Raw genomic sequence first — 115,343 nt, forward strand, 5'->3', positions numbered from 1 at the left:
ATCGTCGAGAACGCCGACGAGCTGCGCGCGACCCTGGAGCGTCAGGGCCACGTGTTCCGGTCCGACGTCGACTCCGAGGTCATCGCGCACCTCGTCGAACGAGCCCTCGCGGTGGACCCGGACCTCATGCTCGCGGTGCAGATCGCGACCGCACAGCTCGAGGGGTCGTGGGCCGTCGTCGTGCTCGACGCCCGCGACGGTCGGATGGTCGTCGCCGCGGACCGCTCCCCGCTCGTGGTCGCACGGTCGGCCCGTGGCGACTTCGTGGCGAGCGACGTCGGCGCCATCGCGGAGTGGTGCGAGACGTTCGTGGCGCTGCGGGACGGCGACGTCGTCGAGCTCGGCGAGGCGTGGACGTGGTCGTCCGGTGGCGTCACGGTGCCGGTGCCGTTCCCGACGCCGTCCCCGTTCGCCGCGACGGCGCTCGACCTCGGCGACCACCCGGACCACATGGCGAAGGAGATCGAGGAGCAGCCCGCCGTCGTGTCGTCGATCCTCGAGCGGGTCGCGCGGCGTGCCGTCGACGGCAGCATGTGGGTGGGTCTCGGGCTGCCCGGGTTCCACCGGCTCGCGATCGTGGCGTGCGGGACGTCCCTCAACGCCGGGCACGTGATCGCCACGGCGCTGCGCGGCATCGGCGGGGTCCCGACGGACATCGTCGTGGCGAGCGAGGCCGACCAGGCGGTGCTCGGCGCCGGGACGCTCGTGGTGGCGATCAGCCAGTCCGGGGAGACCGCCGACGTCCTCCGGGCGCTCGACCGGTTCGACGACCGGCACCCGGTGCTCGCGCTCACGAACAACCTGCACTCGTCGCTCGCCCGTCGGGCGGACGCGGTGCTCGACTGCCACGCCGGCCCGGAGATCGGTGTGGCGGCGACGAAGACGTTCACGGCGCAGGTCGTTGTCGGTGTGGCGGCGATGATCTCGGCGATGGTCGCGTCCGGGCGGATCGGCACCGCCCGTGCGGCCGCGCTCGTCGGCGAGCTGTCCGAGCTGCCCGGGCGGGTGGAGCACGCCGCGGCGATCGCCGCCGACCGCATCCCCCTCCTCGTCGCGAGCGTCCGGGAGGCGTCCGGCTTCCTGTTCCTCGGGCGTGGTCAAGGCCTCGCGTACGCGGCGGAGGGTGCCCTGAAGCTCAAGGAGCTCAGCTACCGGTGGGCCGAGGCGTACCCGGCGGGCGAGCTGAAGCACGGCCCGCTGGCGCTCGTCGACGAGGGCACCCCGGTCGTCGTCGTCGACCACGGCGAGCACCGGCTGCAGGCGAACATCGCCGAGGTCCGTGCCCGCGGCGGCTTCGTGATCACGATCGGCGGTGAGGGCTCGGACATCCCGGCGCTCGCGGGTCGGGCGTCGAGCGGGTTGACCTGGGGCGCGAGCACCGCGCCGTGGGGTCCGCTCGAGGCCGTCGTGCCGCTGCAGATGCTCGCGCGCGAACTCGCCCTCCAGCTCGGGTGCGACGTGGACAAGCCCCGGAACCTCGCGAAGTCGGTGACGGTCGAATAGCCAGGCACCGGCCCGTGAACCGTCTGACGGTGTTCCTCGCCGTCCTCGCCGGGCTGACGATCATCGCCACCGTGGTGGTCGTCGCCTGGGTGCTCTCGCCCTGATCACCGTCGCTCGGCTGATCCTCGGCCTCCTCGGCGGCGGGGCTGTCATGCTGGTCGCTTGACCACCGCAGCCCCGCCCCTCGTCTTCGTCGCCGTGCTCGTCGGCGCCGTCCTGCCGTTCGTGCCCGTCGTGGGGCGGGTGGCACGCATCGCGGCGACCATCGTGCACGAGGTCGGACACGTCGTCGTGGTGGTGCCGTTCGGCGGGCAGATCCGGCGCATCGACCTGCACCCGGACGGCTCCGGTGAGGCCTGGGTGCAGCTCGGACGGGTGCCGGGCGCGATCCGCTGGCTCGTGCGGGTGCTCAACCTGTACGCGGGCTACAGCGCGCCGCTCTGGGCGGGTGTGCTGCTCGTCACGGGGGTGCTGCACGGGTCGCGGTGGCTGCCGGTCGCCGTGCTCGGGGTCGTGGGGATCGTCGCGCTGCTGTTCGTGCGGAACTGGTTCGGGCTGCTCGTGGTGGTCGGCTTCGACGCGATCGCGCTGTGGGTGGCCGTCCGTCCGTCGGACCTCACCGTGCTCGTCGTGGCCGCGGTCGGCGCCCTCTTCGTGGTCGACGGACTGCGGTCGGTGGCGCAGGTCGCTCGGTGGTTGCTCACCGGTGCCCGGGTACAGACGGACTTCCACATCGCCGCGGCGGAGATGCGGGTGCCGGCGTCGCTCTGGTTCGTCCTGTTCGTGGTCGTGAACGGCGTGGCCGTGTGGCTCGCCCGTGTCCCCCTCGCCGAGTCCTGGGCCACGGTCGCCGCGGGGGTCCGCGCCTTGTTCTGACGCGGCGCGCGGGGTCGGGGCCGGGGCCGGGCGGGCCGGCGGGGCGGGTCGGCGCCGCTGTCGAACGACACCACCGCTGTCGTACGACGTCGACGATGTCGTTCCCGCGCGCGTGCAACAGTTGCACGCGCGGGCGAGCGACACCACCGCAGTCGTACGACGACGACGGTGTCGTCCCGCCCGCAGCGCAGCGACACTGCCCGGACCACGCCCGACGAGGCACGTGTGACGCCGCGCCCGACGAGACACGGCCCACTCCGCCCGACGGCACCCGCCCGCGCGACCTGGGACGATGGGCCGATGCGCCTCGCCGACGTCACCACCGCCCTCGCCCGCACCGACGACGACGTGCCCGGGGTCGTCGCGGCACGGCGGTTCGTGGCGGAGCACGCTGACGCGGCACTCCGGCGCGAGGGCGGTCCGGAGCACCTCACGGCGTCGTGCTTCGTGTTCTCCCCCGACCTCGGCCAGACCCTGCTCTGCCTGCACCGGAAGGGCGGCTTCTGGGTGCAGGTCGGCGGGCACGCCGAACCGGACGACGGGGACCTCGCGGACACCGCCCGACGCGAGGCCCGCGAAGAGTCCGGCATCATCGACCTCGAGCTGCTCGACGGCCGCGTCGTCGACGTCGACCGGCACGACCTCCACAGCGGCTTCGGGGCGTGCACGGCGCACTGGGACGTCGGGTTCGTGGCACTCGTCGACCCGTCGAGCGGGACCGCGGTCAGCGACGAGAGCGACGACGTCCGGTGGTTCCCCGTCGATGACCTGCCGGACGCCATGCCGTCGACGTTCCCCCACCGACTCCTCGCCGCACGCGAAGCCGCACGCGAAGCCGCGCGCCATGCCGCGCGCAACGCCGCCAGTGAAGCCACACGCGACGCGGCGCGCAACGCCGCCAGCGCCGGCTGATCACCCCGCCCGACGCGCCTCACTCCCAGGGGTGCTGCTCCAGCGCCACGGGGTCGAACACCTGCCCGCCGGCCACGACGAGCGACCGCGGCACCCGCCGCACCAGCGCGTCCATCGGGTTCTCCGCATCGACGAGCACCACGTCCGCCCGCGCCCCGGCCACGAGGTCGTGCACCTCGTCGGTGACGAACGCTCCGCCGTCCCGCGACGCGAGTTCCACGACCCGCCGCAGGTCCTCGTCGCGGACGACGCCCCCGGCGCGCGCGTACTGCCACGCGATCCCGAGCAGGTCCCCGTCACCGTAGGGGCTCCACAGGTCGCGGATCCCGTCGGTGCCGAGGCCGAACCGGACCCCGGCGGCGTCGAACTCGTGCAACGGCAGCTGGCGCATCCGCACCGGCGCCACGGTGGTCATCGTCACGCCGAGCCCTGCCATCCGGGCGAGCAGGTCCCGCCGCCGCACGGGTTCCACGTCGACGATCGCGAAGCCGTGGGCGATGTTCACCTTCCCGGGCGCGATCCCGTCGCGTTCGACCCGGTCGAGCACGAGGTCGAACGCGAACGCTCCGAGCTCGGCCGGCTCGTGGAGGTGCAGGTCGATGCCGCAGCCGGTGTCGGCGGCGATGGCGAACAGGCCGTCGAGCTGGCCGACCGGGTCGCGGTCGATGAGCGACGGGTCGAGCCCACCGATGTGCTCCGCACCGGCGAGCGCCGCCTGACGGAGGAGGTCGAGGACACCGGGCCGACGGAGCACCCCGTCCTGCGGGAAGGCGACGATCGCGACCTCGACGGCGTCGTCGAGCGCCTCCGCGGCCGCACGGACGGCGTGGATGCCGCGGAGCCCGACCCCGAGGTCGACATCGACGTGTGTGCGGACCCGCGTGGTGCCGGTCCGGAGCCCTTCGCGCAGCACTCGCGTGGCGACGTCGACGCCCGGGATGCCGAGGGCGTCCCGCCGGGCCCGCTCGTGGGCGATGCGGCCCTGGGTGCCGGCCTCTCCGCCGTATGACTCCCACGGCCGACCCCACCAGCTCTTATCGACGTGCGCGTGGGTGTTGACGAGCCCCGGGAGCGCGAGGTGGCCGTACCCGTCCACGACGGCTGCTCCCTCGGGCGCCGACGAGCCGGTCGGGACCACCGCGGCGATGCGGTCGCCGGCCACGAGGACGTCGGACGGGTCACCACCCCAGGGTCGGACGTTGCGGAGGACCAGGTCGACGTCGTCGTGGAGCATGCCCCCAGCGTGGCAGAGGTCCCGCGGCACCGCCCCGACGGCTCGGACCGATTGGACCTCCGGTCGTAACCAACCGCAGCAATCGCCTGTCCTCCGAGCGCGGCGTGCGAGGGTACCGACACCCGACGACCGGTGGAGGAACGATGAGCAACGAGGAGCACGGCCACCCGACCGAGCACGGCTTCGCGACCGAGCAGGTGCACGGCGGCTTCGTGCCCGATGCCGCGCACGGCGCACGGGTGCCCGCGATCCACATGTCCTCCGGGTTCCTCTTCGACGACTTCGACCAGGCCCGCGACCGCTTCGCCGGCACCGACGACGGCTACACCTACACCCGCCTCGGCAACCCCACGAACGCGGACGTCGAGCGCCGCGTCGCCCTGCTCGAGCGCAGCGCCGAGGCGATCCTGGTCGGCAGCGGTCAGGCGGCAGCGACGGTCGCGTTCCTCGGGCTGCTGCAGGCCGGCGACCACGTCGTCAGCGCGCGGAGCATCTACGAGGGCACCCGCGGCCTGCTCCTGCAGAACCTCGGCCGACTCGGCATCGAGGTGGACTTCGTCGCCGACGCCCGCGACCTCGACGCCTGGGCCGCCGCGGTCCGGCCGAACACGAAGGCGTTCTTCGCCGAGACGATCCCGAACCCGAAGAACGACGTCCTCGACATCACGGGCGTGGCCGACGTCGCGCACCGGGCGGGTGTGCCGCTCGTGGTCGACAACACCCTCGCCACCCCGTACCTCGTGCGGCCGGTCGAGCACGGCGCGGACATCGTCGTGCACTCCGCGTCGAAGTTCCTCTCGGGACACGGCGCCGGGCTCGGCGGCGTCGTGGTCGACGGCGGCACGTTCGACTGGTCGGCCGCACCCGAGCGGTGGACGCACCTGACGAGTCCGGAGCGGTCGCTCGGCGGGCAGAGCTACGTCGAGCGCTTCGGCAACCGGGCGTTCGTCGTGTACGCACGGGACGTCATCGCCTCCCGCATCGGACCGACCCCGTCGCCGTTCAACGCGTTCCTGCTCCGCCAGGGCATCGAAACGCTGAGCCTCCGTGTCGAGCGCCACAGCGCGAACGCGCTGGCCGTCGCGGAGTACCTGGACCAGCAGCCGGAGGTGAGGAGCGTCGACCACGCAGGCCTGGCCTCCAGTCCGTTCCACGACCTCGCCCAGCGCTACCTGCCGCGCGGTGCCGGCTCCGTCTTCGCGTTCACGCTCGCCGGCGGCGAAGCCGCCGCACGCACCTTCATCGACGCCTTGCAGCTGTTCAGCCGGATGACCCACCTCGGCGACGTGCGGTCGCTCATCCTGCACCCCGCCACGACCACCCACGCCGGCCGCACGCCCGAGGAACGCGCCGAGCAGGGCATCTGGGACGGCCTGATCCGACTGTCGGTCGGCATCGAGGACGTCGTGGACCTGGTGCGCGACCTCGACCGCGGCTTCGCAGCGATCCGCGAGGGTCGCGCCGACGCGCGCCCGGTGACCGGCCTGGAGGCACGGGTCGAACCCGCCTCGGAGGCCGCCTCGCTCGCGCACACCGTCCCGCAGGGGCACGTCATCGCCGAGGAGGTCTGAGCATGGCGGACCTGCAGCACTTCGGGTACTTCTTCTCGCGCGGGTTCGGTCCGCAGGCATGGGGTCGGGACGACTGGCACTGGGGCCACGACTGGACGAAGCCGGACCTCTACCAGCAGTCCGTCCGTGCCCTCGAGCAGGCCGGCATGGACCTCGTGATCGCCGAGGACGCGATCTCGCTCGGGAACCCGTCGACGCTCGACCTCCGCATCCGACAGGCGTACGGCGGACCGAAGCACGACCCGCTGCTGCTCGCGCCGTACCTGTTCGCCGCGACCTCGCACATCGGCATCGCGCCGACGATCAACGCCGGGTTCACGCCGCCGTACCTCGCCGCACGGCAGGCCGCCACGCTCGCGCACCTCTCCGGCGACCGGTTCGGCCTCAACGTGGTGACCGACACCGGCAGCGCCCGGCACGCCGGCCTCGCGCCGCTGCCGCACGACGCCGCGTACGACCGCGCCGAGGAGTGGCTGCAGCTCGTCCGTCGGCTCTGGCACTCGTGGGGGTCGCACGGCTCCGACGGGGGTGCCGGCTACGTCGGGGACCCGTCCGACTGGCACTTCGCGAACGGCGACGCGCTGGACGCGTTCCACCACGAGGGCGCGTACTTCACCGCCGACGGGCCGCTCAACGCGCTCCCCCTCGACAGCGACCCGGTGATCGTCTCCCCCGGCGGCTCCGGCCGTGGGCTCGGGTTCGCCGGAACGCACTCCGACGTGCAGCTCGCCCTCGCGCCCCTGTCCGCGGCGGCGGTCCGCGACTACCGCTCCCGCGTGCTCACGGCTGCCTCGGACGCCGGCCGCTCCGCCGACGACATCCGCGTGCTCTTCGTGCTGAAGCCCGTCGTGGTGTCCTCGCCCGAGGAGGCCGACCGGATCGTCGCCGCCTCCGCGCACCCGACCGACGAGGCCCTGCGCGCCGCCGCGGTCGCGTGGTCGAGCGACTCCGAGACCGACCTGCTCTCGCTCGACCTCGACCGGCCGATCCCCGCCGGGACCTTCGGCGACCACGTCTCGGCCGGCACGATCCGCGGCCTCGTCGGGGACACCCCGGACGCGCCGCTCCGGGAGCTGCTGACCCGCAAGGCCCGACTCGGCCGGATCAGCACCCGGGACGGCTTCGTCGGCACGGCGGACGAGTTCGGCGACTTCGTGGAGGAGCTCGGCGCGGACGCCGAGAACGACGGCTTCATCTTCTCTGGCGACCTGCACCCGGCGCAGGTGTACCGGATGCTCGGCAACCTCGTCCCGGTGCTCCGGCAGCGCGGGCTGCTCCGTCGGGAGTACGGGGACGGCGGGATCCGGGGGAACCTGTTCGACTTCTGACCGGCGCCGCCTGCTCGACCCGGGCAGGCCTGCTCGACCCGGGCAGGCCTGCTCGACCCGGGCAGGCCTGCTCGACCCGGGCAGGCCTGCTCGACGAAACGCGCGCGTTCCGACGAGGCTCGTGTCGATCGACACGTGCGACGTCGGAACGCGCGCGTTTCCCGTCCCGGGGTCAGTGGCGCACCGGCTCCACCACGTTCGACTCCTCGACCTCACGGACGTCCTCGGCGGTGCGGAGGATCTCCTCACGGGAACTCGCCGAGTTGACCGCCCAGTAGTAGATCACCAGCGAGAAGACGGCCACCACCACGATGTCGACCCACAGCGGGAAGATCGGGTTCTTGAGCGGCCCGAAGTCGCTGAGGAACACGATCAACCCCATGCCGATCAGGTAGGGCAGCAGCCACTGCGCCGCCTTCCAGTCCCAGCGCGGCCGGACGCTCGACGCACCGCGGAACACGTTGTTCAGGACGATGACCACGGCACCGATGAGGATCGCGACGCCGAGCTTCCAGTCGGTGTCCCACCCGGTCCAGAGGATGATGAGGTTCGCGACGATGAACGCGATCGGTGAGAACACCGCCGCGGCCGGCATGCGGTAGGGGCGCTCGATCTCGGGGATGCGCTTCCGGAACGCCCCGAGTGCCAGCGGTGCGCCGGCGTACATGAGCACGGACGCGCTCGTGATGAGGCTGACGAGGCCCTGCCACGACGGGAACGGCGCGAAGCAGGCGCAACCGACCACGAACGCGGTGACCAGTCCGACCCACGGCACGCCGGCCTTCGTCGTCCACTCGAACGCCTTCGGGAAGTACCCGTTCCGGCTCAGCCCGTAGGAGATGCGGGTCGTCGCCGTGACGTAGATCAGCCCGGTGCCACCGGGAGAGATGATCGCGTCGATGAAGATGATCACCGCGAGCCAGGTGATCCCGGCCGCCATGGCGATGTCGGCGAACGGGCCGGTGTACTTGGTGAAGTCCGCGGTCGCCCACGAGCCCTGGATCGCGCCGGACTGCAGCGCGCCGAGGAACACGACCTGCAGCAGCAGGTAGATCACCAGGCCGATGATGACCGACCCGATGACGGCACGCGGGATGTCACGCTTCGGGTTCTTCGCCTCGCCGGCGAGCTGGTCGGCCTGCTCGAAGCCGAGGAACGCGAAGATGATGCCCGACGTCGACACGGCCGCGAGGATGCCCTTCGCACCACCGGGGAGGAACCCGTCCGCTGCCGTGAAGTTGCTGCCGTGGAAGCCGCTGAACGCCAGCACGATGATGACGAGCAGGGGGATGGCGACCTTCCACCAGGTCGCGGCCGAGTTCGTGTTCGCGAGGATGCGGACGCTCAGGAGGTTGACCACCGTGACGACCGCCATGAGGACGATCGCGACCGCGATGCCCGACCCCGTGAGGAGTTGCTGCGTCTCGCCGTTCACGACGACCGTGTGGAGCCAGGGGTGCGCGAACTGCCAGTGCTGCGCGTACTTGATCATCGCCTCGACCTCGATCGGGGCGACGGTCACGGACTGCAACCACGAGAACCAGCCGAAGGACGCTCCCGCGATGCCGCCGAAGGCGATGTGCGGGAAGCGCGCGGTGCCGCCGGCGATCGGGAACATGCCGCCGAGCTCGGCGTGCACGAGCGCGAGGACGAGGACGGCCACGCCGCCGATGAGCCACGAGATGATCGCGGCGGGGCCCGCCGTCTTCAGGGCTTCCTGCGAACCGAAGAGCCACCCGGATCCGATGATGGACCCGGTCGATGCCCAGATCAGGCCGATGAAGCCGACGTTGCGCTTCAGGCCGGAGTCCGGCAGCGCCTGTGTCGTCGTTGTTGCCACTGTTGCTCCTGTCGAGTGACGCGAGCCCCGCGATCGTGGGGAGCGCGTGCATCGACAATGGCACCGGACAGGAGTCTCGCCGGATTATTTAACGAGGTGGAAACATTTCCCCTGTACAATCCCTCAGGCTACTTCCCGCCGGACTTCTTCTTGCCGTCCTTCTTGTCGGACTTCTTCTTGCTGTCCTTCTTCTTGTCGGACTTCTTCTTGCCGTCCTTCTTGTCGGACTTCTTCTTGTCGGACCTCTTCTTGCCGTCCTTCTTCTTGTCCGACTTCTTCTTGCGGTCCTGGTCCTCGGCCTGGGTCTCGGCCGGCTGCTCCGGTGCCGCGGACTCCGATCGGGGCCCGGGTTCGTCGTCCACGACGCCGTCGACCGGCTCGACCACGACCGCGGCCCCCGTGTCCGCCGCGACGTCGACCACCTGCTCCTCGACCACGGGCGCGAGCGCGTCGTCCACCCGCTCGACGAGCAGCTCGGCGCCGTCCTCCGCCAGTCGGAGCAGCCCCTGCGCAGCACGCACCCGGGTCGTCGTGCGACGCGCGAGCACGTCGGCGCGGGCCCCCTCGAGGAGCGTGCGCAGTGACCGTTCCGCGACCGAGCGGCCCCGCGGCGCGGATCGGTCGAGGCGGTCGAGTTCCCCGGCGACACCGGCGACGTCGTCGACGACCCGTTCGTGCCGAACGGACTCGATGAGCGCGGCGACGACGGCCGCGGCGCGCTCGACGGCCGCCGATCGCTGGTCGAGGACGACGAGCATCTCGAACACCGCCCCGTAGGTGACGGTCTCGACACGGACGGGCTCCGCACCGCGCCCGCGGAGGACGAGCTTCGCCTCGGGGTCCGGCAACCACGGGATGAGCGCGGCGACGGTGGCCACGGAGCCGACGATGCGCTCGTACTCCCCCAGGCCCAGACGCTCCTGCTCACGCAGACGGACTCGGATCGCGATCTCCTGCACCACACTCGCACCTCTCGTCAGGGCGCAGGCGTGTCTCCGCGCCGATGGGTCCGAGCGTATTCCGTGTGCCCGGAAGGACGACGAGTGCGGGCCGACACGACGAACGCCCCACTCGTGCGAGCGGGGCGTTCGGATGGAACTCGGCGCGACAGTGGCCCGACGACCGGCAGGTGGTGGAGATGGGGGGAATCGAACCCCCGTCCATCGCTGCAATTCGACGTCTTCTACGGGCGTATCCGGATCAGGCGTTCTGCTCGGCCCCGTCCATTGCTACCGGCTTCTTGGACGACGGGCCCAGTCTCAGTGCAAGTCCCGCACGGCCCTGAGGCGCAACCGTGCAGCAAGTCCTCTGGATGACGCCGGGATCAGGTTAGGGGACGGTCACCTGGCCGACGGACTTCATGTGCTGGGCTGCTTACGCAGCGAGAGCGAAGTCAGTGCGCTTGGAATTGGCACTTGTTGTTTTCCACGGATCGTTCACGAGATGACCGTGGGTCCTCGGCCCGCTTCCCGTCGGCACACAGGCAATGTCGAAACCGATCATCCCCATGCAGGCCGGACCTGCGAGCCACTGTCACGCTGTTGAGTTACCAGTCCGCCGTCCAGGCGGTCCCTCAGTCTAGTCGACCGAGGTGCGTGGCGCTACTCGCCGACGCGGTTCCGGGTGCGCATGGCCCGCTCGGCCTCGCGCTTGTCGGTCTTCTCGCGCAGCGCCTGACGCTTGTCGAACTCGCGCTTGCCCTTCGCGACCGCGATCTCCACCTTGGCGCGGCCGTCGTGGAAGTAGATCTGCAGCGGCACGAGCGTGTAGCCGCCCTGCGCCGTCTTGTGCGAGATCTTGACGATCTGCTGCTTGTGCAGGAGGAGCTTGCGCTTGCGCCGCGGCGAGTGGTTGTTCCAGGTCCCCTCGGTGTACTCGGGGATGTGCACGGCGTCGAGCCAGGCTTCGCCACCGTCGATGAACGCGTACCCGTCGACGAGCGAAGCACGCCCCTGCCGGAGCGACTTCACCTCGGTGCCGGAGAGCACCATGCCTGCTTCGTACGTGTCCTCGATGAGGTAGTCGTGGCGGGCGCGACGGTTCGTGGCGACGATCTTCTCACCGCGTTCCTTGGCCATGACGACTCCTCTCGTGGGTGTGCGGTCCGGACCCGGTGTCCGGCGCAGCCCTCCAGCGTACTGAACACCGCGGTGGTGCCGCACCTTCCCGGCGCGTCGGACGGGCTCGAGGCGCACGCTCCGGGGCCGAGACTCGGCTCCGCGGACAGTTTCACGGAACGGAGACCGCGGAACTGTCCGCCAGGCCGAGACCCGCGTGCGCCGGTACTCGCGTGCGCCGGTACTCGCGTGCACGGAGCGCCGCGGTCAGACCTTCAGGTAGCGCCGGATCGCGACGAACGCCGACAGTCCGGCGAGCAGGACGCCGATGACGACCACCGCCGGGACGACCACGGCCGCATCCCCCATGCCGATGAACGCCGTCCCGGAGAACCGCACCGCGAGGTAGTTCCGGACGAAGAACCACACCACGGCCGTGATCGCCCCGCCGGCGAGGACCGCCCCGATGGCCGCGGCGATCACCCCCTCGAGCACGAACGGCGTCTGGATGAACCGGTTCGACGCGCCGACCAACCGCATGATGCCGAGCTCCCGCCGTCGACTGAAGGCCGAGAGCCGGATCGTGGTGGCGATGAGGAGCACGGCCGCGACGAGCATCAGCGCCGCGATGCCGATCGCCGTGTACGACGACGCGTTCAGCAGGTTGAAGATCGGCTGCAGGTAGCCGCGCTGGTCGACGACGCTCTGCACGCCGGCGACCTTCGACAGGCTCTCCACGAGGACGTCGGACTGCGACGGGTTCTTGAGGTTCACCCAGTACGTCTCGTTGAGGTACTCGGGCTTCACGAACTCCGTCGCGGGCGAGTCCTTGAACTGCTGCTTGAACCGGGTGTAGGCGTCCTGCTGGTTCTCGAAGTAGAACTTCTCGATGTAGGGCTTCAGCGTCGACGACTCGAGCTGCGACTCCACCTGCTGGCGCTGGTCGTCGGTGGCCTTGGCTCCCGTGCAGTTGCCGGTCGTGTCGGTGTCGGTGCACAGGTAGACGGCGACCTGCGCCCGGTCGTACCAGTACCCCTTCATCTGGTTGATCTGCATCTGGAGCAGGATCGCGGTCCCGACGAAGGTCAGCGAGATGAACGTCACGAGGACGACCGACACGACCATCGACGCGTTGCGCCGCAGGCCAGAGCCGACCTCGGACATGACGAGCCCGAGCCTCATCGGATGATCCCCGGGATGGTCTGGATGCCGGTGGTGTTCGACACGGTGTTGCCTCGCTGGATCGGGACGGCCTGGGTCTGGTAGCCGCCGGACTGCTCGTCGCGCAGGATCGTGCCGTTCGACAGCTCGATCACGCGGCGCTGCATCTGGTTCACGATGCTGGCGTCGTGCGTCGCCATGAGCACGGTCGTGCCACCCTGGTTGATGCGCTCGAGGAGGGCCATGATGCCGGCCGAGGTGGTCGGGTCGAGGTTGCCCGTCGGTTCGTCGGCGAGCAGGATCGCCGGCTTGTTCACGACGGCGCGGGCGATCGCCACGCGCTGCTGCTCACCGCCGGAGAGTTCGTGCGGCATGCGGGTCGCCTTGCCGGCGAGGCCGACGAGCTTGAGCACGTCGGTGACGGCCTCGCTGATGAACCCCTTGCTCTTCCCGATGACCTGCAGCGAGAACGCGACGTTGTCGAAGACGTTCTTGTTCGGCAGGAGGCGGAAGTCCTGGAACACCACGCCGAGGTTGCGACGGAAGTACGGGACCTTGCGCGACGACAGGGAGCCGAGGCGCTGCCCGAGGACGTGGATCTGGCCGCGGGAGGGCTTCTCCTCCTTGAGCACGAGGCGCAGGAAGCTGGACTTGCCGGAGCCGGACGCGCCCACGAGGAAGACGAACTCGCCCTTGAGGATCTCGAGGGAGATGTCGTCGAGCGCAGGACTCGGGTTGCCCGAGTACACCTTGGTGACCTGGTCGAATTTGATCATGACCGGTTCAGGGTAGGTCGCCCGGAGCGGAATCGGGTCGAGGCGCGCGGCTCAGGTCCCCGCGGATCCACTCAGTCGTCGTCGGACTGCTTGCGCCAGCGGATGCCCGCGTTGATGAAGCCGTCGAGGTCGCCGTCGAAGACCGCGGACGGGTTGTTGACCTCGTGCTCGCTCCGCAGGTCCTTCACCATCTGGTACGGCGCGAGGACGTACGAGCGGATCTGGTCGCCCCAGCTCGCGGTGATGTTGCCCGCGAGCTCCTTCTTCTTCGCGTTCTCCTCTTCCTTCTTGAGGAGGAGCAGGCGCGACTGCAGGACACGCATGGCGGCGGCGCGGTTCTGGATCTGCGACTTCTCGTTCTGCATCGACACCACGGTGCCGGTCGGCAGGTGGGTGATGCGGACGGCGGAGTCGGTCGTGTTGACGGACTGCCCACCGGGGCCGGACGAGCGGAACACGTCGACCCGGATGTCGTTCTCGGGGATGTCGATGGCCTCGGTCTCGGGCATGAGCGGGATGACCTCGACCGCTGCGAACGAGGTCTGTCGCTTGCCGGCCGCACCGAACGGCGACATCCGGACGAGCCGGTGGGTGCCGGCCTCGACCGAGAGGGTGCCGAACGCGTGCGGCGCGTCGACCTCGAACGTGGCGGACTTGATGCCGGCTTCTTCCGCGTAGGAGGTGTCCATCACGGTCGTCTTGTAGCCGTGCTGCTCGGCGTAGCGCAGGTACATGCGCAGGAGCATCTCGGCGAAGTCGGCGGCGTCGACGCCGCCGGCGCCGGCGCGGATCGTGATGACGGCCGGCCGATCGTCGTACTCACCGTCGAGGAGCGTCTGCACCTCGAGGTCGCCCATGGTGTTCTGGATCGCCTTGAGCTCGGCCTCGGCCTCGTCCGCCGAGTCCTGGTCGTCGGCCTCGTTCGCCATCTCGACGAGGACCTCGAGGTCGTCGATGCGCTGTTCGGTGTCGGTGATCTTCCGCAGCTCGGCCTGGCGGTGCGAGAGCGCACTCGTCACCTGCTGCGCGTGCTCGACGTCGTCCCACAGGTCGGGTGCGCCGGCCTGCTCGCTGAGCTCGGCGATCTCGCGCTGCAGGCGGTCGACGTCGACCACGGAGCGGATGTTGCCGAACGTCTCACGGAGGGCGGAGAGTTGCTCGGAGAAGTCCAGTTCGACCATGATCGTCGATCCTACCGGCGCGGCCGGGCCGGGAGGCACGCCCCACCCCGGTCGGTGCGCGACCGTGGCCGCGTGGTCGGCTGTGCAGGAACGGCGGTCAGCGCCCGAGCGCCGGTTCGCGCGACGCCATCCCGGCCGCGCCGGCCCGCGCCACCGCGTCGGGCAGCGCGGACAGGAACGCGTCGACGTCGGCGTCGGTCGAGGTGTGCCCGAGCGTGATCCGGAGGGCACCGCGGGCGTCCTGCTCGTCGAGCCCCATCGCGAGGAGCACGTGTGAGGCCTCGGGCACGCCGGCCTGGCAGGCGGAGCCGGTCGACACCGCTACCCCCGCGGCGTCGAGGAGGAAGAGGAGCGAGTCGCCCTCGCACCCCGGGAACGTGAAGTGCGCGTTCCCCGGCAGCCGGTCGACCGGGTCGCCCATGAGCACCGCGGACGGCACCGCCGCCCGCACGCCCGACACGAGCCGGTCGCGCAGTGCCCGGACGGTGTCGTCCCCGGCCGCGGCCACCGCCGCCGCTGCCGTCGCGGCCACGCCGAACGCCGCCGCGGCCGGAGCGTCCTGCGTCCCGCTCCGCACCTGACGCTGCTGCCCTCCGCCGTGGATGAGCGGCTCGACCGTGGCGCGCCGCCCGAGGACGAGCGCACCGATGCCGACCGGGCCGCCGACCTTGTGCGCCGAGACGCTCAGCGCGTCGAGTCCGGAGTCCCGGAACGACACCGGGACCTGCCCGTAGGCGGCGACCGCGTCGCTGTGCACCGGCACGCCGGCGGCGTGCGCGGCCTCGACGATCCGCCGCACCGGCTGGATGGTGCCGACCTCGTTGTTGGCCCAGAGGAACGTGACCAGGGCCACGTCGTCCGCGGAAGCGAGCCGTGCCTCCAGGGCGGCAGTGTCGACGCGACCCTCCGCGTCCAACGGGACCACGTCGACGACCGCGCCCTCGTGGCGCTCGAGCCACTCGACCGTGTCGACCGTCGCGTGGTGCTCGCCCGCCGGCACGACGATGCGGGGGCGCGGGCGGTCCTGCTGCCGTGCCCAGAACAGCCCCTTCACCGCCAGGTTGATGCTCTCGGTCCCGCCGGAGGTGAAGACGACCTCGACCGGGTCCGCGTCGAGCGACCGCGCGACGGCGGCACGTCCGTCCTCGAGCAGCATCTTGGCCCGCTGCCCGGCACTGTGGATCGAGGAGGGGTTGCCGACGGTCTGCAGCGCGGCGGTGAAGGCGGCGAGCGCACCGGGCGTGATCGGCGTCGTCGCGGCGTGGTCCAGGTAGACGCTCACCCTGCTCTCCCATCGACGGATCGTGCCCCCTGATCGGGCGTTTCCAGGATACCTGTGGGCCCTCGTACCCTTGTCGTCATGCACGAGACCGCGACCGAGGCCCTCCCGGGGTTCGTCCTCGGCGACGGCGGCGGCCGCTTCACGGTGCGTTCGGCGTCCGCCACCGCACTCACGCTCGTCGTCGAGGGCCGCGGCACGCACGCGCTGACCCGCGACCCGGACGGTGACCGCTGGTCGGTGGAGGTCTCCGGTGTCGTCCCCGGAGACCGGTACCACCTGCTCGCCGACGGACCGACCGGCCCACGGCACGCGTTCGACCCGGCGCTCCCCCTGCTCGACCCCGCAGCGCGCGGCATCGTGGCGGTCGGCGCCGGGTCCGGCCCCGGCGCCCGGTGGAGCGCCGAGGTCGTCGACGAGGCGTTCGACTGGGGCGACTCGGTGGCGCCGCGCACCCCGCGTGACCGGGTGGTCGTGTACGAGGCGAACGTCCGCACCCTCACCGCCGCGAACCCCCACCTGCCCGAGGACCTCCGCGGCACGTACGCCGGCATCGCGCACGAGAGCACGATCGCGCACCTGCACCGGCTCGGCGTCACCACGCTCGAGCTCCTGCCGGTGCACGCGTTCGACACCGAGCGGTGGCTCCGGGACGCCGGACGTGAGAACGCCTGGGGCTACAACACGCTCGGCTTCTTCGCGCCGCACGCCGCGCATGCCTCCCCCGCCGCCCGGGCTGCCGGCGCCTCCGCCGTGCTCCGCGAGTTCAAGGGCATGGTGCGGCTCCTGCACGAGGCCGGCATCCAGGTCGTCCTCGACGTCGTCTACAACCACACCGCGGAAGAAGGGCTCGGCGGGCCGACGTCGTCGCTCCGCGGCCTGGACGGCGCGAACCACTACCGGTGGGCGGCGGACGCGGACGCCTACTACGACACCACCGGCTGCGGGAACACGCTCGACACCTCCGTCGCGGCGAACGCCGACCTCGTCGTCGACAGCCTCCGCTACTGGGCGAAGGAGGTCCGGGTCGACGGCTTCCGGTTCGACCTCATGGCCTCGCTCGCCCGTGACGCCCGGCACGTGTTCGATCCGGCGCACCCGCTGCTCGAGCGGATCCGGGAGCACCCCGACCTGCAGGACGTGCTCGTGGTCGCCGAGCCGTGGGACGTCGGGCCGGACGGGTGGCGCACCGGGTCGTTCGGCGGCGCTGGCTCGGGCACGAGCGAGTGGAACGACGGCTTCCGGAACACGGTCCGGCAGTTCTGGCTCACCGACATCGCCGAGGAGCGCCGCAACGGCGCACCGCGCACCGGCATCGGGGCGCTCGCCGGAGCGCTGACCGGCTCACGCCACGTGTTCGGCGCGGAGCGCGGGCCGCTCGCCGGCGTCAACTTCGTCACCGCCCACGACGGCTTCACGCTGCTCGACCTCGTGTCGTACGACCGCAAGCACAACACGGCGAACGGCGAGGAGAACCGCGACGGCTCGGACGACAACCGCTCGTTCAACCACGGCATCGAGGGCGACACGGCCGACCGGGGCGTCCGCGCGGCGCGTGGTCGGAGCATGCGCAACCTCCTCGGGACGCTCCTGCTCTCCGCCGGCGTGCCGATGCTCACCGCGGGCGACGAGCGGAGCCGCACCCAGCACGGCAACAACAACGCCTACGTCGTGTCGGAGGACCTCACCCCGGTCGACTGGTCCGACGACGAGGACGCCGAGTCGACCACGACCACCGTCGCCGAACTGACCCGGCTCCGCGCGGCGCACCCGGCGCTCCGGCCGACGCGCTTCGGCGTCGAGGGTGAGGAGACCCCCGGTGCCTCGCGGATGACCTGGTACGGCCCCGACGGCGGCCCGATGACCCTCGAGGGTTGGGACCAGCCGATCCACCGGGCGCTGCAGTACTTCGTGGAGTCGACCCCGGACCACGAGCCGTACGACCGCGTGCTCGTGGTCGTGCACGGGAGCGGCCGGACGCGGGACATCACGCTGCCGGTGCGCGACGACGTCCTCGGCTACCGGTTGGCGTGGTCGAGCGAGAAGCACCGCGACCACGAGCGTCTCCGGCCTGCGGGTCAGGTGTTCACGGCGTACGGGCCGGGCATCCACGTCTTCGAGATCGCCTAGGGCAGCGCCGCTTCGTCGGCGCGCACGCCGGTGCGGACGGGCCGCCGTGCGCGCGCCGGCGGGGACGGGCCGCCCTGCGCGCGCCGGTGCGGCCGGTCGGTCGTGCGCCTGTCGGCGCGCGACCGGACGCCGGACGGGAGGCGCGGTGCGGGGCCGCCACGGGCCTCCCGTCCGTTGCGGCGCACCTCCAGGGCCGCTCCTCCACAGGCGCGAAGCACGCGCTCGTCGTCCACACGACACGCCTTCCGGAGAACGCCGTCGCGGCTTCCGGGTAGCGTCGGCTCCGTGGCCACCGCAGACCGACCCCGGCGACCGAAGCCCGGGCGCATCCCCATCACCGAACTCGCACCCGCGACGCCGAACGGTTACCCCAGCAAGGCGTTCGACGGCGAGGTGATCACGTTCGGCGCGACCGTCTTCCGCGAAGGGCACGGCATCATCGGCGCCGACCTCGTGCTCGAGCGTCCCGACGGCGGCACCAGGACCGTCCCGCTCACCCTCGTCGCCGCCGGGACCGACCGGTACGAGGCGACCGTGCAGGTCGACCACGTCGGCGTCTGGTCGTGGCACGTCGAGTCGTACTCCGACGACTGGGCCACGTGGGTGCACGCCGCGCGCCTGAAGATCGCGGCCGGCGTCGACACCGAGGCCACGCTCCTCGACGGCGGCGTGCTGCTCGACCGACTCGCGACGGAGACGGACTCCCCCGCCGCCACGCGCGCCGCGGCCCGCATCCGCGACACCTCGCTGGACGCTGCCGAACGCCTCGCCGCGATCGACGACGCTCGGATCACGAGCGAGGTCGAGGACGCGCCGCTCACCTCACTGCGGACCCACTCGCCGACGCAGCTGCTCGACGTCGAGCGCACCCGCGCCGGTGTCGGTGCCTGGTACGAGTTCTTCCCACGGAGCGAGGGTGCGAAGAAGAACGCCGACGGCTCCTGGAAGAGCGGTGACTTCCGCACCGCAGCCCGTCGCCTGCCCGCGGTCGCCCGGATGGGCTTCGACGTGGTCTACCTCCCGCCGATCCACCCCATCGGCACGACCGCGCGCAAGGGCCCGAACAACACGCTGACACCCGGCCCGCACGACCCCGGCAGCCCCTGGGCCATCGGATCGGCCGAGGGCGGCCACGACGCGATCCACCCCGACCTCGGCACCGAGGCCGACTTCCGCGAGTTCGTCGAGACCGCCAAGAACACCGGGATGGAGGTCGCGCTCGACTTCGCTCTCCAGTGCTCCCCCGACCACCCGTGGGTCACCGAGCACCCGGACTGGTTCACCCAGCGCGCGGACGGCTCCATCGCCACGGCCGAGAACCCGCCGAAGCGCTACCAGGACATCTACCCGATCCAGTTCGACGCGGACCCCGAGGGCCTCGTCACCGAGGTGCTGCGCGTCCTGCGGCACTGGATGTCGTTCGGCGTGCGGATCTTCCGCGTCGACAACCCGCACACGAAGCCGCTCTGGTTCTGGGAGCGGGTCATCCGCGAGATCCGTGACGAACACCCGGACACGGTGTTCCTCGCCGAGGCGTTCACCCGCCCGGCGATGATGCGGGCGCTCGCCGAGGTCGGGTTCCAGCAGTCGTACACGTACTTCACCTGGCGGAACACGCGCGAGGAGATCGAGTCCTACTTCGAGGAACTCAGCCACGAGACGAGCGCGTACCTGCGCCCGAACCTCTTCGTGAACACACCGGACATCCTCACCGAGTACCTGCAGTTCGGCGGCCGAGCGGGCTACAAGGTCCGTGCCGCCCTCGCCGCGACGGGTGCGCCGACGTGGGGCATGTACTCCGGGTACGAGCTCTTCGAGGACGTCGCCCGACCGGGGTCCGAGGAGAACATCGACAACGAGAAGTACGAGTACAAGCCGCGCGACTTCGCCCTCGCCGAGGCCGAGGGAGCGAGCCTGGCGCCGTACGTCACGATGCTCAACCGCTTCCGTGCAGCGCACCCGGCGCTCCGGCAGCTCCGGAACCTGCACGTGCACCACGCCGAGGACCCGGCGATCGTCGTGTACTCCAAGCACCTGCCGGGGCGGTTCGTCCGTTCCGGCCGCGACGACACCGTGATCGTCGTCGCCAACGTCGACCCCCACTCGGCCCGTGAGACCACGGTGCACCTCGACCTGGCCGCCCTCGGGCTCGCCACCGAGGAGCCGTTCGACGTCCGCGACGTCGTCACCGGGCAGCGCTGGGTGTGGGGCTCGTCGAACTACGTACGCCTGGACGCCTTCCAGGAGCCCGTGCACCTGCTCGTCGTGGAGGGACCGCACCGATGACCGACGCCGACAAGACGCCGAAGGACAGCGGGACGGAGGCACAGCCCACCCCGCCGCAGCCCGGTCGTGGTCAGGGGCCGAGCGTGCCCCCCGTGCCGCCCCCGCCGCCGCCCGTGCTCCCGCGTCGGATGCCCGAGGACACCCCTCGGCCGACCCACCCGGCGCAGCACGTCGCTGCTCCCGCGACGGACGGCCCGACGGTGCCCGCCGCCGCGTCAGGCGCGTCGCGTCCTCCCGAGCCGCGCTACGAGCCCCGGGTCTCCGGACCCGGCGAAGACCTGCCCGGTGCCCCCGCACCGGCGAAGGAAGCGCCGGACCGCGGTGTCCCCGAGTCCGCGACGCTCGCCGGGCACGCTCCTGACGCGGCGCACCCCCGTCACCTGACGACCGCGGTCGACGACGGTGCCGACGCCCCGACCTCCGAGGGCGGTGCACCGCTGGCCGACGCCCAGCCGGGCGCCTCGACGTCAGCACCGGCCTCCGTGGCGAGCGGTACCACCTCGGCGCCGTCGCCCGACGGCCCGCGTCCGGCCCCGGTCGAGGACTGGCTCCGCCAGCAGGTCGCCGAGGCCCGCTGGTCGCAGCCGCACGACGTCCTGGGCCCGCACCCCGTCGACGGCGGCACGAGCGTCCGCGTCGTCCGGCACCTCGCGAGCGCAGTCCGGATCGTCCGACCCGACGGCGACGACATCGAACTGGTGCACGAGGGAGACGGCCTCTGGGCCGGCGCGACCGAGGGCACCCTCGGCCGCTACCGGGTCGAGGCCGACTACGACCCGGACCCCTCCGGTGACACGGACGACATCACCTGGACGACCGACGACGCCTACCGCTTCGCCCCCACCATCGGCGAGCTCGACCTGCACCTCTTCGGCGAAGGCCGCGACGAGCAGCTCTGGCACCACCTCGGCGCGCACGTGCAGACGGTCGACGGCGTCGACGGCGTCGCGTTCACCGTGTGGGCGCCCCGCGCCACCGCCGTCCGGGTCATCGGCGACTTCGAGGGCTGGGAGGGCCGGACGACCGCGATGCGCCGGCTGAACGACCTCGGCGTGTGGGAGCTCTTCTGGCCGGGCGCCCTCGAGGGCCAGCGGTACAAGTTCCAGATCCTCACCGACTCCGGGTGGGTGGAGCGCGCGGACCCGTTCGCGCGCCGCACCGAGGTCCCGCCAGCGACGGCGTCCGTCATCACGGCGACCTCGTACACGTGGTCCGACGGCGACACCGCCTGGATGGAGCACCGCGCGCGGACCACGACGCACGACCGTCCGATGAGCGTCTACGAGGTGCACCTCGGGTCGTGGCGACCTGGGTTGTCCTACCGCGAGGTCGCCGACCAGCTCATCGGCCACGTGCAGTTCCTCGGGTTCACCCACGTCGAGTTCCTGCCGCTCGCCGAGCACCCGTTCGGTGGGTCGTGGGGCTACCAGGTCACCGGGTACTACGCCCCGACCGCACGGTTCGGCTCCCCCGACGACCTCCGGTACCTCGTCGACCGACTGCACTCGGCCGGCATCGGCGTGATCATGGACTGGGTGCCCGGGCACTTCCCGAAGGACGAGTGGGCCCTCGCGAAGTTCGACGGACACGCCCTCTTCGAGCACCCGGATCCCCGGCGCGGCGAACAGCTCGACTGGGGCACCTACGTGTTCGACTTCGGTCAGCCACAGGTCCGCAACTTCCTGGTCGCGAACGCGCTGTACTGGCTCGAGGAGTTCCACATCGACGGCCTCCGCGTCGACGCCGTGGCCTCGATGCTGTACCTCGACTACTCCCGCACCGACTGGCTGCCGAACATCCACGGCGGACGCGAGTACCTCGAGGCGATCTCCTTCCTGCAGGAGACCAACGCCACCGCGTACAAGCGCTACCCGGGCATCGTCATGATCGCCGAGGAGAGCACCTCGTGGCCGGGTGTCACCCAGCCGACGAGCGCGGGCGGCCTCGGGTTCGGGCAGAAGTGGAACATGGGGTGGATGCACGACTCGCTCGAGTACATCGGCCGCGAGCCCGTGCACCGCAGCTACCACCACGACGAGATCACGTTCTCGCTCGTGTACGCGTTCAGCGAGCAGTTCACCCTGCCGATCAGCCACGACGAAGTCGTGCACGGCAAGGGGTCGCTGTTCGGGAAGATGCCCGGGGACGAGTGGCAGAAGCTCGCGAACGTGCGGGCCTACCTGGCGTTCATGTGGGCGCACCCGGGCAAGCAGCTGCTGTTCATGGGCCAGGAGTTCGCCCAGGCGCAGGAGTGGTCCGAGGCACGAGGGCTCGACTGGTGGCACCTCGACGACCCCGGCCACCGTGGCGTGCAGGACCTCGTCGCCGCGCTCAACCGCGTCTACCGCGACACACCGGCGCTGTGGACCCACGACTCGACCCCGGACGGCTTCGAGTGGATCGAGGGCGGCGACGCTCCGCACTCGACGCTCGGGTTCCTCCGCAAGGACGGCGACGACCGCCTCGCGGTGTTCGTCAACTTCTCCGGGGTGCCGGTCGAGCGACGGTTCGGTCTCCCCGCGGCCGGCCAGTGGCACGAGGTGCTGAACACCGACGCCGCCGAGTACGGCGGGTCGGGCGTGGGCAACCTCGGCGTCGTCACCGCCGAGGACACGCCGTGGGCGGGCCGTCCGGCATCGGCGCACCTCGTGGTACCGCCGCTCGGCGCGGTCTGGCTGAAGCTCGCCCGCTGACGCCGACCGCGACCGAGACGCGACCGCGAGACGGACGGGAGGCCCGGTGCCAGCTGGCACCGGGCCTCCCGTCCGTCCGTGGTCGCGTGTCGCGGGTGGTCACGCGAATCCGCCGGTCCACAGGTCGCGAACCACAGAAGCGACATCGAACCAGCGCGAGAGCCTGGTTCGATGTCGCTTCCACGGTGTGACAGCGCGTCCGCGCGCGGACGCGCCCGGCGTGCTCGACCGCGCGTCAGTACAGCGCGCTGGCGAGGCGCCTGCGGGCGGCGACGACCCGCGGGTCGTCGGTCCCGATGAGCTCGAAGTACTCCACGAGTCGGACGCGCACGGCCTCGCGGTCGGCGCCGAACACGGTCGGCACGAGGTCGAGGAGCCGTCCGAACGCGTCGTCGACGTGCCCGCCGCTGATGTCGAGGTCGGCGACGGCGAGCTGCGCCTCGACGTCGGTCGGTGCCGCGGCCGCTGCGCTCCGGACCTCGTCGGCGGTCCGGCCGTTCAGCCGGTCGAGGAGCGAGACCTGCGCCAGCCCGGCGACCGCCATCTGGTCGTTCGGGTCCTGCGCGATCGCGGTCTTGTACTCCTGGATCGCCGTCGCGTAGTCGCCCTGCTCGATCGCGTCGTACGCGGCCTGGTGGTGCGGCGGCAGCGGCTCCGGCTCGCCCTGCTCGGCGGCGTCCGCCGGCACGGCGCCGTCGACGGTGACCCGACCGGAGACGCCGTTCTGCTCGGCGGCGGCGAGGACTTGCTCGTAGACGTCGCGCACCTGGGCCTCCGGGAGCGCGCCGACGAAGAGCCCGAGGGGGCGGCCGCCGATGAGGGCCGCGACGGTCGGGATCGACTGCGCCTGGAACGCCTGCACGAGCTGCGGGTTCGTGTCCGCGTCCACCTTAGCGAGCAGCACCCGGCCGTCGTACTCGGCGGTGAGCTGCTCGAGGATCGGCGAGAGCTGCTTGCACGGCCCGCACCACTCGGCCCAGATGTCGACGATGACCGGGACGACGGTCGAGAGCTGCAGGACGTCCTGGAACGTCTGGTCGGTGACGTCGAGGACGAGGGACGGGACGGTCAGGTCTGCGCCGCCCTCGGCACCGCCGCCGGCAGCAGCGACACTGCCCGTCGCATCGCTGCCGGGCGCACCGGGCCCGGCCGGGGCGGGCGCTCCCGGGGCCGTCGCCGGACGCTGCGCCCGGTCGACGAGGGACGACAGATCGACCGCGCCGCGGAGTCCGGACGGGGTCGGGGGGACGTTGCTCATTGCACCTCACTCGCGGCGGTCAGGCCCTGCGTGAAGCCGAGCAGGACCGCCTTCTCATCGGAGCCGACGGGCGGCACGTAGAACAGGACCTGCACGCCGTAGGTGGCGCTGATCCCCTTCTTGCTGGAGTCGACACCGGAGAGCGCCTTCACGGCCCCCTCGGTGTTCACCTCTGCGCCGGACGCCGTCGGCGTGACCTTCTCGACCTCGTCGAGGTCAGCGGAGACCAGTGCGCCGGCCTTGTCGGTGGCGAACGCGACCGCGCTGTCGTCGGGGATCTCCGACGAGTAGTCGATCTTCGCGGTGTCCGGCAGCGCCTTGGCCTTCTTGTCCTTGTACGCCTTGCCGATCGTGGACCGGAGGGCGTCACCGTCGACGTCGAACAGGTCGGCGTACTCGCTCTTCGTGTCCTTCGCGAGGATGTCGGCGTATGCGGTCGCGACCTGGTCCGGCTCGATCGTCAGGAGCTTCGTGGTCGGTGCGAGCAGCGCGGCACCCACCGAGGTCGGCGCGAGGGTGGGGATCTGCGCGTCGGCCTCGAGCGAGACGTCGTACGCGACCTTGTACGGGTCACGCGCGGTCTCCTGGGTCAGGGTGAGGGCCTGGGGCGCCGCCGTCTTCGCCGAGCAGTCCGCTGCGGTGATCGCGAAGATCGTGCGCGGCCAGGTGTCGGTCTGCTGCGGGAGCGCCACGCACACCTCGTCCGCGGAGATCTTCGGCGGGGCGTCGACGTCGGAGTCCTTCGCGCGGATCGTGTAGTTGGCCTCGCGGAGCTCCAGCGCGGCGCCGGTGAAGCGCTCGGCCGCGAGCTTCGCGTCGCGAGCGGTGTCGGCCTTCCGCGCGGTCGTCGCCACGCGCTCGACGATCCGCTTGATCTGCTGCTTCGTCGCCGCGACCGGCTCGGACTGGTCGGCCGTGCCGGAGGCGGTGGGCGTCGGGGTGGGCGTCGTGTCGCCGCCCTGGGGCCAGTACTCGGCGGAGCAGCCGGCGAGGGTCAGCGCGCCGACGAGCACGACCGGGACGGCGACGAACGCCCGACGACCACGACGGCCGCGGCTCGGCACCTGCGCGCCGGCGGCGGCGGCACGGCGCGAGGCACGCACGCGCGGCGGACGCGTCCCCCCGCTGCGACGACGCGGACCACGGCCGCGGCGCTGGTGCACGATCGCCCAGACCAGGAGGGCGATCCCGCCCAGCAGGAACACCCCGCCGGCGACGAGCAGCGGCCCGACCGACGGCGTCGCGGTGTCCCGGGGCCAGGTGACGGAGACGTCGCTCGGAGCGGCGTCCTTGCCGTCGCCGACGATGACGACCGAGACGTCCTCGGGGAGCCGCACGGTGAACTGCCCCGCACCGTCGTACTCCTGGTACCAGAGGTCGCTGCCCGCGGGGTCCGGCACGCTCGTGCCGGAGCCGGTCGTGCGGCCCTGCAGGGTGCCGTCCTCGGCGTCGAAGCGCAGCGTCGTGTGCGCGGCGTCACCGACCCACGCGAGCACGTCGGAGGTCTTGCCGTAGGCGGCGAACACGTCACCGGAGCCCTTGATGTTGATCTCCTGGTAGCCCGGGTTCGCGTTGAGGGTCGTGCCGGGGATGACGGTCACCGGGGCGGAGGTCTTCGCCGTGGAGGCGGCGACGAGCGAGGACGGGGGCGCGAAGACGGTGCGCTGACCGACCGCGAGGCCGACCAGCAGCAGGCCGACCACGAAACTGACGATCGCCAGGACGAACCGCACGGAACTCTCTCCCTACCGCGCCGGGGTGGGGAATCGGCGCCGGATCAGCGCTCCACGATACCGAGCATCCCTGTGGAGTGCATCCTGCGCGGTCCTCCCCGCCCCAGACTCCCAGGTCAGTGGTCTCCCAGGTCAGGCGCTCCCGGGCCAGGGAACTCCAGGTCACGGCCACGCTACGATCGACCCGCGGGCCGCACGGGTCCGCCGGCGAGCACCAGGAGCGACACGTGGCGAACGACGAGGCAGAGTTCGGTTCGGAACTGCGGGGGTACCGCCGCGACGAGGTGGACCGCGCGCTCGGCGACCTCCGGCGTGAGCTCATCAAGTCGAACAAGGACCGCGCGGACGCCGCCAAGGAGATCCGTCTCCTCCAGTCCCGCGTCTCCGACCTCCAGGGCGAGCTCGACGAGGCGGGCACACCCACGTACAGCGGACTCGGTACCCGCCTCGAGTCCACCCTCCGCGTCGCCGAGGAGCAGTCGACCCGCCTCATCAGCCAGGCCGACATCGACGCCCAGCGACTGCGTGCCTCGAGCCGGGCCGAGGCCGACCGCCTGGTGCGCGAGGCCCAGGACGAAGCCCGCGACACCCTCGAGGACGCCCGCACCCGCGCCACCGACGAACTCGCCCGTGCCCGCGCCGAAGCGGCCGACACCGTCGAGCGCGCCCGCGCCGAGGCCGGGCTGCTCCTGCAGGACGCCCGGAACGAGGGCGCCGCCGTCCGCGGAGCCGCGGTCACCGAGGCCGCCGAGGTCCGCTCGGTCGCCATCCGCGAGACGAACGCCCTGCGCGCCCGGGTCGAGCACGAGGTCGCCGAGCTCCGTGAGACCGCGCACCGTGAGTCCGCCGACGCCCGCGCCGCCGCCGCCGACCTCGACCGCGAGACCGAGCACCGCCGCGCCGAGTTCGAGGCGGACCACGCCCGCCGCGTCGAGGACCTCGACCGGACCGAGACCGAGCGTCGTGCCGCACTCGACCGCGAGGTCACCGAGGGCCGGGCCGCTTGGCACCACGAGCGGGACGAGCAGCAGCGGGCCCACGCGCTCGAGCTCGAGACCGGACGCGCCGACCTCACCGCCGAGGTCGACCGACGTCGCGCCGAACTGGACGCCGAGCTCGCCGACCGCCGCCGTGAGACCGCCGAGGAGCTCGCCGCCGCACGCGCCGAGTGGGACCGGGAACTCGCCTCCGCCCGCACCGCCCTCGCCCAGGAGGTCGAAGCGGCCCGCGCGCAGCTCCGTGTCGACGAGGAGCAGACCCGCACCGAGAACGAGCGCCTCGTGCAGGAGACCGCGGACCGCGCCGCCCGTGAGCTCGAGGAGCACCGGACGCGCATCGAGCGCGAGCGCGCCGAGGCCGACGCCACACTCGAGCGCGCGGTCCGTGACCACGAGGCCGAGCTCGCCGCCCGCCGCGACCGCGAGCACGGCGAGCTCGACACGGAGATCGCCGACCGCCGTGCCGCGGACATCGGAGCGCTGGAGGCCGAGCGCACCGCACTCCGACAGGAGATCGACACTGCCCGTGCCGCGCTCGCCCGTGAGCGTGACGAGGCCGCGGCAGACATCGCCCGGATGCGCGACGACGCCCGGACCGCACTCGAGTCCGAGCTCGCGGCCCGCCGGGACGACGCCGAGCAGGAGTACCTCCAGAAGCACCACGAGACGGTCACCGAGACGCAGAAGTACCTCGACGAGGCGAACCTGCAGCTCGCCGAGGCCACCCGTCGCGCGAGCGAGGCCCGGGAGCGTGCCGAGCGGCTCCAGCAGGAGGCCGACGACCTCGAGCGGACGAGCACGGCCGAGGCGCAGGAGCATGCGCGCACGATCGTCGCGGACGCGCAGGAGCGGGTCCACCGCATGGTCGAGGACGCCGAGAGCCGCACCGCCGGCATCGTCGCGGACGCCGAGGACCGACTCGCCGCGATCCGCACCGAGCGCGACGCCGTCGCCGGCTACCTCGAGAACCTGCGCGGCGTGCTGACGCACGCGACGGGCCTCCTGGGCACCCAGGACGGGGTTTCGGACCAGGGCACGGCAGATGCCGACGCGACCGAGGACGCGGCCGCGCGCTGACACCACCGGACGGACGGGAGGCCCGTGGCGACGCCGCCACGGGCCTCCCGTCCGTCACGACGTCCCGTCCCTGACCCGGGGGCGCCAGGCGAGGACCGCCGACGGTCGTCAGACCGGCCAGCGGGTCGGGAGCGGCGCGCTGCCGGGGACGACGAGGTCGGCGATGCGGTCGAGCACGATGCGGACGTAGCGCTCCCCCACCCAGAGGTGCTTCGCGCCCTCGACCGGCTCGACCCGGATGTCCGACGCGACGGCGAACCGCGCGCGGGCAGCGTCGGGCTGGAGGAAGTCGTCGTGCTCCGGGACGAGGGCGACGACCGGGACGCCGGCGTCGGTCCACGCGGCGAGCTCCTCGTCGGTCGTCCGGTGGAGCGGCGGCGACAGCAGCACCACGCCCGCGACCCGACCCGCGCGCACGTGCTCGAGGGCGTGCTTGAGGATCACCTCGGTGCCGAACGACCACCCGACGAGCCAGGGCGTCGGCAGACCACGTTCCACGACGTCGGAGACGGCGGCGCGGAGGTCGAAGCCCTCGGACACGCCGTCCCCGAAGACACCCTCGGAGGTGCCGCGCGGCGAGGACACCGAGCGGAAGTTGAAGCGCTGCACCGCGATGTCGGCGAGCGCGGGCAACCGAGCGGCGGCCTTCTTCAGGACGTGCGAGTCCATGAACCCCTGCGCGGTGGGCAGCGGGTGCAGGGTCACGATCGTGCCGCGGGCGGGACGCTCCAGGGGTTCGGCGAGCTCGCCGACGAGGGTCAGGTGGTCGTCCGTGACGAGCTCGATGTCGGTCCGCCGTGCGGGCAGCTCAGTGCCCGACCGGATCTCGACGGGCTCGGGCTGCTCGGGCACGGTCCGCTCGGGCCGGGTCTGCTCGGGCTGGGTCTGCTCGGTCATGCGATGCTCCAGCAGTGGTTGTGCCAGTGACGGCGGGACGCGAGGTCGGCTTCGTCGCCGAGCACCCCGTCGGCACGCCAGACGACGACGTGTGCGGTGCCGGGCAGCACCGTGCCGCCGCAGCCCGGGCAGACGTACTCCTTCTGCGCAGACGCTGCCGAGACGGGCTGGACCGTGTACTCACGGCCGCGACGGGACTCGGTCCGCTTCCACCCGCTCATGAGGCGGTCGAGGCCGGCCTCTTCCTCGGCTTCGGGCCCGCGACCGCGAGGTCGCCGCGGCCGGTTGCTCCGCGGCACCCCGGCAGCCGATCAGTACCAGTTGTTGGCGACGCTGTGCCCCCAGGCGCCGCAGGGGGTGCCGTAGACGCCGGCGATGTAGTTCAGGCCCCACGTGATCTGGGTCGCCGGGTTCGTCTGCCAGTCGGCGCCCGCGGTCGCCATCTTGCTGCCGGGGAGCGCCTGCGGGATGCCGTAGGCACCGCTCGGGTTGTAGGCGTTGACCCGCCAGCCGGACTCCTTGTTCCACAGCGACACGAGGCAGCTGTACTGGTCCGAGCCCCATCCACGGGCCGCCACCATCTGCTGGGCGATGGCCTGCGCGCTGCCCGGGTCGGGCGTCGCGGCAGGTGCGGCGAGCGTGTTCGTGGCGGAGACCTGCGTCGTCGAGCTGTCGTCCGTGCTGTCCGCGTCGGCGGTGGCGTCGTCCGTGGGTGCCTTGGTGACCTTCGGCTTCGGGACGCTCACGTCGTACCCGTCGCGATCGGCGTCGAACGCGGCGTACGTGCCGTGCGGCGAGTACTGCTGCGGCGCCGCGGCCGGAGCCTTCGCGAGCACGGCGGTCTGCACGGCCGCCTGTGCGACGTCGGGCTGCATCGGGTTGAAGAGCGAACCGCCCACGAACCCGAAGACGGCGAAGAACGAGAGCGCGGGGATCGTCGCACGCTTGCGCATGAACGAGTTGACGCCGCGCATCGGCTGCTCGTGCACCGGCTTCGACCGGAGCGCCGCGGTCGTCACGCGGGCGCGACGCTGCTTGACGATGCGGGGGTCGGCCGGGGTGCTCGGCACCGCGTGCGCGACCGCCGCGTCGGACACCCGGTTGGCCGCGACCGACTTCGGAGCGACGAGCACCGGACCCGTGACCTCGGGGACCGTCTGGGGAGCGGTCGCCCGGGTGGACGGGTCCGCGGAGAGGACCGAGGTGCCCGCGGTTCGGGTTCGGTTCAGTGCCGCGCGGCGTTCACCCGAGACCGTGCGGTCGAGGTGCTCGCGAGGATCGCGGTCGGAGCTGGAGTCTGCCGTGTGCCTGCCCATGAGTCCGACCAGGATAACGGAAGCATCACGGAAAGCGAAGCACTTCCTGCGCGCGCGTCGTCAGCGGACGGCGAGCATGACCTCGACGACGGCGTCGAGGACCGCGTCGACCTGGGCTTCCCGGTAGCCGCCGTGCTTCGGTCGGAACACGACCGACCGCACCTCGGTGAGGCTGAGGGGCTTGCCGTCACGGAAGTACCCGGCGAGCCGTGCGGCGAAGGCGTCGACGTCCTTCGGGTGGTACCCGGTGCCGAGGAAGCTGACGCGCGAGAACCGCTGCCCGTCCGGACGCTCCAGCCGGGCGACGACGTCGGAGGCCTTCGTGCGCGCCTCGGCGTACCAGGCCTTCTTGCCACCGTCGGCGATCTCGCGCTCGCGCTCGCGTGCGGCGAAGGCGTCCTCGAGCCGCTCGAGCGCGGCGTCGACGTGCGCGGTCGAGTAGCCGCCCTTGCGCATCGAGAAGGCGGTCGCGCGGATCTTCGCCGCCTCGAGCCCCGGCTCGGTGTCGTTCGCCGTGTAGGCACGACGGGCGTCCTCGAGGAAGCGCTCGACCTCGTCGACGTCGTACCCGAGGGTCTTGCGTGCTGCGTTCGGGAAGGTGGTGGCCACGGCGACATTCTGCCAGCACCGTTCCCTGGTGCGACCTGGACGCGCGGGCACACCCCTCAGGGAACGGGCACGACGGACCTCAGTGGTTGACGATGAGGAACAGCACGTACGCCACGGCGGCCGACGGCAGGATGCTGTCGATCCGGTCGAGCAGTCCCCCGTGCCCGGGCAGGAACGAGGAGATGTCCTTGATCCCGAGGTCGCGCTTGATCATCGACTCGGTGAGGTCGCCGAGGGTCGCCGACCCGGAGATGAGCACCCCGAGGACGACGCCCGTCCACCAGGGCAGCCCGAGCAGCAGGATGCTCACGACGATGCCGACGATGATGCTCGCCGCCACCGAGCCCGCGAAGCCCTCCCACGTCTTCTTCGGGCTGATCCGCGGCGCCATCGGGTGCTTGCCGAGGTTGAGCCCCGTGGCGTAGGCCCCGGTGTCCACCGCGACGACGACGAGGATGAACGCGATCACCCACAACTGCCCCCGGTCCTCGCGGGAGAGCAGGACGACGCACGCTCCGAGCAGGGAGATGTACGCCTGCACGAACAACCCGTTCGTGAGGTCGCGCGCGACGTTGCCCGCCGGGGGCTTCGTGCGCGCGAACGCCACCTCCACCAGCCGCCACGCGCTGATGAGCACGATGCCGCCGAGCAGCGTGAACAGCGCCGGGACCTGGCCGCCGATGAAGGCTGCCGGGACGATCGCGATCGCGACGGCGACGCTCGGGATCCGCGGGACGTCGCGGCCCGCGAAGCGCATGGCGCTCGCGAGTTCGTACACGCCGACGCCGAGGAGGAACGCCGCGACCACCATGAAGGCGGGCTTCCAGATCAGGAGCGCCGCGAGCATGACGACCGCGAACGCGAGCGCGATGCCGATCGCTGCCGGCAGGTTGCGCCCGGTCCGGGCCGTCAGTGCTTCGTTGCGGGCGTCGAAGTCCGCTCGACGCCGCTGGATGGAGGCCTCGAAGTCGGACCGCGCTGCGCGGGCCCGAGCGTCGAAGTCTTGGCGGAGACCCCGTTTGGCGGGTTCCTGGGTCGTGGGGCGGTCACCGCCCTGGTCGTGACGACGCATCAGACCTCGAGGAGTTCGGCTTCCTTCTTCTTCAGCGCGTCGTCGATCTGGTCGACGTGCTTCTTCGTGATGACGTCGAGCTCCTTGTCGCCGCGGGCGATCTCGTCGTCCGAGATCTCGCCCTTGAGCGCGTCGAGGTCGTCCTTGGCCTTGCGGCGGATGTTGCGCACGACGACCTTGTGGTCCTCACCCTTGCCGCGGACGAGCTTGACGAACTCCTTGCGGCGGTCCTGCGTGAGCTCGGGGATCGTCACGCGGACGACGTCGCCGTCGTTCGACGGGCTGGCGCCGAGGTTCGGGAACGTCGCGATGGCGCGTTCGATCTCCTTGAGCGCGGACTTGTCGTAGGGCGTCACGACGAGCGTGCGCGCCTCCGGGGTCTGCAGGCCGGCGAGCTGCGCGAGCGGCGTCGGCGTGCCGTAGTAGTCGACCGGGATCTTCTGGAAGAGCGCGGCGTTGATGCGTCCGGTACGGACGGTCGCGAAGTCGTCCTTGGCGACGTCGACGGCCTTCGCCATCTTCTCGGTGGCTTCGGTCAGGACATCACTGATCACGGTGGTTCTCCTTCGGTACTGCGTCGAGTCTAGTCAGCGGTCGGGGTCAGTTGCTGACGACCGTGCCGATCCGCTCACCACGGATCGCCGCAGCGACGTTGCCCTCGCCCTCCATGCCGAACACGTGCATCGGCATGCCGTTGTCCATGCAGAGCGAGAACGCCGTGGCGTCCACGACCTTGAGACCCTTGAGGAGTGCGTCCTGGTAGGTCACGTGGTGCAGCTTCTCGGCGGAGGCGTCCTTCTTCGGGTCCGCTGTGTAGACGCCGTCGACGCCGTTCTTGGCGACGAGGACCTCGTGCGCGTCGATCTCCAGCGCTCGCTGCGCCGCGACGGTGTCGGTGGAGAAGTAGGGCAGGCCCGCACCGGCGCCGAAGATGACGATCCGGCCCTTCTCGAGGTGCCGCTCGGCGCGTCGCGGGATGTACGGCTCGGCGACCTGGGTCATGCTGATCGCGGACTGCACGCGCGTGGCGGCCCCGGCCTGCTCGAGGAAGTCCTGCAGCGCGAGGGCGTTCATCACCGTGCCGAGCATGCCCATGTAGTCCGCGCGGCCGCGGTCCATGCCGCGCTGGGACAGCTCGGCGCCGCGGAAGAAGTTCCCGCCGCCGACGACGATCGCGACCTCGACCTCCTGCGCCGCCGAGGCGATCTCCTTGGCGATCGTGCTGATGACGTCCGGGTTCACCCCGAGGGACCCGGCACCGAACGCCTCCCCCGACAGCTTCAGCAGGACGCGGCGTCGCCCGGTCTTCTCGTTCGTCATGTGGTCGGACCCTTCGTCGAATGTCTCGTGGGAATCTACTCGCGCGCCCGACGGCGCGCGAAAAACGGGGCCCGGAACCAGATGCTGGTTCCGAGCCCCGTCACGGGTTCGTTACGCGCCGACCTTGACGCGGGCGAAGCCCTGGATCGTGATGCCGGCGTTCTCGGCGGCCTTCGCGACGGAGATCTTGTTGTCCTTCGCGTAGTCCTGCTCGAGGAGCGCGACCTGCTTGCGGTACGCGTTCAGGCGACCCTCGACGATCTTCGGGAGGGCGGCCTCCGGCTTGCCCTCCTCGCGCGTGATCGCCTCGACGGTCGCGCGCTCCTTCTCGATGTCCTCGGCCGGGATCTCGTCGCGCGTGAGGTACGTCGGGTTCGCGAAGGCGATGTGCTGCGCGATCGAACGGGCCTCGGCAGCGTCGTCACCCTCGTAGGCGACGACGACGGCGATCTGCGGCGGGAGGTCCTGCGAGGTCTTGTGCAGGTAGATCTCGAAGGCCGAGCCCTCGACACGGCGGACCGTGCGGATCTCGATCTTCTCGCCGAGCTGCGCAGCGGCCTCGTTCACGACGTCGAGGACGGTCTTGCCGTCGGCCTCGGCGGCGTTCGCGGACGCGACGTCGGTCGCACCGGCGGCGGCGACGGCCGCGAGGACCTTGTCACCGAGCGCGACGAAGCGCTCGTTCTTCGCGACGAAGTCGGTCTCGCTGGCGAGCTCGACGACGGTCGCGGCACCGTTCTCGGCCGAGGCCACGACGATGCCCTCGGAGGTGGCGCGGTCGTCACGCTTGGCGACGGCCTTGGCACCCTTGATGCGGAGGAGCTCGACGGCCTTGTCGTAGTCGCCGTCGGCCTCGACGAGCGCGTTCTTGGCGTCCATCATGCCGGCGCCGAGGTCGTCACGGAGCTTCTTCACGTCAGCAGCGGTGAAGTTTGCCATTGACTGGAGTCCTTTCTGGACTTGCGTGTGTGGGACGTGGAGCGGGGCGCCGGACCGACACGGTCCGACGCCCCAGGAGGTCACTCGGCGGAGGTGGCGTCCGCGTTCTTGGAGACCTCGGCGATCGGCTCGCCGATCTCCTTCTCGGCGACCTGCGCGTCGGCGTCGTTCTCCTCGACCGGGGTCTCGGCGACCGGGGCCTCGGCAGCGGCCGGCGCGGCCTGCTCGCCACCGAGGAGCTCCTGCTCCCACTCGGCCAGCGGCTCGGCCTCTTCCTCGTCGCCGCCGTTGTGGCGGGTCTTGAGGCCCTCGGCAGCGGCGTCGGCGACGATGCGCGTCAGGAGACCGACGGAGCGGATCGCGTCGTCGTTGCCCGGGATCGGGTAGGTGATCTCGTCCGGGTCGCAGTTGGTGTCGAGGATGCCGATGATCGGGATACCGAGCTTCTGCGCCTCGTCGACCGCGAGGTGCTCCTTCTTGGTGTCGACGATCCAGAGCGCGCTCGGGGTCCGCGTGAGGTTGCGGATACCACCGAGGGTCTTGTGGAGCTTGTCCAGCTCGCGCTTCTTGATGAGGAGCTCCTTCTTGGTGAAGCCCTTCGTCGTGTCGTCGAAGTCGATCTCCTCGAGCTCCTTCATGCGCGCGAGGCGCTTGGAGACCGTCTGGAAGTTCGTGAGCAGACCGCCGAGCCAACGCTGGTTGACGTACGGCTGGCCGACGCGGGTCGCCTGCTCGGCGATGGAGCCCTGCGCCTGCTTCTTGGTGCCCACGAAGAGGATCGTGCCGCCGTGCGCGACCGTCTCCTTGACGAAGTCGTACGCACGGTCGATGAAGGCCAGCGACTGCTGCAGGTCGATGATGTGGATGCCCGAGCGCTCGGCGAGGATGAATCGCTTCACCTTCGGGTTCCACCGACGGGTCTGGTGTCCGAAGTGGACGCCGCTGTCGAGCAGCTGGCGGATGGTGACGACGGCCATGCCGTCCCTCCTTGTTCTCGGCGCGCGGCTGTTCGAGCCGCGTGCACGGTTGCGGTTGTGTCGGTCACGACCGGTGGTCGTGGCCCCTGGTGCCCCACCCCGGACGGCCGCCCGCTCGCGAGAGCGGGACCGGTGGCCGTGGGGTGCGTGTGGACACGCGAAGTCAGCGCGCTCAGCGCGCTGCTGGACAAATGCTAACAGACCGGAGGCCCGGATCACGCACGCCGACCGGCGCGAGTGATCCGGGCCTCCAGGCCGACGACCGGACGATCAGGACTTGGCGTCGACCGTCTCGCCCTCGGCCGTGATGCCCATCTCCTCGAGCGAACGGCCCTTGGTCTCCGGGATCTTCTTGATGACGAAGAACAGGGACAGGAGCGCGAAGAGCGCGTAGATGCCGTAGGTCACGGTGAGGTTGAAGCCGGAGAGCACCGGGAACGAGATCGTGACCACGAAGTTCGCGATCCAGTTCGCCGCCGACCCGACACCGAGCGCCGTCGCACGGATGCGGTTCGGGAACATCTCGCCGAGCAGCACCCACATGAGCGGGCCCCACGTGGCGCCGAACGACACCACGAACAGGTTCGCGAAGATGAGGGCGATGAGGCCCCACGCGCCGGGCAGCTGCGGCGCGCCGTCCACGATGGTGGCCTGCGAGAACGCGATCGCGACCATCGCCAGCGACACGAACATGCCCGTCGAACCGGCCACGAGGAGCGGCTTCCGGCCGAGCTTGTCGACCGTGAAGATCGCGATGAAGGTGACCGCGACGTTGACGACCGAGGTGATCGTCGAGATCAGGAAGGACTGGTCCTCCTTGAAGCCGACGGCCTGCCAGAGCGTCGTCGAGTAGTAGAAGATCACGTTGATGCCGACGAACTGCTGCAGCACGGCGAGGATGATGCCGACCCAGACGATCGGCTGGAGGCCGAAGCGGTTGCCCCGGATGGAGCCCTTCTTCTCGTTGGCCTCCTTCTCGATGCCGTCCTGGATCTCCTCCAGGCTGGTGTTCACGGTGTCGCGGGGGACGATCTTCTCCATGACCCCGCGCGCATCGTCCTTGCGGCCCTTCGCGAGGAGGAAACGCGGCGACTCCGGCAGGGTGATCGCGAGCACGCCGTAGACCACCGACGGCACGACGCCGACGAGGAACATCCAGCGCCAGGCGGCCAGCCCGAGCACCTGCTCCGCGGCGCCGCCGGCGGTCACCGCGAAGATCTGGTCGGAGAGGAGCGCGGCGAAGATACCGAGGGTGATCGCGAGCTGCTGGAACGAGGCAAGGCGCCCGCGGATGGCCTTCGGCGAGACCTCCGAGATGTACGCCGGCGCGATGACCGACGCCGTCCCGATGCCGAGGCCGCCGACGAGGCGCCAGATCACGAGGTCCCACGTCGCGAACGCGAACGCGCTCCCGATCGAGCTCACGAAGAAGAGCACCGCCGCCCAGAACATGACGCGCGTGCGGCCCCAGCGGTCGGCGAGCCGGCCGGCGAAGTAGGCACCGAAGGCGCAGCCGATCAGGGCGGAGGCAACGGCGAAGCCGCTGGCGGCCTCGGACAGGCCGAACTCGCCCTTGATCGCGTCGACTGCTCCGTTGATGACGGAGGAGTCGAATCCGAAGAGGAACCCACCGACCGCCGCCGCGATGGCGAACAGGGTGACCTTCCCCTTGAACGCACGGTCCTCACCGTGCTGGGTGGACGTGTTCGACACGGTGCTCCTGGTTCTTGCCGCCGTGCTGGGTGGCGCACGGTGCTCCGGCGGTCGGCTGGTTCGCCGTCCGAGCGGCGTTGCGTGTTCCGGAGCGGCCCCGACTGTACTCCTCGGACGACGTGTGGTCATAACCGGTTCGTTCCGGTGCGGTCGGGCGGTGGGGTTGCGTGGTCCGGGCCGTGGGATCGCTTCCACGGAACGCGCGCGGTTCGACGCCGCGCGCGTCGATCGACCGGTGCGGGGTCGGAACGCGCGCGGTTCGTGGTCTCCACGACTCCTGCACCGGCCGGGAGGCACGGCTCACCGCCCACAGGTGGGCTGCGGTCGCGTGCGTGGCCGGGTTGTGGACGCGACGATCGGGCGCATGGACGTTCTGGTGAGGACCACGGTCGGGGTGGTTGCGTGCGTGGCCGTGGCGGCGGCTGCGCTGGTCGGCCCGGAGGTCGGGCGCGCCGGGGTCGGGCAGGCAGTGCTCGGGCACGCCGGGGTCGGGCGCGCCGGGGTCGGGCTCGTGGCGGGCGGTGCGGACAGTGCGGACGGCGCGCCGTGGGTGTGGCCGACGGGTTCGCGCGTGGTCGTGCGGCCGTGGGAAGCGCCGGCCGACGACTACGCGGCCGGACACCGGGGCATCGACGTCCCGGCGTCCATCGGCACTCCGGCGGTCGCGGTGGCGGACGGCACGGTCTCGTTCGCGGGTGCGGTCGCCGGCAGGTCGGTGGTGTCGGTCGACCACGGCGGCGGGCTGGTGAGCACACTGGACTCGGTCACCCCTGACGTGACGACCGGTGACGCCGTCTCGCAGGGTGAGGTGGTCGGGCGGGTCGCCGTCGGTCACTGCCCGGCGACCGATCCGTGCGTGCACCTCGGCGCCCGGCTCGACGACCGGTACGTCGACCCGACACCGTACCTGCCCGCGGCGGCGTGGCCCGTGCTGCTGCCGGAGTCCGACTGGCGCGGATGAACGGTCGGTGCTCGGTGCTCGGTGCGCGGTGCTCGGGCGCTCGGTGCGCGGGCGCCCGGTGCGCGGGCGCTCGGCGTCAGGCGCGGGGGTGCGCCGTCCGGTAGACCTCGCGGAGTCGGGCCGAGGACACGTGGGTGTAGATCTGCGTCGTCCCGAGGCTCGCGTGCCCGAGCAGTTCCTGCACCGCTCGGAGGTCCGCTCCCCCGTCCAGGAGGTGCGTCGCCGCGGTGTGCCGGAAGGTGTGCGGGCCGCTCGGCCCCTCCCCGGGCAGGTCCTGCAGGAGGCGGGCGACGACACGGTAGGCACTCCGCGTCCCCAGCCTGCCGCCCCGGTCACCGAGGAAGAGTGCTCGCTCGGTACCGTCGCTCGCGCTCGCGCTCGTCGACCGTGCCGTGCCGCTCGCTCCACCCGTCGCCGTGCGCCGCGCAGCGAGGACGGGGCGTCCCCGGTCGAGCCACGCCTCGAGTGCATCCCGCGCCGGCACCCCGAACGGCACCACCCGCTCCCTGCCGCCCTTCCCGAGCACGCGGACGGTCAGCCGGCTCCTGTCCACGTCGACGACGTCGATGCCGACGAGCTCACTGACCCGGATCGCCGCTGCGTAGAGCAGCTCGACGACGGCCAGGTCGCGCAGTGCACCGGGGTCGTCGGTGCCCGCACGGGCCGCGAGCCCGTCGAGCAACGCCCGCACCTGGTCGGTCGAGACCACGCGGGGCAGGTGGGACGCTCCCTTGGGCGCTCGGAGTCGGACACCGGGGTCGGACGCGAGGAGCCCGGTCTCGCTCGCCCACCGGGTGAAGGCCCGGACGGACGACGACCGCCGGGCGATCGTAGCGCGCGCCAGCGAGCGCTGGTCCGCCTCCCACAGCCAGTCGCGGAGCAGTTCGAGCGAGACACTCCCGACGTCCGCCACACCCCGTGCCGCAGCGAAGCCGACGAACTGCTCGAGGTCGTTCGCGTACGCCCGGAGGGTCTGCTCGCTGAGTCCGCGCGCGTGTCGGGCGTGGCCGAGGAAGCCGTCGACCACCCGGTCGAGGTCCCGCGCGTCGCTCGTGCCGTCCACGGCCCCAGGCTACGACTCACCGCTGCGTCACCCTCGACCACCCGCCGACGCCGTGCTGCACCAGCCCCTGGACCTGCGCGAGCGCCAGGGCATCGGTCGCGTCCGCGATCGACAACCCGCTGCGCCGTGCGACCTCGTCGACGGACAGGGAACGACGACCCAGGGCGTCGAGCGCCCGCAGGACGTCCGGGTCGTCGTGCACGAGCAACGGTGTGCCCGTCGACTGCAGGACCACTCCGCCGCGCTGCTCGATCGCGGCGGCGGCCGCCTCGTCCGGGTGCACCATCAGCTGCGCACGCCCCTGCGCCACGAGCCGGTGACACCCGACGGACGCGGCCGAGGAGAACGCCCCGGGCACCGCGAACACCGTCCGTCCGAGCTGCCCGGCGTGGTGGGCGGTGTTGAGCGCTCCCGAGCGTGCCCCCGCCTCGACCACCACGGTCACGTCGGCCAGCGCGGCGATGAGCCGGTTGCGGGCGAGGAAGCGCCAGCGCGAGGGACGGGTCCCCGGCGGCGACTCGGCGATCACGGCTCCGCGCTGCGACACGTTGCGGAGCAGCTCGACGTTGCCGGTCGGGTACAGCTGGTCGACCCCGCCGGCGAGCACCGCGACCGTGGTGGCCCCCGCGGCGATCGCCACCCGGTGCGCGGTGGCGTCGATGCCGTACGCTCCCCCGCTGACGACGACGCACCCGGCATCGACGGCCCGCGAGCTGATGTCCGCCGCCGCCTCCGAGCCCGCGATCGTGTTCGCCCGCGATCCGACGACCGCGACGGCAGGCGGCTCGAACACCGAGGGCGACGCACCGAGGGCCGAACGGCTCCAGAGCACGAGCGGTGCATGGTGTCCGAGGTCGTCCACCCGCTCCGGCCACCCGGGACCACCCGGGACGAGCAGCCGCGCCCCCACCGCCTCCGCCGCGGCCAGGACCGCACCGACGTCGGCGGTCGCGAGTCGCGGCCGCCACCGATCGACGGCCTTCGTCAGCGCTCGGGCGTAGGCCGAGGGGTCGTCGGTGCCCGCGACACCGCGCTCGACACAGACCCCGAGGAGGCCGTCGATGCCGTCGTCCAAGGCGGCGAGGACCGATTCGAACGCCGGTGCCACGCCGAGCGCGTCCACGAGCCCCCCGGCGATCGCGTCGCCGGGTTCGGCGACGACGGACCACGCGACCCGCGTGGCGACCTCGACCGCGTCGAACGAGCCGCGAGCGCCGAGACCGCCGACCCCGTCGCCCTCACCGCCGCTGCGGCCCGCCGCCTGTGCCACCGCGTCGAGGAGCTCCGGCCGCCCGTACCGGCTCACAGCGCGCTCCGCAGTGCCAGGGCTCCCGCCACGTGGTCCGCGGTCGGCCGGTCTGCCTCGGCGAGGTCCGCGAGCGTCCACGCCAGGCGCATGACACGGTCCCAGCCGCGCATCGTGATCGCACCGCGGTCGAGCGCCTTGTCGATGACCGTGGTCGACCCGGGATCGCCACGACCGTCGCGTCGGAGCCACGTGCCCGCGACGTCGGCGTTGCGGGTCCACCCGGTCCCGGCCAGTCGCGCGGCGGCTCGTGCGCGGGCAGCGGCGACGAGTGCCCGGGCCTCCGCGGTCGTCGGCGCCCGATCGGCGGCGCCACGCACCGCTGCCGACGTGACCCGCGGGACCTGGACCCGGATGTCGATGCGGTCGAGCAGCGGCCCGGACAACCGTGCGAGGTACCGCCGGACGGTGCTCGGCGAGCACTCGCACGGTGCGCTGTGCGCGATGCCCGCGTGCCCGCACGGGCACGGGTTCGCCGCCAGGACGACCTGGCACCGCGCGGGGAACTCGACGGCCCCGGCCGAGCGGTGGATGCTGATCCGCCCGGACTCGAGCGGCTGCCGCAGCGCGTCGAGCACGGCTCGCGGGAACTCGGGGGCTTCGTCGAGGAACAGCACGCCGTGCGTCGCTCGGGAGACGGCGCCCGGCCGGATGACGCCGGACCCGCCACCGATGAGCGCGACGGCCGAGGCGGAGTGGTGCGGCGCCTCCCACGGTGGCCGCCGCGTCCATGACCGCACCCCGTGACCGGCGACCGACCGTACGGCGGCGACCTCGAGCGCCGCAGCGTCGTCGAGGTCCGGCAGGATCCCGGGGAGCCGCTCGGCCAGCATGGTCTTGCCGGCACCGGGCGGCCCGAGCATGAGGACGTGGTGTCCACCGGCGGCGGCCGCCAGGACCGCTCGCACGCCGACCTCGTTGCCGACGACCTCGCCGAGTTCCGGCACCGGTCCGGCCGAGGACTCGGGGCCGGGTGCAGCGGACACCACCGGAACGACGTCGACCGGCGGCAGGACGGCGCCGGCGTCGATCGCCGCGGCGCGGAGCGAGTCGACCCCCGTGACGGCCAGGCCGCTGACGATCTCGGCCTCGTCGACGTTGCCGGTCGGGACCACGGCGCGACGGATGCCGGCGTTCCGCGCGGCGAGGAGCATCGGGATGATCCCGACCACGGGGCGCAGCCGGCCGTCGAGCCCGAGCTCGCCGAGGTGGACCGTCGCCGGTGACACGTGCGGAGCCGTGCCGGCGCCGGCGAGCACGGCCATGGCGATCGCGAGGTCGAACCCCGACCCGCGCTTCGGCACCGCCGCGGGTGTGAGGTTCACGGTGATGCGTCTGGCCGGCAGCGGACACCCCGCGTTCGCCGCGGCCGAGCGCACCCGCTCGCGGGCCTCACCGAGGGCGGTGTCGGGCAGCCCGATGATCCGGAACGCCGGCAGCTGGCTGGTCAGGTGCGCCTCCACCTCCACCAGCCGCCCGCTGACCCCGAGCAGGGCCACCGCCGCTGCCCGTCCGATGCCGGTCACAGGACGCCCGCCACCTGCTCGACGGCGCTCCGAGGACCGTCGACGTGCACCGCGACCGCGTCGATCCGGATCGAGCGTGCGCGCACGTCGGGGTGCTCGGAGAACCACGCGGGCACGAGACGGCGCAACCTCGCGACCTTCGCGTCGGTGATCGCCTCGAACGGGTGCCCGGTCGATCCGCCTGCGCGCGTCTTCACCTCGATGAAGACGAGCGCGTCACCGTCCCACGCGATCAGGTCGATCTCGCCCCGAGCACACCGCCAGTTGCGTTCGACCAGCTCGTAACCGCGTTCCGTCAACCACTCCGCCGCGATGGATTCGCCGTGCGCGCCGAGTGGTGTCGTCGTTCCGTTTGCCATGTTCCGCCTCCGACGCCAGGTTGCGGCATCGTCGGCACTGCCCAGTTCGGAAGAGCGGAGATTGTGGACAGAGAGGGAGAACGAAAATGCTGTGCAGGAATGACGAACGGGCCCGGACGATCACTCGCCCGAGCCCGTTCGACGCACGGTCAGTGCGCGGCCGCGTAGGCCTCCTGCACCTGGGTCGAGATACGCCCACGGGACGAGACCTCGTACCCGTTGTCCTTCGCCCATTCGCGGATCTTCGCGAGCTCTTCCGAGTTGCCACGTTTGGGGGTCGGCTTCGACGCGCCACCGCCGCTGCTGGAGCGACGGCCGCTCACCTTTCGTGCGGCCGCCACGTAGTCCGAGATCGCCTCGCGGAACTTGTCGACGTTGTCGTTGGAGAGGTCGATCTCGTACGTCGACCCGTCGAAGGCGAACTCGACCGTACGGCCTTCTCCAGCGGTGATCGGCGAATCGTCGAGGTCGTCGACGAGCTGGACGGTGACCTTCTGTGCCATTACGACTCCTTGATCGGGGAAAGTCTTCGCGATCAAGGTATCGTACGGAAATGCATTCCGCCGCTCCCGTGACGGTGATTCCCAGAAAGAATCACTCGTCGAGTGCGAGTTCCTTCGGCAATTCCAGTTCGCGCGCCGTCAGTTCTTCGACGTTCACGTCCTTGAAGGTGAGCACCCGAACAGATTTCACGAACCGATCGGAACGGTAGACGTCCCACACCCAGACGTCCTTCATCGACAACTCGAAGTAGAAGTCGTGTTCGGTGTCCCGGCGGACGAGTTCGACCTCGTTCGCCAGGTAGAAACGTCGCTCGGTCTCGACCACGTACCGGAACTGCGACACGACGTCGCGGTACTCGCGGTACAGGGCCAGTTCGACCTCGCGGTCGTAGTCGTCGAATTCGTCGTCATCCATCGCGCCCCACAGTCTACGGCGATGCCGTACGCACGTCCCACACCGAGGCCACACCTCAGCCGACGGCGTCGAGCTCCGCGAACCCGTCGAGCGTGACCGTGGACGCCTGGTGCAGCCACGACTTCCGGTGCAGTGCGTGCGCCCCGACGCTCCGGATGCCGTCGTAGTGCGCCGTCGACCCGTAGCCCTTGTTCGACGCCCAGGCGTAGTGCGGCGCGTCGTCGTGCGCGGCCACCATCAACGCGTCGCGGGCGACCTTCGCGACGACCGACGCGGCCGCGACGGACGCGCAGTCCCGGTCCGCCTTGACCCGGACGACGACGTCGATCGGGTCGACCCCGGCGACCGACGCCGCCGGCACCGCGCGGGAGAGCCAGTCGAACGACCCGTCGAGCACGACCACCGCACCGTCGAGCGACACCCCGCCCGCCACGAGCCGCGCGAGCGCCGCAGCACCCGCCTGCCCGAGCGCCGGCACGATGCCCTGCCGGTCGACGACCTCGGCGGACGCCATGCCCACCGCCGTGGGCGCCCAGCGCTCGACGACGGGCACGAGGGCGTCCCGTCGGGCGGCGCTGAGGAGCTTCGAGTCCGCGAGGCCCTGCGGCACGCGGCCGATGTCGATCGTCACCGCCGCGACACCGACGGCGACGGGACCCGCGATCGCGCCGCGGCCGACCTCGTCCATGCCGATCACGGTGACCCGCCCGTCACCGAGCAGGCGCTTCTCGACGCGCAGGGAGGGCCGGACCGCGGTCACTCGTCCCGCTCCTGGACACCGGCGAAGACGTCGGGGTAGTCGTCGAGCCACGTCCAGCGGCTGGTGGGCCAGGAGATCACGAACGCTCGTCCGGTGACGTCGGACAGCGGCACGAAGCCCTTGGACGGGGTGTCGCCGTTGTACCGCGAGTCCTTCGAGTCGTTGCGGTTGTCGCCCATCACCCAGATGGTGCCCTTCGGCACCGTCACGGAGAAGTTCGTCGCCGACGCCGGCGCACCCGCCGGGAGCTTGAGGTACGGCTCCTTGATCGGCACACCGTTGACGGACATCTGCCCGAGGTCGTTGCAGCAGGACACCGTGTCACCCGGCAGGCCGATGACCCGCTTGATGAGGTGGTCGTCGCTGTCGCCGGTGCCCAGACCGATCTGCGTGAGGACCCAGTCGGCCGCCTTGCCGACAGGTGTCGTCGGGGTCACGTTCGGCACGTCCGAGCCGGTGAGCCAGCCACCCGGGTCCTTGAAGACCACCACGTCGCCACGCTTGAGCGAGACCACGTCGGGCACCAGTTCGTTGACGATGACCCGGTCGTTGATCTGCAGCGTGTTCTCCATCGACGCCGACGGGATGTAGAACGAGCGGATCAGGAACGTCTTGACGAGGAACGACACGAGCAACGCCGCGATGAAGATGATGACGAGGTCGCGGATGAAGGTGAGGACGCCGTTGCGCTTCTTGCCCGAGCGTGGCCGCAGCGTCGGTTCCTTCGTCGTGTCGGTCATTTCCACTCTCGTTCGTGCACGGCTCCCCCGCGGACGGCGACCCCGTGCCACGGGATGCGTCCGGGAACGGGAAGAGCCCCCATCCACGCACAACCGTACATGGACGAGGGCTCGTCAGCGGCGTCCGGCTCGCGGCCGCCCACTGCGAAGGCGATCAGGCGTCGCGCTTCTCCTTGATCTTGCGGCGGGCCGCCTTGCCGCGGAGCTCGCGCAGGTAGTAGAGCTTCGCACGACGGACGTCACCGCGGGTGACGACCTCGATGTGGTCGATGATCGGCGAGTGCACCGGGAACCAGCGCTCGACGCCGACCTGGAAGCTCACCTTGCGGACCTTGAAGGTCTCGCCGAGGCCGTGGCCCTGGCGCGCGATGACGACACCCTGGAAGACCTGGATACGCGAGCGGGTGCCCTCGATGATGTTGACGTGCACCTTGATGGTGTCGCCGGGGCGGAAGTCGGGGACGTCGGTGCGCAGCGACGCTGCGTCGACGGAGTCGAGGAGCTGGCTCATGATGGGTCTACTCTCTGCGGACGCACACGGGTCGCCGCGGATCGGTTTCGGAAAGTGTGTGGTTCGTGCCCGGTGTCGGCGACTCCCCCGTGGCAGAGTCCAGCCAGGGCACAGCGATCAATCTTGCCACACGACGTCCAGGACACAAAACGAACGCGGCTCCCGGCAGGATGGTCGCATGATCGAACTCCGCACGCCCGCCGAACTCGACGGCCTCCGCGTCACCGGCCGCTTCGTCGCCGACGTCCTCGACGAACTGCTCGAGACGGTCGACGTCGGGGTGAACCTGCTCGACCTCGACCGGGTGGCCGCCAGCATGATCGCGGACCGCGGCGCCGAGAGCTGCTACGTCGACTACCACCCGTCGTTCGGCAAGAGCCCCTTCGGCAGGAACCTGTGCACCTCGGTCAACGACGCCGCCCTGCACGGGCTGCCGTACGACCGCGTGCTCGTCGACGGCGACCTGGTCAGCCTCGACTTCGCCGCGAGCGTCGACGGCTGGGTCGCGGACTCGGCCGTGACGGTGCAGGTCGGCACACCGCGCGACGACGACCAGCGGCTCGTGGACACGGTCGAACGGGCGCTGGCCGCGGGCATCGCGCAGTTCCGTGAAGGGAACAAGCTCGGCGACGTCTCGTACGCCATCGGCCACGTCGCGCACGAGGCCGGCTACGCCGTCAACACACAGTTCGGTGGCCACGGTGTCGGCCGGACGATGCACGGCGAACCGCACGTCCCGAACGACGGTCGACCCGGTCGCGGGCTGAAGCTCCGTCCGGGCCTGGTGGTCGCGATCGAACCGTGGCTCATGCAGGGCACGGACGAGCTGTACCAGGACGACGACGGCTGGACCCTGAAGAGCGCCGACGGCTCGCGCGCCGCGCACGTCGAGCACACCGTGGCCGTCACCGAAGCCGGCCCCGAGGTCCTCACCCTGCGGCGCGCCCAGCGCGCCGACGCCGCCTCCTGACGGGCGGAACGCGTCACCGCCCGGTTGCACGACATGCCGCGCGTGCAGCGCGCTGGTCGCAGGATGGGTCGGCTCGGCGGGCCATCCGCGACACTTCCTGCGACCAACGCGACCAGCCGACCGGCAGGACGGGCGCGGCCGCCAGCGTGCCCGGTAGACGGCCTGGAGGCACGGTGCGGGCCCGCACCGTGCCTCCAGGCCGGGACGGCGGAGCCGGCTACTCCGTTCCCGGCAGCAGGTCCGGCCGCACGCGTCGCGTGCGCTCGACCTGCTGCTCGTGCCGCCACGCGGCGACGCGGGCGTGGTGCCCGCTGAGCAAGACGTCGGGCACGTCGAGACCGCGCCACGACGAGGGCTTCGTGTACGAGGGGTACTCGAGCAGGCCGTCCTCGTGGGACTCCTCGACGAGCGACTCCGGGTTGCCGACGACGCCCGGCACGAGCCGCCCGACGGCTTCGATCATCGCCATCGCCGCGACCTCGCCGCCGTTCAGCACGTAGTCACCCAGCGACAGCTCGACGACGTCGGCCCGCTCGGACGCCCACGCGAACACGCGCGCGTCGATGCCCTCGTACCGCCCGCAGGCGAACACGAGGTGGTCCGAGGTCGACGCGAGCGACCGAGCGATCGACTGGGTGAACCGGGTGCCCGCAGGTGTGGGGACCACGAGCGTCGACGAGCCGTCGGACCGCAGGACCGACTCGAGCGCCAGCGCCCACGGCTCGGGCTTCATCACCATGCCGGCACCGCCGCCGTACGGGGTGTCGTCGACGGTGCGGTGCCGGTCGGTGGTCCAGTCACGCAGGTCGTGCACGTGGAGGTCGAGCAGGCCGTCGACGCGCGCCTTGCCGAGCAGCGAGACGTCGAGCACGGAGAAGAACTCGGGGAAGATCGTGACGATGTCGATGCGCACGGCGCTACCCCTGGTCGGACGGCGAGACCGTCTCGGGACGGGAGGTGTCCTCGGGGTCCTCGAACAGCCCGGTCGGCGGGGTCACCGTGACGGTCCCGGCGGCGATGTCGACCGCGGGCACGATCGCCGAGACGAAGGGCACGAGCACCTCGCCGCGGTCCGGGGTGTCGATGGCGAGGAGGTCCTGCGCCGGGAGGTGGTCGACGCGTGCGACGGTGCCGACGTCGACGCCGTCGCGGAGCACGCGGAGTCCGACCAGCTGGTGGTCGTACCAGGCGTCGTCCTCGCCGGTCTCGGCGTCGGTGTCCTGCTCGACCCAGAGGATGGCCCGCGCGAGTGTCTCAGCGGCGGTGCGGTCCTCGATGCCCTCGAAGAAGGCGACCGGGTGGCCGTTGTACCAGCGGAGTTCGTCCAGCGTGATGGTCTTGCCCGACCACGGGGAGTCCTCCGGGACCTGGAGCGTGAAGGTCGCTCCGGACGTGAACCGACGATCCGGGTCGTCGGTGTAGAGCTCGAGCTTGATGCCGCCCTTGAGCCCGTGCGCCTTCGTGATGCGACCCACCCGGAGCTGGGTCGTCTCCCTAGGAATCGGTGTCGACCACGTCGACCCGCACCCGCTTGCCGTCGGCGAGAGCCGAGACGAGGGTGCGGAGCGCCTTTGCGGTCCGTCCGGCGCGACCGATCACGCGGCCGAGGTCCTCGGGGTGCACACGCACCTCGAGGACCTCGCCCCGCGCGGAGGTGGAACTGGCGACGCGCACGTCGTCCGGGTGATCGACGATCCCCTTGACGAGGTGCGTCAGCGCGGATTCGAGCAAGGAATTACGCCTCGGTCGTCTCGGCTGCGTCGTCGGCCGGAGTCTCCTCAGCGGCGGCCGGGGCCTCCGCCTTCTTCTCCGACTTCGGCTTGAGGACGGCCTTCTTCGAGGAGTCGGCGACGAAGGCCTGCTTCGGCTCCGCGACCTTCACCTTGGAGGCGGTGTCCTTCTCGCCCTTGAACTTCGCCCAGTCACCGGTGAGCTTGAGCAGCGCGGCGACCTGCTCGGTCGGCTGCGCGCCGACGGAGAGCCAGTACTGCGCACGGTCCGAGTCGATCTCGATGACCGAGGGCTCCTCGGTGGGGTGGTACTTGCCGATCTCCTCGATCGAACGGCCGTCGCGCTTGGTGTGCGAGTCCGCGACGACGATGCGGTAGTACGGCGCACGGATCTTACCGAGACGCTTGAGACGGATCTTGACAGCCACAAATGCTCCTGTTGCGTGTTGTTGTGGTTGAACCGGACCGCGGGCGTGGGGGCACACACGGTGGAAGCTCGATGAGAGTCGTGCACAGCTGGATAGAGGGTCGAGCAGGCACGATTCGACCGTTCATTGTTGCAGATTCCGCGTCAGGGCGCGAGTCGACGCACCGCTTCGAGTGCCTCGCTCGTGGCACGGACGGCGTCGACGCTCCGTGCGTCGCGTGCACCACCGACCACCTCGCACGGGACGCCCGCGGAGCGCAGGCCCTCGACGAGCTCGTCCGCGTCGCCTCGACGCTCCTGTCCGGCGCACACCACCACGGTGTCCGCCGGGACCGATCGCTCCTCACCGTCCTCGTCCCGGATCCAGAGGGCACCGGGCTCGATGCGCAGGTACTCCTGCACGCCTCCCACCATGCGGACCCCAGCGTCCCGGAGCCGACCGATCGCCACCCATCGGGAGGTGATGCCGATGCCGGCGCCGAACTTGCCGCTGCGGCGCAGCACCGTGACGTCGGATCCCGGACGCAGCGCGCGTGCCGCCGCCGGGAGCCGCTGCGGCACGTCACCGACGATCTCGTCGCTGACGTCGACGTCCCAGCGCTGCCCGAACTCCGTGGCGCGCGCCGCTTCGTCCGGCGACTCGACGAGGAACGCCGCCGTGTCGACGCCGATCCCGCCGCCGCCGACGATCGCCACGGTGCCAGCGGGCACGCCCTCCCGGAGCGCCCGCTCGTACGACACCACGTGCGGCAGCGACGCCCCGGGGACGTCGACCTCGCGGGGCACGACCCCCACGGCGACCACGACCGCGTCGCTCCCGGCGAGGTCCTCGGCGGTCGCGGCGCGTCCGAGGTGCACGGTCGCCCCGCGCTCGGCGAGTTCGGCCCTGGCGGCACGGACGGTCGCGGCGTAATCCTCCTTGCCCGGCACGAGCGATGCCAGCTCGAACTGCCCGCCGAGTCGGTCGGAGGCCTCCCAGACGGTCACGGCGTGTCCTCGGCGGGCGGCGTCGACGGCCGCGGCGAGCCCGGCGGGTCCACCGCCGACGACGTCGACGCGCTTCGGGGTGGTGGTGGGACGGAGCGGGAACGCGACCTCGCGCCCGGCGCGGGGGTTCACGAGGCAGGACACGGGCGCGCCGACGATCGACCGGTCGAGGCACGCCTGGTTGCAGCCGATGCACGTGTTGACGAGGTCGTACGCGCCGGCGAGCGAGCGCTGCACGAGCGCGGGGTCGGCGAGGAACGGGCGCGCGAGGGCGACGGCGTCGACCAGGCCGTCGGCGAGCACGGCCTCCCCGTCGCGGAGGTCCGTCATCCGGTTCGACGCGATCACCCGCACGTCCGGGTACCCGGCGTCGCGGACCACGCCGGCGATGCGGTTCGCGTACGACAGCCAGGCGCCGTGCGGCACCGCTGCCTGGACGGTCGGGGTGCGGGACTCGTGCCACCCGATGCCGACGGAGATCCCGTCGAGCCCGAGGGGCAGCAGCTCGTGCACGAGCGCGTCGACCTCGTCGTCGCTCGTCGACCCGGGCATGAGGTCCGCACCGGACAACCGGATCGTCACCGCGAGGTCGGGCACCGCGGCACGGACGGCGCGCACGACCGCCACGGCGAAGCGCCGACGACGTTCCGGCGAGCCGCCCCACTCGTCGTCGCGCAGGTTCGTGAGCGGCGACTGGAACTGGTTGATGAGGTACCCCTCGGACGCCATGATCTCGACGCCGTCGAAGCCGATGTCCCGAGCCGACCGCGCGGCTGCCGCGAAGTCCTCGATCGTGCGCTCGACCTCGGCGGCGGTCAGCTCCTCCGGGACCACGCCCCGCGCGGCCGCCCACGGCAGGGCCGACGGAGCCACGGCGCGCTGTGGCCGGCCGTGCCGGTCGACCATGCCGCCCACGAGCGCGTAGCGACCGGCGTGGAAGAGCTGGGCGAGCACGGCGCCACCGGCGTCGTGCACCGCGTCGACCGCGACGCGGAAGCGCTCGTCGGCACCGTCCACGCCGAACACCGCGAAGTCGGGGCCGCCCCGGGCCTCGTCGCTCACGGCGATGCCGCCGGTCACGATGAGCGCCGCTCCGCCCTCGACACGCTCGCGGTAGAACGCCGCCATGCCGGCCCCGCCGTCGTCGTGCACCTCGAGCCCGGTGTGCATCGACCCCATCACCACCCGGCTCCGGAGGGTCAGCGGGCCGAGGCTCCACGGCGAGGAGACGACGGCGAGGTCGGGCATGGCGACGGTGCTCATGCCCCCTACTCTGCCGCAGGCAGGACGGCGTCACGCAGGGGCGACGTCGTGTCGGCCCAGAACGGCGGGGCGATCACGGTCAGCCCCCCGTCGACCGACAGCGTCTGCCCCGTGATGTACGACGCCCTGTCGGACAGCAGGAAGTCGACCGCGTCCGCCATGTCGTCGGCGGTGCCCGGCCGCTGGAGCGGGAGCTTCTCGATGACCGACGACATCGGCGCCATCCCCGGCACGGAACCGTAGAAGTAGTCGAGCGAGTCCGTGTCGATGAGGCCGCCGTTGACCGCGTTCACCGTGATCTGCCGCGGTCCGAACTCGACCGCCATGTACTTCGTGTACGCCTCGGTCATCGCCTTCGCAGCGCCGAGGGCCGCGTAGGTCGGGAACGCCCGGAGCGACCCGTACGAGGTCACGACGACGATCCGGCCTCCGCGGTCCATGAGCTCGGCCGCCCGCTGCGCACCGAGCACGAACGAGCGGGCGTTGGTCGCGTAGCTGCGGTCGAGGTGGTGCAGCTTGAGGCCCGCGACGGGCTTGAACGCGCTCGCGGCGGCGTTCGCGACGAACATGTCGAGCCGGCCGTAGGTGTCGCGGACGAGGTCGAACAACGCGTCGATCGACTCCGGCTGCTCGATGTCGACCTGGGCGGTGATGCCGTCGCCACCGGCCGCGCGCACGTCGGCGAGCGACTCCTCGGCCAGGTCGGCGTTGCCCTTGTACGTCACCACGACGGTGACGCCGCGCTGGCCGAGCTTCTGTGCGAGGAGGCGGCCGATGCCGCGGGAGGCTCCCGTGATGAGCGCGATGGGTGCGGTGGTTGCAGCCAATGTGTTCCTTGCGTTCTCAGGGCCTGGAGGCGCGGTGCGGGCCCGCACCGCGCCTCCAGGCCGTCGTGTGGTTGCGGATCAGAACCCGGCCTGGCCGGTGACGACGGCGCGGCCGACGACCAGCTTCTGGATCTCGTTGGTGCCCTCCTCGAAGCGCTGCGCGCGCGCGTCGCGGTAGACGCGCTCGATCGCGTTGCGCTTCCAGTACCCCTGGCCGCCGTGCACCTGCAGTGCCTTGTCGGTCACCCGGGCGAGCATGTCGACCGCGACCATCTTCGAGGCGCTCGAGAGCGTGCCGGCGTCGGGACGGCCCTCCTCGTAGGCGCGAGCGGCCTCGAGCACGAGGGCGCGGGCGGCGGCGATGTCGGCGTAGTTCTCGGCCAGGTAGAACTGGATCGCCTGGCGGCTGGAGAGCTTCTTGCCGAAGGTCTCGCGTTCGTTCGCGTACGCGACCGCGAGTTCGTTCGCCCGCTCGGCGAGGCCGACGGCACTCATCGCGACCGAGACGCGGCTCGGCAGGAGGAAGCCGCCGAGGGCGACCTCGAGGCCCTGGCCCTCCGCGCCGAGGCGGGCGGAGGCGGGGATCGGGGTCTCGGTGAAGCGGAGGATCGCGTGGTCGGTGCCGCGGATGCCCATCGTGTCGGAGTCGTCGATCACCTCGGCGCCGGGCAGGCCGGAGTTCGGCATGAGGAACGCGACGGTGCCGTCCTGGCCGGAGGTGCCCTCGAGGCGGGCGGCGATGAGCCAGTGGTCGGCCTTGACGCCGAACGTGATGAGGTGTTTCTCGCCGTTCATCACGTACGTGTCGCCCTCGCGGCGGACGGTCGTGCGGATGTCCGCGCCGGTGCCGGCCGTGGCCTCGGTGAGCGTGAACGCGACGAGCTTGTCGCCGGCGACACTCGGCTTCACGACCTCGTCGATCTGCTCCGGGGTCGCGTATGGCTCCATGGCGCGCCAGGTGCCGTTGATCACGTGCACGAGCATGCGGATGGACGCGTGGGAGCGGGAGACGATCTCCATGACCTCGAGGTACTTCGAGAACGGGATCCCCGCGCCACCGAGCTCCGGCGGTGCGGCGAGACTGAGCCAGCCGTTCTCCTTGAGCTCCTGGAACAGCTCGGGGGCGACCCGGCCGGTGCGCTCGATGTCCTCGGCCCACTCCTCACCGCGCCCGCGCACCCACGCGGTCACCTCGGCCTTGAGCTGCTCGAAGGCCGCTTCGTCGAAGGCCTCGGTCGTCTGCTCGACGATCGTCATCGTGTCTCGTTCTCCTTCGTGGTGGTGGGGGCGTCCGCGACGAGTTCCGCAGCTCGGTCGCGCAGCACGTTCTTCTGCACCTTCCCGACCGCGTTGCGCGGCAGCTCGTCGATGTACTCGAGCCGCTCCGGCCAGTAGTACTTGCTCACGCCCGCGTTGTCGAGGTACCGCTGCATCCCCCGGTGGTCGAGCCGCTCCCCCGCCGTCGGCACGACGAACGCGCAGGCACGCTCACCGAGGCGCTCGTCGGGCATCGCCACGATCGCGACGTCGGTGACGAGGGGGTGCTGGTAGAGGAGGTTCTCGATCTCCACGACCGGGATCTTCTCGCCACCGCGGTTGATGACGTCCTTGACGCGCCCGGTGATCGAGAGGAAGCCCTTCTCGTCGACCGTCGCGAGGTCGCCCGTGCGGTACCAGCCGTCCTCGGTGAAGACGTCGTCGGTGAGGTCCGGACGGTCGAGGTAGCCGTCGAACATCGTCGGCGAGTGCAGCTCGAAGTTGCCCTCGGTGCCGGCGGGGAGCTCGTGGCCATCGTCGTCGACGATGCGGATCCGGATCCCCGGCAGCGCCCGGCCGTCGTGCCCGTACGCGTCGGCCGGGTCGTCGGTCGGGCTGGACAGCGCCCCGAGGCAGGTCTCGCTCGTGCCGAACGCCCCGAGGATCGCACTCCCGAGCACCGTGCTCGCCCGCTGCGCCAGGGCCCGCGGCACCGCGGCACCCGTCGGGACGAAGACGCGCAGGCTCTCGGGTGCGGGTGCTCCGCCCTCGACGAGGTCGACGAGGTCGGTCAGGAACGGTGTCGCGCACTGCACGAACGACGCCTTCGCGACACCGAACGCCTGCTCGAGCGCGACCCGGCCGTCCCACACCGGCTGGATGACCTGCGGAGCACCGAGCCGGAACGCGAGCAGCATGCCGTACAGGAACCCGGTCTGGTGGGCGAGCGGCGACGGGATGTAGATCCGGTCGTCGGCGGTGAGCCCGGACTGCGTGACGTGCATCGCGGTCGCGAGGCCGAGCGTCCGGTGGGGGTGCTGGACGCCCTTGGGCTCGCCGGTGGTGCCCGACGTGAAGAGGAGCTGGCAGACGTCGTCGGGCCCGGGCGCGTTCGCACGGATCTGGTCGACGTCCACCTGCACCGAGCCGAGCGCGGTGTCGAACCAGCGCCAGTTCCAGGCGCTCGCCGCGACCCGCTCGGCCGCGTCGGCGGGCAGCGGCGGCTGGTCGTTCGGGACGTCGCCCTGGCCGCGGGCCTCGGCACGGAGCACGACCACGTGCTCGACCGACAGCCGCCGCCGCTGTGCCCGCGCTTCGTCGACCACGTCGAGGAGCTCGAGGGCCGGGCGGCGCTTGCGGAACACGTTCGGCAGGAACACGACGCGGGCCTTCGAGCGGGCGAGCGTCATGGTGGTCTCTCGGGGACCGAAGACCGGCATGATCGGGGTCGCGACGGCACCGATCTGGACCGCGCCGAGCGTGATGGACACGAACTCGCGCCAGTTCGGCAGCTGCATCGCGACGGACTCGCCCCGCCGGACGCCGAGTTCGAGCAGCAGCGCCGAGACCCGGTCGGCCTCGTCCTGCAGCTGCTTCCAGGTGGTCTCGACGGGTGCCGTACCGCCGACCTCGACGACCGCGAGGCCGTCCGGGTCCTGCTCGGACAGCGCCCGGACCTTCTCGCTGAGGACGAGCGGCTCGGCGTCGACCCCGACGACCTCGGGGACGTCGGGAGCCGTCGCGGGCGCGGCGTCCGCTGGACCCTGCGTGTCGGGCGTGCCGGTGTCCTCACCGAGATCGGTCGGCTCGGACGTGGCGGCGTCCATCCGGTCGTCCCGGTCGGCACGGGCCAGCAGGGCGTCACCGACCTCCATGTCGAGACCGACGCCGTTCATCGCCTCGAGGAAGGTCGGGTACGAGATGCGGTAGGCGCGCGGGTACGTCAGGGAGCTGGTGCCCTCGGCCTTCGACGCGGCGACGGCGAGGGACATGAGCACGCGGTGGTCGTTGAAGGACGACATCGGGGAGCCGTGCAGCCCGCCGGGGCGGACTCCGGTCACGCGCAGTTCGTCGGCACCCTGCTCGGCGCGACCGCCCATGCGGTTGAGCTGGAGCATCGCGGCGACGCGGTCGGACTCCTTCAGCCGGATGTGCGCGACGTTCCAGAGGCGGGTCGTGCCCTCGGCGAAGGTCGCCATCGTGGACAGGACGGGCAGGAGGTCCGGGATCGGCCGGCAGTCGATGTCGAGGGCCCGGAGCGGCGACCCGTCGTGCTGGATCCGCACGAAGCCGGTCGACTCGTCGATCCGCATCGGCACCCCCATCGCGGCGGCGAGGTCGAGGAACTCGCTCTCCGGGTGGTCGGTCTCCGCCGTGGTGGTCGCCCGCATGCCCCGGAGCAGCAGGTCCGACTCGCGGATGCCGGCGGCCGCGATCCCGAACGCCGCCGAACCGATGTCCGGCGGGATGACGTAGTCGTGCGGGGTCGCCTGCTGCCCGGCCGGGATCCGGTACTCGAGCCAGTCGTCGGAGACCTCGACGGTGAGCCCGAACTCGCGCATCATCCGGACGGTCAGCTCGACGTACGGCTGCTCGTTCAGCCGACCGCCCGTGACGTGGATCCGGGTCTCCTGCTCGGCGAAGGGCGCGACGAGGAGCAGCCCGGAGATCCACTGCGACAGCGTGCCGGCGATCGAGACGTCGCCCCCTCGGGGTCGCCTCGGCTGGACCGTGACCGGTGGGCAGTCGTTCGTCGCCTCGAGGTCGATGCCCATCTGGGTGAGCGAGGTGAGCAGCGCCCCGATCGGTCGGCGTTGGAAGTACTTCATGCCGACGAGCGTCATCGGGCGGTCGGCCAGCGAGGCGAGCCCGGTCATGAAGTACAGCGTCGTACCGGAGGACCCCATGTTGAGGATCCCGTCCGCGCCGCGCGAGCCGTGGTCGACGACGTCCGTCGCCGCGTAGCGGCCGCCGAGGCCGGTGACGAGATACTCGTCCCCTCGACGCTTGACGTCGACGCCGAGGGCCCGGAGCGTGCCGACGGTCCACTCGACCTGCCGGGTGGAACTGATGCCGGAGACGACGCTCGTCCCCTTCGCGAGTGATGCCAGCACCAGCGCTCGGTGCGCGTGGTACTTGGAGACCGGGACGTCGATCTCCCCGACGAGTGGTGCGGACGAACCGCGCACGACCAACTGCATGCGGACCTCTTCCCTGTGAGCGATTCCACGGTAGTACCGTGATGGAACAACTTGGTGGAGCGAGGTGCACGACCGGTGACGGCGTTCCTTGTGCATGTCCGACAACCGACCGGCAGGATGGCCGCATGGACATCCGCTTCACAGAGTCCCACCCGTCGACCATCGGTGTCGAGTGGGAACTCCCCCTGGTCGACCGGGACACCGGCGACCTCACCCCCCGGGCCCCGGCGGTGATCAGGGCGGTGCAGGAGCGGCTCGGTGACCCGGACAAGGTCACCGAGGAACTCTTGACGAACACCGTCGAGGTCGTCACCGGCGTGCACACCACCGTCGAGGGCGCCACGTCCGAGCTCTCCGGGATCATCGGCGAGGTGATCGACGCCGCCGAACCCCTGGACGCCCAGGTCATGTGCTCCGGCACGCATCCGTTCGCACTGTGGGACCAGCAGGAGATCACGGCGGACAGTGAGCACTACAACACGCTCATCGACCGCACGCGCTGGTGGGGCCGGCAGATGCTCATCTGGGGCGTGCACGTGCACGTCGGGATCGACGACCGCGACAAGGCGGTGCCGATCATGAACGCGATGCTCGCCTACGTGCCGCACCTGCAGGCGTTCACCGCGTCGAGCCCGTTCTGGGCCGGCACCGACACCGGCTACGCCTCGAACCGTGCACTCATGTTCCAGCAGCTGCCGACGGGCGGACTGCCGCCGGGCATCGACGACTGGAGCGGCTTCGAGACCGTCGTCGACGACCTCACCAAGACCGGCGTGATCGACGGGTTCAAGGACCTCCGCTGGGACATCCGCCCCTCACCGGGCTGGGGCACGCTCGAGAACCGGGTGTCCGACGGCATCTCGACCCTGCACGAGGTCGGCGCGGTCACCGCCTTCGTCCAGTGCCTCGTCACCGCGCTGTCGGACCGGCTCGACCGCGGCGAGGTCCTGCCGTCGATGCAGCAGTGGTTCATCCGCGAGAACAAGTGGCGCGCGGCCCGCTACGGCATGGAGGCGGAGATCATCACCAACGCCGCCGGTGACGAACGGCTCGTCACCGACGAGGTGCACGACCTCGTCGAGCGCCTCGACCCGATCGCGGAGCGGCTCGGCTGCCAGCAGGAGCTGCACCACCTCGACACGATGATCGAGCAGGGGGCGTCGTACCAGCGGCAGCTCCAGGTCGCGCGCGAGAACGGTGGGGACCTCCGCGCGGTCGTCCGCCACCTGGTCACCGAGCTGCGCGACTCGCTCTAGTCGCCACCAGACAGACGGACGGGAGGCGCGGTGCCAGCTGGCACCGCGCCTCCCGTCCGTCTGGTGGTCGCGTCAGCGACCTCGCGTCAGCGACCGAGGAACTTCTGCAGCGACTGCATCTCTTCCTCGGTGGGCGCCTTCGGGTTCTTCGCGTTGGCACCGCCGAACCCGAAACCGGAGCCCTGCGGCGCCTGCTGCTGCGGCTGCGCCGCCCCACCCGACGCGAGCGCGGCGCGCTTCGCGGGGTTGCCGACCTTCTTCTTCTTCGCACCGCCCTGCTGCTGCTTCTTCTTGCCGCCGTGCATGCCCGGGATGGGACCCATGCCCGGCATCTGCGGAACGCCACCGCGGGCGACGGTCTTCATCATCTTCGCCGCCTGCTCGAAGCGGTTCACGAGGGCGTTGACCTCGGTCACCGTGGTCCCCGAACCCTTCGCGATGCGGAGACGACGCGAGCCGTTGAGGAGCTTCGGGAGCTGGCGCTCCTGCTTCGTCATCGACTGGATGATCGCCTCGGTCCGGACGATCTCGCCCTCGTCGAAGTTGTCGAGCGCCTCGCGCATGCCCTTCGCGCCCGGGAGCATGCCGAGCATGCCCTTGATGGAGCCGGCCTTGCGGAGCTGCTGCATCTGGCCGAGGAAGTCGTCCAGCGTGAACGAGTCGCTCGCGATCTTCTCGGCGACCGCGCGGGCTTCCTCTTCGTCGAACGCCTGCTGGGCCTGCTCGATGAGCGAGAGGATGTCGCCGAGGTCGAGGATGCGGCTCGCCATGCGGTCCGGGTGGAACGGCTCGAAGTCGTCGAGCCCCTCGCCCGTGGACGCGAACATGATCGGGCGGCCGGTGATGCTCGCGACCGAGAGGGCCGCACCACCGCGGGCGTCACCGTCGAGCTTGGACAGGACGACGCCGGTGAAGTCCACTCCCTCTTGGAAGGCGCGGGCCGTGGCCACGGCGTCCTGACCGATCATCGCGTCGATGACGAACAGGACCTCGTCCGGATCGACGGCCTTGCGGATGTTCGCGGCCTGCTTCATCAGCTCGGCGTCCACACCGAGGCGACCGGCGGTGTCGACGATGACGGTGTCGTACTGCTGGTCGACGGCGGCCTTGATCGCGTTCTTCGCGACCTTCACCGGGTCGCCGACGCCGTTGCCGGGCTCCGGGGCGAAGACGTGCACGCCCGCCTGTTCGCCCACGACCTGGAGCTGCTGCACCGCGTTCGGACGCTGGAGGTCGGCCGCGACGAGCATCGGGGTGTGGCCGTCCTTCTTGAGCCACTTGCCGAGCTTGCCCGCGAGCGTCGTCTTGCCCGCACCCTGGAGGCCCGCGAGCATGATGACCGTCGGCGGACGCTTCGCGAACTCGAGGCGGCGCTGCTGCCCGCCGAGGATGCCGACGAGTTCCTCGTTGACGATCTGGACGACCTGCTGCGCCGGGTTGAGCGCCTTGTTCACCTCGTCCGAGAGCGCACGCTCGCGGATGGAGGCGGTGAAGGACTTGACGACCTCGAGCGCGACGTCGGCGTCGAGGAGCGCCCGTCGGATCTCGCGGACGGTGCCGTCGACGTCGGACGGGGACAGGCGACCCTTGCTCCGCAGGTTGCGGAAGGTCTCTGTCAGCCGGTCGGAGAGTGAACCGAATTGCGCCATGATCCGTCGATTCTACAAGGCGACCGCCGACCGTCCCGACCGCGACCACGACCGCGCCAGCACCACCGGACTACCGTCGGACTCGTGCGACTGAGGGAGATCGACGCGGGCGGCTGGCTGCGCGCAGCGGGAGCGGCCGTCATCGCGGCCGTCCTGGCGGGCGTGTTCGCCGCGACGTTCCCGATCGCCGCCTGGCTCACGGTCGGGATCGGCGTCGGGTCCGGAGCGGCGATCCTGGTCCTGGTCGTCGCAGCCTGGGCGGGAGCAGGCGGGTACTCGGCGCACCGAGCACTGCGCGACTGGGTGCGCGGCGGCCCCGAACCGGACCGGCTCCCGGTTGGTCAGCGCGTCCGGTACCTGTCGAGCGTGATCGGCCGGACCGGGTGGTACGCGTGGGGCGGCGTGGTGTTCGGCCTCGCGTTCCTCCTCCTCGGGATCAGCGACGTCCTCGGCGAGCAGGACCTCCGTCATGCCGTGATGATGTTCGGGACGGCGCTCGTCTGGGGGATCATCGCTGTGCACTCCCTGACCGTGGAGCGGCCGCACCGAGCACGAGCCCGGGAGCTCTACGAGGCACAGTTGGCCACGGCTGACGGAGTCCCGGGATCACCGTAAGCGCACCCCCGGCGCGGGTTCGATGAGCGTGCCGAGCCCGATGTCGACGACCACCGGAGCGGTCGACGCGCGGCGGTCGAGCGTCGGGAACCACTTCCGCTCCGTGGACACCAGGACGAGCAGCCCGTCGACGTCCCCGACCGGCGCGAACCCGGCGTCGGGCGGCCCGCCGTACGGGTGGACGCCGTGGTGTCCGAGGGCATCGACCACCCCGAGGACGTCGGGGACGGCGATGCCCACCTCGCTGACCGAGCCGGGCAACCCCTGCCCAGGACCGGGCGGCAGGTCGCGGCGTTCGATGAGTTCGAGGAGCTGCTCGTCCGGGCCGTCGAAGTACACCGAGCGCGAGTTCCATCCGGGCGGGCCCTCGAACACCTCCTCGCCGTCTCGCGCGTGGAGCACCCGGGCTCGCTCGGTGATCCACGACCGCGCGGAGTCGAACGTCCCGGTCGGGATCGTGAACGCGAGGTGGTGCGCACCGGTCATCCCGTCGAGGTGGTCGAACACGAGGGTGGTCCGCCCCACCGAGACGAGCACGGCGGCGCCCTCATCGGAGACCGGACAGCCGAGGCGTCGGTAGAAGTCCGCGACCTCGTTCGGGGCGCGGGTCGTGAGGTGGACTCGTCGAATGTGCATAGGGACATCTCACGACCTCGACCACGGTTGAGGTCAAGCCCCGACCAGCAACGAGGAGTGGTTGTTGTACGGCGTCCAGAAACTGCCGTACGCTGACGCCCATGCCGGAACTCGAGATCGTCCGGGTGCCGGGGCTGCTCGCCTACGCCGAGGGCCTCGCACTGCAACAGCGCCTCCGTGCCGACGTCGTGGCCGGTCGCTCCCCCGGCGCGCTCGTCCTCTGCGAGCACCCGTCCGTGTACACCGCAGGGCGCCGCACCGAGCCGAGCGACCTGCCCACCGACGGCTCCCCCGTGGTCGAGGTCGACCGCGGCGGCCGCATCACCTGGCACGGCCCCGGCCAGCTCGTGGCCTACCCGATCGTCCGGTTGGCCCGGCCGATCGACGTCGTGGCGTGGGTGCGCGACCTCGAACAGGTCCTCATCGACGGGGCCGCCGCCGTGGGTGTCGCAGCCGAACGGGTCGATGGCCGCAGCGGAGCCTGGGTCCGCCGCCCTGACGGCTCGAACCACGACAAGGTCGGTGCCGTCGGCCTGCACGTGGCGGAGGGCGTCACGAGTCACGGGATCGCGATCAACTGCGACAACGCCCTCGACGCCTACGCCGCGATCGTCCCGTGCGGCATCGCCGACGCCGGGGTCACGACCCTGGGTCGCGCGGCCGGACGTCCCGTCGCCGTGGACGAGGTCGCCGGACTCGTCGCGCCGCTCGTGCAGGCGGCTCTCGACGGCATGCACGCAGGCCGACGGATCGCGTCAGCCGGCCACCCCGCCAGCCCGGACCGGTCAGCCGGGGGCGAGCCGCGCCTCCCGGCCGACCCGGACCGCACCACCGACCTGCAGGAGGTCCCCGCATGACGCTCGCTCCCGAAGGCCGCCGCCTGCTCCGCGTCGAGGCCCGGAACGCCGAGACGCCGATCGAGACGAAGCCCGCGTGGATCAAGACCCGCGCCACGCAGGGCCCGGAGTTCCGCGACCTGTCCGCCCTCGTCAGGGACAAGCAGCTCCACACCGTCTGCCAGGAGGCCGGCTGCCCGAACATCTTCGAGTGCTGGGAGGACCGCGAGGCGACGTTCCTCATCGGCGGCTCGCAGTGCACCCGGCGGTGCGACTTCTGCCAGATCGACACCGGCAAGCCGAGCCCGCTCGACCGTGGGGAGCCCCGGCGCGTGGCGGACTCCGTCGTGTCGATGGGCCTCAAGTACGCGACCGTGACCGGCGTCGCCCGGGACGACCTCGACGACGGCGGCGCCTGGCTCTACGCCGAGACGATCCGCCAGATCCACGAGCACTCCCCCGGCACCGGCGTCGAGATCCTCGTACCGGACTTCAACGGCCGCCCGGACCAGCTCGGCCAGGTGTTCGACGCACGCCCCGAGGTCTTCGCCCACAACGTCGAGACGGTGCCGCGCATCTTCAAGCGGATCCGTCCGGCGTTCCGGTTCGAGCGCTCGCTCGACGTCATCACGCAGGGCCGCGACGCCGGTCTCGTGACGAAGTCGAACCTCATCCTCGGCATGGGCGAGGAGCGGCACGAGGTCATCGACGCGCTCGAGCAGCTGTACGAGGCAGGCACGGACATCATCACGCTGACCCAGTACCTCCGGCCGTCGCCGCGACACCTGCCGGTCGCGCGCTGGGTGAAGCCCGAAGAGTTCGTCGACCTCCGCGAGATCGCCGAGGACATCGGGTTCTCGGGTGTGCTCGCCGGGCCGCTGGTGCGGTCGTCCTACCGCGCGGGGCGCCTCTGGGCGCGGGCGACGGTGGCGCGCGGCGGTTCGATCCCGGAGCACCTGTCGCACCTGCTGGAGGCCCCGGCCGGCCGTCAGGCCGTCTGAGGCGCGAGCTCGGGGCAGTGCTCGCAGCACGAAAGCGACAGGACCACGCGAACGGTGCAGCGCAAAACTGTCGCTTTCGCGAACGCGCGGGACCACAGAACGGGACGGGAGGCGCGGTGCCAGCTGGCACCGCGCCTCCCGTCCGTCAGTGGGTTGCGTCAGGCGCGACCGCGGATGCTCCGGAGCAGCCACCCGATGATCGCGAGGATGACGATCACGAGCCCCACCCAGAGCAGGAACTTGAGGGCACCGACGAAGATGCCGCTGAAGAGCAGGACGAGGCCGACGATGATCGCGATGATCAGCAGTGCGGGCATGGGGTCTCCAATCCCTGGAACGAGACCGAGCGGGTGCCCGGGCCGACCGAGACGCTACTCGTCACCGGGTGACCGCGTTCGCGGACGGGTGTCGCGCAGCCGCGCAGGCGGAGATCCTCAGCCGACGAGGTTCTGCACGAACACGTGCGGCGTGAAGCCCGTGAGGTCGTTGATGCCCTCGCCCTGCCCGATGAGCTTGATCGGGATGCCGGTCTTCTCCTGCACGCTCAGCACGAAGCCGGCCTTCGCGGAGCCGTCGAGCTTCGTGATGACGAGCCCGGTGACGCCCGCGCCCTCGATGAAGGCCTGTGCCTGCGCGAGCCCGTTCTGACCCGTCGTGGCGTCGAGCACGAGGAGCACCTCGGCGATCTCGGTCTGCTTCTCGACCACGCGCTTGATCTTCGACAGTTCGTCCATCAGCCCGGCCTTGGTGTGCAGCCGGCCCGCGGTGTCGATGACGACGATCTCGGTGCCTTCGCGCATCGCCTTCTCGACCGTCTGGTACGCCACGGAGGCGGGGTCCTGCCCGGGCTGCGCGGGCCGCACGACGTCGACGCCGGCGCGCTCCGCCCACGTCGCGACCTGCTCCACCGCGGCCGCACGGAAGGTGTCCGCCGCGCCGACCACGACGGTGCGGTCGTACGTCTTGAGGAACTTCGCGAACTTGCCGATCGTGGTGGTCTTGCCGACGCCGTTCACGCCGACGACGAGCACGACGGCCGGCCGGTTGCTGAGCTTGAGCGTGGTGTCGAGCTTGGACAGCCGCTCCTCGAGGACCTCGCGGAGCATACGCTGCAGGTCGGCGGGGTCCGTCGTGCCGTAGCGGTCGACGCGTTCGTGGAGGTCCTCGATGATCGCCTCGGAGATGTCCGGGCCGAAGTCGGCACCGATGAGCGCGGTCTCGAGGTCGTCCCACGTGGTCTCGTCGATCGTCTTGCGCTGGAACAGCCCGCGCAGCCGGGAGGACAGTGACCAGGAACTCGCCATGTTCCCAGCTTAGAGCGCGGCGGGTGTGCGCCGTGCCCGGTATCCTCGACCTCTGAAGGGGAGTATTCCTCCTCGGTGACCTCGTCAGTACGGTCCGGAACGATCCGGACCCGGGGCACCGGCCCTCGGCCCGACACACGGACCGACGGGTGGAAGAGACCTTCAGGCTCCTGCGCGCACTGCGCGCTCTTGACCTGAAGGGAAACCCGTGGACGTCCCCATCCTCGTCTGGTTGATCACCATCGCCGGCATCCTCGGCCTGCTGATCTTCGACTTCTACTCGCACGTGCGCACACCGCACGTCCCGCACATCAAGGAATCGGCGTTCTGGTCCGCGTTCTACGTCGGCCTCGCCATCCTGTTCGGTGTCGGCATCCTCGTCTTCGGCGGCGGGCAGGCCGGTGGCGAGTACTTCGCCGGCTGGCTGACCGAGAAGGCGCTGTCGGTCGACAACCTGTTCGTCTTCCTCATCATCATGACGAGCTTCGCGGTCCCGAAGGAGTACCAGCAGAAGGTCCTGCTGGTGGGCGTCGCGATCGCCCTCGTGGCCCGCGGTGTGTTCATCGCCCTCGGCGTCACGATCATCGAGAACTTCTCGTGGGTGTTCTACCTGTTCGGCGCACTGCTGTTCTGGCTCGCCTGGTCGCAGGCGAAGGGCGGCGGGCACGACGACTCCGAGGGCGACTCGAAGCTCATCCGGACGCTCCGCAAGGTGATCCCGACGACCGACGACTACCACGGCGACAAGCTCACCGCGAAGATCGACGGCAAGCGCCTCTTCACCCCGATGCTGCTCGTCATGGTCGCGATCGGCCTCACGGACGTGCTCTTCGCCCTCGACTCGATCCCGGCGATCTTCGGTCTGACGCAGGACGCCTTCATCGTGTTCACCGCGAACGCGTTCTCGCTCCTGGGTCTGCGCCAGCTCTACTTCCTCATCGCCGGCCTGCTCGAGCGCCTCATCTACCTCGGCCAGGGCCTGGCCGTCATCCTCGCCTTCATCGGCGTGAAGCTCGTGTTCCACGCGATGCACGTCAACGAGCTGCCGTTCATCAACGGCGGTGAGCACATCGAGTGGGCCCCCGAGATCCCGATCTGGTTCTCGCTGAGCTTCATCGCGCTGACGATCGCGGTCGCGACGGTCGCCTCGCTGGTGGTCTCGAAGAAGCGGCAGGAGCGCGGGCTCACCCCGACGGGGCAGCCGAAGGAGGCCGTGGAGGCCGACGCGAAGTAGTCGTCACCCTTTGGTGGCCGGGAGGCGCGGTGCCAGCTAACACCGCGCCTCCCGTCCGTCGTCCGGTTCGCGGAAGCGACAGATCCGGCGAGCTGGCCCCGGTTCTCTTCCCGAAAGCGACAGATCCGTCGGGCCGGAGCGCGGCGATCTGTCGCTTTCGCGAAAGCGACAGATCGCCGGCGCCGCTACGCGACCGCGTCCGCCGGCTCCGCCGACCGGGCCTGCACGCGCTGCCCGACCACGGCGGACACGCCGTCCTGCCGCATCGACACGCCGTACAGCGCGTCCGCGATCTCCATCGTCCGCTTCTGGTGCGTGATGACGATGAGCTGCGACGCCTCGCGCAGCCGCTCGAACACGGTCAGGAGCCGCCCGAGGTTGGCGTCGTCGAGCGCCGCCTCGACCTCGTCCATGATGTAGAACGGCGACGGGCGCGCGGTGAAGATCGCGACGAGGAGCGCCACCGCCGCCAGGGACCGCTCCCCGCCGGACAGCAGGGTCAGCCGGTCGATCTTCTTCCCGGCGGGCTTCACCTGCACGTCGATGCCGGTCGCGAGCAGGTCGTCCGGGTTCGTCAGCGTGATCGACCCCGAGCCACCCGGGAACAGGATCGGGAAGATGACGTCGAAGGCCTCGCGGGTGTCGTGGAACGCGGCCTCGAAGATGGTCTGCATCTTCTGGTCGAGCTCCTCGATGATCGTCATGAGGTCCGTGCGGGTCTTCTGCAGGTCCTCGAGCTGCTCGGCGAGGAACGCGTGCCGCTGCTCGAGCGCCTGGAACTCCTCGAGTGCGAGCGGGTTCACCTTGCCGAGCTGGCCGAGGTCACGCTCGGCTGCCTTCAGCCGACGCTCCTGCTCGGCCCGGACGTACGGGACGGTCTCGACCGCGTCGGGGTCGACGTCGTCGGTGGCGTCGTACTCAGGCAGTGCCGGACCACCGGGGAGGGTGGACTCGGCGTCGACGAGGACCTCATCGGCCTCGTCCTCGTCAGCCACGGCCGGCTCGGCCTCGTCGTCCGCGGTCACCGCAGGGGCTGCCGCTGCGGCCCGGGCGCGCTCGGCCTCCCGGTGCTTCCGCGCGAGCACCCGCGGGTCCACGAGTACGTCGACGGGGACCGGCACGTACGGACCGTACTCGGCCACGAGGACCGCCTCCACCAGCCCGAGTTCGCTCTGCGCCCGGTCGAGGATGCCCGACACGTGCAGCTTCTTCTCGTAGATCTCCATCTCGAGGGAGTGCACGCCGTCGGTCAGGGTCTGGAGGCGGTCGCGGAGCTCGCGTTCCTCGTTCCGGATCGTCTGCAGCTCGGTGTTGCGCTTCGACCGCTCGGACTCCTCGTTCGCGAGGCGCACGCGGGCCTCGGCGAGCGATCGGTCGACCGCACCGAGCACCCCGGGGAGGTCGGCGAGGACCCCCTCGGCGACGGCGATCTGCCCGCGCCGGACGACCGCACGCCGGGCGGCTTCCTCGGCCGCGGCACGCTCGGCCCGGAGCTGGCGTTCGAGCCCGGCGGCCCGGTTCCGTTCGGCCCGCACCCGCTCGCGCACCGTCTCCACCTGGATGCGCTGCTCGATCTCGGCCGCACGGGCCGCCTCGAGTGCGTCCAGCAGGGCCGGACGTCCGGACGCGTCCACGGTCGGCCGCGGCTGGTCGGTGAACGCCACGAGGGCCGCGTCGGCCTCGGCGAGCACGGCCTCGGCGGACTCGACCGCACCGTCCGTCTCGGCGAGGGCCGCTCGGAGACGCTCGACCTCGGCCGCCGCGTTCTCGGCGCGCGCCCGCGACGACGCGCTGCTGCGGTCGTACTCGGCTGCGGCCTTCGCGTGCGCGCGGGACGCCTGGTCGGCCTCCTCCGCCCGTCGTCTCGCCTCGTCGACGGCGGCACGAGCGGCCTGGAGGCGCGTGGCGGCGTCCTCGACGTCGCTCGCGACCGCGTCCCGCCGGGTCACGGCGTCGTCGCGCTCCGCGACGAGCTCGATGCGGCTGGTCATCCGCTCCCCGCCGCCCGTGACGCGGACGGCCCGGACGACGTCGCCGGACCGCGTGACGACCGTGGCCTGCGGGGCGGCGGTGAGCACGGACTCCAGGTCGACGTCCTCGTCCACCGCGATCAGCGTGGCTCGCAGGATCGCGGCGATCGCCGGGGGTCCCTGCACGAGGTCGACGGCGCGGCGGACCCCGGCGGGGAGCCGGTCGGGCAGCGTCCCCGCGCCGGCGGAGGCGGCCGGGTCGGGATCGGCGACCACCACGTCGACGCGACCGAGGTCCGCGGTCCGGGCGTGCTCGACGGCGTCGAGCGCGACCGCCCGGTCCGCTGCGAGCACGGCGTCGGCGAGTCCGTCGAGGGCGACGGCGACCGCGCCCTCGTAGCCGGGCTCGACCGTGAGGCTGTCCGCGAGCCGGCCGGCGATGCCGGCACGGCCGGCCTCGATGAGGGCCTGCGACCCGTCGCGGACGTCGATCGACATGGCGAGGGCCGTGACCCGGGCGTCGAGCGCGTCCCGCTCGCGTTCGAGGGCGTGGAGTCGGTCGCGGAGCTCGTCGCGCGTCGTCTGGGCTGCCTGCTGCTGCTCGCGGGTGGTCGTGACGGCGGCGGTCAGCGCTGCCTCGTCGACGCCGTCGGACGGGTCGGCCCCGATGTCCGCGAGGGCCGCGGCGGCACGCTCGGCGCGGTCGGTCGCCTCGGCCAGCGCGCGTTCGCGGCGCTCCCGGTCGGCCACCGCCGAGCCCCGCTTGGACCGGGCGACGTCGACGGCGGACGCCAGCCGCTGTGCCTCGAGGTCGTGCTGCGAGACCAGGGCGGCCTGGGCGGCGATCTGCTCGTCGAGGGCGTCGAGCGCAGCCCGCGCTTCCTGCACCCGGGCCGCGGCGGCACCGGAGTCGGCGGCCATCTCCTCGGCGCGGGTCTCGAGCCGGTCGGCCTCGTCGCGGACGGACTGCACACGCTCCGGTGTCACCGTCGGACCCTGCTGCGGGGCGTCGGCCTGCTGCGCGAGGAACATCAGGCGCTGGTTCGCGAGGCTCGACAGGCCGCGGAGCCGTTCCTGGACGCTCTCCAGCCGGTGCACCACCGTGCGGGCACGGTCGACGTCGTCGCCGACCATGCTCTGCTCGACCTGCTGCTGCCGGGCGCGGGTGCGGTCGAGGCGTTCCTGCAGCACGATGCGCTCGGACTTCCGGCCGGTCTCGACCTCGAGGTGCTCGTGGAGCTCCCGCCGGAGCCGGACCACGTCGTCGGCGAGGATGCGCGCCTTGGCGTCCCGGGCGACGGCCGCGACCGACTGGGCCTTCCGCGCGACCTCGGCCTGTCGCCCGAGCGGCTTGAGCTGTCGACGGATCTCCCCCGCGAGGTCGGACAGCCGCGTGAGGTTCGTCTGCATCGCCTCGAGCTTGCGGAGCGTCTTCTCCTTGCGGCGGCGGTGCTTGAGGATGCCCGCGGCCTCCTCGATGAACCCCCTCCGGTCCTCCGGGGTGGCGTGCAGCACCTTGTCGAGCTGCCCCTGGCCGACGATGACGTGCATCTCCCGCCCGAGGCCGGTGTCGCTGAGGAGCTCCTGCACGTCGAGCAGGCGGCAGTTCTCGCCGTTGATGGCGTACTCGCTCCCGCCGTTGCGGAAGAGGGTGCGGGAGATCGTCACCTCGGAGTACTCGATCGGCAGCAGGCCGTCGGTGTTGTCGATCGTCAGGAGCACCTGCGCGCGACCGAGCGGACCGCGGGTCGAGGTGCCGGCGAAGATGACGTCCTCCATCTTGCCGCCGCGGAGGGTCTTCGCGCCCTGCTCCCCCATCACCCACGCGAGGGCGTCGACCACGTTCGACTTGCCGGAGCCGTTGGGACCGACGATGCAGGTGACACCGGGCTCGAACGCGAACGTCGTCGGCTGCGCGAAGGACTTGAACCCCTTGATGGTCAGGCTCTTCAAGTACATGCGGTCTCCGGGCGGTCTGCTGCGCTGCTGCGGGCTGTGCTGCTGGCTGTGCTGCTGCGGGCAGGCTAACGCCTGCGGGCGCGGGGGCGCGGTTGGCACACGGGGCAGATGTGGCTCGACCGGTTCATGAAGGCCTCACGGACGATCGTCGTGCCGCACCGGGGGCACGGCTTCCCCTGCTGCCCGTAGACGTTGAGCCGCTGCGAGAAGTACCCGGACTGCCCGTTCACGTTGACGTACTGCGCGTCGAAGCTCGTGCCACCGTCCTCGAGCGCCCGTCCGAGGACGCTCCGCACCTCGCTCAGGAGCGCGCGCAGGTCGGCTCGGGTGAGGCGCTCCGCGGGGCGGTCGTAGTGGAGCCTCGCAGCCCACAGCGACTCGTCGGCGTAGATGTTGCCGATGCCGCTCACGACGCCCTGGTCGAGGAGCACGCGCTTGATGCCGCTCGCCCGCTTCCGTGCGACGGCGATGAACCGGTCGTCGTCGAACGCCCGGTCGAGCGGGTCCCGCGCGATGTGCGACACCTGGTGCGGGATGCTCCGACGCCACGGCGCGTCCGGGTCCGTCGCGTCGACGTGCCCGGCGAAGCCGGCGGGAGCGCCGTCGACGGTCGGCACCATCGGATCGAGCGCCATCGACCCGAAGGTGCGCTGGTCGACGAACTCGAGCTGGACGGGGGCTTCGGGCGTGCCGTCGCGGTCCGTGCCCGCGGGCTGCACGTCGATGAGGATGCGGCGGTGCTTCGCGGCCGGTCGATCCCGTCCGAGGAGCACCTGGCCGGACATGCCGAGGTGCGTCACGAGCGCCTCCGGACGATCGCCGTCGAGCTCGGGGCGCAACGGGAACCAGAGGAACTTGCCACGTCGGACGGCCGCGGCGATGGTCCGGCCGGTGAGCCGGTCGGCGAAGTCCTCCGCCGGGCCGTCGTGCCGGGTGAGTGCGCGGTCGTCGACGACGTCCACGTGGAGCACGCGGGCACCGCTGACGGCGGGTTCGAGGCCGGCGCGGACGACCTCGACCTCGGGGAGCTCGGGCACCGGTTACGCGGTCCGGGCCGCGCTGTCGGCGTCGGCACCCGCGCGCGGCGAGCCGTCGCGGCCGGAGAGCTTCGTCCAGGCTTGGAGCGCTGCAGCCATCTCGGCAGCCTTCTTGCTCGATCCGGCGCCGGCGGAGACGTCCTCGCCCTGCAGCACCACGGTGGCGTGGAAGGTCTTGTCGTGATCAGGACCCTCTTCGGTGACCCGGTACGCGGGGTTGCCGAGCGCGAGCGTCGCAGCGAGCTCCTGCAGGCTCGTCTTCGGGTCCATCGCCGCACCGAAGCGGTCCGGGTCGACCAGGAGCGGCTCGACCAGGCGGAGCACGAGCTCGGTCGCCGGGTCGGGACCCGCGGAGAGGTACGTCGCACCGATCACGGCCTCGACCGTGTCGGCGAGGATCGACGACTTGTCACGGCCGCCGGTCTGCTCCTCGCCCTTGCCGAGCCGGAGGTACTGGCCGAGCCCGATGATGCGGGCGATCTCGGCGAGGGCGACCGTCGAGACGAGGCTCGCACGGCGCTTGGCCAGCTCGCCCTCGTCGAGGTCGGGGAACGACCGGAAGAGCTTCACGGTCACGGCCTGGCCGAGGATCGAGTCGCCGAGGAACTCGAGCCGCTCGTTGTGCCCGATGCCACCGTGCTCGTACGCGTACGAGCGGTGCGTCAGGGCGAGTTGGAGCAGCTCGAGGTCGATGTCGACGGCGAGCTGCCCGCGCAGACGAACGACATCCGGCCCCACGGGGCGGGACCCCGTGGCGCCGGACGTCGTGGTCATGCGTTCGGTCCGATCAGACGTCGGCGACCTTGCGGCCCTTGTACTCCATGTACAGCGGGGTGCCGGCCGAGTCCTCGACGACCTTCGCACGGTGCGGGAGGCTGTAGGTGACCTTGCCGTTCTCGATCGTCTTCACGAGCTGGACCGGCGCGGCCTTCCACTGCGAACGACGGGCGTGCGTGTTGGCACGGGACTGCTTGCGCTTGGGAACGGCCATGGTGGTTCTCTTTCGGTTGGTCGGTGGTCAGTGGCGAGGGCGGTTCAGGCCGACGTGCGGCCGTCGCCCTCGGGGCTCTGGTCAGGGGTGTTGCTGTCGTCGGTCGGCTGGAAACCGCTCAGGGCGGCCCAGCGCGGGTCCAGGACCTCGCGAGGGGTGTGGTCCTCGAGGTCAGCCAGACGCTCACCCGTCTCCGGGTCGAGGCCTGGGCAGTCCCGTCGGCAGACCGGCTGGAACGGCAGCGACAGCACCACCGCATCTCGAACGACCGGTTCGCAGTCCACGTGGTCATCGCGAACGAAGAAGTCGAAATCCTCCGAGACATCGTACGCGAAGAGCTCCGCGAAATCGACCTCGACGGGTTCGCTGATCTCGATCAGGCACCGGGAGCACTCCCCGAACGCCTCGGCCGACGCGTGTCCGGACACGAGGACGCCCTCGTGCAGCCCCTCGAGGCGGACGTCGAGGTGCATCGGCGCGCCCTGACGGACGGAGATGACCCCGGCACCCATCGCGTCCGGCACCTCGACGTCGAGCGAGTGCTCGCGCATCTCGCCCGGACGGTGCGCGAGGTCGCGCACGCGCAGGGCGTAGGGGCTGTTCACGGGGGAAGACACGATCGACAAGCCTAGCGGCATCCGGACGGTACGTCGAGGCGGGCGGCCCGCGTGTCCTCGCCGGATGCCCGGGTCAGCGGCCCGTCTGCTCCGACAGGGCGCGCGCCACCACCTCGGGCACGTACGGCGTGACGTCGCCCCCGAGGGTGGACACCTGCCGGATGAGCGAACTCGACACGTGGGCGCGTGAGGCCTCGGGCAGCAGGAACACCGTCTCGACGTCGGCGAGGTGTCGGTTCATGATCGCCATCGGGGTCTCGTACGCGACGTCCTCGCCGGAGCGGACACCCTTCACGAGGACCGTCGCACCGACCTGCCGGCAGTAGTCGACCAGGAGCCCGGCGGTCCACTCCCCGACCCGCACGTTGTCCCGCACGCCGGTCTCGACGAGGGACTCCTCGATGAGCCGGACCCGCTCGGCGGCGTCGAACATCGCGGGCTTCTTGTCGGGGTTGTGCACCACGAGGACGTGGACCTCGTCGAACAGTCCCGCCGCACGCCCGATCACGTCGAGGTGCCCGAGGGTCACGGGGTCGAAGGAACCGGGGACGACCGCGATCTGCGCCATGCCAGCGACCCTACCGGGCGCCCGGCGAACGGCTCAGTTCTTGCCGAGGAAGGCCGCGTCGGACTCGTCCAGGCGGCGGGCGAGGGCTTCCCGGAGCGCCGGGTGCCCCTCCAGCTCCGGGTCCGGCTCGAGGACGCGCTCGGCTTCCTCGCGAGCGTCGACGATGAGGTCGGCGTGCTCGACGACGCGCAGCAGGTTGAGTGACGAACGACCGCCGGACTGCCGCTCCCCCAGCACGTCGCCCTCGCGCCGGAGCTCGAGGTCGACCCGCGCGAGCTCGAACCCGTCGTCGGAGGCGGCCACGGCGTCGACGCGCTCCCGCGACGGGGACTCGAGCTCGGCTGTGGTCACGAGCAGGCACACGCCTGCGTACTGCCCGCGGCCGATGCGCCCACGGAGCTGGTGCAGCTGTGACACCCCGAACCGATCGGCGTCGAGCACCGCCATCATCGAGGCGTTCGGCACGTCGACCCCGACCTCGATGACGGTCGTCGCGACGAGGACGTCGATGCCCCCGGCGGCGAAGGTCGTCATGACGCGGTCCTTCTCGTCGGCGGTCATCCGCCCGTGCAGCACCTCGATGCGGCGGCCGTCGAGCACCGGCATCTGCCGCATGCGCTCCGCCGTCGCGAGCACCGTCGCCGGGGCGCGCTTCGGCGTGTCGTCGTCGGCCGGGGCCTCGGGTGCGGGTTCGCCGTCGTCCTCGGCGTGCACGTCGTCGATCGCCGGGCACACCACGAAGGCCTGACGCCCGGCGGCGAGCTCCTCGGCCATGCGCGACCAGATGCGGGTCTCCCAGCCGGGGTGCTCGGCGAGCCCGACGGTGAAGGTCTCGACGCCGGCGCGGCCCGACGGCACCCCGGCGATGGTGGAGACGTCGAGGTCGCCGAACACCGTCATCGCGACCGTGCGCGGGATCGGCGTGGCGGTGAGGACGAGGACGTGCGGCGGCGTCTGACCCTTGGTGCGCAGGGCCTCGCGCTGCTCGACGCCGAAGCGGTGCTGCTCGTCGACCACCACGAGTCCGAGTTCGGCGAAGTCGACCCGGTCACCGAGGAGCGCGTGCGTCCCGACGACGAGCCGTGAGCTGCCGGACGCCGCCGCGAGCAGGGCACGTCGACGCTCGTCGGTCGACTGTGACCCGGTCAGGATCACCGGACGCAGCTCGGCCGCGAGGTCGGGCCCGAGGAACTTCACGATCGACCGCAGGTGCTGCGCGGCGAGGACCTCGGTCGGGGCGATGAGTGCCGACTGCCCGCCGGACTCCGCCACCGTGAGCATCGCCCGGATCGCCACGAGGGTCTTGCCGGAGCCGACCTCGCCCTGGACCAGCCGGTGCATCGGCCAGGTGCCGGCCAGGTCCGACGCGATCTCGGCCCCGACGGCGCGCTGGTCGTCGGTGAGCGTGAACGGCAGCGTCGCGTCGAAACGGTCGAGGATGCCGCCCGGCGACGCCGACCGCGGGGTCGACGCCACCGCACGCGCGGCGATCCGGCGCTGCACGAGGGCGGTCTGCAGGACGAAGGCCTCGCGGTAGCGGAGGGCGTCCTGCGCGCGCTTGAAGTCGGCGACCTTCTCGGGGCGGTGCAGCAGTTCGAGCGCACGTCGGTAGGGGACGAGGTCGAGCCGGGCGCGGACGGACGCCGGGATCGGGTCGTCGAGGTCGGGCAGGGTGTCGAGCACCACGCCGATGGCCTTCGCGATCTGCCACGACGACAGCGACGCGGTGGCCGGGTAGATCGGGATCGGCTGCCGCGACCAGCGGATGGCCTCGTCCGAGCCGGGGTCCGCCAGGGACCGGGGGTCGTCGCGGTCGAACAGCTCGTAGTCGGGGTGGGCGAGCTGCCGGGCGCCGCGGTAGTCGCCGACCTTGCCGGCGAAGACCCCGCGCGCACCGGGCACGAGGTCCTTCGTGCGCCAGCCCTGGTTGAAGAACGTGAGCGTGAGCAGGCCCTTGCCGTCGCCGATCTTGGCTTCGAGGATCGACCCGCGACGGGCACGCATCGTGCGTTCGCGGACGTCGACGACCTCGGCGACGATGGTCACCGACTCGCCGATCGCGAGCGAGTCCAGCGCGGTCAGGGCGCCACGCTCGGCGTACCGGCGCGGCGCGTGCTCGAGGAGCTCCCCCACCGTGCGGTACCCGAAGGCCTTCTCGACGGCGCTCGCGGTCCGGCCGCCGAGCACGCTCGACAGTCGGGTGTCGAGCCCGCCGTCGGCAGACGGCACGGGCGCGGCCGGGGCAGCGTTCGGACCGGTGGTGACCACACGACAACGCTACCCGGCACGACCGACGCGCACCGTGCCTCCAGGCCGGCCTGTGGAGAACGCCGGGGCGTCGCCCCGGGCCGATACGGTGGCTGCATGACCCGCATCATCGCCGGCGCCGCCGGCTCCACGACGCTCCGGGTGCCGAAGTCCGGCACCCGGCCGACGAGCGACCGCGTGCGCGAGGCGCTGTTCTCGTCGCTCGAGTCGCGGGGGCTGGTCGACGACACGGCGGTGGCCGACCTCTACGCGGGCACGGGCGCCCTCGGGCTCGAGGCGGCGTCGCGTGGCGCGGTCGAGGTCGTCCTCGTCGACCGCGCGTCCGGCGCGGCGGCGGCGTGCAAGGAGAACGCCCGCGCGGTGCAGAAGCGCGTGCCCGGCGTGCGGATCGACGTGCACGCGCAACCCGCGCTCGGGTTCCTGCGGCAGACGGTGCGGACGTTCGACCTGGTGTTCATCGACCCGCCGTACGAGGTCACCGAGCACGAGATCGGCGAGGTGCTCGAGGCACTCGTGCCACGGCTGACGCGCGACGCCGTGGTCGTCGTGGAGCGCAGCAAGCGGTCCCCGGAGCCGACGTGGCCGGCGGGGCTCGAGCCGTTCAGCAAGCGCAGCTACGGGGAGACCGTCGCGTGGGAGGCCGTGGTCGCCGCCGTCTGAGCGTCAGGCTCGTCGTGTGGCCGGCCTGGAGGCACGGGTCGGTTTCGTCAGCTCCGCTCGCCTCCGCCGACGGGGCGGGACAGGTCGCGTGGCAGGTCGTCTCGCGCGCGGTGCGCGCGCAGCTCAGCCCGTCGCACCGTCCCAGTCCGCGTAGGGGTCCCAGCCCGTCGTCGGGACCGGTCCGCCGCCGCGGAGGACGTCGTGCCCGGCCCGGTCCCGCACCTCCCCGACGCGGCGGAAGCCCCCGGGCAGGACGGCCTCGGCGGGGAACGTCGCGAGGAGCCCGTGGTCCTCGCCGCCGTGCAGGGCGAACGCGTCCGGGACCGCCCGCGGATCGAGGTCGAGCGTCACCCGGCTCGCCCGCGCCAGCCGTCCACCGTCGATCGCCAGCCCGTCCGAGAGGTCCAGCATCGCGGTCGCGCCGGTCTCCGCCGCGAGCACACCGTCACCGATCGGCGGGACCGGGCGTCGCTGCCGGGCGACGTCCGGGTCGGCGTCGGCACCGCTCGCGACCGTCGCGGTGCGCGAGGGCTCCCCGGACCCGTCCACCCCGTCGCGGAAGAGCCGTGCGAGCCCGCGGCCTGCGCGGCCGAGCTCTCCGGACACGGCGACGACGTCACCGGGGCGTGCGCCCGACCGGAGCACCGGCGCGTGACCGGCGAGGTCACCGAACGCGGTGACCGCGACCGTGAACGTCGACGAGGTGGAGAGGTCGCCGCCGACGACGCCGCAGCCGGGGGCGAGGGCCTCGACCGCGAGGCGCACCCCGTCGGCGAACCGTTCGAGCACGGTCACCGGCGTGTCCTGCGGGGCCGCGAGCGCGATGACGAGCCCGGTCGGCCGGGCCCCCATCGCGGCGACGTCGGACAGGTTCGTCGCGGCGGCCTTCCAGCCGATGTCCTCCGGCGAGGACCACGCCCAGCGGAAGTCCGGGCCGTGCACCATCATGTCCGTGGTCACGACGTACCGGCCGTCGGGAGCGGCGAGGACCGCGCAGTCGTCACCGGGGCCGACCATCGGGTCGCCGACCGGGAGTCGTCGGACGATGCGGTCGAGGACGTCGAGCTCGCCGACCTCCCCCACGGTCGGTGCGGGCTGGTCCCGGTGCTGCGCGTCCACACGAGAACGGTAGCCTGGACGTCGATGGACACCGCTCGCCGCACCACCCGCACCACCGCGATCGTCGGTGTGGCGATCGCCCTCGCCGCCGGGCTCACCGGGTGCACGAACGCCGTCTCGATGACCGCGGCACCGTCCGCGAACGTCGCTGCGTGCGCCGACGCCCAGGTGCGGCTGCCGAGCGTCGTCGGCCAGGACGCCGCGCTGCGGAACACCGACGCCCAGTCGACCGCCGCGTGGGGCGACCCGGCTGTGGCGATCTACCACTGCGGCGTCGCGGTGCCGACCGTGTCCGACCTGCCGTGCTTCTCGAAGGGGTCAGTGGACTGGATCCGGGACGACCGTGGCGCGCAGATCGTCTACACGACCTTCGGCCGGTCTCCTGCGGTGCAGGTCGTCATCGAGTCCTCGAAGGCGACCGACCAGGTCCTGCAGGACATCGGGACCGCGGTGTCGACGCTGCCGAAGGACGGGCACCGATGCCTCGACCCGTCCGAGGTCAACGGCTGACACTCCCGCCACGCGAACCGCGCGCGCCGAGACTCGGCTCCGCGGACATTCGCGGTGTGGGCACCGCGAAGGTGTCCGCCGGGCCGAGTCTCGGGCTCCGGGCCGCGACAGCCGCGCGGGCGGGTGGCCTCCGCGGCGGCTCAGCGGACGGCGGCGCGGCCCAGCTCGATGAGCTCGGTGACGAGCTCGCCGTACGAGACACCCGTGGCCGCCCAGCAGCGCGGGTACATCGACAGCGGGGTGAACCCCGGCATCGTGTTCACCTCGTTGACCACGAAGCCGTCGTCGGTCAGGAAGCAGTCGACCCGGGCGAGCCCAGCCCCGCCGACGGCCTCGAACGCGCGGGCACCGATGGAGCGGATCTCGTCGGTCTGCGAGTCGGTCAGGGGCGCCGGGCACAGCAGCGACTCGTCGCCGCCGAGGTACTTCGACTCGAAGTCGTAGAAGCCGTCCTCCGGCACGACGATCTCGCCGGGGAGGCTCGTGCGCGGCACTCCGTCGCGGCCCTCGAGCACGGCGACCTCGACCTCGCGGCCGACCACCCGCGGCTCGACGATCACCTTCGAGTCGTGCTCGAACGCCAGGTCCATCGCGGCACCGAGCTGCGACGGCTCGTCCACGCGCGAGACGCCCATGCTCGAACCGGCCCGGGCCGGCTTCACGAACACCGGGAACCCGTGCGCGGCCACCGACTCGGCGACGTCCACCGGGTCGGACGCCCACTGCCGACGGAGCACGGTCGTCCACGGAGCGACCCGCAGGCCGGCGTGTTCGAGCACGGCTTTCGCCACGTGCTTGTCCATCGCCAGGGCGCTCGCGAGCACCCCGTCGCCGACGTACGGCAGGCCGGCGATCTCGAGCAGACCCTGGATCGTGCCGTCCTCGCCGAACGGACCGTGCAGGATCGGGAACACCACGTCGACGTCGGGCACCGTCGTGACGGCGCCGTCGGCGTGCGACACGACGAGGTCCCGCGACGCCGGGGAGGTCGGGAAGGCCACCCGGGTGCCGTTGTCGAGGACCTCGGGCAGGTGGCGGTCGTGGATCGCCCAGCGCGCCGGGTCGTCGACCTGCAGGGTGAACGCGCCGTCCTTCGTGATCCCGATCGGCACGATGTCGTAGGCGTCCCGGTCGACGACGTCCATGATCCCGCCGGCGGTCACGCAACTGATCGCGTGCTCGCTGGAACGGCCGCCGAAGAGGACGGCGACGGTGGTCTTGGCCATGGAGGACCCCCTGGGTGGTCGCGGACCCGTCACTCGCCCTGGGGCTCGTCGGTCTCGGTGAGGTGCGGCGCGATGTTGCGCGGGTCGAGCCTACCGGCGAGGACCTCGCCCACCTGGCTGACGATGGGCATGTCGACGCCGTTCGCGGCCGCGAGCTCGAGGATCGGCGCGACGGACGCGAGCCCCTCGGCGGTCTGGTTCATCTGCCGGACGACCTCGTCGAAGCGGTAGCCCTGACCGAGCAGGCGGCCCGCGGTGTTGTTGCGGGACAGCGGCGACTGGCAGGTGGCGATGAGGTCGCCGAGGCCGGCCAGACCGGACAGCGTCGAGGGCTGCGCGCCGAGCGACACCGCGAACTCGGTCATCTCGGCGAGGCCGCGCGTGATGATCGACGCCTTCGTGTTCTCGCCGTAGCCGACGCCGTCCACGATGCCGATGGCGACCGCGATGAGGTTCTTCAGCACACCGCCGAACTCGGTGCCGATCACGTCGGTGTTGATGAACGACCGGAAGTACGGGTTCGTGGCGACCGCGGCGACCGCGGTGGCGGTGTCGAGCGACGACGACGACACGACGGCCGCGGTGGGCTGCCGTCGAGCGATCTCGAGGGCGAGGTTCGGACCGCTCGCGACGGCGATGCGGTCACGGTCGATGCCGAGTCCCTCGTGCAGGACCTCGCTCATCCGGAGCCCGGTGGCCTTCTCGACGCCCTTCATGAGGCTGACGACGGGGACCCCCTCGGGCAGGAGCGGCGCGATCGCGGCGAGGTTCGACCGCAGCGACTGCGACGGCACCGACACGTAGACCTGCTGTGCACCGTCGAGCACGGCGGACAGCGACGTCGAGGCGGTGAGCGTCCGCGGCAGGTTGATGCCGGGCAGGTACTCCGAGTTCCGCTTCGTCTCGGTGATCTCGCGCGCCACCTCGGGGCGACGCGCCCACACGATGGTGTCGGCCCCGCCCTCGGCGAGCACCTTCGCGAACGTGGTCCCCCAGCTGCCGGCGCCGATCACGGCGACCCGCGGCTTGTCGGTCGTCTGCATGACCACGCGGATCGCTGCGGTGTCGACGGCTCCGGGCGCGGCGACCGCGGGGTCCGGGTGGTCCTCGTGCGGGCGGAGGCCCGGTCCCTGGTCACTCAAACTTGCCGGTCTCCTTCTGGTTGTTCGCGGCCGGGTCCCAGCGGGTCGCCGGCGCCTGCTCGCCGCGGAGCTCCTCGAGCAGCTCGGTGATGCGCTGCATGACGATCCCGGTCGCCTCGACGAGCATCTGCTGGTCGATCGGACGGCCGCGGTAGGCCGAGAGGTCGACCTCGTCGCCGACGATGACGTCGACACGGGTCGGCGGGAACAACTTCAGCTTCTTCCCGTAGCGCGCCATGATCCCCTGCGTGCCCCAGTGGGCCATGGGGATGAGCGGCACGTCGTTCTCGAGCGCGATCCGGACCGCGCCGGTCTTCCCGCGCATCGGCCAGAGGTCGGGGTCACGGGTCAGCGTGCCCTCGGGGTACACGATGATCGCACCGCCCTGCTCGATGACGGACTTGCCGCCGCCGAGCGGGTCGCTGAGCCGGGTCCGGCCGGAGCGTTCGACCGGGATCTGCCCCATGCCGGACATGAGCTTGCCGAACACCGGGACCTTGAAGAGCGACGCCTTCGCCAGGAACCGCGGCGCGCGGCGGGACAGCCAGACGGCCGTGCCCACCACGAGCGGGTCGATGTTCGTGAAGTGGTTCGGTGCGAGCACGAAGGCGCCGCCCTCGGGCAGGCGCTTCGGCCCGTGCCAGTGGTAGCGCGCGGAGAACCGGAAGACCGGGATCACCACCGACGCGGTGATGCGGAACGCGGTGTTCAGCTCACCGCGGCGCCACCGGCGCCCAGGGTTGGGCAGACCGGTCGAGACCTGCGAGGCGGAGCCGCGCCGCGCCTCCAGGCCGTCACCCGAAGCAGCCACGACGCTCAGCCGGCGAAGTCGAAGTCGGCGCCGAGCTTGCGGAGCTTCGGGATGAAGTGCTCGTAGCCCCGGCTGATGATGCCGACGTTGGAGATGCGCGACTCGCCCTCGGCGGTCAGCGCCGCGATGAGGTGGCTGAAGCCACCGCGGAGGTCCGGCACGCGGACGTCCGCGGCGTGGAGCGTGGTCGGACCGGTGATGACCGCGGCCTGCTCGAACGGGCGGCGGGCGACGCGACGGTCGTGTCCGGGCAGCCCCTCCTTGTGGACGACGATGTCGGCGCCCATCTCGTTCAGCGCGTCGGTGAAGCCGAAGCGGTTCTCGTAGACGGTCTCGTGCACGATGCTCTGGCCGTCCGCCTGCGTGAGTGCCACGATGAGCGGCTGCTGCCAGTCCGTCATGAACCCGGGGTGCACGTCCGTCTCGACGACCACGGGGCGGAGGACCTCGCGCTCGCGGTAGAAGCGGATGCCGTCCTCCTGGATGTCGAACCCGCCGCCGACCTTGCGGAAGACGTTGAGGAACGTCATGAGCTCCTGCTGCTTCGCGCCCTCGACGAAGATGTCGCCGTTGGTCGCGAGCGCGGCCGAGGCCCAGCTCGCGGCCTCGTTGCGGTCGTTGATCGCGCGGTGCGTGTAGCCGCGGAGCGACTCGACGCCCTCGATGAAGATCGTGCGGTTCGGCTCGACCGTGACGATCGCGCCCATCTTCTGCAGGATCGCGATGAGGTCCATGATCTCGGGCTCGATCGCGGCGTTGCGGAGCTCGGTGACGCCCGTGGCGAGGACGGACGAGAGCAGCACCTGCTCGGTCGCGCCGACGCTCGGGTACGGCAGCTCGATCTTCGCGCCGCGCAGACCGTCCGGTGCCGTGAGGTGGATGCCGTTGACCTGCTTGTCGACCACGGCACCCATCGCCCGGAGGGCGTCGAGGTGGAAGTCGATCGGGCGGTCGCCGATGCGGCAGCCGCCGAGGTCGGGGATGAACGCCTCGCCGAGCTTGTGCAGCAGCGGGCCGCAGAACAGGATCGGGATGCGGCTCGACCCGGCGTGCGCGTCGATCTCGGCGAAGTGCGCCGACTCGACGTTCGACGGGTCGAGGATGAGCTCGCCTCGTGCAGGATCCGTGATGCGCACGCCGTGGACCTCGAGCAGGCCGCGGACGACCTTGACGTCCGAGATGTCCGGGACGTCCTTGAGGATCGACGGGGTGTCGCCCAGGAGTGCCGCCACCATGGCCTTCGTCGCGAGGTTCTTGGCCCCGCGGACCTCGATGCGTCCCACGAGCGGCTTGCCGCCACGGATGACGATCTCGTCCGACTTGAGCCCCACGCGAGCCCCAGCGGCTGCGGCGTCCTGTACGAGAGAGTTCACTACTTCACCGGCAATGTCTTCGGCCGCCAACGGGAGCGGCGGGATTCGAACTCCGTGATCGCGGTCTCGTCACGGAGGGTGAGCCCGATGTCGTCGAGCCCTTCCATCAACCGCCAACGAGTGTAAGCGTCGATCTCGAAGGGCACGTCCACATCGCCCAGCGACACGCGCTGCGCCTCGAGGTCGACCGTCGCGGAGACCCCGGGGTTCCGCTCGATCTCGGCCCAGAGCGCCTCGACTTCCGATTCGGTCACGATCGCCGTGACGAGCCCCTGCTTGCCGGCGTTGCCCTTGAAGATGTCCGCGAACCGGGACGACACGACGACCTGGAACCCGAAGTCGCGGAGCGCCCAGACGGCGTGCTCGCGGGACGATCCGGTGCCGAAGTCGGGCCCGGCGACCAGGACCTTCGCGCCCTGGTACTCGGGCTGGTTCAGCACGAAGTCGGGGTCCTGGCGCCATCCGGCGAACAGGGCGTCCTCGAAGCCGGTCTTCGTGACGCGCTTGAGGTAGACCGCGGGGATGATCTGGTCGGTGTCGACGTTCGAGCGCTTGAGCGGCGCGGCGATCCCGGAGACGGTGGTGATCTTGTCCATCAGTTCGCTCCTTCAGCGGTCGTCGCCGTCGCGGCGTCGTCGGTCACCGATGCGATCGCATCGTCGGTCTCCAGGTCCCACGGGCTCGACAGCGTCCCGCGCACAGCGGTGGCGGCGGCGACGAGCGGCGACACGAGGTGGGTCCGCCCGCCCTTGCCCTGCCGGCCCTCGAAGTTGCGGTTCGAGGTGGAGGCGCAGCGCTCCCCCGGCGCGAGCTGGTCGGGGTTCATGCCGAGGCACATCGAGCAGCCGGCGAACCGCCACTCGGCTCCGAAGTCCGTGAACACCTTGTCCAGCCCCTCGGCTTCGGCCTCGAGCCGGACGCGCGCGGAGCCCGGCACCACCATCACGCGGACACCCTCGGCCTTCGTGCGGCCCTGGATGATCGACGCGAAGGCCCGGAGGTCCTCGATACGGGAGTTCGTGCACGAGCCCATGAACACCGCGTCGACGGCGATGTCCTTCATCGGCGTGCCGGCCTGCAGGTCCATGTACTCCAGCGCGCGCGACGCGGCGGCCTGGTCGTTCGGGTCGCTGTAGTCGGACGGGTCCGGCACGTTCTCGGACAGCGAGACGCCCTGACCGGGGTTGGTGCCCCAGGTGACGAAGGGTTCGAGCTCGTCGGCGTCGATGAACACCTCGGCGTCGAACACCGCGTCGTCGTCGGTGCGCAGGGTCTCCCAGTACGCGACGGCGTCGTCCCAGTCCTGCCCGGTCGGCGCGTGGTCGCGGCCCTGGACGTAGTCGTAGGTGGTCTGGTCGGGAGCGACCATGCCCGCGCGGGCGCCGGCCTCGATCGACATGTTGCAGATCGTCATGCGGCCCTCCATCGAGAGCGCGCGGATCGCGGAGCCGCGGTACTCGAGCACGTAGCCCTGCCCGCCGCCGGTGCCGATCTTCGCGATGACCGCGAGGATGATGTCCTTCGCCGTCACGCCGGGGCGCAGGGTCCCCTCGACCGTGATCGCCATCGTCTTGAAGGGCTTGAGCGGCAGGGTCTGCGTCGCGAGCACGTGTTCGACCTCGGACGTCCCGATGCCGAACGCCATCGCGCCGAACGCGCCGTGGGTCGACGTGTGGGAGTCGCCGCACACGACGGTGATGCCCGGCATGGTCAGCCCGAGCTGCGGACCGACCACGTGGACGATCCCCTGCTCCTTGTCGCCGAGCGAGTGCAGGCGGACACCGAACTCCGCGCAGTTGCGGCGGAGCGTCTCGATCTGGGTGCGGCTCGTCGGGTCGGCGATGGGCCGGTCGATCGCGAGGGTCGGCGTGTTGTGGTCCTCGGTCGCGATCGTCAGGTCGAGCCGTCGCACCGGCCGACCGGCCTGGCGCAGACCGTCGAACGCCTGCGGGCTCGTGACCTCGTGCACGAGGTGGAGGTCGATGTAGAGGAGGTCCGGCTTGCCGTCCTCGCCCTTGACCACGACGTGGTCGTCCCACACCTTCTCGGCGAGCGTCTTTCCCATCGGCCCGGCCCTTCCTCGTTGACGTCGGTACGCCGCTGTCGCGGCTCGTGGGAGTCACTCTAGCAGGTTGGTATACCAACGTGCGTCCGCACTGCCTGGAGGCTCGTGGCGGGCCCCGCCACGGGCCTCAGGGCGGGTTGCCCCCACCGCCGGGAGGCACGGCGCGGGTCGGCGACACCCGTCGCGGTGGGAAGATGGGTCACGACATGACGACACCTGCGCACTCGACCCGGACCGTGAACCTCGAGGGCGCAGCACGCGCCGCGATCGCCGGTGGCGCACCGCTCGCCGTGCTCATCGCCCTCGGGATGCCCGGCTACGCGGCGTTCGCGATGTTCGCCGGGTTCACCGCGATCTTCGGTGCGACCGAGCCCTACCGGCAGCGCGCCGTCACGACGGGTGTCGCCGGGGCACTGCAGACCGTGTGCATGCTCGCGGGCGTGGGCGTCGCGCTCCTCGGGCACCCGCTCTGGCTGCAGGCGGCCGGACTCGTGGTCGTGCTCGTCGTCGCCGTGTGCACGCTCACCGTGCTCCGGACGATCCCCGCACAGCCGATCTTCCCGGTGTTCGCGTTCGTGGTGTCCGCGCTCGTGCCGCTCCGGCCGGCCGACGTCCCGACGGTGCTGGTGGTCATCGTCTGCTCGGTCGCGTGGGCGTGGGCGGTGGCGATGTCGGGCGCCGTGCTCCGACGGGTGCTCCACCCGCGGGCACCGCACCGGTTCCGGCCGCTCGCGCCGCGGAAGCACCGCTCCCTCGACGTCCTCCGCACCCCGGCACTCCGCGAGACCGTCGCCCTCAACGTCGTCGGGTCCCTCGTGGCGGGTGGCATCGCCGAGGCCCTCCCCGGGCTCGGGCACCCCTACTGGGCGGTGATCGCGGTCGTGTCGACGCTCCCGGCGCTCCGGCAGCGGCACACGCTCCGCCGTGCGTGGCAGCGTGTCATCGGGACCGTCGGCGGCACGGTCATCGCGGTCGGCATCCTGCTGCTGGAGCCGAGCGTGTGGTGGATCGTCGTGATCGCCGTGGTGGGGCAGTTCTTCGCCGAGATCTTCGTCGCGCGGCACTACGCCGTGACCCTGCTCTTCCTCACGCCGCTCGCCCTCGCGGTGTCGTGGCTGAGCCTGCCCGAGGCGCCGGAGCTCCTTGCACTCGACCGCATCGCGCAGACCGTGCTCGGGGCGCTCGTCAGCGTGGCGCTGCTCCTCGTCGGACGCGCGATCGAGCGTCGCCGGGGCCGTCCGCTGGGTGCGACGAGCGCGATCCCGACCGTCTGAGGCGGACGCGCGGAACCAGGGTCCGGACACAGCACCGCGCGGTACCACGGTGTGGTGTCCGGACCCTGGTTCCGGCGGGAGCTCAGTCGCGCGGCTCGACGTTCCAGGAGTCGATGACGGGGCGGCCGTGCTCGTAGCCGAGCGAGCTCACCGTCGCGGTGCCGAGCTTGAGCACCGCCCCGTCCTGCGGTGCCAGACGGATCCAGGCGGCCCCGAGCGCGCGGAGGACGTGCCCGTGCGCGACCACGATCGCGTCGTCACCCTCGGCGAGCACCGGACGGACACGGTTCAGGACGCGCTCGACCCGGACCCGGACCTCGGCGGCGTTCTCACCGGGGGTCTCGCCAGCGGGCACCCCGTCGGTCCAGAGGTCCCACGGGCCGTGGCGCAGCACCTTGATCTGCGGTGTGGTCAGCCCCTCGTACGCGCCGTAGTCCCACTCGTAGAGGTCCTCGTCGAGCTCCGGGTCCACCCCGACCAGCTCCGCGGTGCGTCGAGCACGCTGCAGGGGGCTCGACAGCGCGAGCGCGAAGGAGCGGTCCGCGAGGTACCGGCCGGCGCGCTCCGCCTGCTCGACACCGTGCTCGGTGAGCGGGATGTCGGTGCGGCCGGTGTGCTGCCCGCTCTTCGACCACTCCGTCTCTCCGTGACGGACGAGGACGAGTTCGCCGGGGCGTTCCGAGGTCATGTGTTCCTTCCGATGAGCAGGCCGAGCGCGGCTGCGCCGACCGAGACGACGAGCATCCCGAGGCCGTTCAGGACGGCGAGCCGGGGCTTGCCGGATCGGAGGAGCTGCACGGTCTCGACGCTCGCCGTCGAGAACGTCGTGTACCCACCCATCATGCCCGTCCCGAGCACGGCGACCACCGGGAGGGCCAGTGCTCCGGACTGTCCCGCCCCGGTGAGGACGCCGAGCACGAGCGATCCGGAGACGTTGATGACGAGCGTGCCGAGCGGGAACGCGGTCACACGGGCCTTCACGGCACCGTCGAGCACGAAGCGCAGGGCAGCCCCCACCCCGCCCCCGACCGCGATGACCAGGAGTTCGAGCGGGTTCACGAAGCACCCCCCACGCGACGCGGCCGCAGCACCGCGGCGAGCCACAACCCGGCGACCACCGCCGCGAGTCCGAGCACGACCGACAGGAGCGCGTAGCCGCTCCCGGCCGTCCAGCGACCGGCGTCGAGCAGCTGCGCGGTGTCGTCCGCGAGGGTGCTGTACGTCGTGAAGCCGCCGAGCACGCCCGTCCCGACGAACAACCGGAGCCCGCGGCGTCGGCCGACGTCGGGACCGCGGTGCGCGAGGGCCTCGAGCAGCAGCCCGAGGCAGAACGCACCGACGACGTTGATCGCGAGGATCGTCCAGCTGATCCCCTGCCCGGGCGGGAACGCGGCGGCGAGCAGTGCGCGGAGGCCGGTGCCGATCGCACCACCGACGGCGACGAGGCCGAGGAAGCGCCAGCGGAGGTGGACGGGTCGGTCGTGGGGCACGGGTCTCCTTTCGAGGGACGACGGCGCGGGCGCGGGCGCGGGCGCGGGCGCGGGCACGGGCACGGGCACGGGCACGGAACCGCGGCGGGTGCACTGTAGCGCGCCGCGTGCTCGGAGCCGCCACACTGGCGGAGTGCGCATCTCCACCCTGGCCTGGGTCACCACCGCCCCCGCTCGCGGGCTCGACGAGGACGAGGACCTCGCGCTCGCCGCACTCCGACGGACGGGTGTCACCGTCGACGTCGTGGACTGGGACGACCCCGACGTCGACTGGTCCGCCCACGACCGGGTCGTCCTGCGGTCCACATGGGACTACGACGACCGGCTCGACGAGTTCGTCGCGTGGTTGCGCCGGGTGGCGCAGCAGACCGAGCTCGTCAACCCGCTGCCCGCGGTCCTCTGGAGCACCGACAAGCAGTACCTCCGCGAGCTCGCCGACGCCGGGGTCCCGATCACACCGACCACCTTCGTCCGACCCGGCGAGACCCCGGCGTTCCCCGACGGCCGGTTCGTCGTGAAGCCCGCGGTGGGCGCCGGGAGTCGCGGGGCGGCGTCGTACGGGCCGACGCAGCACGGCGTTGCCGCCGACCACGTGCGGGCGCTGCACGACGCCGGCCAGGTCGTGCTCGTCCAGCCGTTCGTGCACTCCGTCCCGGTCGAGGGCGAGTGGCCGCTCGTGTTCCTCGGCGGCGCGTACAGCCACGCGGCGAGCAAGCGGGTCGCCCTGCCCGAGGCCGCGCTCATCGAGGACCTGTTCGCCGCCGAGGTGAACGCGCCGCACGTGGCGACGGCCGAGCAGGTCGAGGTCGCCCGGGCGGCCGTGGCCGTCGTCACCGCCCGGTTCGGACCACTGCCGTACGCCCGGGTCGACCTCGTCCGCGCGGACGACGGGTCCTCGCTCGTGCTGGAGGTCGAACTCGTCGAACCCTCGCTCTTCCTGCCCCAGGCCGACCCGGGCGCCGCTGACCGACTCGCGGCGGCACTGATCGGCTGACGCCGGGCACCGCTCAGTCGACGACCGCTGCGACCGCCTCGATCTCCACGAGCTGGTCGTCGTACCCGAGCACGGTGACGCCGAGCAGCGTGCTCGGCACGTCGTGGTCGCCCATCGCCCGCCGCACGACCTCCCACGCCGTCACGAGGTCCGCCTGCCGCGACGACGCGACGAGCACCCGGGTGCTGATGAGGTCCTCGACCGACGCACCCGCGGCGGCGAGTGCCGTCCGCAGGTTCGCGATGCACTGTCCGGCCTGTCCGGCGTGGTCCCCCACGGCCACGGTCCGGCCGTCGGCGTCGAGGGGGCAGGCTCCGGCGAGGAACACGAGCCGTGCCCCCGTCGGTGCCGTCGCGGCGTACGCGTACTCCGCGACGTCGCTCAGCGCTGCGGACCGGATGAGCTGCACGGCGGAGGGCATGGTCCGACCCTGCCAGGCTCCCGGTGGCAGCGCCAGGCCGACGCCCCGCCGTCAGCGCCGTCCGATCGGGTTCGGCATCCGCCCCGCCCGGATGAGCGACTCCGTCTGCCCGGTCAGGTCGACCATCTGCACGGTGTTCTTCAGCTGCAACCGGTTCAGGCACGAGTGCTCGAAGTCCGGCACGCGGAGGTCGATCGGCCGCGCCCGTCCGACTGCGGCAGCGTCCACGCACTCCCCGACGAGCCGCCAGAACACCACACCCGGCAGCACCCCGTCCTCGTCGAGGATCGCTGCGAGGTACCGGAGCACCCCGTCGAACACGTCGGTGAACACGCCGAGCGCCGCTTCGTCGTCGTCCACCGGCTGCACGATCCGCTCGGTCCCCACCGGCACCGGGACGTCTCCGACGACCACGACCTCCTCCCCGATGTCCTTCATGAACACCCGGGACACTGCCCCGTCGCGCAGGACGAGCACGAGGTTCTCGCCGTGCGGCATGAACAGCAGCTGGTGCTCGGTGAGGCAGTGGACGACCGGCCGCAGGTAGGCGTCGAGGTACCGGCGCACCCACGTGGCCGCGTCCAGCCCGGACTGCTCGACGAGGGCCGCGGCGACGGACCGGCCCCGAGCGTCCCGGTGCAGCAGTGCGGCCATCGTGATCGGCCGCTCCCCGGGATGGAGCAGGGGCACCGGGCTCTCGCGCCAGAGCGCGGCGAGCATCTTGCGCTGTGGCGAGACCACGTCGACGCGGTGGTACGCGTCGCCGGTGTAGCCGATGGCGGCGTGCTCGCGGAGCACCGAGAACCCGGCGTCGGCGAGCACCGGGTCACCGGAGACCAGCTCGGCGACCCAGTCGTTCACGGCCGGCGCGCTCCGCATGTACGCGGGTGACATCCCGCGGAGGAACCCCATGTTCTGGACGGCGAGCGCCGTCTTCACGTACGAGCGCTCCGGACGCGACCGGTTGAACGCCGTGCGGATGGACTGCTGCGGCTGGTGGTCGTCCGGTCCCTCGCCGAGGTCGACGAGGTCCTGCCGGCCGAGGTCCGGCGCGAACGTGACGGCGATCCGGTGCTGCCACTGCCACGGGTGCACCGGGAACCACGTGTACTCGTCCGGGTCGAGCCCGCGTCGTTCGAGCGTGTCCCGGAACCGGTCGACGGTGGCCGGGTCGAGTTCGGCCTGCCAGTGGGCTTCCTCGGTGCGGCCCGCGGCGAGCGCCAGGTGCGTGTGCTCCCGGCGGGCGGCGAGCCACCGGTAGCGGAAGCGGCCGCCGGACTCCGGCGCGTAGGCCCGGTACTCGTCGAGTCCGAACCCGATGCGGCCGTTGGCGGCGACGAACGCGGGGTGCCCCTCGGTCATCGCGGCCTCGGCGTCCTGGAACGACGCGACGACGTCGCCGTCCGTCCGGCCGCGGGCGAGTTGTGCGGCGGACGGTCCACCGCGGCGGTGCTTCGCGGCGGCGCTCGCGAGGGTCGACGCGATCTCCTCGAGGTAGGTGCCGAGGAGCTCGTCGGGGATGCCGAGGACGTGGTGCAGGGCGAGCACGAGGTCCTGTGCGTCGAGCGGAGCCGGGCGGCCGTCGCGGGTGCGGCTGAGCGACGGCTCGTCGATCGACCAGTGCTCGAGCGCGTGCACGCGAGCGCGGAAGCGGTAGGTCGAGTCGCCGGCGTCGAGTACCCACTCCCCGCCGTCCGGGCGCGGGCTGACCAGTCGTTCGTGGGTGAACTCGGCGATCGCCTTGGCGACGAGGTGCCGCTCGGCCGGCTCGAGGTGCTCGGGGCGGAGGTGCGCCGCCGGGCCGTCGTCGTCGGGCACCCCGATCCGTGCCGTGTCGAGCACCGACAGCTTCGCCCGCTTGCCGTCGACGTCGACCACGCGGAGCGCCCGGAACCCGACCTCGGCGTTCTTCCGCTGCACCGCCGTGTTCCGGACGTCCGGCTCGACCACGACCCGGCGAGCGCCGAGCGCGTCACGGCAGTGCTCGACGACGGCGCGCATCACGGCGGTGGTGAGGCCGTGCACCCGGCCGCCGCCCGGTGCGGTGTCGGCGGGCGGCGGCGCGACGAGCAGGTGCATCCCGACGTCGCCGGGTACGGCGTCCCACACGTCGGTCAGCAGCACCACGGCCGGGTCGTACGTCTCGGCGTACGCGATCGGCGCACCGTGTCGGTGGAGCAGCCAGCCCTGCTGCGCGGGGTCGTCCTGCACGGCGCGCAGGGACGCGCGCACCGCCGGGACGTCGTGGTCGGACATCCCCCACCACACGGACGCCGGGTGTGCGAGCCACGTCTGGACGACGGCGGCGTCGCGGTCCGGGTCGACGGGCTGGACGGACGGGAGGCCCGTGGCGGCGTCCGCCGTGTCGGCGAGCGTCGCGGGGGCGCTCACGCCGAGACCCCCGCGGTCGCGCGGCGAGCGGCCGCGGCCGCGCCGTCCACCGGTCGGGCGGTCGCCGGCGCGTCGGTGGTGACCCGCGGCTGTGGCGCCGGCCGCCCACCGGGCAGGCCGAACTCCTGGAAGGCGATCCGTTCCTCCAGGCCGTACACGGAGCGCCCCGTGACGGACCGGATGATCGACGCGTTCCGCCACGCGCCCATGCCGAGGTCTGGGGCGGTGAGGCCGTGCGTGTGCTCCTCGGCGTTCTGCACCCAGAGGCGGCCGCCGAGCGTGTCAACGTGGAGGTCGCGCGCGACCGCGAACCGACCGCGGTCGTCTCGGGCCACGAGGTGCTCGACCGGGGCGAGGAACCCGGGCGTGCGTGGGCGGTAGCCGGTGGCGAGGACGAGCCGGGCGACCTCGTGGGTCGCCTCCGTGCCGAGCTGTCCGTGCCGCAGGGTCAGGCGGTAGCGGTCGCGGTCGGGGAGCCACTCGGCGGCGACGACACTCGTGTCGGTCCGGAGGGTCGTCGGGACGGTGCCGCGCGCACTGGTGCGGTAGAGCGTGTCGTAGACCTCGTCGACGAGGTCGGCGCTGATGCCCTTGTACAGCCCGCGCTGTTCGCGCCCGAGTCGGTCGCGGACCTCGCGTGACAGGCCGTGGAAGTGGTCGGTGTACTCCGGGCTCGTCATCTCGAGGGTGAGCTTGGTGTCCTCCATCGGGAAGAACCGGGGCGAGCGGGTGATCCAGTCGAGGTGGTACCCGCCGTCGCGGATGCCCTCGAGGAGGTCGCGGTAGACCTCGGCGGCGGACTGCCCGCTGCCGATGACCGCGATCGAGTCGGCGTGGCGGAGGTCGTCGCGGGCGTGGAGGTACCCCGCGGAGTGCACGACGGGGCCGCCGAGCCCCTGCAGCGCCTCGGGCACGGCGGGCTCGGTGCCGATGCCGAGCACGACGTGGCGGGCCCGGTAGCGCTCCGGTCCGTCGGCCGTCTCGGCGTGCACGGTGAAGGTGTCGGTGGCCTCGTCGTGCTCGACCGCGACGACCCGACGGCCCCACCGCAGGGTGTCGAGTCGGTCCGCTGCCCAGCGGCAGTAGGCGTCGTACTCCACGCGCAGGGGGTGGAAGTCCTCGCGGATGTAGAAGGGGTAGAGCCTGCCGGTCTCCTTGAGCCAGGCGAGGAACGTGAACGGCGACGTCGGGTCGGCCATCGTCACGAGGTCGGCGAGGAACGGGACCTGGATCGTGGCGTCGTCGAGCATCATGCCGTGGTGCCAGGCGAAGCCGTCGGCCTGGTCGAGGAACACGGCGTCGAGGTCGTCGAGCGGGTCGGTGAGGCAGGCGAGACCGAGGTTGAACGGTCCGATGCCGATGCCGACGACGTCGTGCACGGCGTCCGTGGGGCCGGTGCTGGTGCCGGTGCTGGTGCTGGTGCTGGCGGTCATCGCGCGGCTCCCGTCGTCTGGGCGGCGTGCTGCGCTGCCCCCAGCTCGGCGTGCAGCCGTCCGGCCGTCGCGGTCACGTGGTCGAGCGCCGCGGCGACCTGCTCCGCGCTCGTCCCGGGGTTCAGCAGCGTCAGCTTGTTGCACGGTCGGCCGTCGATCACGGTCTTCGCGACGAGCACCCGTCCCTCGGCCAGGAGCGCAGCCCGGAGCGGGGCGACGAGGGCGTCCGCCTCGTCGTCGGTCACGTCGTCCGGCTGCCAACGGAACAGCACGGTGCTCAGCTGCGTCGGAGCGACGAGCTCGAGGTCGGGGTGTCGTCGGACGTGCTCGTGCACCAGGGCGGCGACGTCGAGCACGGTGTCGAACGCCCGCCCGATCGCGGCGGCCCCGCTCGCCCGGAGCGTCGCCCAGAGCTTCAGCGCGTCGAGCCGGCGGGTCGTCTGCAGCGACTTGTCGACCTGGTTCGGCTCCTCGGCGTCCTCGGGGTTGAGGTAGTCGGCGTGCCACGCGGCGCGTCGGAGGTCCGCCGGCTCCCGAACGAGCAGTGCGCTCGAGGACACCGGCTGGAAGAACGACTTGTGGAAGTCCGCCGTGACGCTCCGAGCTCGCTCGATGCCGTCGAGCAGGTGTCGGCGTGTCGGAGACACGAGCAGCCCGCAGCCGTACGCGGCGTCGACGTGGAGCCAGACGCCCTCGAGGTCGCACACGTCGGCGATCGGCTCGAGCGGGTCGATGCAGCCGCGGTCGGTGGTCCCGGCGGTGGCGACGACGGCCATCGGGACACGACCCTCGCGGCGGGCGTCGGCGACCGCGTGGGCCAGGGCGTCCGGGCGCATCCTGCCGGAGGGGTCCGTCGCGACGTCGACGACCGCGTGCTCCGGGAGCCCGAGGACCATCGCGGACTTCCGGACACTGAAGTGGCTCGACGCGGTGGCGAACACGACGAGGTCGTCGAGCGCCGGGCGGCCACGCCGCCCCGTCACGGCGGGCGCGCTGGTCGCGGCCTGGCGGGCGAGCAGCAGGGCGTGCAGGTTCGACTGCGACCCACCGGAGGTGAAGACCCCGTCGCCGTCCGCGAAACCGATCGTCTCCGCGGCCCATCGGACCGCCCGGCGTTCGATCTCGGTGCCGATGCGCGACTGGTCCCACGTGTCGACGGAGGGGTTGACCGCGGCGAGCACGGCCTCGGCGGCGACCGCGGGCAGGGCCACGGGGCAGTTGAGGTGTGCGAGCGAGTCGGGGTGGTGGAACCAGACCGCCTCGGCGCTGAAGAGCCGGTCGACCTCGTCCGCAGCGGCCTCGGCGGTACCGAGCGGCGTGTCGAGGTCGACCGCGGCGATCCGCTCGCGGAGCTCCGGTGCCGGGGTGTCGGTGGTGGGCGAGGACACGGTGGCGAACCGGTCCGCCGTGCGGGCGACGATGGCCTGCACGACCTCGCGGTACCGGTCGGCGCGGTCGGTGTCGAGGATTTCGAGCTGAGGTGTAACGCTGTTCACGTTAGGTAAGGCTAACCTCACTTGTCGTCCGGATGGAACCTCGAACGGGGGAAGAACGGTCGTTCCACCCCGGGGCCCGGATCGTCAGCTCCAGTCGATCCGGTCGAACTCCGCCCGGAGCCGCGCCGCTCGCCCGGGGTGCGTCTGCCCGACCCAGCCGATACGGCCGAGCAGGTGCGCGCGGAACTCCGGGTGGCCGTCCCGGTTCTGCGAGTCCGGACCGGACCGGACGCAGTTGTGCAGGATCGCGTGCAGTCGGTCGACCTCGGCGCGGCCGGGCGACAGCCGGTCGTTGACGACCACGCCGGTGACCGACTGCCGGACCCCGCGACGCCGGACCCGGGTCTTGTGCGGGTTGACCGCGTGGCCCTGGTCCCGCACGATCCGCTCGACCCCGGCGACGAACGCCCCCACCCGGGCTGCGAGTGCCACTCCCCCGCTGAACGTCAGGTCGTCGGCGTACCGCGTGTACGTCGCTCCGGCAGCAGCGGCCCACCCGGCGAGGCGGGCGTCGAGGTGCCGGAGCACGAGGTTCGCGAGCGCCGGCGAGGTCGGCGCGCCCTGCGGCAGGTGCGCCTCGGCCAGGGCACGACGGAGCGCGGACCGTTCGTCGACGGAGCCGGCGCCACCGCTCGGCATCGCACGCAGCACGTGCGGCGGGACCTCGTGCACGCACAGCCCGGTGAGCACGTGCGCCAACGGCTCCGCGAGCCCGGCGCGCCGGAACACGCCGTACACGCTCGGCGCCCGCACCGTGGCGAAGAACGCGGTGAGGTCCATCGTCACGACGACCTCGGTCCCGACGTGGAGCGCCGCACTCGTCACGACGCTCCTCCCGGGGACGAAGCCGTGCGCCGCCTCGTGCACCGGCAGGGTCGCGAGCAGCTCGTCGAGGACCGTCCGCTGCGCCCGGCGGAGGAGGTGCATCGGCGCTTCGAGCAGCCGGGGCGTCCGGCCGGGACGGACCGTCCACGTGTGCCGGTAGTGGTGCAGCGGACCGTCGGGGTCCGCACGCCGGTTCCACCCCTTCGTGTCCGCGAGCCAGAGGAGCCGACCAACCGTCAGGTCGAGCGCGCGAGCGAGTTCGGGCAGCGTGTCGACGACCAGCGGTCCCTCGACGTGTCGTCCGGCCCGGACCGGGGCGACCCGCCGAGCGAGGACGGCCACCGGGCGACGACCGATCCGCCGCGCGTGCTCGGAGACGAGCCGGGGCGTCGTGACGAGCACGTCGGCGAGGGCTCGGGGCGCGTCCGTCGGCGGTCGCGGGAACGCCTCGAGTGCGGCCACGACGGCAGCGCCGACGAACGACCGCTCGGGCCCGACCACGTCGTGACCCGCAGCCCGGAGCGTCGCGAGGTCCCAGCCCTCGGCCGCGAGGAACCCGTCGGCGAGGGCGACCGCGATCACGTCGAGGGGCGTGGCGTTCCCGGGGGACCCGTCGGTGCCTCCGTGCGGCAGCGCGCGCGGAGCGCGCCCGCCCGCTCGGGGCGTGGTGTCCTGCTGGTCCTGCGTACCCCGGGGTGACCCCGGAGAGGACGACGCACCGCGTACGTCATCCGCCTCCCCCGGGAACTCCACGCGCTCACCGTACGCGAGACCGGTGACGACGCGCCGCCGGGGCTGCATCGCTCGCGGAACGACGAACGCCCCGCTCCTGGAGGAGCGGGGCGTTCCGGTGGTGACCCCAGCGGGATTCGAACCCGCGTTACCGCCGTGAGAGGGCGACGTACTAGGCCGCTGTACGATGGGGCCGTGGTCTCGCTCGGGAGCGGGACGCACGCGTTGTCGGACTCGGAAGTGAGCCACTTGTGATGACCCACTGCTGGTGACCCCAGCGGGATTCGAACCCGCGTTACCGCCGTGAGAGGGCGACGTACTAGGCCGCTGTACGATGGGGCCGTTCCGACAACTCGACAAGTATGGCACAGCGCTCGCTCCGCGCCAAAACGAGGCGTGTCGCCCGGGTGTGCCGTCGATCCGCGGCCCGGCCACGACGTGACGCGGCGGTGCGTGACGGACAGGAAGCGCGCCTCCTGGCCGTCTCGCCGCGACCGTCCGTCAGACGGTCGTCGTGTCGCCGGGGGCGAGCACGGTCACGGCACCGGCGGGCTCCACGACCTCGCGGAGACGGCCGACGTGCATGCCGAGGCCGACCTCGGAGAGGGTCGCCTCGTGGATCGGGTACGCCCGGCTCGGCGCGATCGCGGCGACCCAGTCCATGAGCTCGCCGATCTGCAGCCAGGGTGCGCCGATCGGGGTGGCGAGCACCTCGACCGGGACGGCGGGGACCGTGTAGGCGTCGCCGGGGTGGAAGAGCCGTCCGTCGACGAGCACGCCCGTGTTGTCGATCACGGGGATGCTCGAGTGGATGACGTTGTGCCGGCTGCCGTGGAACGTGAGGTCGAACGGTCCGACGGTGCGGGCGTCCCCGTCGGTGACCACGTCGACCCGGATGCCATCGTCCGCGAGCGCATCCGCGACCCCCGCGGGGCCGATGACGACGGCGCCGGGGTTCGCGGCGAGGATCCGCTGGACCTGCTCGGGCGTGACGTGGTCGGGGTGGGCGTGCGTGACGACGACCCCCACGACGCCCGTGGTGTCGACCGGCCGGGTGAGGTTCCCCGGGTCGAGGACGAGCCGGGCCCCGTCGCGGGTGAGCACCTGGCACGCGTGTTCGAGCTTCGTGACCTCCATGCCCGCGACCCTACGCGCGGACTCGTCACAGCGGCGGCGCTGCGCGTCACCGCGGCGGCGCGGTCGTCCCCCGCACCACGAGCTCCGCGGTCGCCGGCCCGAGCGACTCCGACCCGTGCCCCTCGACCTCCGCGAGCACGGCACGCGCAGCCGTCCGTCCCTGCGCCTCCGGGTCCTGCGCGACCGTGGTCAGGCCCACGGTCGCGCCGTACTCGTGGCCGTCGACCCCGATCACGGAGAGGTCCTCGGGGACCCGGAGACCGGCACGCTGCGCCGCGAACAGGAGTCCCAGGGCCATCTCGTCGGACGCGCAGAACACCGCCGTGGGTCGCCCGGAGCCGGAGCCGGAGCCGGCCCCGGCGCCGAGCAGCGCGGCGCCGGCGTCCGCGCCGCCCGCGAACGAGAAGCGGCCGTCGACCATCCACTCGGGCCGGACGTCGCAGCCCGCGGCCGTCATGGCGTCGACGAACCCGTCGTGCCGCAGGTACGGGACGGCGACGTTCATCCCGTCCTCGTCCTGCCCGCCCATGTACGCGATCGACCGGTGCCCCAGTGACGCGAGGTGCTGCACGGCGAGGTGCGACACCACCGCGTCGTCGACCCCGACGTTCCGCAACCCCGGGGCCGGTCCGCCGATGACGATCATCGGATGGCGGGTGAGTTCGAGCTCGGTCCGCTCGGTCTCGTCGAGCACGAGCGACAGCAGCACGAGGGCGTCCACCCGGTGCCGGAGCATCGAGCGTCGGAACGCTCGGTCGCGGTCGCCCCCGGCCCCGCCGAGGTTGTACAGCACCAGGTCGTGCCCGGCCCGGCGGAGCTCCGCGTCGACCCCGCCGAGCGCCTTGACGTAGAACCACCGGTCGATCACCGGGACGACGACACCGACGGCGCGCTGCCGGCCGGTGGCGAGGCCGGCCGCCGCCGAGCTCGGGACGTACCCGAGCTCGTCGGCGACCCGCCGCACCTGGTCGATCGTCGGTCCGGCCACCGACGGCAGGCCGCGCAGCGCGCGGGACACCGTGGACTTCGACAGTCCGGTGACGGTGGCGATCTCCTGGATGCCCATGGGTCCGGCCTGGAGGCGCGTCACCCGTCCGCCGGGCGACCCGCGTCCGCCGTGCGGCCGGCCGGGACGACCGGTGCGGACCGGACGACGCCGGCCGAGCGGGCCGGGGCGGTCCGCGCCGAGACCGCGCCGTCGCCGGCCGAGCGGGTCGGGGCGGTCCGCGCCGAGACCGCGCCGTCGCCGGCCGAGCGGGTCGGGGCGGTCCGCGCGGGGACCGCGCCGACGCCGTCCACCTCGCCGGTGGCCTCGTGGTGCCGCCGGAGCACGGACACCCGCCAGCGGTCGAGCAGCACGATCGCCACGACGGCCGCCAGCAGGGTGAGGGCCCAGCCGAGCGCCGGCCGTCCCGTGACCTCGCAGAACACGGTCACCCCGAGGAACAGGACGCCGAAGGTGCCGACGACGCCGATCGCCTCCTCGATCCGGGCGGTGGGACGGGTGGGGCCGCGCTGTGCCATCGTCGTCAGCCCTTCACGCCGCCGGCGGTCAGGCCGGCCACGATGCGCCGCTGGAACACGAGCACGAGGATGACCAGCGGGATCGTCACGATCGTGCCGGCCGCCATCACCGCCGTGTAGGGTTCCTGGTGCGGCTGCGACCCGGCGAAGGACGCGATCGCGACCGTGACCGGCTGGGTGGCGTCCGAGGACAGCTGGGACGAGATGAGGTACTCGTTCCAGGAGGAGATGAACGCCAGGATCGCGGTGGTGAACACGGCGGGGGCGGCGAGCGGCATGATGATCCGTCGGAACGCCTGGATCCGCGTGCAGCCGTCGATGCGGGCCGCCTCCTCGAGGTCCCAGGGCATCTCCCGGAAGAAGCTCGCGAGCGTGTACACCGTCAGCGGCAGCACGAACGAGATGCTCGGCAGGATCAGGGCCTGGTACGTGCCCATCCAGCCGATGTCCGTGAAGAGCTGGAACAGCGGCGAGATGAGCGCGACGCCCGGGAACATCGACGCGGCGAGGATCGCACCGGCGATGAGCGACTTCCCCTTGAACTCGAGCCGTGCCAGCGCGTACGCGGCGCTCGTGCCGACGAGCAGCGCGATGACCGTCACGGTGATCCCGATGAACACACTGTTGAGCAGTGCGCGTCCGAGGTGGTTGCCGAGCGCGGTCGAGAACGCCGTCTCGTAGTTCGCGAACGTGAAGTGCGTGAACCACGGTGTCGGGTCGAACGTGAACCCGACGTCACGGAAGCTCGTCACGACCATCCAGTAGAAGGGCAGGAGGCACCACACGGCGATGACGACGGCCTGGATGCCGGTCCGGAGCTTCTGGCCGGTGTGGCGCTGGATCCGGACCTGGGTGCGGTCGACCTCGCGTTCGCGGGGCCGCGTCGTGGAACGGGGCCGGTCTGCTGCGATGCTCATCGGAGTTCACCCTTCTGCTGGGCTGCCTGGGTCTGGACGACGTTCGCGCCGAGGAACCGGACGAAGATGAACGCGACGAGGAAGATCACGAGGAACGTGATCGTGGAGAGGGCCGACGCGGAGTTGAACCCCTGCCGGATCTGGTCGACGACGAGCACCGACAGCGAGACGGTCGCGTTGCCGGAACCACCACCACCGCCGGTCATGATCGCGATGAGGTCGTAGATGCGGAGGGCGTCGAGGACGCGGAACAGCACCGCGACCATGAGCGCCGGCTTGACGAGCGGGAGCGTGATGTTCCAGAACCGCTGCATCGTCGACGCGCCGTCCATCTTCGCGGCCTCGTAGACCTCGTCCGGGATCAGCTGGAGGCCGGCGAGGATGAGGAGCGCCATGAACGGGGTCGTCTTCCACGTGTCGGCGATGATGATCGCCCACCGGGACGCCCACTCCCCCGAGAACCAGAGGACCTGGTGCCCGATGACGTGGTTGAGGACGCCGTTCGCGTCGAAGATGAAGTACCAGAGCTTCGCGGTGACGGCGGTCGGGATGGCCCACGGCACGAGGATCGCGGCGCGGACGAAGGCACGGCCCTTGAAGTTGCGGTTCATGATGATCGCCATCCACACGCCGATGACGGTCTCGAGGGCGACGGTCACGACCGTGAAGAAGAACGTGTTGCCCATCGCGGTCCAGAACTGGGACCCGAGGTTGCCGGGCGGGCAGGCGGTGTTGCCGCACTGCTGCCCCAGCCAGTGCACGTAGTTCGTGACCCCGGCGAAGCCGCCGGCCACGAAGAGCCCGGTCGCCTTGTCGAGACCGGCGTCGAGCTGGAACGACTGGATGACGGCACTGACGACGGGGTAGCCGATGACGATGGCGAGGAGCACGATCGTCGGGCCGATGAGGTACACGGCCCACCGGCCGTGCTCGGCGTTGAGGCCGCCCTTCCGCCGCTTCGGCGGCTCCATCCCCGTCGGGTTGGGGATGGCGGCGGGGATCTCGGTTGCTGCTGACACGTGACGGCCTCCTTGCCGGGTGTCGGGACGCGAGTGGGGGCGGACTGGAGGCACGGCGCACGCTGGCACCGTGCCTCCAGTCCGACGCGGCGCGAGCCGCTAGTTGCTGTTGCCGCTGGTCGCCGTCTTCAGGGCGTCCTGCATGTCCTTCAGGGCTTCGTCGACGCTCTTCGAGCCCTTCAGTGCCGCGTAGGTGTTGTCCTGGATCGCCTTCGTCACGGCCGGGTAGAACGGCGTGACCGGGCGGGGCTCCGCGGACTCGATCGACTTCAGCAGGGTGGGCAGGTACGGCAGCTTGCTCGTCAGCTCGGAGTCGGTGTAGAGGTCACCGACCACCGGGGCGAGGGAGCCCTGCGTCGCGAAGAACTTCTGCGTCTCGTTCGACTCCAGGAACTCCAGGAAGTCGTGCGCGGTCGCCTTGTGCTTCGAGTAGACGCTGATCGCGGCGTTGTGGCCGCCGAGCGTCGAGGCGCCGGTGCCGTCCTTGCCGGGGATCGGGGCGATGCCGAAGGTGTCCTTCACCTTCGACGAACCGTCGGTCTTGGCGAGGCTGTAGACGTACGGCCAGTTGCGCAGGAACAGGAGCTTGCCGTCCTCGAACGCGGTGCGGCCCTGCTCCTCCTGGTACGTGATCGCCTCGGCCGGGATGTTGCCGTCCTTGAAGGCGTCGACGAGGTTCTGCAGACCGGCCTTGGCGTCGGAGGTGTCGACGTCCGGCGAGCCGCTCTTGCTGAGCACCGAGCCGCCGGAGCCGTTGATCGCCTCGGAGGCGTTCACGGTGAGGCCCTCGTACTTCGCGAACTGACCGGCGTAGCAGCCGATGCCGGCCTCCTTGGCGATGGAGCAGTCCTTCATCATCTCGTCCCACGTGGTCGGCGGGGTCTTGACGAGGTCCTTGCGGTAGTAGAGCAGCGCGCCGTCGGACGTCTGCGGAGCTGCGTACAGCGTGTCGTTGTACGTCGCGGTCTTCACCGTCGCCGGGAGGAGCTTGGACGTGTCGATCTTCATCTTGCCGGTGAGCGGCGTCAGCCAGCCCTTCGCGGCGAACTCCGCGGTCCAGACGACGTCGACGTCGACGACGTCGTAGTTCTCGTCCTTCGCCTGGAAGTGCTGCACGAGGTCGTCGTGCTGCTGGTCGGCCTGGTCGGACTGCTCCTTGAAGGTGACCTTCTCGTCCGGGTGCGCCTTGTTCCACTTGGCGATCAGCGGGCGGACGACGTTCGAGTTGTCCTTGCCCTGCACGTAGGTGATCGGTCCGCGGCTGTCCTGGCCGTTCTGGGCGTCACCGGAGTTCGCGGACCCGCCGCTCGAGCAGCCGGTGAGCACGAGCCCGATCGCGGCGATGCCGGCGACCGAGGCGAACCGCACCTTGGCACGTGTTGTCTTCACGGGGTTGTCTCCTCATCGAGATCACCAGGAGCCCCGATCGGGTGCGATGACGCTGCCTGGAGCAGGCGGCGGTGCCTGCTGACGGAGGAAGTTACGCCCGCGATCGACGTTCCGCAACCGGTTGCATTGGTTCCGTGACCTGCTCGTGATGACCTTCCACCGGGAGGTTTCTGCGAATCTGCCGAAAGTGTGCGCTCACTCTCCCGTCGTTCCTGGGATCGTCGCTGCGCGGGGTGCGGGGCACCGGTGCGGGGTTCCGCACGAACACCGCCGTCACCCGGTCGCGCCGTTGTCCGGTGCCCGCACGCTCCGTAGCGTCGCGGACATGGCCCTGATCCCTCCCGTCACCGTGCCCGGCCCACGTCGGGTCGTCAGCCTCGACCTCGACGCGCCGCTCCCGGAGCTCGTCGCCGACCACCGCGGCTCCTCGGCGCTCGTCGTCGGCTACCGCGGCGGGTTCCCGGTGACGACGCTCGACGTGCTCCTCACCGACGACCCCGCTGATGCCCGTCGTGCCGTCGAGCCGCTCGTGGCGCAGACCGCGGGGACCACGGCCGGCGCCGAGGCGTCGACGCCGGTGCCGGACGAGGACCTCCCGCTCATCTCGGTCGTCGTGTCGACGATCGTCGCGCGCATCGAGACCATCACGACGCTCCTGGCGGTCCTCGAGCAGCTCGACTACCCGCGGTACGAGGTCATCATCGTCGACAACCGCGTGAAGGTGCCGGCGGACGACCAGCTCCCCCGGATCCTCGAGGGGCACAACGTCCGTCTCGTCGTCGAGCGCCGCCCGGGGTGCTCGGCCGGGCGGAACGCCGGGGTCGCGGCGGCGAAGGGCGAGGTCATCGCCTTCACCGACGACGACGTCCGGATCAGCCCGCAGTGGCTCCGGATGATCGGCTCGCGGTTCGTCCGCGAACCCGCGCTGTCCGCGGTGACCGGGCTCATCCTGCCCGAGGAGCTCTCCACCCCCGCGCAGATCTGGTACGAGGCGTACTACGGCGGGTTCAGCGGCGAGCGCACCTTCGAGCCGGTCACCATCGTCCCCGACGACGTCCCCGGTGCGATGCGGAACGCCCGCGCCCGCGCGATCGCCCCCGACGGCCGCGTGCTGAAGCACTTCGCCGTGTACGGCATCGGCGGGTACGGGGCCGGCGCGAACTGGGCCGTCCGGACCTCGGCGTTCCGTGCCGCCGGCGGCTTCGACCCGGTGCTCGGCGCCGGGGTCCCCGCCCGCGGTGGTGAGGACCTCGCGATCTTCATCGACATCCTGTGGGGCGGCGGCCGGATCGGCTTCGAACCGAAGGCCGTCGTGCACCACACCCACCGTGCCGACCTCGAGGGGCTCCACCACCAGCTGCACTCGAACGGCGTCGGGTTCACCGCGCTCATGTGCGCGCTCATCGTGAAGGACCGACGGCACCTGACGGCGCTCACGCGGCTGATGCCGATCGCGGCGAAGGTCAAGCTCAAGCAGCTCGTCACCCGGCTCGCGGGCAAGCGGGACGCGGCGCCGGAGACCGTGACGGAGGCCTCGACCACCAGCATCCCGCGGTCCCTGGCGTACCACGAGTTCCGGGGCTTCCCGGCGGGTCCGGCCGCGTACCTGCGGAGCCGTCGCTTCTGGCGGGACGTCGAGGAGGGGCGCTTCCGCCCCTGAGCCGGCGCGGGGCGCTGTGGCGCGGCCGCGGGACCGCTGTCGCGCGACACGTCCGTCGTCGTGCGACAGCGGACGTGTCGCTCCTGCGCGCGTGCAACACCCGGCGCCCGCAACCAGCGACGCGGCCGTCGTAGCACGACAGCGACGACGTCGATCCACGGCGGCCGCCCGACCGCCGCCGGGACCGCTGCCGGACGACACCTCCGTCGTCGTACGACAGCGGACGTGTCGCTCCTGCGCGCGTGCAACACCCGGCGCTCGCAATCAGCGACGCGGCCGTCGTCGCACGACAGCGACGACGTCGATCCACAGCGGCCGCCCGACCACCCGCCGGGCACTCACGCCCCGCCCGCCGGACCCACCCGCGATGGCCTGACACCGACGCGACGTTGCACCCGTCGATCGACACGTGCAACGTCGCACCCGTGTCGCGCCGGTCCATGCGGGCGCATCGTGCGACGATCCGCGCGTCGATCGACGTGCGGGACGTCGGAACGCGCGCGTTTCGCCGCCCGAACGACCCCGCCCCGACCCGCGCCTCCCCGCGCCCGCCCGACCGCTACCGCGCCGCGAGCCGCCCGCGCACGTACCGCCACGGGCCGCCGAGCGCCGCGGTGAGCTCCGCGCGCTTCAGTCCGGCCGTCGCGGCGCGGAACTCGTCGTCCACCGGCCACCCGCCGACCGCGTCCACCGCTGCCGACACCTGATCGGCACCACCAGCACCACCGCTGCCCTGGCCGAGCGCCCCGAGCTGCCGGAGCGCCCCCACGGCTCGCCGGAGCACGGCGAGCGCGGTACCGGGGCGTGTCATCAGCTTCGCGACCCACGCCCCGAGCCCGGTGCCGTAGCCGAGGGCCTGGGAGCGCAGCGCCTCCCGGTCGGCACGGTGCTTGTGCCACACGATCGCCGAGGGTTCGACGGCGAGCGCCCCACCGGAGAACAGCACCCGCGTGAACAGGTCGGGGTCCTCGCCGGCACGCGCGGGGGTGCCCGGACCGAGGGCGACGTCGAACCCACCGAGTTCGAGGGCCGCAGCGCGACGGAGGGACATGTTCGCGCCGGTCCCGAACGCGCCGACCGAGAACGGGAAGAGCGGCAGGTCCGCCGGCGGCAACGCGGTCCGGTACACGCGGCGCTCGGTGTTGCGCGCCCAGGTCACCCGCTCGTCGAAGTAGCGCTGCGTCGGCGTCCGGAGCTCACCGCTCGGCACGAGCCCGGTCACGCAGACGACGTCCGCGTCGCGCGCGTACGCCGCGGCGAGCGCCGCTGCCCACCACCGGTCGACGACCACGTCGTCGTCGACGAAGGCGACCACGTCGCCGGTGGCCGCCGCGAGACCGGCGTTCCGTGCGCGCGAGACCCCGGCACGGGCCTCCAGGACGTACTGCAGGCGAGGGTCCGTGAACGACGCGACCACGTCACGGGTCGCGTGGGAGCTGGGTGCGTTGTCGACGACGATCACCTCGAGGTCGTCCCACTCGGACGCCAGCACCGAGGCGACGCAGCGGCGGACGTCGTTCGGTCGGTCCCGGGTCGCGACGACGACGGTGATCCGACCGACGGTCGGACCCTGCGGGGCGGCCGGGAGGCTCGTGGTGCGCAGGGCGCGCAGCGCGCGTGCCGTCTCGGCCGGGTCCAGGGCACCGTCCGTGCCGACCGCGAGGTCGACGGAACCCGCGAGTTCGCGGCCGTCCCGGACGAGGAGCCGCGCGCGGCGGAACCCCTCGGCCCCGGCGAGGACGACGGCGTCGGCCGCGAGCGCCTCGCCCCGGTCGACGGCACCGACCCAGGCGGCACCGGACCAGGTCGGTGCGTCCGCAGCGGGCATCGCGGGCTGCAGGGTGAGCACGCCGGTCATCGTGGGACGGTCGGTCATGCTCCGATGCTCCGGTGCTGTCGCGCGGCGGTCAACGACGGTCGCGCGCGGGTGCGCGGACCTTGCGGTTTGCCGCCACCTGACAGCCCCGCTCCCCTAGGATCGTGGAGATCCCCGGGCGTCTGGTCGGGGGCACGAGGAGGACGCATGCCGCTGGGCCCGACGAACGAGTCCGGGACGCTCCTCGAGGTCGTGCTCGACGACACCGTGACGTGCGTGTGCGGACACCCTCGTGAGGCGCACGAGCACTACCGCCCCGGCACCGACTGCGCGCTCTGCGACTGCCCGAAGTTCCGCAAGAAGCGCTGATCAGGAGCCTGGGTGCGGGAAACCGCTGCTTCCCCGCACCCGGTCCGACCCCGCCTTGTCGGGGTCCTGCGGCCACCGTAGCGTCGCGGTCATGGCCAACTCCCCCGCCGTGGCGTGCGTCGTCCTCGCCCACGAGGACCCGGCGCACGTCCGACGCCTGATCGAGGCGCTCGCACCGTTCCCCGTGTTCCTGCACGTCGACGCGCGCACGCCCGAGTCGGAGTGGACCGCGATGACCACCGACCTGCCCGAACGCGTCCGGCTGCTGCCGCGGATGCGCACCGGGTGGGCGAAGTGGGAGAACGTCGCCGCCGAGGTCGAGGGCTACCGGGCGGCACTCGCCGCCACCGACGCCTCGCACGTCGCGGTCCTGACCGGGAGCGACTACCCGCTCGGGAACCCCGCTGAGCTCACGGCGCTGCTGGAGCAGCACCGTGGCACGTCGTTCCTCGGCGTGCACCCACTGCCGTACGCGGAGTGGGGCCGGGGCGGCGGTCTGCCGCGACTCCGCTACCCGCACTGGGCGTGGCGGAAGCACATGGTGCGCGTGCCCGTCCCGCGCCGACTCCCCCGTGACCTCACGCCGGCCGGTGGCTCGCAGCTCAAGGTCCTCGCCCGCGCGCACGCCGAGGCCGTCGTCCGCGCCGTCGACACCCGCCCCGACCTCGTCCGGTTCTGGCAGCGCGTGTGGATCGCCGACGAGACCTTCGTGCCGTCCGTGCTCTGGACCGAGTCGCTGACGCCGGGCTTCCGTGACGCCCACGTGCCGCACTCGCTGTGGTGGATCGGGTGGGACGGCTCCGCGATGAAGAGCCCGCCGTGGCTGACCCTCGCGGACGCCGGACGGCTGCTCGAGTGGCGCACGCAGCCCTCGGCCGAGGCGCGTCGGGCACCGCAGCTGTTCGCCCGGAAGTTCTCGACGGACCGGAGCTCGGAGCTGCTCGACCTCGTCGACGCGGCGTTCGGGCTGCGTGAAGCGGGCGCGACGGCCCTCCGCGACACGACCGCCGTCGACCGTCGGGCGGTCGTCCGGTGAGCGTGCCGCAGGAGACCCGCACGGACCGGCCGGCGACGCGACGCGAGGCACGGGAAGCACGTGCGGCCGCGTCGTCCGGTCCGTCCGGCACCGCGGAGCCCACCGGCGAAGCCGACACCGGGACGACCCGCACGGTCTCGTCGAAGCTGTTCGGGCGCGGCCTGCTGTACGTCGTCGTCTGGTCGATGCAGCTCGTCGTCTCGTCCCTGATCTCCCCGGTCCTGGCGCACCTCATGCCGCCGGCCGAGTTCGGCGTGCTCGCGTCCGCGATCGCCCTCTACCAGGCGCTCGGCGTCCTCGCGGTCGCCGGCCTCGACCAGGCCGCGGTCCTGCAGCGCGCCGAGGACGGGAACGACCGTCGCGCGCGGGGGCTGCTGAGCGTCGGCATCACGACCGCCGTGCTCGTGACGGTCGTCGCGCTCGCGTCGATCCCGATCTGGGGCGACGCCGCCGGCTTCGTCGGGCAGCACCCGCTGCTCCTCATCGCCGTGCTCTGGGTCGGCCCCGCCGCGGTCGTGCAACTGTCGCTCGCGCTCCTCGTGGCACAGGACCGCATCCGCGTGTTCGCCGTCACGAGCCTGCTCTCGTCGATCGGCGGCTCGATCATCGGCCTCGGGCTGCTCACCTTCGTGCACGCCGACGCCGTCACCTACGCCTGGGGCGGCGTCGTGGCGCAGGGCATCGCGATGGTGATCGGCGTCGCGGCCACCCGGCCCCGGATCGCCGGTCTGTTCGACCGCGCCACCACCGCCCGCGCCTTCCGCCTCGGCATCCCGATCGCGCTCGGCAACCTGTCGTACTTCGTCCTCAACGCCGGCGACCGCATCGTCGTGCAGCGCATCCTCGGCCCCGAGGAGGTGGCGCGCTACCAGATCGCCTACGTCGTCGGGTCGGCCGTCATCCTCCTGCTGTCGTTCACCAACCAGGCGTGGGCCCCGCACTTCGCCGCCCTCCGCGACGCCGTCGCCCGCCGCGAGCTCGCCATGCACGCCCGTGACGAGCTCTACAAGATGCTCGCGCCCGTGCTCCTCGCCGTGACCCTCGTCTCACCGGTGGCCCTGCCGATCCTGGCGCCCGCCTCGTACCGCGTCCACGAGCTGACCGTCGTCGTCCTCATCGTCGCCGTCACCGCCCTGCCCGTCGTCGCCAGCGGTGCGACCGGCCGACTGCTCGTGATCGAGCGGCGTGGTGTCGCCGTCGGGGTGATCGCCGCGATCGCGGGCGTCGTGAACATCGGCGCGAACCTCCTCCTCGTGCCGTGGCTCGGGCTGTCCGGCGCCGCCGTGGCGACCGTCGTGGCGTACGTCGTGCTCGCCGTCCTGCAGCAGGCGTCCCTCCCCGACCGCCGCGCGTGGAAGGGCCCGGGCTGGCGCGTCACCGTGCCGGTCGCCGCTGCGCTCGCCGTGGCCGTCGCGTCGCTCTTCGTCCCGCAGGACGTCTTCTGGAACTGGTTCCGCTTCGCCGGGGCACTCGCCTGCCTGCCGTGGTTCATCCGTCGTCTCCGAGCTGCCCGAGGAGGGTCCTCATGACCACCGCACGCCCCCTGCGCATCGCCCTCGTCACCTCCGGGCTGGCGATCACCGGTGGGCTCGAGCGGTGCGTCCTCGAGGACACCGAGGAACTCGTCGCGGCCGGCCACGACGTCGTCGTCTGGCACCGGGACGACGAGATGGCCCGCCCCGGCGAGGGCCGACCGCCCTACGAGCGACTCGGCGTGCGCCTCGTGCACGGGACCGACCCGCGCTTCGGCGTCCGCACGGCGTTCCGCGACGTCCTCCGCTTCGTCCGCGAGGGTCTCCGCATCCGCAGCTGGCGACCCGACGTGATCTGGTTGAACCGACCCGAGTACCTGCCCTACGGCCGCGTCCTGTCCGCGGTGTCGCGCGTGCCGCTCGCCGTTCACCTCCACCACGCCCCGAACTACGGGCGCCTCCGTCCGTTCGCCGGCGGGCGGACCCGCTACCTCGCGGTCTCCTCGGCGATGGCCGATGCGTGGGCCGCGGTCGGCGCACCGCGCGACCGGATCACGATCGTCCCGAACGGCGTCGACACCGCCGAGTTCCCGCCCCCGACGGCCGACGACACGCGCGCTGCCCGCGAGCGGCTCGGCCTGCCGGCCGACGCCCCGGTCGTGCTCTACTACGGTCGCCTCAGCCGAGCCAAGGGCGTCGTGGCCCTCCTGGAGGCATGGAGTCGCGTCCGCACGGCGGCCCACGTCCGCGAGCGGGTCGCCGGCCCGTCCACGGCCGGCTCCGCGCCGACCGCACCGGTCCTCGTCCTCGCGGGCGCCCTCTACCCCGACGAGACGGCCCCCGTCCAGCAGGCGGTCGACGCGCTGCCCGACGGCAGCGTCGTGGTGCTCCCCGAGCGCGACGACGTGCTGCCGCTCCTGCACGCGGCGGACCTCGTCGTCGTGCCGTCGATCGAGCCGGAGGGCTTCGGTCGTACGGTCGTCGAGGCGATGTCGGCGGGAACGCCCGTCGTCGCGGCCGCGTCGGGCGGCACAGCCGAGATCCTCTCCGACGAGTGGGCGCGGTACACGGTCGACCCGACCGACCCGGACGCCCTCGCCGGACGGATCGTCGAGGTCCTCGCCGAGGCCGCGGCCGACCCGTCGCTGGGTGCGCGCGGCCGGGCCCACGTGAGCGCCCGCTACGGTCGGACCCCGCACGTCGCGGCACTGCTCGCGGCGCTCGAGGAGCACGCGGGGCGCTGACCGCCTCGCCGTGACGGCGCCGCTCAGTCCGCGATGGCGACGAACACCATCACCGAGGCACCGTCTTCGAGCGGTCCCCGCTGCCAGTCCCCGAAGGCCTCGACCGCGCCGAACCCGGCTGCACGGAGGTCGTGCACCAGCTCGTCGTGGACGCGGAAGCGCAGGTCCTCGGTGTACTCCAGCGTCTGGTCCTCGTCGGCGAACCGGTTCGACGCGACGAGCCGCACGACGCCGGGAGCGATCTCGTCGGCCGTCGACCACTCTTCGAGCAGGCCGTGCGCGGTCGGCCTGACGCTCGGCTCGCTCGTGGTCCACTGCGTCCAGGCACGCACACGGGGGTTCCGGCTCTCGAACGCCAGTGCCCCTCCCGGGCGCAGCACGGACCGGAGGTCGCGGAGCGTGCGGTGCCAGTCGTCGTCCGCGATGTGCTGGGCCACGTTCCCCGTCATCAGTGCGAGGTCGTACCCGTCGGCCGGAACGCTCCGGCTGTCTCCGAGGAGCCACGTCACCTGGTGACCGCCGGGTCGCTGCCGCGCGTGGTCGAGCATGGACGCCGACGGGTCGACACCCACGACCTCTCGACCCGGTGCCGCGAGCGTCACGGTGAGCATGCCCGTGCCGCAGCCGAGGTCGAGGATCCGGCGAGCGCCGAGCTCGTCGGCGAGCGCACGCCACAGGTCGTGGTCGGGACCGTCAGGGTTGTCGAGGTCGTAGAGGTCGACGAGTCGTCGGTCCAGGTCAGCCACCCGGCGACGGTACCGCGATCAGGACTCCGGGACGTCGACCGTGATCCAGTCGATGAGCAGCGAGCCGTCCGACGCCTTCGGCGGCACCCCACCGAGCGAGCCGGCCTGCACGACGAAGTGCATCGGCATCGTCGGGATGTCCTTGTCCGTCGACGCGATCTGCCGACCGTCGATCGAGAACGTCATCCGCTGCGGCGTCCAGTCGATCGTGTACGTGTGCCAGTCCTTGAGCGAGGCCGCCGTCTCCTGGTGGATGCACTTCTCCGCCGGGTCCACGAGGCAGTGCACGTTCAGCCACGCCGGCGCACCGAGCGCCCCCTCCGGGAAGTCGACCTCGCCGTCGGCCCACACGTTCCGGTCGCTCCAGAGCAGGACGGCGACGCCGTACCCGTCGACCTCGTCGCTCCGGAGCCGGATGCTGTACCGGCCGGCGGTCTGGCCGCCCCACTTCCCGTCGACCAGCGGCACGATGCCGCCCGCGAGGGGTGTCCCGCCCGCGGTGGTGCGCATCCGCATGTCGAGCACGCCGTCGTGCGCCGTCAGCGCGGATGCCGAGTACCGGCCGGTGCCGGCGGTGTCCGCGAAGCCGTGGTACACGGAGAACCGGTCGGCGTAGGGCTTCTCGAAGCCGCCGGTCGCGGTCGGTTCGGCGAAGTCCTCGGAGAACACGCGCTTCCACCCCGAGGCGGCCGCGGTGGGCATGGTCTCGCCGCTCGGGTCGACGGCGCTGCCCGTGGACGAACCGGTCGCAGCCGCCGCGACGATCCCCGCGGTGACGACGAGAGCGCCCACCGTGAGGGCGACGCTGCGGCGCCCCGGGCGGCCAGGACGGCGGTGACGGGAGAGCCCGGTGCCGTGTGCGGGCGGTGCGCCGTTCGCCGATGACGCCTCGGGGTCGACCGTCGACGGCCGGACCGCTCCGGGGTCCTCGGTCGTGGTCGTGGTACGGATCAGCTCGTCCACGCGCGCACCTCCGCGAGTCCGGCGTTCTGGGTGCCGGAGGAGACGCCCGTGACGGTGAAGCGCACCCAGGTGACCGACCGAGCGGTGAAGTCGACGTTGAGGGTCGACCCGTCGTTCGGCAGCGATCCCACGCGGACACTCGTCCCGTTCGAGAACGTGAGGGTGCCGCTCGTGATCCGGTCCGTCGTGTTCGGTCGGTCGTGGAGCTCGATCCGTCCGAGCCTCTGCGCCGACGACCAGGTGAGCTGGATCCAGGTGCCGGAGCGGCCGTTCGGGGCGACCCACTCGGCCGACGGGTTGACCGGGTAGCCGGAGACGACGCCGTCCACGGCCTTCTGGACGGTCTGCCCGTCGGCGACGTTCTGCGCGCTCGCCGTCGGGGTGGCCGAGCCCGTGACGTCACCAGGACCCGGCGTCGGCGTCGGGGTCGGGGTGGGCGTCGGGGTCGGGGTGGGCGTCGGGGTCGGGGTGGGCGTCGGCGTCGGCGTGGGGGTCGGCGTCGGCGTGGGGGTCGGCGTCGGCGTGGGGGTCGGCGTCGGGGTCGTCGAGTCCGACGCCGCGATCGCCCGGATCTCCGCGAGCCCGGCGTTCTGCGTCCCGCTGCTCACCGAGGTCACGGTGAACCGCACCCACGTCACGGACCGCGCGGAGAACACCACCTTCTGCACCGCACCGCCGTTCGGCAACGCCGGCACCGTCACGCTCGACCCGTCCGAGAACGTCAGCATCCCGCCGGTCACCTGGTCGGTCGTGTTCGGACGGTCGGCGAGGTCCACCTCGACCAGCTTGCGCGCCGAGGTCCAGGACAGCTGGATCCACGTGCCGGCGCGGCCGTTCGGCGCCACCCACTCCGCGGCGGGGTTCGCCGGGTAGCCGGAGACGACCCCGTCGACCGCCTTGGCCGCGGTCTGTCCGTCGGCGGGGTTCTCGGCGCTCGCGGTGACGGACGCCGCCGCGGTGACGTCCGACGTCGTGGGCGTGGGGGTCGGCGGCGGTGTCGTCGACGCGGCGGTGAACGCGCGGATCTCCGCCAGGCCGACGTTCTGCGTGCTGCTGCTCACCGCCGTCACGGTGAAGCGCGCCCACGTCACGGACCGCGCCGGGAACGTGACCTGCTGGACCGCGCCGGTGTTCAGCAGCGCGGGGACGGTCACGCTCGACCCGTCCGAGAACGTCAGCGTCCCGCCGGTGACCTGGTCGTCGCCGTTCGGTCGGTCGGCGAGGTCGATGCTCGTGAGCGACTTCGGCGACGCCCACGAGAGCTGCAGCCAGGTGCCGGCGCGCCCGTTCGGGGCGACCCACTCGGCGGACGGGTTCGCCGGGTAGCCGGACACCACGCCGTCGACGGCCTTGGCGGCGGTCTGCCCGTCGGCGGCGTTCTCCGCGCTCGCGGTGACCGTGGCCGAACCGGTGACGTCGGTGCGGTCGCTGCCCGGTGTCGACGGGTTCGTCGGCGCGGTGGGGTCTGCCTGTCCGACGGTGTACTGCCGCTGCAGCCACGCCGACTCGGGCCGTGGCGGCGCGCAGGCCTCCCAGGTGGCGCACGTCTCGCTGTCGTGTGCGGCGTAGGTGAAGAACGCGGACGACTTCGCAGCGACCTGCTGGGACGTCAGGTTCGTCGGGCGCCCCTCGATCGTGTAGCCGAGGTACCCGGTGAACGTGTGTGCGCCGGTGTACCGCTGCTGCGCCTCGTTCGCGAGGTACGCCACGGTGTGGTGGTCGCTGTGGTCCCCGTCGCCGTACCCGCCCGCGTGGTCGAGCGTGCGGACGGCCGTCGGCGCGTACCCGTCGAGGAGTCCGGAGATCGTCGCCCGCAGCTCGGCGAGCGTGTAGGTCGCCGGGTTGGGGGCGTCCGCGACGGTCGCGAGGGTCGAGGCGTAGCCCTGGTAGAGCTGCTGCAGGCCCGTGTAGCCCGTCGCCCAGAAGCCGTTGCCGCCCAGGTTGCCGTCCGGCAGGTCCATGAACACGAGGCTGATCCGCGGGTCCGCGGTGAGGGTCTCGAGCCGGAGCGTCTTGCCGGCGACGGTCAGCGTGGACGTCGTGGTGGCGGGGTCGACACCCGCGATCGCCGCGTACGCCGCGACGAGACCGGTCTGCCGCTCGCGCCAGTACCATGCGGGGTACCCGCCGTCGGCCGCCGTCACGACGACCGTCCGGACGCAGGCGCCCGCGTCGATGCTGGCGCGGAGGTCGGTGCCCTGGAAGAGCAGGTCGTCGTCGGGGTGGGCGACCACGTCGAGCACCCGACCGGCCCGGCAGTCCGCGGTGGACACCGGGTCGGTCGTCACGGCACCGGCCGCGGCACGGGCGCCGAGGACGGTCGTCCCCGTGAGCACGAGTGCCAGGGCGGTGACGGCCGCCGTGACGAGGCGAGCCGTCCGCGGCGATCGTCGGTGCGGTGCCTCACCTCGCGGCATGGCGCATGCCCTCGGTCGTGAGCTCGTAGACCACGGTCGTGCCCTTCGACCAGACGGGCGTCCAGTACGGCGAGTCGGCCATGGCGGCCGCGAGCTTCCGGTAGTCCGCGTCGCTCTGGTAGCCGTACCGCTCGTCGTAGGCGCCGAACGGTGCGGCCACGAGGGCGTAGTACTTCGTCGCCGACCAGGTGCTCACGAGCTTCCGCGTGATGTTCGACACGTCCGCGGTGGCGTCGTAGCCCTCGCTCGCCGGGTACGCCCCGAAGGCCTCGCGGGAGAGCGCTCCGACGTCGAAGTACCGGGCGCCGGTGTTGCTCGGGACGGCGTTCGCCGAGCCGGTGAGCAGCATGATCGAGCCCTTCGGCGCCGTCGCGTCGTAGTACTGCGTGGCTTCCGACTGGCTGCGCGTGGGGACGCGGTTCCAGTCCAGGGCGGTCTGTCCGAACGACCCGACGGCGACCATGCCCGCGATGAGTGCGGTGGCGGCGACGAACCGCACGGCGACCGGGCGTCCGGCCAGGGTGACGAGCCGACCGACGGGGGCGAACCGCCCGCCGGGAACCGGGAGTCCGGCCGCGAGGACGGCGATCCAGGGCGTCGCGAAGAGGACCACGCGGAAGATGCCCTCCTGGCCGTAGTTCGTCGCGACGAGCAGCGAGATCGGGCTCGCGGCAGCGAGCAGCAGCCCCCAGTGCACGCGGTCGCGGCGGAGCAGCACGGTGACGATCGCCGCGAGCCCGAGCACCACGAGGGCGGCGGCGGGCACGTCGAACGCGAGCCGCGTCACGAGCGGCTTCGGCAGCACGGTCATGTCGTGCGACGGCGGCTGCACGTTGGTGAGCACCTGCCCCACGGCGGCGAGCGACAGGAACTTGTCGAGGATGCTGCCGTTGAGCAGGGCGAACACGACGGCCGGCACGAGCACGACGAGCGAGACCCACCACGGACGCAGCATGCGGAAGACGACGAGCACGACGATGGCGGCGACGGTGAGGTACGGCGAGATCTGGTGCGTCACGGCGAGCACGATGCTGATCGCACCGATCCCGAGCAGACGCGACAGCCCCACCGGCTGCGGACGCATGATCGTCGTGGGCTCCCCGTCCTCCCCCGTCACGGTGACCCGCCGGAGCGCACCGGTGGCGAGCACGAGGATCGCGACCGACAGCAGGATGCCGGTCGACTGCGGCGAGAAGTAGGTCGTGTTGAGCGACCCGGTCATGGCGGTCAGGAACGCTGCGATCCACGGACGCCGTGCGCCCGGCAGCCAGTGCGCGGCGAGCACACCCACGCCGATGGTCGTGGAGAACGCGAGCAGGACGGGCACCCACGCGGCGATCGTCATCGCGTTCACGATGCCGCCGACGTCGGCGACCCAGGCACCGCCGGCGAACAGGCCGGACCAGGTCTGGAAGATGTCGGCGGCGGGGTCGGTGCGGCCGAACTGCCGGATGTACTCGAGCACCCCGACGTGCCGTGCGGCCGCCATGACGGTGGGCATGCCGTACGTGATCGCCTGGGCGAGCTGGACGACACCGCCGAACACGACGACGGGCAGGGCGACACCCCGGCCGCGCACGAGGGCGACCACGGCGGCGGCGACGACGATCGCGAGGCCGATCGGCAGTCCGATGCCCAGCGACCCGAAGAGTCCGTCGGGGACCGGGTCGCCGACGTGCGTGATCGCGGTGACCACCACGACGAGGAGGCCGACGATCGACGCAGACGTGACCGTGCCGGTCGTCGTCCAGGTCCACCGACGCTCCGCCCCGCCGGCGGCGGCGCGCTCGAGGCGCTGCCGGTGCAGGTCACGGAGGTCCCGCGGCACCGCGGCGGCGACCGCGACGGCGACCAGCAGGACCACCGCGGCGAAGGGCACCGCGGGCGCCCACAGTCCGGCCGTGGCCATCGTGTAGCCGATCGCGATGGTGCCGACGATCGACGTCGTGACCGCGAACAGCGCGAAGCGTGCGAGGGGCATCGGGCGCAGGAGCAGCATCGGCGCGACACCGACCACGGCGAAGAGGAAGACGCCGATCGCGGAGCCCCGCACCACCGGCAGGTCGAACGCCGCGCCGACCGCGGCGACGAGCAGGGTCACGACGACCAGGCCGGCGGCGGTCAGGCGTGCCGCAGGTCCCATCGCACCGGGCAGCACGGGCGCGGGCGCGACGGTGGCGAGCTCGTGCCGGCCGTGTCGCGTGCGGTCGATCGTGCCGGCTCCGCCGAGACGCTCGGCGAGCGCGAGGAACGGCGCCACGAGGACCGAGCGGCGCTCGACGCGGCGCAGGCGGCGGGACGTGTCGTTCCAGGCCTCCTCGACCCCGGCGAGCGCCGGGCCCGCAGTCGCGGCCGCAACGCCGTCGGCGCTACCGGTGGCTCCGGCCACCGCGCCAGCATCAGCACCACCAGCACCACCAGCACGAGCACCGCCAGCACGAGCACCAGCACCGGCACCGGCACCGGCACCGGCACCGGACGCAGCCGCAGCCGAAGCGACGGCCGGACGACCCGCCGCACGACGACCGCTCCCACCGCCGAGCTCGGTGACCGCGTCGCCCTGCTCGAGCCCAAGCCGCGCGAACGCGGCGATGGCCTCGGGGACGGAGTCGACGGTCGCTGCGACGGTGTCGCGGTCGAGGGCGTTCTTGGTCATCCAGGCTCCGAGTCCGTGGCCGTGCGCGGCGGCGGTCCGGCGGAGCGACGAGGTGTCGTCCGCGGGCCGCACCCAGGCGATCGCGGCGGGTTCGACGGCGATCGCGGAACCCGCGAACAGCAGTCGGGTGAAGAGGTCGAGGTCGTCGCCGCCGCCGACCCGGGTCCCGGGTCCGAACGCGGTGTCGAACCCGCCGATCGAGAGCGCGGCCCGTCGGCGGACGGCGAGGTTGGCGCCGGTGCCGTAGGCGGCCGCCGCGAAGGGGTGCAGCGGTGTGTCGCCGGGCTCGTCGCCGAGTCGGAACACCCGACGGCGGATCGTGCGGGCAGCGGGCGTGTGCTCGTCGTGCCAGCGCTGCGCGGGCGTCCGGATCTCCGCGGTGGGCACGAGACCGGTGACGCAGGCCACGTCGTCGTCGAGCACGAACGGTGCCGCGATCGCCGCCGCCCAGTCGGGGTCGACGACCGTTCCGGAGCCGAGGAAGGTCACGACGTCGCCGGTGGCGGCGAGGAGTCCCGCGTTCCGCGCGGCGGCGAGCCCGCCGGTCGGGGCGGGCACCGTGGTGACGGTCCGACCGGCGATCTCGGTGCGACCGTCGCCGTCGGCTCCGGCGGAGACCACGACGACGTTGAGGGCGACGCCGCGCTGGGCGAGGACGGAGCGCATGGTCTCCCCCGCGTCCCCGTCCGTGCAGAGCACCACGGTGACGGACGGCAACGCCTGATCAGCGGCCGGTCGTCGTTCCGGGGTGGGCATGTGCCGGACGGCACGCTCGAGGGTGCGGAGCTCGATCGAGGGTCCGATCCGGCGACGGTCGGTCACCTCGGCCTCGACGAACCCGACGGGCTCGCCGCGGTCCCGCACCAGGAGCCGGGCGCGGCTGTAGCCGTCGGCGCCGGCCAGCCCGATCGCGTCGCGGTGTCCGGCGCCGTGGAGCTCGGCCCGGTCGAGTTCGCCGATCCAGACGGCGCCGTCCCAGGTCGGCACGAGCGAGGTGTCGACGACCGGACGGAGCACCCGGGTGAGGGTCGTCCTGGTCATGGGGTACCGATCGGTTGGCGGACGGCGGGTGTGACGGGAGCGGAGACGACGACGCCTCCGAGGATCCGTCCGACGGCGTACCCGGTGATGGTCGAGACGACGGAGAGCACGATCGCGGCGGCACGGATGCCACCACCCCGTCCGAAGCGGCGCAACTCGCGGGCGACGGCACCGGGGATGACCCGGGTGAGGTAGGTGGACTCGCTCGACAGCGAATCGCCCGTCCCCACGCGGCGGCTCAGCACGGCCTTCGAGATGCCCTCGTAGTAGCTGCGCCGACGCAGGTACCGCATCGTGACGCGGTCCGCCGACACGCGGTGGGACACGTTCGAGCGCGGTTCGTGGCGGATCCGGCTGCCCGGCCGGGCCTGTGCGAGCCGGATGCAGAGCTCCGTCTCCTCGCACCCGAGGGGCTGGTTGCCGACCCGGCCGATGCCGGAGCGGAAGCCGCCGGCGGCGAGGATCGCCTCGCGGCGGAAGGCCATGCTCGACC

At 72.0% G+C, this 115,343-nt stretch carries 100 protein-coding genes, 2 tRNA genes and 1 other RNA gene (2 of these 103 only partly in view); 25 read left to right on the forward strand and 78 right to left on the reverse strand.

Annotation, left to right across the window (positions count from 1 at the left end; translation table 11 throughout):
* The 3 genes from glmS to ACRQ4C_RS10515 form a co-directional block, all read left to right on the forward strand.
* On the forward strand, positions 1-1,503 hold the 3' portion of the coding sequence (gene glmS / locus ACRQ4C_RS10505) for a glutamine--fructose-6-phosphate transaminase (isomerizing) (protein ID WP_290131499.1). The gene continues 312 nt to the left of window position 1, outside the view; the window shows 1,503 of its 1,815 coding nt (coding positions 313-1,815); its start codon lies off the left edge, out of view; it ends in the stop codon at positions 1,501-1,503.
* A gap of 162 nt (positions 1,504-1,665) precedes the next feature.
* Complete coding sequence (locus ACRQ4C_RS10510) at positions 1,666-2,379, forward strand: M50 family metallopeptidase (protein WP_439688614.1); 714 nt, start codon at positions 1,666-1,668, stop codon at positions 2,377-2,379.
* A gap of 300 nt (positions 2,380-2,679) precedes the next feature.
* Positions 2,680-3,291: an NUDIX hydrolase gene (locus ACRQ4C_RS10515; protein WP_439688615.1), complete on the forward strand. Its 612-nt coding sequence runs from the start codon at positions 2,680-2,682 to the stop codon at positions 3,289-3,291.
* A 19-nt stretch (positions 3,292-3,310) separates the two neighbouring features.
* Here ACRQ4C_RS10515 and ACRQ4C_RS10520 read toward each other — a convergent pair whose 3' ends face one another.
* A complete protein-coding gene (locus ACRQ4C_RS10520; RefSeq protein WP_439688616.1) occupies positions 3,311-4,525 on the reverse strand; it encodes a cytosine deaminase in 1,215 nt (404 codons plus the stop codon).
* Between the two features lie 143 nt (positions 4,526-4,668).
* Between ACRQ4C_RS10520 and ACRQ4C_RS10525 the strand changes: the two genes are divergently transcribed.
* Positions 4,669-6,096, forward strand: coding sequence for an O-acetylhomoserine aminocarboxypropyltransferase/cysteine synthase family protein (locus tag ACRQ4C_RS10525; RefSeq protein WP_439688617.1), 1,428 nt, complete (start codon positions 4,669-4,671; stop codon positions 6,094-6,096).
* Positions 6,097-6,098: 2 nt separating this feature from the next.
* Complete coding sequence (locus ACRQ4C_RS10530) at positions 6,099-7,424, forward strand: LLM class flavin-dependent oxidoreductase (protein WP_439688618.1); 1,326 nt, start codon at positions 6,099-6,101, stop codon at positions 7,422-7,424.
* A gap of 172 nt (positions 7,425-7,596) precedes the next feature.
* Here ACRQ4C_RS10530 and ACRQ4C_RS10535 read toward each other — a convergent pair whose 3' ends face one another.
* The 8 genes from ACRQ4C_RS10535 to ACRQ4C_RS10570 all read right to left on the reverse strand — a co-directional run bounded on the left by ACRQ4C_RS10535 (position 7,597) and on the right by ACRQ4C_RS10570 (position 15,721).
* The gene (locus tag ACRQ4C_RS10535; protein WP_439688619.1) at positions 7,597-9,264 is read right to left on the reverse strand and encodes an APC family permease; all 1,668 of its coding nucleotides are present in this window, start codon (positions 9,262-9,264) and stop codon (positions 7,597-7,599) included.
* Positions 9,265-9,392: 128 nt separating this feature from the next.
* Positions 9,393-10,226 carry a hypothetical protein gene (locus tag ACRQ4C_RS10540; protein WP_439688620.1) on the reverse strand — a complete coding sequence of 278 codons (834 nt, stop codon included), beginning with the start codon at positions 10,224-10,226 and terminating at the stop codon, positions 9,393-9,395.
* Between the two features lie 168 nt (positions 10,227-10,394).
* Positions 10,395-10,771: a transfer-messenger RNA gene (gene ssrA, locus ACRQ4C_RS10545) on the reverse strand.
* 94 nt (positions 10,772-10,865) lie between these two features.
* Positions 10,866-11,342 (reverse strand): SsrA-binding protein SmpB, encoded by a 477-nt coding sequence (gene smpB / locus ACRQ4C_RS10550; RefSeq protein WP_022904941.1) that lies wholly within the window; start codon positions 11,340-11,342, stop codon positions 10,866-10,868.
* Between the two features lie 246 nt (positions 11,343-11,588).
* Positions 11,589-12,503 (reverse strand): permease-like cell division protein FtsX, encoded by a 915-nt coding sequence (gene ftsX / locus ACRQ4C_RS10555; protein WP_290131489.1) that lies wholly within the window; start codon positions 12,501-12,503, stop codon positions 11,589-11,591.
* The gene (gene ftsE / locus ACRQ4C_RS10560; protein ID WP_058726342.1) at positions 12,500-13,258 is read right to left on the reverse strand and encodes a cell division ATP-binding protein FtsE; all 759 of its coding nucleotides are present in this window, start codon (positions 13,256-13,258) and stop codon (positions 12,500-12,502) included. Before ftsE ends, ftsX begins: the two co-directional genes overlap by 4 nt.
* 71 nt (positions 13,259-13,329) lie before the next feature.
* Positions 13,330-14,439 (reverse strand): peptide chain release factor 2, encoded by a 1,110-nt coding sequence (prfB, locus tag ACRQ4C_RS10565; protein ID WP_439688621.1) that lies wholly within the window; start codon positions 14,437-14,439, stop codon positions 13,330-13,332.
* 97 nt (positions 14,440-14,536) lie between these two features.
* The gene (locus ACRQ4C_RS10570) at positions 14,537-15,721 is read right to left on the reverse strand and encodes a cysteine desulfurase family protein (protein WP_290131487.1); all 1,185 of its coding nucleotides are present in this window, start codon (positions 15,719-15,721) and stop codon (positions 14,537-14,539) included.
* Between the two features lie 78 nt (positions 15,722-15,799).
* On the opposite strand from ACRQ4C_RS10570, the gene ACRQ4C_RS10575 reads away from it, so the two are divergent.
* The 3 genes from ACRQ4C_RS10575 (at position 15,800) to glgB (ending at position 22,827) form a co-directional block, all read left to right on the forward strand.
* A complete protein-coding gene (locus ACRQ4C_RS10575) occupies positions 15,800-17,848 on the forward strand; it encodes a glycogen debranching protein (RefSeq protein ID WP_439688622.1) in 2,049 nt (682 codons plus the stop codon).
* A gap of 285 nt (positions 17,849-18,133) precedes the next feature.
* Entirely contained in the window at positions 18,134-20,134 is a 2,001-nt protein-coding gene (locus ACRQ4C_RS10580; protein ID WP_439688623.1) for a maltotransferase domain-containing protein, read from the forward strand.
* Positions 20,131-22,827, forward strand: coding sequence for a 1,4-alpha-glucan branching protein GlgB (gene glgB, locus ACRQ4C_RS10585; protein ID WP_439688624.1), 2,697 nt, complete (start codon positions 20,131-20,133; stop codon positions 22,825-22,827). Before ACRQ4C_RS10580 ends, glgB begins: the two co-directional genes overlap by 4 nt.
* 235 nt (positions 22,828-23,062) lie before the next feature.
* Here the strand turns inward: glgB and ACRQ4C_RS10590 are convergent, their stop codons facing one another.
* On the reverse strand, positions 23,063-24,085 hold the full coding sequence (locus tag ACRQ4C_RS10590; RefSeq protein WP_439688625.1) for a tetratricopeptide repeat protein: 1,023 nt from the start codon (positions 24,083-24,085) through the stop codon (positions 23,063-23,065).
* Positions 24,082-25,818, reverse strand: a complete 1,737-nt coding sequence (locus tag ACRQ4C_RS10595) for a hypothetical protein (RefSeq protein ID WP_439688626.1) — start codon at positions 25,816-25,818, stop codon at positions 24,082-24,084. The genes ACRQ4C_RS10590 and ACRQ4C_RS10595 overlap by 4 nt, the downstream gene beginning before the upstream one ends.
* A 227-nt stretch (positions 25,819-26,045) precedes the next feature.
* Here ACRQ4C_RS10595 and ACRQ4C_RS10600 point away from each other — a divergent pair, with 227 nt between their 5' ends.
* On the forward strand, positions 26,046-27,893 hold the full coding sequence (locus ACRQ4C_RS10600; protein WP_439688627.1) for a DivIVA domain-containing protein: 1,848 nt from the start codon (positions 26,046-26,048) through the stop codon (positions 27,891-27,893).
* Positions 27,894-28,001: 108 nt separating this feature from the next.
* On the opposite strand, the gene ACRQ4C_RS10605 is transcribed toward ACRQ4C_RS10600, so the two are convergent.
* The 10 genes from ACRQ4C_RS10605 to ACRQ4C_RS10650 all read right to left on the reverse strand — a co-directional run bounded on the left by ACRQ4C_RS10605 (position 28,002) and on the right by ACRQ4C_RS10650 (position 36,736).
* A complete protein-coding gene (locus tag ACRQ4C_RS10605; RefSeq protein ID WP_439688628.1) occupies positions 28,002-28,790 on the reverse strand; it encodes an alpha/beta hydrolase in 789 nt (262 codons plus the stop codon).
* Positions 28,787-29,089, reverse strand: coding sequence for a hypothetical protein (locus ACRQ4C_RS10610; RefSeq protein ID WP_439688629.1), 303 nt, complete (start codon positions 29,087-29,089; stop codon positions 28,787-28,789). Before ACRQ4C_RS10610 ends, ACRQ4C_RS10605 begins: the two co-directional genes overlap by 4 nt.
* A 12-nt stretch (positions 29,090-29,101) precedes the next feature.
* Positions 29,102-29,764, reverse strand: a complete 663-nt coding sequence (locus tag ACRQ4C_RS10615) for a transglycosylase SLT domain-containing protein (RefSeq protein ID WP_439690900.1) — start codon at positions 29,762-29,764, stop codon at positions 29,102-29,104.
* 402 nt (positions 29,765-30,166) lie between these two features.
* A complete protein-coding gene (locus ACRQ4C_RS10620) occupies positions 30,167-30,715 on the reverse strand; it encodes a DivIVA domain-containing protein (protein ID WP_290131477.1) in 549 nt (182 codons plus the stop codon).
* Between the two features lie 79 nt (positions 30,716-30,794).
* Positions 30,795-31,787 carry a phosphatidate cytidylyltransferase gene (locus ACRQ4C_RS10625; RefSeq protein WP_290131476.1) on the reverse strand — a complete coding sequence of 331 codons (993 nt, stop codon included), beginning with the start codon at positions 31,785-31,787 and terminating at the stop codon, positions 30,795-30,797.
* Complete coding sequence (frr, locus tag ACRQ4C_RS10630) at positions 31,787-32,341, reverse strand: ribosome recycling factor (RefSeq protein ID WP_290131475.1); 555 nt, start codon at positions 32,339-32,341, stop codon at positions 31,787-31,789. The genes ACRQ4C_RS10625 and frr overlap by 1 nt, the downstream gene beginning before the upstream one ends.
* Positions 32,342-32,387: 46 nt before the next feature.
* The gene (gene pyrH / locus ACRQ4C_RS10635) at positions 32,388-33,107 is read right to left on the reverse strand and encodes a UMP kinase (RefSeq protein WP_290131474.1); all 720 of its coding nucleotides are present in this window, start codon (positions 33,105-33,107) and stop codon (positions 32,388-32,390) included.
* A gap of 111 nt (positions 33,108-33,218) precedes the next feature.
* Positions 33,219-34,046, reverse strand: coding sequence for a translation elongation factor Ts (gene tsf, locus ACRQ4C_RS10640; RefSeq protein WP_290131473.1), 828 nt, complete (start codon positions 34,044-34,046; stop codon positions 33,219-33,221).
* A gap of 80 nt (positions 34,047-34,126) precedes the next feature.
* On the reverse strand, positions 34,127-35,023 hold the full coding sequence (gene rpsB, locus ACRQ4C_RS10645) for a 30S ribosomal protein S2 (RefSeq protein ID WP_439688630.1): 897 nt from the start codon (positions 35,021-35,023) through the stop codon (positions 34,127-34,129).
* A gap of 270 nt (positions 35,024-35,293) precedes the next feature.
* A complete protein-coding gene (locus ACRQ4C_RS10650; protein ID WP_439688631.1) occupies positions 35,294-36,736 on the reverse strand; it encodes a sugar porter family MFS transporter in 1,443 nt (480 codons plus the stop codon).
* A gap of 364 nt (positions 36,737-37,100) precedes the next feature.
* On the opposite strand from ACRQ4C_RS10650, the gene ACRQ4C_RS10655 reads away from it, so the two are divergent.
* Positions 37,101-37,697, forward strand: a complete 597-nt coding sequence (locus ACRQ4C_RS10655; protein ID WP_439688632.1) for a murein hydrolase activator EnvC family protein — start codon at positions 37,101-37,103, stop codon at positions 37,695-37,697.
* Positions 37,698-37,773: 76 nt separating this feature from the next.
* Here the strand turns inward: ACRQ4C_RS10655 and ACRQ4C_RS10660 are convergent, their stop codons facing one another.
* The 9 genes from ACRQ4C_RS10660 to rplS form a co-directional block, all read right to left on the reverse strand.
* On the reverse strand, positions 37,774-38,760 hold the full coding sequence (locus tag ACRQ4C_RS10660; RefSeq protein ID WP_439688633.1) for a tyrosine recombinase XerC: 987 nt from the start codon (positions 38,758-38,760) through the stop codon (positions 37,774-37,776).
* 16 nt (positions 38,761-38,776) lie between these two features.
* A complete protein-coding gene (dprA, locus tag ACRQ4C_RS10665) occupies positions 38,777-40,066 on the reverse strand; it encodes a DNA-processing protein DprA (RefSeq protein WP_439688634.1) in 1,290 nt (429 codons plus the stop codon).
* The gene (locus tag ACRQ4C_RS10670; protein WP_439688635.1) at positions 40,063-41,592 is read right to left on the reverse strand and encodes a YifB family Mg chelatase-like AAA ATPase; all 1,530 of its coding nucleotides are present in this window, start codon (positions 41,590-41,592) and stop codon (positions 40,063-40,065) included. The genes dprA and ACRQ4C_RS10670 overlap by 4 nt, the downstream gene beginning before the upstream one ends.
* Positions 41,589-41,951 carry a YraN family protein gene (locus ACRQ4C_RS10675; protein ID WP_439688636.1) on the reverse strand — a complete coding sequence of 121 codons (363 nt, stop codon included), beginning with the start codon at positions 41,949-41,951 and terminating at the stop codon, positions 41,589-41,591. Before ACRQ4C_RS10675 ends, ACRQ4C_RS10670 begins: the two co-directional genes overlap by 4 nt.
* A gap of 149 nt (positions 41,952-42,100) precedes the next feature.
* Positions 42,101-42,454, reverse strand: coding sequence for a histone-like nucleoid-structuring protein Lsr2 (locus tag ACRQ4C_RS10680; RefSeq protein ID WP_290131465.1), 354 nt, complete (start codon positions 42,452-42,454; stop codon positions 42,101-42,103).
* 91 nt (positions 42,455-42,545) lie between these two features.
* Positions 42,546-42,869, reverse strand: coding sequence for a DUF2469 family protein (locus tag ACRQ4C_RS10685; RefSeq protein ID WP_058726671.1), 324 nt, complete (start codon positions 42,867-42,869; stop codon positions 42,546-42,548).
* A gap of 55 nt (positions 42,870-42,924) precedes the next feature.
* Positions 42,925-43,629 carry a ribonuclease HII gene (locus ACRQ4C_RS10690; protein ID WP_290131464.1) on the reverse strand — a complete coding sequence of 235 codons (705 nt, stop codon included), beginning with the start codon at positions 43,627-43,629 and terminating at the stop codon, positions 42,925-42,927.
* Complete coding sequence (gene lepB / locus ACRQ4C_RS10695) at positions 43,626-44,369, reverse strand: signal peptidase I (RefSeq protein ID WP_290131463.1); 744 nt, start codon at positions 44,367-44,369, stop codon at positions 43,626-43,628. Before lepB ends, ACRQ4C_RS10690 begins: the two co-directional genes overlap by 4 nt.
* 154 nt (positions 44,370-44,523) lie before the next feature.
* Positions 44,524-44,880 carry a 50S ribosomal protein L19 gene (gene rplS, locus ACRQ4C_RS10700; RefSeq protein WP_058726668.1) on the reverse strand — a complete coding sequence of 119 codons (357 nt, stop codon included), beginning with the start codon at positions 44,878-44,880 and terminating at the stop codon, positions 44,524-44,526.
* Positions 44,881-45,058: 178 nt separating this feature from the next.
* Between rplS and map the strand changes: the two genes are divergently transcribed.
* Entirely contained in the window at positions 45,059-45,850 is a 792-nt protein-coding gene (map, locus tag ACRQ4C_RS10705; protein WP_439688637.1) for a type I methionyl aminopeptidase, read from the forward strand.
* Positions 45,851-46,067: 217 nt separating this feature from the next.
* On the opposite strand, the gene trmD is transcribed toward map, so the two are convergent.
* The 8 genes from trmD to aroA all read right to left on the reverse strand — a co-directional run bounded on the left by trmD (position 46,068) and on the right by aroA (position 55,541).
* Entirely contained in the window at positions 46,068-46,763 is a 696-nt protein-coding gene (gene trmD, locus ACRQ4C_RS10710) for a tRNA (guanosine(37)-N1)-methyltransferase TrmD (protein ID WP_439688638.1), read from the reverse strand.
* Between the two features lie 4 nt (positions 46,764-46,767).
* The gene (rimM, locus tag ACRQ4C_RS10715) at positions 46,768-47,325 is read right to left on the reverse strand and encodes a ribosome maturation factor RimM (protein WP_439688639.1); all 558 of its coding nucleotides are present in this window, start codon (positions 47,323-47,325) and stop codon (positions 46,768-46,770) included.
* A gap of 19 nt (positions 47,326-47,344) precedes the next feature.
* Complete coding sequence (locus ACRQ4C_RS10720) at positions 47,345-47,581, reverse strand: RNA-binding protein (RefSeq protein WP_022902329.1); 237 nt, start codon at positions 47,579-47,581, stop codon at positions 47,345-47,347.
* 4 nt (positions 47,582-47,585) lie between these two features.
* Positions 47,586-48,008 carry a 30S ribosomal protein S16 gene (gene rpsP / locus ACRQ4C_RS10725; RefSeq protein WP_290131459.1) on the reverse strand — a complete coding sequence of 141 codons (423 nt, stop codon included), beginning with the start codon at positions 48,006-48,008 and terminating at the stop codon, positions 47,586-47,588.
* 143 nt (positions 48,009-48,151) lie between these two features.
* A complete protein-coding gene (locus tag ACRQ4C_RS10730; protein WP_439688640.1) occupies positions 48,152-50,257 on the reverse strand; it encodes an FAD-dependent oxidoreductase in 2,106 nt (701 codons plus the stop codon).
* A gap of 5 nt (positions 50,258-50,262) precedes the next feature.
* Complete coding sequence (locus ACRQ4C_RS10735) at positions 50,263-51,084, reverse strand: SDR family oxidoreductase (protein ID WP_439688641.1); 822 nt, start codon at positions 51,082-51,084, stop codon at positions 50,263-50,265.
* Between the two features lie 78 nt (positions 51,085-51,162).
* Complete coding sequence (locus ACRQ4C_RS10740; RefSeq protein ID WP_439688642.1) at positions 51,163-52,341, reverse strand: acyl-CoA dehydrogenase family protein; 1,179 nt, start codon at positions 52,339-52,341, stop codon at positions 51,163-51,165.
* Positions 52,338-55,541: a 3-phosphoshikimate 1-carboxyvinyltransferase gene (gene aroA / locus ACRQ4C_RS10745; RefSeq protein ID WP_439688643.1), complete on the reverse strand. Its 3,204-nt coding sequence runs from the start codon at positions 55,539-55,541 to the stop codon at positions 52,338-52,340. The genes ACRQ4C_RS10740 and aroA overlap by 4 nt, the downstream gene beginning before the upstream one ends.
* A 125-nt stretch (positions 55,542-55,666) precedes the next feature.
* Between aroA and ACRQ4C_RS10750 the strand changes: the two genes are divergently transcribed.
* Positions 55,667-56,797, forward strand: a complete 1,131-nt coding sequence (locus ACRQ4C_RS10750; RefSeq protein WP_290131454.1) for a glutamate--cysteine ligase — start codon at positions 55,667-55,669, stop codon at positions 56,795-56,797.
* Positions 56,798-56,883: 86 nt separating this feature from the next.
* On the opposite strand, the gene ffh is transcribed toward ACRQ4C_RS10750, so the two are convergent.
* Entirely contained in the window at positions 56,884-58,446 is a 1,563-nt protein-coding gene (gene ffh / locus ACRQ4C_RS10755; protein ID WP_439688644.1) for a signal recognition particle protein, read from the reverse strand.
* Positions 58,447-58,530: 84 nt separating this feature from the next.
* Between ffh and ACRQ4C_RS10760 the strand changes: the two genes are divergently transcribed.
* Positions 58,531-59,061 (forward strand): hypothetical protein, encoded by a 531-nt coding sequence (locus ACRQ4C_RS10760; RefSeq protein WP_439688645.1) that lies wholly within the window; start codon positions 58,531-58,533, stop codon positions 59,059-59,061.
* Here ACRQ4C_RS10760 and ACRQ4C_RS10765 read toward each other — a convergent pair.
* Complete coding sequence (locus ACRQ4C_RS10765) at positions 59,053-59,697, reverse strand: VOC family protein (protein ID WP_290131451.1); 645 nt, start codon at positions 59,695-59,697, stop codon at positions 59,053-59,055. The two genes, ACRQ4C_RS10760 and ACRQ4C_RS10765, sit on opposite strands and share 9 nt — an antisense overlap.
* Positions 59,698-59,798: 101 nt before the next feature.
* Between ACRQ4C_RS10765 and lipB the strand changes: the two genes are divergently transcribed.
* Together lipB and lipA are read left to right on the forward strand one after the other, a co-directional pair.
* A complete protein-coding gene (gene lipB, locus ACRQ4C_RS10770; protein WP_439688646.1) occupies positions 59,799-60,554 on the forward strand; it encodes a lipoyl(octanoyl) transferase LipB in 756 nt (251 codons plus the stop codon).
* Positions 60,551-61,534: a lipoyl synthase gene (gene lipA, locus ACRQ4C_RS10775; protein ID WP_439688647.1), complete on the forward strand. Its 984-nt coding sequence runs from the start codon at positions 60,551-60,553 to the stop codon at positions 61,532-61,534. Before lipB ends, lipA begins: the two co-directional genes overlap by 4 nt.
* 158 nt (positions 61,535-61,692) lie before the next feature.
* On the opposite strand, the gene ACRQ4C_RS10780 is transcribed toward lipA, so the two are convergent.
* Positions 61,693-61,851: a DUF4175 domain-containing protein gene (locus ACRQ4C_RS10780; RefSeq protein ID WP_141399257.1), complete on the reverse strand. Its 159-nt coding sequence runs from the start codon at positions 61,849-61,851 to the stop codon at positions 61,693-61,695.
* 117 nt (positions 61,852-61,968) lie between these two features.
* Complete coding sequence (ftsY, locus tag ACRQ4C_RS10785; RefSeq protein ID WP_058726656.1) at positions 61,969-62,838, reverse strand: signal recognition particle-docking protein FtsY; 870 nt, start codon at positions 62,836-62,838, stop codon at positions 61,969-61,971.
* 208 nt (positions 62,839-63,046) lie between these two features.
* Here ftsY and ACRQ4C_RS10790 point away from each other — a divergent pair, with 208 nt between their 5' ends.
* Positions 63,047-64,072: a TerC family protein gene (locus ACRQ4C_RS10790; RefSeq protein WP_400414710.1), complete on the forward strand. Its 1,026-nt coding sequence runs from the start codon at positions 63,047-63,049 to the stop codon at positions 64,070-64,072.
* Positions 64,073-64,257: 185 nt separating this feature from the next.
* Here the strand turns inward: ACRQ4C_RS10790 and smc are convergent, their stop codons facing one another.
* From smc to ACRQ4C_RS10825, 7 genes are all read right to left on the reverse strand, one after another.
* Positions 64,258-68,001, reverse strand: a complete 3,744-nt coding sequence (smc, locus tag ACRQ4C_RS10795; RefSeq protein ID WP_439688648.1) for a chromosome segregation protein SMC — start codon at positions 67,999-68,001, stop codon at positions 64,258-64,260.
* A 65-nt stretch (positions 68,002-68,066) separates the two neighbouring features.
* Positions 68,067-69,038, reverse strand: coding sequence for a bifunctional DNA-formamidopyrimidine glycosylase/DNA-(apurinic or apyrimidinic site) lyase (gene mutM / locus ACRQ4C_RS10800; RefSeq protein ID WP_439688649.1), 972 nt, complete (start codon positions 69,036-69,038; stop codon positions 68,067-68,069).
* Between the two features lie 3 nt (positions 69,039-69,041).
* On the reverse strand, positions 69,042-69,812 hold the full coding sequence (gene rnc / locus ACRQ4C_RS10805) for a ribonuclease III (protein WP_439688650.1): 771 nt from the start codon (positions 69,810-69,812) through the stop codon (positions 69,042-69,044).
* Between the two features lie 13 nt (positions 69,813-69,825).
* The gene (rpmF, locus tag ACRQ4C_RS10810) at positions 69,826-70,029 is read right to left on the reverse strand and encodes a 50S ribosomal protein L32 (RefSeq protein ID WP_022905230.1); all 204 of its coding nucleotides are present in this window, start codon (positions 70,027-70,029) and stop codon (positions 69,826-69,828) included.
* A 44-nt stretch (positions 70,030-70,073) separates the two neighbouring features.
* Positions 70,074-70,646 carry a YceD family protein gene (locus ACRQ4C_RS10815; protein WP_439688651.1) on the reverse strand — a complete coding sequence of 191 codons (573 nt, stop codon included), beginning with the start codon at positions 70,644-70,646 and terminating at the stop codon, positions 70,074-70,076.
* A gap of 73 nt (positions 70,647-70,719) precedes the next feature.
* Positions 70,720-71,214 carry a pantetheine-phosphate adenylyltransferase gene (coaD, locus tag ACRQ4C_RS10820; RefSeq protein ID WP_439688652.1) on the reverse strand — a complete coding sequence of 165 codons (495 nt, stop codon included), beginning with the start codon at positions 71,212-71,214 and terminating at the stop codon, positions 70,720-70,722.
* A 33-nt stretch (positions 71,215-71,247) separates the two neighbouring features.
* Positions 71,248-73,482, reverse strand: a complete 2,235-nt coding sequence (locus ACRQ4C_RS10825; RefSeq protein ID WP_439688653.1) for an ATP-dependent DNA helicase RecG — start codon at positions 73,480-73,482, stop codon at positions 71,248-71,250.
* 96 nt (positions 73,483-73,578) lie between these two features.
* Here ACRQ4C_RS10825 and ACRQ4C_RS10830 point away from each other — a divergent pair, with 96 nt between their 5' ends.
* Entirely contained in the window at positions 73,579-74,142 is a 564-nt protein-coding gene (locus ACRQ4C_RS10830) for an RsmD family RNA methyltransferase (RefSeq protein WP_290131442.1), read from the forward strand.
* A 123-nt stretch (positions 74,143-74,265) separates the two neighbouring features.
* Here the strand turns inward: ACRQ4C_RS10830 and thiL are convergent, their stop codons facing one another.
* Entirely contained in the window at positions 74,266-75,261 is a 996-nt protein-coding gene (gene thiL, locus ACRQ4C_RS10835) for a thiamine-phosphate kinase (protein WP_439688654.1), read from the reverse strand.
* Positions 75,262-75,285: 24 nt separating this feature from the next.
* On the opposite strand from thiL, the gene ACRQ4C_RS10840 reads away from it, so the two are divergent.
* A complete protein-coding gene (locus ACRQ4C_RS10840) occupies positions 75,286-75,771 on the forward strand; it encodes a DUF3515 family protein (protein WP_290131440.1) in 486 nt (161 codons plus the stop codon).
* 140 nt (positions 75,772-75,911) lie between these two features.
* Here ACRQ4C_RS10840 and ACRQ4C_RS10845 read toward each other — a convergent pair whose 3' ends face one another.
* The 6 genes from ACRQ4C_RS10845 to leuC all read right to left on the reverse strand — a co-directional run bounded on the left by ACRQ4C_RS10845 (position 75,912) and on the right by leuC (position 82,388).
* Positions 75,912-76,997 (reverse strand): D-alanine--D-alanine ligase family protein, encoded by a 1,086-nt coding sequence (locus ACRQ4C_RS10845; protein WP_290131439.1) that lies wholly within the window; start codon positions 76,995-76,997, stop codon positions 75,912-75,914.
* A 29-nt stretch (positions 76,998-77,026) separates the two neighbouring features.
* Positions 77,027-78,040 carry an NAD(P)H-dependent glycerol-3-phosphate dehydrogenase gene (locus tag ACRQ4C_RS10850; RefSeq protein ID WP_400414841.1) on the reverse strand — a complete coding sequence of 338 codons (1,014 nt, stop codon included), beginning with the start codon at positions 78,038-78,040 and terminating at the stop codon, positions 77,027-77,029.
* Between the two features lie 91 nt (positions 78,041-78,131).
* Positions 78,132-78,950, reverse strand: a complete 819-nt coding sequence (locus ACRQ4C_RS10855; protein WP_290131438.1) for a lysophospholipid acyltransferase family protein — start codon at positions 78,948-78,950, stop codon at positions 78,132-78,134.
* 5 nt (positions 78,951-78,955) lie between these two features.
* Entirely contained in the window at positions 78,956-80,323 is a 1,368-nt protein-coding gene (gene murA / locus ACRQ4C_RS10860; protein WP_290131437.1) for a UDP-N-acetylglucosamine 1-carboxyvinyltransferase, read from the reverse strand.
* Positions 80,323-80,919, reverse strand: coding sequence for a 3-isopropylmalate dehydratase small subunit (gene leuD / locus ACRQ4C_RS10865; RefSeq protein WP_290131436.1), 597 nt, complete (start codon positions 80,917-80,919; stop codon positions 80,323-80,325). Before leuD ends, murA begins: the two co-directional genes overlap by 1 nt.
* Positions 80,919-82,388: a 3-isopropylmalate dehydratase large subunit gene (gene leuC, locus ACRQ4C_RS10870; RefSeq protein WP_439688655.1), complete on the reverse strand. Its 1,470-nt coding sequence runs from the start codon at positions 82,386-82,388 to the stop codon at positions 80,919-80,921. The genes leuD and leuC overlap by 1 nt, the downstream gene beginning before the upstream one ends.
* Before the next feature lie 206 nt (positions 82,389-82,594).
* Here leuC and ACRQ4C_RS10875 point away from each other — a divergent pair, with 206 nt between their 5' ends.
* On the forward strand, positions 82,595-83,662 hold the full coding sequence (locus tag ACRQ4C_RS10875) for an FUSC family protein (RefSeq protein ID WP_439688656.1): 1,068 nt from the start codon (positions 82,595-82,597) through the stop codon (positions 83,660-83,662).
* An 82-nt stretch (positions 83,663-83,744) separates the two neighbouring features.
* Here ACRQ4C_RS10875 and ACRQ4C_RS10880 read toward each other — a convergent pair whose 3' ends face one another.
* Genes ACRQ4C_RS10880 through ACRQ4C_RS10890 form a run of 3 tightly spaced genes read right to left on the reverse strand, consistent with a single transcriptional unit; the run spans position 83,745 to position 85,152 of the window.
* The gene (locus ACRQ4C_RS10880; RefSeq protein WP_290131433.1) at positions 83,745-84,350 is read right to left on the reverse strand and encodes a histidine phosphatase family protein; all 606 of its coding nucleotides are present in this window, start codon (positions 84,348-84,350) and stop codon (positions 83,745-83,747) included.
* Entirely contained in the window at positions 84,347-84,721 is a 375-nt protein-coding gene (gene crcB, locus ACRQ4C_RS10885) for a fluoride efflux transporter CrcB (protein ID WP_290131432.1), read from the reverse strand. The genes ACRQ4C_RS10880 and crcB overlap by 4 nt, the downstream gene beginning before the upstream one ends.
* Complete coding sequence (locus tag ACRQ4C_RS10890; RefSeq protein WP_290131431.1) at positions 84,718-85,152, reverse strand: fluoride efflux transporter FluC; 435 nt, start codon at positions 85,150-85,152, stop codon at positions 84,718-84,720. Before ACRQ4C_RS10890 ends, crcB begins: the two co-directional genes overlap by 4 nt.
* Before the next feature lie 133 nt (positions 85,153-85,285).
* Here ACRQ4C_RS10890 and ACRQ4C_RS10895 point away from each other — a divergent pair, with 133 nt between their 5' ends.
* A complete protein-coding gene (locus tag ACRQ4C_RS10895; RefSeq protein ID WP_439688657.1) occupies positions 85,286-86,146 on the forward strand; it encodes an ATP-grasp domain-containing protein in 861 nt (286 codons plus the stop codon).
* Between the two features lie 13 nt (positions 86,147-86,159).
* Here ACRQ4C_RS10895 and ACRQ4C_RS10900 read toward each other — a convergent pair whose 3' ends face one another.
* The 13 genes from ACRQ4C_RS10900 to ACRQ4C_RS10960 form a co-directional block, all read right to left on the reverse strand.
* Positions 86,160-86,567: a RidA family protein gene (locus tag ACRQ4C_RS10900; protein ID WP_439688658.1), complete on the reverse strand. Its 408-nt coding sequence runs from the start codon at positions 86,565-86,567 to the stop codon at positions 86,160-86,162.
* Between the two features lie 51 nt (positions 86,568-86,618).
* A complete protein-coding gene (locus ACRQ4C_RS10905; protein WP_439688659.1) occupies positions 86,619-88,958 on the reverse strand; it encodes a GNAT family N-acetyltransferase in 2,340 nt (779 codons plus the stop codon).
* Positions 88,955-90,391, reverse strand: coding sequence for a lysine N(6)-hydroxylase/L-ornithine N(5)-oxygenase family protein (locus ACRQ4C_RS10910; RefSeq protein WP_439688660.1), 1,437 nt, complete (start codon positions 90,389-90,391; stop codon positions 88,955-88,957). The genes ACRQ4C_RS10905 and ACRQ4C_RS10910 overlap by 4 nt, the downstream gene beginning before the upstream one ends.
* Positions 90,388-91,887, reverse strand: a complete 1,500-nt coding sequence (locus ACRQ4C_RS10915; protein WP_439688661.1) for a pyridoxal phosphate-dependent decarboxylase family protein — start codon at positions 91,885-91,887, stop codon at positions 90,388-90,390. The genes ACRQ4C_RS10910 and ACRQ4C_RS10915 overlap by 4 nt, the downstream gene beginning before the upstream one ends.
* A gap of 84 nt (positions 91,888-91,971) precedes the next feature.
* Positions 91,972-93,465, reverse strand: coding sequence for a reverse transcriptase family protein (locus ACRQ4C_RS10920; protein WP_439688662.1), 1,494 nt, complete (start codon positions 93,463-93,465; stop codon positions 91,972-91,974).
* A 98-nt stretch (positions 93,466-93,563) separates the two neighbouring features.
* A tRNA-Glu gene (locus ACRQ4C_RS10925) sits at positions 93,564-93,639 on the reverse strand.
* Positions 93,640-93,710: 71 nt separating this feature from the next.
* Positions 93,711-93,786, reverse strand: a tRNA-Glu gene (locus ACRQ4C_RS10930).
* Between the two features lie 159 nt (positions 93,787-93,945).
* Entirely contained in the window at positions 93,946-94,581 is a 636-nt protein-coding gene (locus ACRQ4C_RS10935; protein ID WP_439688663.1) for an MBL fold metallo-hydrolase, read from the reverse strand.
* A 46-nt stretch (positions 94,582-94,627) separates the two neighbouring features.
* Complete coding sequence (locus tag ACRQ4C_RS10940; protein WP_439688664.1) at positions 94,628-95,647, reverse strand: LacI family DNA-binding transcriptional regulator; 1,020 nt, start codon at positions 95,645-95,647, stop codon at positions 94,628-94,630.
* Positions 95,648-95,667: 20 nt separating this feature from the next.
* Positions 95,668-96,105 (reverse strand): hypothetical protein, encoded by a 438-nt coding sequence (locus tag ACRQ4C_RS10945; RefSeq protein WP_439688665.1) that lies wholly within the window; start codon positions 96,103-96,105, stop codon positions 95,668-95,670.
* 5 nt (positions 96,106-96,110) lie between these two features.
* Positions 96,111-97,022 carry a carbohydrate ABC transporter permease gene (locus ACRQ4C_RS10950; protein ID WP_290131421.1) on the reverse strand — a complete coding sequence of 304 codons (912 nt, stop codon included), beginning with the start codon at positions 97,020-97,022 and terminating at the stop codon, positions 96,111-96,113.
* Entirely contained in the window at positions 97,019-97,993 is a 975-nt protein-coding gene (locus tag ACRQ4C_RS10955) for a carbohydrate ABC transporter permease (protein WP_290134219.1), read from the reverse strand. Before ACRQ4C_RS10955 ends, ACRQ4C_RS10950 begins: the two co-directional genes overlap by 4 nt.
* A gap of 147 nt (positions 97,994-98,140) precedes the next feature.
* Entirely contained in the window at positions 98,141-99,430 is a 1,290-nt protein-coding gene (locus ACRQ4C_RS10960; protein ID WP_439688666.1) for an ABC transporter substrate-binding protein, read from the reverse strand.
* A gap of 325 nt (positions 99,431-99,755) precedes the next feature.
* On the opposite strand from ACRQ4C_RS10960, the gene ACRQ4C_RS10965 reads away from it, so the two are divergent.
* Entirely contained in the window at positions 99,756-101,090 is a 1,335-nt protein-coding gene (locus ACRQ4C_RS10965; RefSeq protein WP_439688667.1) for a glycosyltransferase, read from the forward strand.
* 559 nt (positions 101,091-101,649) lie between these two features.
* Here ACRQ4C_RS10965 and ACRQ4C_RS10970 read toward each other — a convergent pair.
* Positions 101,650-102,966 carry a glycosyltransferase family 2 protein gene (locus ACRQ4C_RS10970; protein ID WP_439688668.1) on the reverse strand — a complete coding sequence of 439 codons (1,317 nt, stop codon included), beginning with the start codon at positions 102,964-102,966 and terminating at the stop codon, positions 101,650-101,652.
* Positions 102,967-103,113: 147 nt separating this feature from the next.
* On the opposite strand from ACRQ4C_RS10970, the gene ACRQ4C_RS10975 reads away from it, so the two are divergent.
* The 4 genes from ACRQ4C_RS10975 (at position 103,114) to ACRQ4C_RS10990 (ending at position 107,027) form a co-directional block, all read left to right on the forward strand.
* Positions 103,114-103,275: a hypothetical protein gene (locus ACRQ4C_RS10975; RefSeq protein WP_290131417.1), complete on the forward strand. Its 162-nt coding sequence runs from the start codon at positions 103,114-103,116 to the stop codon at positions 103,273-103,275.
* Positions 103,276-103,366: 91 nt separating this feature from the next.
* Complete coding sequence (locus tag ACRQ4C_RS10980) at positions 103,367-104,311, forward strand: beta-1,6-N-acetylglucosaminyltransferase (protein ID WP_439688669.1); 945 nt, start codon at positions 103,367-103,369, stop codon at positions 104,309-104,311.
* Complete coding sequence (locus ACRQ4C_RS10985; RefSeq protein ID WP_439688670.1) at positions 104,308-105,840, forward strand: lipopolysaccharide biosynthesis protein; 1,533 nt, start codon at positions 104,308-104,310, stop codon at positions 105,838-105,840. Before ACRQ4C_RS10980 ends, ACRQ4C_RS10985 begins: the two co-directional genes overlap by 4 nt.
* Positions 105,837-107,027, forward strand: coding sequence for a glycosyltransferase family 4 protein (locus tag ACRQ4C_RS10990; RefSeq protein ID WP_400414773.1), 1,191 nt, complete (start codon positions 105,837-105,839; stop codon positions 107,025-107,027). Before ACRQ4C_RS10985 ends, ACRQ4C_RS10990 begins: the two co-directional genes overlap by 4 nt.
* A 23-nt stretch (positions 107,028-107,050) precedes the next feature.
* Here the strand turns inward: ACRQ4C_RS10990 and ACRQ4C_RS10995 are convergent, their stop codons facing one another.
* The 5 genes in view from ACRQ4C_RS10995 to ACRQ4C_RS11015 are tightly spaced (at most 18 nt apart) and all read right to left on the reverse strand, a layout consistent with a single transcriptional unit that may run on beyond the window.
* A complete protein-coding gene (locus tag ACRQ4C_RS10995; protein WP_439688671.1) occupies positions 107,051-107,773 on the reverse strand; it encodes a class I SAM-dependent methyltransferase in 723 nt (240 codons plus the stop codon).
* An 18-nt stretch (positions 107,774-107,791) separates the two neighbouring features.
* Positions 107,792-108,736 carry a glycoside hydrolase family 16 protein gene (locus ACRQ4C_RS11000; RefSeq protein WP_439688672.1) on the reverse strand — a complete coding sequence of 315 codons (945 nt, stop codon included), beginning with the start codon at positions 108,734-108,736 and terminating at the stop codon, positions 107,792-107,794.
* Entirely contained in the window at positions 108,724-111,153 is a 2,430-nt protein-coding gene (locus ACRQ4C_RS11005) for a DUF7402 domain-containing protein (protein ID WP_439688673.1), read from the reverse strand. Before ACRQ4C_RS11005 ends, ACRQ4C_RS11000 begins: the two co-directional genes overlap by 13 nt.
* Entirely contained in the window at positions 111,140-114,850 is a 3,711-nt protein-coding gene (locus tag ACRQ4C_RS11010) for a glycosyltransferase (protein ID WP_439688674.1), read from the reverse strand. Before ACRQ4C_RS11010 ends, ACRQ4C_RS11005 begins: the two co-directional genes overlap by 14 nt.
* Positions 114,847-115,343, reverse strand: partial view of a glycosyltransferase family 2 protein gene (locus ACRQ4C_RS11015; RefSeq protein WP_290131410.1) — the 3' portion only. The gene runs 466 nt beyond the window's last position; only the last 497 of its 963 coding nucleotides appear in the window; its start codon lies beyond the right edge, outside the window; it ends in the stop codon at positions 114,847-114,849. Before ACRQ4C_RS11015 ends, ACRQ4C_RS11010 begins: the two co-directional genes overlap by 4 nt.

It is taken from the genome of Curtobacterium sp. SP.BCp (assembly GCF_051903255.1).
Classification (GTDB): domain Bacteria; phylum Actinomycetota; class Actinomycetes; order Actinomycetales; family Microbacteriaceae; genus Curtobacterium.

Coding starts and splice junctions, on each gene's coding strand:
- ACRQ4C_RS11010 (WP_439688674.1), bottom strand. CDS start 114,850: ATGACCAGGACGACCCTCACCCGGGTGCTCCGTCCGGTCGTCGACACC.
- ACRQ4C_RS10975 (WP_290131417.1), top strand. CDS start 103,114: ATGCCGCTGGGCCCGACGAACGAGTCCGGGACGCTCCTCGAGGTCGTG.
- ACRQ4C_RS10880 (WP_290131433.1), bottom strand. CDS start 84,350: ATGACCTCGGAACGCCCCGGCGAACTCGTCCTCGTCCGTCACGGAGAG.
- ACRQ4C_RS10850 (WP_400414841.1), bottom strand. CDS start 78,040: ATGCAGACGACCGACAAGCCGCGGGTCGCCGTGATCGGCGCCGGCAGC.
- ACRQ4C_RS10900 (WP_439688658.1), bottom strand. CDS start 86,567: ATGCCCTCCGCCGTGCAGCTCATCCGGTCCGCAGCGCTGAGCGACGTC.
- smpB (WP_022904941.1), bottom strand. CDS start 11,342: ATGGCCAAGGAACGCGGTGAGAAGATCGTCGCCACGAACCGTCGCGCC.
- ACRQ4C_RS10970 (WP_439688668.1), bottom strand. CDS start 102,966: ATGACCGACCGTCCCACGATGACCGGCGTGCTCACCCTGCAGCCCGCG.
- prfB (WP_439688621.1), bottom strand. CDS start 14,439: ATGGTCGAACTGGACTTCTCCGAGCAACTCTCCGCCCTCCGTGAGACG.
- ACRQ4C_RS10590 (WP_439688625.1), bottom strand. CDS start 24,085: ATGAGCAACGTCCCCCCGACCCCGTCCGGACTCCGCGGCGCGGTCGAT.
- ftsE (WP_058726342.1), bottom strand. CDS start 13,258: ATGATCAAATTCGACCAGGTCACCAAGGTGTACTCGGGCAACCCGAGT.
- ACRQ4C_RS10845 (WP_290131439.1), bottom strand. CDS start 76,997: ATGGCCAAGACCACCGTCGCCGTCCTCTTCGGCGGCCGTTCCAGCGAG.
- ftsX (WP_290131489.1), bottom strand. CDS start 12,503: ATGAGGCTCGGGCTCGTCATGTCCGAGGTCGGCTCTGGCCTGCGGCGC.
- coaD (WP_439688652.1), bottom strand. CDS start 71,214: ATGGCGCAGATCGCGGTCGTCCCCGGTTCCTTCGACCCCGTGACCCTC.
- ACRQ4C_RS10950 (WP_290131421.1), bottom strand. CDS start 97,022: ATGAGCATCGCAGCAGACCGGCCCCGTTCCACGACGCGGCCCCGCGAA.
- ftsY (WP_058726656.1), bottom strand. CDS start 62,838: ATGGCGAGTTCCTGGTCACTGTCCTCCCGGCTGCGCGGGCTGTTCCAG.
- leuD (WP_290131436.1), bottom strand. CDS start 80,919: ATGGACAAGATCACCACCGTCTCCGGGATCGCCGCGCCGCTCAAGCGC.
- ACRQ4C_RS10675 (WP_439688636.1), bottom strand. CDS start 41,951: ATGGCAAACGGAACGACGACACCACTCGGCGCGCACGGCGAATCCATC.
- ACRQ4C_RS10730 (WP_439688640.1), bottom strand. CDS start 50,257: ATGAGCACCGTCGCCATGCCCGACCTCGCCGTCGTCTCCTCGCCGTGG.
- tsf (WP_290131473.1), bottom strand. CDS start 34,046: ATGGCAAACTTCACCGCTGCTGACGTGAAGAAGCTCCGTGACGACCTC.
- ACRQ4C_RS10515 (WP_439688615.1), top strand. CDS start 2,680: ATGCGCCTCGCCGACGTCACCACCGCCCTCGCCCGCACCGACGACGAC.
- ACRQ4C_RS10830 (WP_290131442.1), top strand. CDS start 73,579: ATGACCCGCATCATCGCCGGCGCCGCCGGCTCCACGACGCTCCGGGTG.
- ACRQ4C_RS10605 (WP_439688628.1), bottom strand. CDS start 28,790: ATGACCGAGCAGACCCAGCCCGAGCAGACCCGGCCCGAGCGGACCGTG.
- lipB (WP_439688646.1), top strand. CDS start 59,799: ATGCCGGAACTCGAGATCGTCCGGGTGCCGGGGCTGCTCGCCTACGCC.
- ACRQ4C_RS10990 (WP_400414773.1), top strand. CDS start 105,837: ATGACCACCGCACGCCCCCTGCGCATCGCCCTCGTCACCTCCGGGCTG.
- ffh (WP_439688644.1), bottom strand. CDS start 58,446: ATGGCGCAATTCGGTTCACTCTCCGACCGGCTGACAGAGACCTTCCGC.
- map (WP_439688637.1), top strand. CDS start 45,059: ATGATCGAACTCCGCACGCCCGCCGAACTCGACGGCCTCCGCGTCACC.
- ACRQ4C_RS10935 (WP_439688663.1), bottom strand. CDS start 94,581: ATGGAGGTCACGAAGCTCGAACACGCGTGCCAGGTGCTCACCCGCGAC.
- glgB (WP_439688624.1), top strand. CDS start 20,131: ATGACCGACGCCGACAAGACGCCGAAGGACAGCGGGACGGAGGCACAG.
- pyrH (WP_290131474.1), bottom strand. CDS start 33,107: ATGACGAACGAGAAGACCGGGCGACGCCGCGTCCTGCTGAAGCTGTCG.
- ACRQ4C_RS10685 (WP_058726671.1), bottom strand. CDS start 42,869: ATGGATGACGACGAATTCGACGACTACGACCGCGAGGTCGAACTGGCC.
- ACRQ4C_RS10525 (WP_439688617.1), top strand. CDS start 4,669: ATGAGCAACGAGGAGCACGGCCACCCGACCGAGCACGGCTTCGCGACC.
- ACRQ4C_RS10980 (WP_439688669.1), top strand. CDS start 103,367: ATGGCCAACTCCCCCGCCGTGGCGTGCGTCGTCCTCGCCCACGAGGAC.
- ACRQ4C_RS10615 (WP_439690900.1), bottom strand. CDS start 29,764: ATGCGCGGCGTCAACTCGTTCATGCGCAAGCGTGCGACGATCCCCGCG.
- ACRQ4C_RS10625 (WP_290131476.1), bottom strand. CDS start 31,787: ATGCGTCGTCACGACCAGGGCGGTGACCGCCCCACGACCCAGGAACCC.
- lepB (WP_290131463.1), bottom strand. CDS start 44,369: ATGACCGACACGACGAAGGAACCGACGCTGCGGCCACGCTCGGGCAAG.
- lipA (WP_439688647.1), top strand. CDS start 60,551: ATGACGCTCGCTCCCGAAGGCCGCCGCCTGCTCCGCGTCGAGGCCCGG.
- ACRQ4C_RS10655 (WP_439688632.1), top strand. CDS start 37,101: ATGGACGTTCTGGTGAGGACCACGGTCGGGGTGGTTGCGTGCGTGGCC.
- ACRQ4C_RS10965 (WP_439688667.1), top strand. CDS start 99,756: ATGGCCCTGATCCCTCCCGTCACCGTGCCCGGCCCACGTCGGGTCGTC.
- ACRQ4C_RS10575 (WP_439688622.1), top strand. CDS start 15,800: ATGCACGAGACCGCGACCGAGGCCCTCCCGGGGTTCGTCCTCGGCGAC.
- ACRQ4C_RS11005 (WP_439688673.1), bottom strand. CDS start 111,153: ATGCCGCGAGGTGAGGCACCGCACCGACGATCGCCGCGGACGGCTCGC.
- ACRQ4C_RS10780 (WP_141399257.1), bottom strand. CDS start 61,851: ATGCCCGCACTGCTGATCATCGCGATCATCGTCGGCCTCGTCCTGCTC.
- rplS (WP_058726668.1), bottom strand. CDS start 44,880: ATGAGCCAGCTCCTCGACTCCGTCGACGCAGCGTCGCTGCGCACCGAC.
- rpmF (WP_022905230.1), bottom strand. CDS start 70,029: ATGGCCGTTCCCAAGCGCAAGCAGTCCCGTGCCAACACGCACGCCCGT.
- smc (WP_439688648.1), bottom strand. CDS start 68,001: ATGTACTTGAAGAGCCTGACCATCAAGGGGTTCAAGTCCTTCGCGCAG.
- ACRQ4C_RS10530 (WP_439688618.1), top strand. CDS start 6,099: ATGGCGGACCTGCAGCACTTCGGGTACTTCTTCTCGCGCGGGTTCGGT.
- ACRQ4C_RS10945 (WP_439688665.1), bottom strand. CDS start 96,105: ATGGCACAGCGCGGCCCCACCCGTCCCACCGCCCGGATCGAGGAGGCG.
- aroA (WP_439688643.1), bottom strand. CDS start 55,541: ATGCAGTTGGTCGTGCGCGGTTCGTCCGCACCACTCGTCGGGGAGATC.
- ACRQ4C_RS10740 (WP_439688642.1), bottom strand. CDS start 52,341: ATGACGATCGTCGAGCAGACGACCGAGGCCTTCGACGAAGCGGCCTTC.
- ACRQ4C_RS10910 (WP_439688660.1), bottom strand. CDS start 90,391: ATGACCGCCAGCACCAGCACCAGCACCGGCACCAGCACCGGCCCCACG.
- ACRQ4C_RS10750 (WP_290131454.1), top strand. CDS start 55,667: ATGGACATCCGCTTCACAGAGTCCCACCCGTCGACCATCGGTGTCGAG.
- ACRQ4C_RS10875 (WP_439688656.1), top strand. CDS start 82,595: ATGACGACACCTGCGCACTCGACCCGGACCGTGAACCTCGAGGGCGCA.
- ACRQ4C_RS10520 (WP_439688616.1), bottom strand. CDS start 4,525: ATGCTCCACGACGACGTCGACCTGGTCCTCCGCAACGTCCGACCCTGG.
- rpsB (WP_439688630.1), bottom strand. CDS start 35,023: ATGGCCGTCGTCACCATCCGCCAGCTGCTCGACAGCGGCGTCCACTTC.
- leuC (WP_439688655.1), bottom strand. CDS start 82,388: ATGGGAAAGACGCTCGCCGAGAAGGTGTGGGACGACCACGTCGTGGTC.
- ACRQ4C_RS10940 (WP_439688664.1), bottom strand. CDS start 95,647: ATGGGCATCCAGGAGATCGCCACCGTCACCGGACTGTCGAAGTCCACG.
- ACRQ4C_RS10680 (WP_290131465.1), bottom strand. CDS start 42,454: ATGGCACAGAAGGTCACCGTCCAGCTCGTCGACGACCTCGACGATTCG.
- ACRQ4C_RS10765 (WP_290131451.1), bottom strand. CDS start 59,697: ATGCACATTCGACGAGTCCACCTCACGACCCGCGCCCCGAACGAGGTC.
- ACRQ4C_RS10955 (WP_290134219.1), bottom strand. CDS start 97,993: ATGGAGCCGCCGAAGCGGCGGAAGGGCGGCCTCAACGCCGAGCACGGC.
- ACRQ4C_RS10840 (WP_290131440.1), top strand. CDS start 75,286: ATGGACACCGCTCGCCGCACCACCCGCACCACCGCGATCGTCGGTGTG.
- rnc (WP_439688650.1), bottom strand. CDS start 69,812: ATGACCACGACGTCCGGCGCCACGGGGTCCCGCCCCGTGGGGCCGGAT.